Below are 115,078 nucleotides of genomic sequence, written 5' to 3'. Positions count from 1 at the left end.
GCTTGCCCTCGCCATCGGTGTATTTCTCGATGCAGGCAGTGCTGAGGCCAAGCTGGGCAGCCTTGATGGCCGCTACATAGCCGCCAGGGCCCGCACCAATCACTACCACGTCGAATTTCTGAGTCATGAGTCATTCCTTTTCGAATCAAACCGGACGGACGCTTGTGGCGACCGTCGTGGGACGAAACCGGTTGTTTCAGCAAGGGGCCGGTCGACAGACCGGCCCTCGCGGCGAGATCAGATGTCCAGCAGCAGACGAGCCGGATCTTCAAGCAGGTTCTTGATGGTCACCAGGAAAGTCACGGCTTCTTTACCATCGATCAGACGGTGATCGTACGACAGCGCCAGGTACATCATCGGACGAATCACGACTTGACCGTTGATTGCCATCGGACGCTGGATGATGTTGTGCATCCCCAGGATCGCCGCTTGCGGTGGGTTGACGATCGGGGTCGACATCATCGAACCGAATGTACCACCGTTGGTGATGGTGAACGTACCGCCGGTCATCTCGTCGATGGACAGCTTGCCGTCGCGGGCCTTCTTGCCGAAGGTGGCGATGCCGCCTTCGATTTCGGCCAGGCTCATCAGCTCGGCGTTGCGCAGTACCGGCACCACCAGGCCACGGTCGCTGGACACCGCGACACCGATGTCGGCGTAGCCGTGGTAGACGATGTCGGAACCGTCGATCGACGCGTTGACCGCCGGGAAGCGTTTCAGCGCTTCGGTGGCCGCCTTGACGAAGAACGACATGAAGCCCAGGCGCACGCCATTGTGGGACTTCTCGAACAGGTCCTTGTACTTCGAACGCAGGGCCATGACTTCGGTCATGTCGACTTCGTTGAAGGTGGTCAGCATGGCCATGTTCGACTGGGCTTCGACCAGGCGCTTGGCCACGGTGGCGCGCACGCGGGTCATCGGAACACGCTTCTCGGTGCGGTCGCCGGCGGCGAACACAGGCGCAGCGGCGGCCGGCGCGGCAGCCTTGGCCGGTGCGGCAGCGGCTGGCGCGGCTTTCTTCGCCGCAACGGCAGCCACCACGTCTTCCTTGGTCACGCGACCGCCCTTGCCGGTGCCGGCCACGGAAGCGATGTTGATGCCGTTCTCTTCGGCGATCTTGCGGGCTGCTGGCGCAGCGACCGGATCGTCTTCGCCGTCGGCAGCCGGAGCGGCGGCCTGGGCAGCGGCAGGTGCGGCAGCGGCGGCCGGAGCAGCGGCGGCAGCACCGCCCTCCTGGATGGAGCCCAGCACTTCGGCCGACAGGACGGTATCGCCCTCGTTCTTGATGATGGTGCCCAGGACGCCGTCAGCCTCGGCCAGTACTTCCAGTACGACCTTGTCGGTTTCGATGTCGACGATCAGTTCGTCGCGCTTGACCGCATCGCCCGGTTTTTTGTGCCAGGTGGCAATGGTGCCATCGGCAACCGATTCCGGGAAAGTGGGGGCTTTGATCTCGATAGCCATTATCTGTGGTTCCTTAAATTCGGTTTCAGGTGCGCGAAGGCATTAAACGGTGAAGGCATCTTGCAGCAGTTTTTCCTGCTGCTCGGCGTGCATCGACGCATAACCACACGCAGGTGCAGCGGAAGCATCACGGCCGGCATACTCAAGGCCCAGGGCCTTGTTGTGGTTGCCGATGCTGCGACGCAGGTGATGCTGGCTGCTGTACCACGCGCCCTGGTTCATCGGTTCTTCCTGGCACCACACCACGTGGGTGAGGTTGGTGTAAGGCGCGATGGCCTCCATCAGGTCTTCTTCCGGGAACGGGTAGAGCTGCTCGATACGCACGATGGCGATGTCTTCGCGGCCTTCGGCACGACGTTTTTCCAGAAGGTCATAGTAGACCTTGCCGCTGCACAGGATCAGGCGAGTCACCTTGGCCGCGTCCAGCGTATCGATTTCTGAAATAACGGTCTGGAACGAGCCTTCGGCCAGGTCTTCGAGCGTGGAGATCGCCAGTTTGTGGCGCAACAGCGACTTCGGCGTCAGCACGATCAGCGGCTTGCGCAGCGGACGGATGACCTGGCGACGCAGCAGGTGGTAGATCTGCGCCGGGGTCGTCGGTACGCACACTTGCACGTTGTGCTCGGCGCACAGTTGCAGGTAACGCTCCAGGCGTGCCGAGGAGTGCTCCGGCCCCTGCCCTTCATAACCGTGTGGCAACAGCATGGTCAGGCCGCAGAGACGACCCCACTTGTGCTCGCCGCTGGTGATGAACTGGTCGACCACCACCTGGGCACCGTTGGCGAAGTCGCCGAACTGGGCTTCCCAGATCACCAGCGCATTCGGCTCGGTGGTGGAATAGCCATATTCGAACGCCAGGACGGCTTCCTCGGACAGCAGCGAATCGTACAGGTCGAAACGTGGCTGGCCCTTGTACAGGTGTTGCAGCGGGATGTAGGTGCTGGCGTCTTTCTGGTTGTGCAGCGCCGCGTGGCGGTGCGAGAAAGTGCCGCGGCCCACGTCCTGGCCGGTGATGCGGATCGGGTGACCTTCGAACGCCAGGGTCGCGTACGCCATGGTTTCGGCGTAGCCCCAGTTGATCGGCAGGCCGCCGGCTTGCATCTTCTGGCGGTCTTCGTAGATCTTCGCGACCTGGCGCTGGACCACGAAGCCTTCCGGGATTTCCAGCAGCTTGGCGGACAGTTCCTGCAAGGTCTTGAGGTCGAAGCGTGTGTCGTGGCGAGCGGTCCAGGCGTGGCCCAGGTAAGGACGCCAGTCGACGAACAACTCCTTGTTCGGCTCCTTGACCAGGCTTTTCACCACGTGCAGGCCGTTGTCCAGGGCGTTGCGATATTCATCGACTTTTTCCTGGACGCGCTCGGCATCCAGCACGCCAGCCTGGGTCAGGCGCTCGGCATACAGCTCACGGGTGGTGCGCTGCTTGGCGATCTGCTGGTACATCAGCGGCTGGGTGCCACTTGGCTCGTCGGCCTCGTTGTGGCCGCGACGGCGGTAGCAGACCAGGTCGATCACCACGTCGCGCTTGTACTGCATGCGGTAGTCGATGGCCAGTTGGGTCACGAACAGCACGGCTTCCGGATCATCGCCATTCACATGGAGGATCGGCGCCTGGATCATCTTCGCGACGTCGGTGGCGTACTCGGTGGAACGCGAGTCCAGCGGGTTGCTGATAGTGAAGCCGACCTGGTTGTTGATCACGATGTGCACGGTGCCGCCGGTCTTGAAACCGCGGGTCTGCGACATCTGGAAGGTTTCCATGACCACGCCCTGACCGGCGAATGCCGCGTCACCGTGGATGGAAATCGGCAGTACCTTCTCGCCGGTCGGATCGTTGCGGCGGTCCTGGCGGGCGCGAACCGAACCCTCGACCACCGGGGAAACGATTTCCAGGTGGGACGGGTTGAACGCCATCGCCAGGTGGACTTCGCCACCGGTGGTCATCACGTTGGACGAGAAGCCCTGGTGGTACTTCACGTCGCCGGAGCCCAGCTCGACCTTCTTCTTGCCTTCGAACTCGTCGAACAGCTCGCGCGGGTTCTTGCCGAAGGTGTTGACCAGTACGTTCAGGCGGCCACGGTGGGCCATGCCGATGACGACTTCCTTGGTGCCGTAGGAACCGGAACGCTGGATCAGCTCGTCGAGCATCGGAATCAGGCTTTCGCCACCTTCCAGGCCGAAACGCTTGGTACCCGGGTACTTGGTGCCCAGGTATTTCTCCAGGCCTTCACCGGCCGTGACGCGCTCGAGCAAGTGGCTCTTGATGTCCGCGGAGTACGTCGGACGGCCACGCACGCTTTCCAGACGCTGCTGGAACCACTGGCGCTGCTCGGAATCGGTGATGTGCGTGAATTCAGCGCCGATGGTGCGGCAATATGTCTGCTGCAACGCTTCGTGAATTTCGCGTAGGCTCGCTTCCTCTTTGCCGATGAACAGGTCGCCGGCACGGAAGGTCGTATCAAGATCGGCATTGGTCAAGCCGTAATGAGTGATCGACAGGTCTGCAGGTGCAGGACGCTGCCACAGCCCCAGCGGGTCCAGCTGGGCTGCCTGGTGGCCACGCATCCGGTAGGCCTGGATCAGTCGCAGCACTTCGACTTGCTTCTTCTCGTGCTCACTGCTCACGCTGCCGGCAGACACCGGCTGGGCGCGGCGCTGGTTCTTCGCCAGCAGCACGAAATGATCGCGAATCGTCGAGTGCGAAACATCAGTGGCAGAGTTACCGTCAGCGGGCAACTTCTGAAAGTAGGTGCGCCATTCTTCTGGCACAGCGTTAGGGTCGTGCAGGTAGAGCTCGTAGAGCTCTTCCACATAGGCAGCGTTACCACCGGAGAGGTGGGCACTGTTCCACATGCGCTGCATCACGCTTTCTTGCATGCTTGGTCACCCTCGATTAGGGGAACACCACCGGCGAAAACACCGAGCAAACTTGCAGAAGTCCGAGTGCAGCGACTAAAACAAGCCACTTAGGATCACGCTGATAGTCCGGGTACCAGCCCGGATGCCCCTGCTTGTCTCATTTCTTCAAAATAAGAACCGCCGCTTTGTGAGCGGCTGTTCTGGTTATGCCATGACGCGGGTTGAAGCCCGCGCCCTAGCCTCTACGGGTACAGCGGTTCTACGGGTACAGCAACTGAATCACACGCCGTTTTGCAGCAGCATGTTACGTACGTGACCGATGGCCTTAGTCGGGTTCAGGCCTTTCGGGCAGACGTTGACGCAGTTCATGATCCCGCGGCAGCGGAATACGCTGAACGGGTCATCCAGTGCGGCCAGACGCTCGGACGTCTTGGTGTCACGGCTGTCTGCCAGGAAGCGATACGCTTGCAGCAGGGCGGCCGGGCCCAGGAACTTGTCCGGGTTCCACCAGAAGGATGGGCACGAGGTCGAGCAGCAGGCGCACAGGATGCACTCGTACAGACCGTCGAGCTTTTCACGCTCTTCCGGGGACTGCAGACGCTCGATGGCCGGGGCCGGCGTGTCGTTCTGCAGGAATGGCTTCACCTTCTCGTATTGCTTGTAGAAGATGCTCATATCGACGACCAGGTCACGGATAACCGGCAAGCCTGGCAGAGGACGAACGATCAGCTTGTTGCCTTTTACAACGGCCGACAGCGGCGTGATGCAGGCCAGGCCGTTCTTGCCGTTGATGTTCATGCCGTCGGAACCGCAAACGCCCTCGCGGCAGGAGCGACGGTAGGAGAACCCTTCGTCCTGTTCCTTGATCAGGGCCAGCACGTCCAGCACCATCAGGTCCTTACCACCGGTATCGACCTGGAAATCCTGCATGAACGGCGCAGCGTCCTGATCAGGGTTGTAGCGATAAACACTGACTTGCAACATAGCGGTCACCCTTAATAAGTCCGGACTTTTGGTTCGAAAGTCGGAACAGTCTTCGGCGAGAAGTTCACGGCACGCTTGGCGACGCGTTTTTCACCCGGGAAGTACAAGGTGTGGCACAGCCAGTTTTCGTCGTCACGGTCTTCGTAGTCTTCGCGGGCGTGGGCGCCACGGGACTCTTTACGCACTTCTGCGGCGATGGCGGTGGCTTCGGCCACTTCCAGCAGGTTCTGCAATTCCAACGCTTCGATACGGGCGGTGTTGAACGCCTGCGATTTATCGTTGATCTTCACGTTGGCGATTCGTTCACGCAATTGCGCCAGCTGGGCGATACCCTTCTGCATGTATTCGCCGGTACGGAATACACCGAAGTAGTTCTGCATGCAGCTTTGCAGCTCGCGACGCAGGGTTGCCACGTCTTCGCCATCGGTGCGCTCGTTCAGGGCGGACAGACGGGCCAGGGCCGCGTTGATGTCGGCGTCGGTGGCGTCGTCGTATTCGATGCCGTCGCTCAGCGCCTTTTCCAGGTGCAGGCCAGCGGCACGGCCGAAGACCACCAGGTCGAGCAGCGAGTTGCCGCCCAGGCGGTTGGCGCCGTGGACCGATACGCACGCCACTTCACCCACTGCGAACAGGCCAGGGATGATCTGGTCGACGCCTTCGGCGTCCTGGGTGATGGCCTGGCCATGGATGTTGGTGGCAACGCCGCCCATCATGTAGTGGCAGGTTGGAACGACCGGGACCGGCGCGACGACCGGGTCGACGTGGGCGAAGGTCTTGGACAGCTCGCAGATGCCTGGCAGGCGGCTGTGCAGCACTTCCTCGCCGAGGTGGTCGAGCTTGAGCATCACGTGGTCGCCATTCGGGCCACAACCGTTGCCGGCGATGATCTCTTTAACCATCGAACGAGCCACCACGTCGCGACCGGCAAGGTCCTTGGCGTTCGGAGCATAACGCTCCATGAAACGCTCGCCGTGCTTGTTGATCAGGTAGCCGCCTTCACCACGGCAGCCTTCGGTGACCAGTACACCGGCGCCGGCGATGCCGGTCGGGTGGAACTGCCACATTTCGATGTCCTGTACCGGCACGCCAGCACGCAGGGCCATGCCGACGCCGTCACCGGTGTTGATCAGGGCATTGGTGGTGGACGCGTAGATACGGCCTGCACCGCCGGTCGCCAGCACGGTGGCCTTGGCGCGGATGTAGGTGGTCTCGCCGGTTTCGATGCAGATCGCGATCACGCCGACGAAGGCGCCGTCCTGGTTCTTCACCAGGTCGACGGCGTAGTACTCGTTCAGGAACGTGGTACCGGCCTTCAGGTTGCCCTGGTAGAGGGTGTGCAGCAGTGCGTGACCGGTACGGTCGGACGCCGCGCAGGTACGAGCCGCCTGGCCGCCCTTGCCGTAGTCCTTGGACTGGCCGCCGAACGGACGCTGGTAGATACGGCCGGTCTCGGTACGGGAGAACGGCAGGCCCATGTGGTCCAGCTCGAACACCGCGGCCGGGCCTTCCTGACACATGTATTCGATAGCGTCCTGGTCACCGATGTAGTCGGAACCCTTGACGGTATCGTACATGTGCCAGCGCCAGTCATCGTTCGGGTCGGCCGAGGCGATGGCGCAGGTGATGCCGCCCTGGGCGGATACAGTGTGCGAACGGGTCGGGAAAACCTTGGTGATCACGGCAGTCTTGTGACCGCCCTGCGCCAGTTGCAGCGCTGCGCGCATGCCGGCGCCGCCGCCACCAATGATGATGGCGTCGAAAGAAATCGTAGGAATGTTAGCCATGAATCAGATACCCCAAAGAATCTGCACACCCCAGACGAAGTACGCGAACATCGCGACGCCGCATACCGCCTGGAAAAGGAAACGTATGGCAGTCGCCGACTTGCCGAACGCCATCTGCGTCAGGTAGTCGGTGGCGATGGTCCACATGCCGACCCAGGCGTGGGCGCCCAGTGCGACAAGGGCCAGCAGACTGAAGATACGCATCCAGTTGCTTGCGAACAGTTCATGCCATTGGGCGTAGCCAAGGCCAGGGTTTGCCACGACATATCCGATCAGGAAAATGAAGTAAGCCGCGAGAACGACCGCAGACACACGCTGCGCCATCCAGTCGTAAAGGCCCGAACGCGAGAGGTTCGTAACGTTGGTTACCATATCCAGACTCCTGCCAGAACAATCACCACCACGGAAACGGCGATAACGATTTTCGAGCCCAGCTTGCCGCCTTCCAGCGTTTCACCGATGCCCATGTCCATGATCAAGTGGCGCACACCGGCGACCAGGTGATACAGCAAGGCGGACAGGATGCCCCAAATCACTAGCTTGGCTAGCGGACTGGTCAGACACGCTTTCACCTGACCGAAGCCTTCTTCCGAGTCGAGCGACTTGTCCAATGCGTAAAGCATGATGGCCAGGCTGACGAAGAGGATGACACCGGAGATACGGTGAAGAATGGACGTGTAAGCAGTGACTGGGAGTTTGATGGTCCTTAGGTCTAGGTTTACAGGTCGTTGGCTTTTCACGGCTTTTTTTTCACACTGAAGAGCCCCTAACAATCAGGGCAAAGTTGTTGCGGCGCGCACTGGTCAGGTACTCACCACCCAGGGAGTGACGACCCCCAAGAAAGCAGGCCCAAAAGCCCCTGGCGGTCGGTGGCCGAGTATAGACAGTTAGGCTACTAATGACAACGCGTTCACCTTCCCCTAATAGCGCATTGCACATACCAGACAAAAGGCGTAAACGGCAGGTAATTTCGCGGAAAAAGTCCGGTTAAAGCCTTCTGGAGCAAGACTTTAGGCAAATTGACTTTCGGATTTATCTCACTATAGTGGTGCGGGCCCTGCGTGGGGGGTCTGTCTGATGATTCCAAGCATTAATAGGAGGCCACATGGCTGACAAAAAAGCGCAGTTGATCATCGAGGGCGCAGCCCCCGTCGAGCTGCCCATTTTAACCGGCACCGTTGGTCCCGATGTAATCGACGTACGGGGCCTGACGGCCACGGGCCGTTTCACCTTTGACCCAGGTTTCATGTCGACCGCCTCGTGCGAGTCGAAGATCACCTACATCGACGGCGACAACGGCATCCTGCTGCACCGCGGCTACCCGATCGAGCAACTGGCTGAAAAATCGGACTACCTGGAAACCTGCTACCTGCTGCTCAACGGCGAGCTGCCAACCGCAGAGCAAAAGGCCCAGTTCGTCAGCACCGTGAAGAACCACACCATGGTTCACGAGCAGTTGAAGAGCTTCTTCAACGGCTTCCGTCGCGATGCCCACCCGATGGCCGTCATGTGCGGCGTCGTCGGCGCCCTCTCGGCCTTCTACCACGACTCCCTGGACATCAATAACCCCCAGCATCGCGAAATCTCCGCGATCCGCCTGGTGGCGAAGATGCCGACCCTGGCGGCCATGGTCTACAAGTACTCCATGGGCCAACCCATGATGTACCCGCGCAACGACCTGAACTATGCAGAAAACTTCCTGCACATGATGTTCAACACCCCGTGCGAGATCAAACCGATCAGCCCGGTGCTCGCCAAGGCCATGGACCGGATCTTCATCCTCCATGCCGACCACGAGCAGAACGCATCCACCTCCACCGTGCGCCTGGCCGGTTCCTCGGGTGCCAACCCGTTCGCCTGCATCGCCGCCGGTATCGCGGCACTCTGGGGCCCGGCCCACGGCGGTGCCAACGAAGCGGTACTGACCATGCTCGATGAAATCGGCGATGTCTCGAACATCGACAAGTTCATCGCCAAGGCCAAGGACAAGAACGATCCGTTCAAGCTCATGGGCTTCGGCCACCGGGTCTACAAGAACCGCGACCCGCGCGCCACCGTCATGAAGCAGACCTGCGACGAAGTGCTCAAGGAACTGGGGATCAAGAACGATCCGCAACTCGAACTGGCCATGCGCCTGGAAGAGATCGCCCTGACCGACCCGTACTTCATCGAACGCTCGCTGTACCCGAACGTCGACTTCTACTCGGGGATCATCCTCAAGGCGATCGGCATTCCAACCAGCATGTTCACCGTGATCTTCGCCCTGGCGCGGACCGTCGGCTGGATTTCCCACTGGAAGGAAATGCTCTCCAGCCCGTACAAGATCGGCCGCCCGCGCCAGCTGTACACCGGCTACGAGTCGCGTGACATCACCCAGCTGGAAGATCGCAAGTAATACCCTGCGATAACGCCCCAAGCTGCACCGGAACGGCCCCTGCCTCTTATATAAGAGCGGGGGCCGTTCTGTTTCATGCCTCCAGAGACTCAAGACAGGTCTGGCGCCATCGCGAGCAAGCTCGCTCCCACAAGGGCAGGCTTGCGCAGGCTCAATGTGGGAGCGAGCTTGCTCGCGATGAGGCCCGGCCTGCCCCACCCAAAACCCAGGCACAAAAAAATACCCCGGCCTCTCGACCGGGGTATTTCTTCAAACGTACCGCTTTAACTTGAAGCTCAAGGCTAGAAGCTTGCCGCTGCCTCAGTGATTAACCGCCCCACTCGCCCCCAGGCCGGTCTGCGAACGCACGAACTGCGGGAAGAACAGCGCCCGCTCGTTCTCGGCTTCAGCCGACTTGTCGGTGATGGAGAAGAACCAGATGCCGACGAAGGCAATGGCCATCGAGAACAGCGCCGGGTACTCGTACGGGTAGATCGGCTTCTCGTGCCCCATGATCTGCACCCAGATGGTCGGGCCGAGGATCATCAGGCCCACGGCACTGACCAGGCCCAGCCAGCCGCCGATCATGGCGCCGCGGGTGGTCAGCTTCTTCCAGTACATCGAAAGCAGCAGGACCGGGAAGTTGCAGCTCGCCGCGATGGAGAACGCCAGGCCCACCATGAACGCGATGTTCTGCTTCTCGAACAGGATGCCCAGGGCGATCGCCAGCACCGCGAGGGCGATGGTGGTGATCTTCGAGACGCGGATCTCGTCCTTCTCGTTGGCCTTGCCTTTCTTGATCACGCTGGCGTACAGGTCATGGGACACCGCCGAAGCGCCCGCCAGGGTCAAGCCGGCCACGACCGCCAGGATGGTGGCGAAGGCGACCGCCGAGATGAAGCCGAGGAAAATGCTGCCACCCACCGCGTCGGCCAGGTGCACCGCCGCCATGTTGTTACCCCCGAGCAAGGCACCCGCCGCATCCTTGAAGGCCGGGTTGGTGCTGACCAGCAGGATCGCGCCGAAGCCGATGATGAAGGTCAGGATGTAGAAGTAGCCGATGAAGCCGGTGGCATACAGCACGCTCTTGCGGGCTTCCTTGGCGTCGCTCACGGTGAAGAAGCGCATCAGGATGTGAGGCAGGCCAGCGGTGCCGAACATCAGCGCCAAGCCCAGGGAGAAGGCCGAGACCGGATCCTTCACCAGGCCGCCAGGGCTCATGATCGCCTCGCCTTTAGGGTGAACCTTGACCGCTTCGGAGAACAGCATGTTGAAGTCGAAGTTCACGTGCTTCATGACCATCAGGGCCATGAACGAAGCACCCGAGAGCAACAGGACCGCCTTGATGATCTGTACCCAGGTGGTGGCCAGCATGCCGCCGAACAGCACGTAGAGGCACATCAGGATACCCACCAGGATCACCGCGACATGGTAGTCCAGGCCGAACAGCAGCTGGATCAGCTTGCCGGCGCCGACCATCTGCGCGATCAGGTAGAACGCCACCACCACCAGCGAGCCGCTCGCCGACAGGGTGCGGATCTGCTTCTGCCCCAGGCGATAGGACGCCACGTCGGCGAAGGTGTACTTGCCCAGGTTACGCAGGCGCTCGGCGATCAGGAACAGAATGATCGGCCACCCCACTAGGAAGCCGATCGAGTAGATCAGGCCGTCGTAGCCGGAAGCGAACACCAGGGCGGAAATCCCCAGGAAGGAAGCCGCCGACATGTAGTCGCCGGCAATCGCCAGGCCGTTCTGGAAACCGGTGATCCGGCCGCCAGCGGCGTAGTAGTCGCTGGCCGACTTGCTGCGCTTGGACGCCCAGTAGGTGATGCACAGGGTCAGGCCGACGAAGGCCACGAACATGATGATGGCCGAGACGTTGAGCGGTTGCTTCTGCACGGCCCCGGTCAGGGCCTCTGCCGCCCAGGCACCCGGGGCGAACGCTGCGATGCTCGATAGAGCCAGTAGACGCCGGATCATTGCTGGGCCTCCTTGAGAATCGCATTGTTCAGGTCGTCGAACTCGCCATTGGCACGGCGCACGTAGATACCGGTCAGGATGAAAGCCGAGACAATCAGGCCGACACCAATGGGAATGCCCCAGGTGATCGTCGACTCGGGCGAGATCTTGGCCCCGAGTACGTGTGGCCCGTAGGCGATCAGAAGAATGAATCCGGAGTACAGCCCTAGCATGATCGCCGAAAGAATCCAGGCGAACCTTTCCCTTTTTCTCACCAGCTCCTTGAAGCGCGGGCTGTTTTGAATCGAGAGGTAAATGCTGTCGTTCATTGTTTTTATCCTCGCAGCACGATTTTAGTTGGAACGACTCTACTCTATGCGGCCCAAGGCCAGGTTCCAGACGACCTTAGTATTAGAACGACATGACGGTTTTGCCAGTTTCCCGCACATTTATGCGTCATCTTCCTGTGGAAAGCCTCCTGTGGGAGCGAGCTTGCTCGCGATGACGGCAGCAGGACCACCGCTATCGCGAGCAAGCTCGCTCCCACAGGGGCTTGGCACGAGACTAGAAAATTGCGGGCATAAAAAAACCGCATGACACGACGTCATGCGGCTTTCGGGATCGCTAAACCAGGCTGATTACTGGCCCGTCCACTCCTTCACGCGATCCGGGTGCTTGGCCACCCAATCCTTGGCGGCGGCTTCGGGCTTGGCACCTTCCTGGATCGCCAGCATGACTTCGCCGATCTCGTCTTTCGAAGCCCACTGGAATTTCTTCAGGAACGCGGCCACTTCCGGCGCCTTGGTGTCCAGTTCCTTGCTGCCGATGCTGTTCACGGTTTCAGCCGCGCCGTAGACGCCTTTCGGGTCTTCCAGGAAGCGCAGTTTCCACTTCGCGAACATCCAGTGCGGCACCCACCCGGTGACCGCGATGGATTCGTTCTTCTTCTCGGCACGGGTCAGCTCGGCAATCATGCCGGCGCCGGAACTGGCCTTGAGCTGGTAGCCGGTCAGGTCGTAATCCTTGATCGCCTGTTCGGTCTTGAGCATCACGCCCGAACCGGCGTCGATGCCGACGATGCGTTTCTTGAAGGAGTCGTCGGTCTTGAGGTCCTCGAGGGACTTGGCCTTGACGTATTCCGGCACGATCAGGCCGATCTTGGCGTCCTTGAAGTTGGGGCCGTAATCGACTACCTGGTCCTTGTTCTTGGTCCAGTAGTCGCCATGGGTCACCGGCAGCCAGGCCGAGAGCATCGCATCGAGCTTGCCGGTGGCCACGCCTTGCCACATGATCCCGGTCGCTACCGCTTGCAGCTTCACGTCGTAGCCCAGCTTCTGCTTGATGACTTCGGCCGCGACGTGCGTGGTGGCGACGCTGTCGGACCAGCCGTCAACGTAGCCGATGCTCAGGGTTTTGGTTTCGGCACTGGCCAGTGTGGAGCTGATCGCCAGTACCAGTGCGGCACCTGCGCCCAAGAGTCGTCGCATCTTCATCGTTACTTCCCCGAAAGTGCTGCGCCCGACGGATGCCGAGCGGCGTCAACGTGTTGTTATGGTCACAGCGCCCCCATCACGCTCGCTCACCCGAACCGGTCCGAACGCCAGTGGAGTACTGACGCGTCGATCATCAACCCCCGTCGATCCGTATCCTGCTCTGTCAGCGACCTCGGTAAACCGAGAAACGACATCAGAAAGCCAGCTGCGACACGCAGGGTGCAACTAGCCATCACCGGGGCCAAACGTGTATCGTCCCGCTACCATCGCACCCACTGCGCGTCTGTTTCGTGCCCATCGTGGCACTTGGCTTCGCTTCGGTGGTCATAGCCTGCGAACCTCACTCGGCACCTTCCTCTTAGGGATCTCGTCATGCTCCGTTCCTTGCGCTTCGCTGCCCTCTTCGGCGGCCTTATCCTGAGTGCGTCCGCGCTGGCAGCCGATATTGACGCCGCCAGCTATGGCTACCCCTTGACCAACCCGTTCGAGGCGACCATTGCCACTACCCCGCCGGACCTGCGCCCGGAGCTGCCGCTGAACGAGGACATCGACCAGTCCGACCACAGCCTGACCCTGCGCCCGGAACGCGAGTTCATCCTGCCGGACAACTTCTGGCCGGTGAAAAGCCTCACCTACCGCCTGGCCACCCAGGACAAGCCGGCGCCGTTGATCTTCCTGATCGCCGGCACCGGCGCGCGCTACGACAGCAGCCTCAACGAATACCTCAAGCGCCTCTACTACAAGGCCGGCTACCACGTGGTGCAGTTGTCCTCGCCCACCAGCTTCGACTTCATGAGCGCGGCGTCGCGCTTTGCCACCCCGGGCATTTCCAAGGAGGACGCCGAGGACTTGTACCGGGTGATGCAGGCCGTGCGGGCGCAGAACCCCAAGCTGCCGGTCACCGAGTATTACCTCACCGGCTATAGCCTCGGCGCCCTGGACGCAGCCTTCGTCGCGCACCTGGACGAAACCCGGCGCAGCTTCAACTTCAAGAAAGTGCTGCTGCTCAACCCGCCGGTGAACCTCTATACCTCGATCACCAACCTGGACAAGCTGGTGCAGACCCAGGTCAAGGGCATCAACAGCACCACCACGTTCTATGAGCTGGTGCTGAACAAGCTGACCCGCTACTTCCAGCAAAAAGGCTACATCGACCTCAACGACGCCCTGCTCTACGACTTCCAGCAGTCCAAGCAGCACCTGAGCAACGAGCAGATGGCGATGCTGATCGGCACCTCGTTCCGCTTCTCGGCAGCCGACATCGCCTTCACGTCCGACCTGATCAACCGTCGCGGCCTGATCATCCCGCCCAAGTTCCCGATCACCGAAAGCACCAGCCTGACGCCGTTCCTCAAGCGCGCGCTGCAATGCGACTTCGACTGCTACCTGACCGAGCAGGTGATCCCGATGTGGCGCGCGCGCACCGACGGCGGCAGCCTGTTGCAACTGGTGGACCAGGTCAGCCTGTACGCGCTGAAGGATTACCTGCAGGCCAGCCCGAAGATCGCCGTCATGCACAACGCCGACGACGTGATCCTCGGCCCGGGCGACCTGGGCTTCCTGCGCAAGACCTTTGGCGATCGCCTGACGGTTTACCCGCTGGGCGGCCACTGCGGCAACCTTAACTACCGCGTCAACAGCGACGCCATGCTGGAGTTCTTCCGTGGCTAAATATCTCCTGCTTATTGCGGCGCTCCTGGGTGCGGGCATGGTCCACGCCGAAGACGGCAAGACCGCCGCGCCGGCGGTGGTGGATCCGGACGGCTTCAAGGAACCACTGACCAAGCTCAAGTTCAACCCGGGGCTGGACCAGCGCGAATTCGAGCGCTCGACCCTCAACGCCTTGAACGTGTATGACCCGCTGGAATCCTGGAACCGCCGGGTCTACCACTTCAACTACCGCTTCGACCAATGGGTGTTCCTGCCCGTGGTCGATGGCTATCGCTACATCACCCCGAGCTTCGTGCGCACCGGGGTCAGCAACTTCTTCAACAACCTGGGCGACGTGCCGAACCTGATGAACAGCCTGTTGCAGTTCAAGGGCAAGCGCTCGATGGAAACCACGGCGCGGCTGCTGCTCAACACCACCGTCGGCATCGCCGGCCTGTGGGACCCGGCCACCGCCATGGGCCTGCCGCGCCAGAGCGAAGACTTCGGCCAGACCCTGGGCTTCTACGGCGTGCCGGCCGGCGCGTATTTCGTGCTGCCGATCTTCGGCCCATCGAACCTGCGCGACACCTCGGGCCTGCTGGTGGACTACACCGCCGAATCGGCGATCAACTTCCTGAACGTCGCCGAAGTCAGCGCCAACCACCCGGAACTGCTGCTCCTGCGGGGCGTGGACAAGCGCTACCAGACCAGCTTCCGCTACGGTCAACTGAACTCGCCGTTCGAATATGAAAAGGTGCGGTACGTGTACACCGAGTCGCGCAAGTTGCAGATTGCCGAATAGGCCAACACCAAATAAATGTGGGAGCAAGCCCGCTCCCACAGTTTTAATGCGTTGTCAGGTTCAGCCTTTCAGCGCCTTCCAGATTTTGCCGACCGCCAGCACTCCCACCAAAACGGCTGCCCCCGCCACAATCCCCGCCACCGCATTCAACAACATCGGCACGATGAACCCGGCGCCACCGGCACTCGCCGCCACGCCTTCGATCCAGTGGTGCACCCGCGGCACGCCGTGGGTGAGGATGCCGCCGCCCACCAGGAACATGGCCGCGGTGCCGATCACCGACAGGCCCTTCATCATGTACGGCGCGGCGCGCAGGATGGCGCCGCCGATGCGCTGGGCGGCCTGCCCCGGCTTTTGCGCCAGCCACAGTCCCAGGTCGTCGAGCTTGACGATCCCGGCCACCAGGCCGTAGACCCCGGCGGTCATGACAATGGCGATACCCGAGAGCACGATCACCTGCTGGGTCAGCGGCGCATCGGCGACGGTGCCCAGGGTGATGGCGATGATTTCCGCCGACAGGATGAAGTCGGTGCGCACCGCGCCCTTGATCTTGTCCTTTTCAAAGGCCACCAGGTCGACCGCTGGATCAGCCACCGCCTCCACCAATTGCGTGTGTCCGGCCTGGTCTTCGGCCGGGCTGTGCAGGAACTTGTGGGCAAGCTTTTCGAAACCCTCGAAACACAGGTAGGCGCCGCCCACCATCAGCAGCGGCGTCACCAGCCAAGGCACGAAGGCGCTGATGGCCAGCGCCGAGGGCACCAGGATCAGCTTGTTGAGGAACGACCCCTTGGCCACTGCCCAGACCACCGGCAGCTCTCGCTCGGCACGCACGCCAGACACCTGCTGGGCATTGAGCGCCAGGTCGTCGCCGAGGACACCGGCGGTTTTCTTGGCCGCCATCTTGGTCATCAACGCTACGTCGTCGAGCACGGTGGCGATGTCGTCGATCAGTACCAGCAAACTGCTTCCAGCCATGGAGGGGCTCCTTGAACAATAATGCCGCGCAGCATACCGCGAGCCGTGGCGCCATGGTGCATTCTTGAGCGCCGCGCGAGGCCGGTGCTACCATGCGCCACCGCCATGACCGGCAAGGAACCCCTGGGTTTATGAGCACTATCCGCGAGCGCAACAAAGAACTGATCCTGCGTGCCGCCAGCGAGGAATTTGCCGACAAGGGCTTCGCCGCGACCAAGACCAGCGACATCGCGGCCAAGGCCGGCCTGCCCAAGCCCAACGTCTACTACTACTTCAAGTCCAAGGAAAACCTCTACCGCGAGGTCCTGGCGAGCATCATCGAACCCATCCTCCAGGCTTCCACGCCCTTCAATGCCGACGGCGTGCCGGGCGAAGTGCTGAGCCATTACATTCGCTCCAAGATCCGCATCTCCCGCGACCTGCCGTTCGCCTCCAAGGTCTTCGCCAGCGAGATCATGCACGGCGCCCCCCACCTGAGCCCCGACCTGGTGGAACAGCTCAACGCCCAGGCCCGACACAACATCGATTGCATCCAGACCTGGATCGACCGCGGCCAGATCGCCCCCATCGACCCCAACCACCTGATGTTCAGCATCTGGGCGGCCACCCAGACCTACGCCGATTTCGACTGGCAGATCTCCGCCGTGACCGGCAAGGCCAAGCTGGACGAGGCCGATTATGAAGCGGCGGCGCAGACGATCATTCGGTTGGTGTTGAAGGGGTGTGAGCCGGATCGCTAGGCTCGGTGTCAGGTCAAACCCAAACCGCATCCCACAGCGGGTAATCACCAAGCCGCTCTACCAGGCCTGCTCGCAACGGGTTGGCGACGACATAGCGAGCCATTATTACCAACTCTTCCTCCCGCCGCAGGGCTCGGTCATGGTAGCCCGGCTGCCAAAGGCTGCCTTTGCGCCCTGTGGATAGATTCACCGCCCGAGCACTCAGGGACTTGGTTTTTTGCATCAATTCATTCAGCGAACCTTGCTGCAATTCAACTAACCAATGGAAATGATCAGGCATGACTACCCAAGCCAATGACTTCGCCCATCTCTCATCCTGAGCATACCGAAACTGTTGAACGACCAATCTGCCTAAAGCGAAGTCTCGGAAAACCGGCTTTCGTTCAGCTGTGTTCGTGGTTAATAAATAGATTCGATTCAACTCACCATGACGGCCAGTGCGCAAGCGATGTGAAGCAGGTAGATCGGGCATTCCTTCGCGTCCCTAATGATCAGGTCACCAAAGGCTAGGCCAATAGATTTTTGAATGTCGGCAGACTCTTGGCTGGATGTGTCCGATAGATCGTCATCGCGAGCAAGCTCGCTCCCACACGGGGCTTGCGGTGTTCAGACATCATGTGTCCAACACCAGACCCTGTGGGAGCGAGCTTGCTCGCGATGACGCCAGTCCATTCACCGCAAAATCAGACAGTAACCCCCACATCTGCCCTCAACTGCACCGCCTCCACTGCCCTCACCGCCACCTGCTCATCGATGTCCGATGCGTCGCCGCTGATCCCCATCGCCCCCAGCACCTGCCCGTCCTGGTCCCTGATCAATACCCCACCCGGGGCCGGTACGACGCTGGTTGGGCCCAGCCCGTTCAAGGCGGCGAAAAACGCCGGGCGTTGTTGGGCGTCCTGGGCCAGCAGGCGCGAGCCCTTGCCCAGGGCGACGGCGCCCCAGGCCTTGCCGATGGCGATGTGCGGGCGTAGCAGGCTGGCGCCGTCCTCGCGCTGCAGGGCCATCAGGTGGCCGCCCGCGTCGAGGATGGCGACGGTCAGGGGGGCCGCGCTGATTTCACGGCCGGCGGCAAGGGCTTGACCGATCAGGTCGACGGCGACTTTCAAGGTTAGAGCGCTCATGGGTGCTGTCCTTCTTTTGTTATGTGAGAGCCTTCGGGGCTTCACCTTTCAGTGAAACCGGACACAACAAATAGAACACAACAAAGTATATTTTTGTATACAATAATTGTCGTAAAATCACTACAGCGACGAAAAGACGTAGATTCACCGGGCTTTCCGCGAATGAAACAGGCGCTTGAGAAAATGGATTGACCTAGGTCGCCCAGCGTGAATACACTCGACGCAAAGCCACTTGTATACAATTACAAAACGTAAGAGGCACAAAACCATGAGCAAAATGAGAGCAATCGAAGCCGCCGTCCTGGTGATGCGCCGTGAAGGCGTGGACACCGCCTTCGGCATCCCGGGGGCCGCGATCAACCCGCTGTACTCGGCCCTGCAGAAAGTGGGCGGCATCGATCATGTCCTCGCGCGCCACGTTGAAGGCGCCTCGCACATGGCCGAGGGCTACACCCGCACCCACGCCGGCAATATCGGCGTGTGCATCGGCACCTCGGGCCCGGCCGGCACCGACATGGTCACCGGCCTCTACAGCGCCTCGGCCGACTCCATCCCGATCCTCTGCATCACCGGCCAGGCCCCTCGCGCTCGCCTGCACAAGGAAGACTTCCAGGCCGTGGACATCACCAGCATCGTCAAGCCGGTGACCAAGTGGGCGACCACCGTGCTGGAGCCCGGCCAGGTGCCCTACGCGTTCCAGAAAGCCTTTTATGAAATGCGCTCCGGCCGGCCCGGCCCGGTGCTGATCGACCTGCCGTTCGATGTGCAGATGGCCGAGATCGAATTCGACATCGACGCCTACCAGCCGCTGCCCCTGGCCAAGCCCGCCGCCAGCCGCGTGCAGGTCGAGAAAGCCCTGGCGATGCTCGACCAGGCCGAGCGCCCGCTGCTGGTGGCCGGCGGCGGCATCATCAACGCCGATGCCAGCGAGCTGCTGGTGGAGTTCGCCGAGCTCACCGGCATCCCGGTCATTCCCACCTTGATGGGCTGGGGCACGATTCCCGACGATCACCCGCTGATGGTCGGCATGGTCGGCCTGCAGACGTCCCACCGCTACGGCAACGCGACGCTACTCAAGTCCGACGTGGTGCTGGGCATCGGCAACCGCTGGGCCAACCGTCACACCGGCTCGGTGGACGTCTACACCGAAGGCCGCTCGTTCATTCACGTGGACATCGAGCCGACCCAGATCGGCCGGGTGTTCACCCCGGACCTGGGCATCGTCTCCGACGCCGCCTTGGCCCTGACCGCGTTCATCGAAGTCGCCCGCGAATGGCACGCCGCCGGCAAGTTGAAGAACCGCAGCGCCTGGGTCCAGGACTGCCAGCAGCGCAAGGCCAGCCTGCAACGCAAGACCCACTTCGATAACGTGCCGGTCAAGCCCCAGCGCGTGTACGAAGAGATGAACCAGGTGTTCGGCAAGGACACCTGCTACGTCAGCACCATCGGCCTGTCGCAGATCGCCGGCGCGCAGTTCCTCCACGTCTACAAGCCGCGGCACTGGATCAACTGCGGCCAGGCCGGCCCCCTGGGCTGGACCATTCCAGCCGCGCTGGGGGTGGTCAAGGCCGATCCGAGCCGCAAGGTGGTGGCGCTGTCGGGCGACTATGATTTCCAGTTCATGATCGAGGAACTGGCGGTGGGCGCGCAGTTCAAGCTGCCGTACATCCATGTCGTGGTGAACAACTCCTACCTGGGCCTGATTCGCCAGGCCCAGCGCGGGTTCGACATGGACTATTGCGTGCAGCTGTCCTTCGATAACCTCAACGCGCCGGAGCTCAACGGCTATGGCGTGGACCACATCGCCGTGGCCGAGGGCCTGGGTTGCAAGGCGCTACGGGTGTTCGAGCCAGGCCAGATCGCCCCGGCACTGCGCCGCGCCGAGCAAATGATCGAGGAATTCAAGGTGCCGGTGATCGTCGAGATCATCCTGGAGCGGGTGACGAACATTTCCATGGGCACCGAGATCAACGCGGTCAACGAATTCGAAGACCTGGCGCTGGTGGGCAACGATGCGCCGACGGCTATTTCGTTGCTCGATTGATTGACTGTGCCCTTGTGGGAGCGGGCTTGCTCGCGAAGGCGGTGTATCAGCTACAGATGTGCCAACTGACACCCTGCCTTCGCGAGCAAGCCCGCTCCCACCAAGGGGCTTAAAGAACTCATAGGAGACCACCCATGCCGCGTTTCGCCGCCAACCTGTCCATGCTGTTCACCGAGCAGGATTTCCTCGCCCGTTTCGAAGCGGCCGCCAAGGCCGGTTTCAGCGGGGTCGAATACCTGTTCCCGTACGACTACAGCTCCGCCGAACTCAAGGCGCAGCTGGATGCCCACGGCCTGACCCAGGTGCTGTTCAACCTGCCGGCCGGCGACTGGGCCAAGGGCGAGCGTGGCATCGCCTGCCTGCCCGACCGGGTCGAGGAGTTTCGCGCCGGTGTCGACCTGGCCATCGCCTACGCCCAGGTGCTGGGCAACACCCAGGTCAACTGCCTGGCCGGGATTTGTCCGCAGAACTGCGACGAAGCGCTGGTGCGCAAGACCTTCGTCGCCAACCTCAAGTACGCGGCCGAAAAGCTGCAAGCCAAGGGCATCAGGCTGGTGATGGAAGCCATCAACACCCGCGACATCCCCGGCTTCTACCTGAACAACACCGCCCAGGCCCTGGCGATCCGCGAACAGGTGGGCAGCGCCAACCTGTTCCTGCAATACGACATCTACCACATGCAGATCATGGAAGGGGACCTGGCCCGCACCCTGTCAGCGCACCTGGGCGCGATCAACCACGTGCAACTGGCGGACAACCCGGGACGCCATGAGCCGGGGACCGGCGAGATCAACTACCGATTCCTGTTCGAACACCTGGACAACATCGGTTATGCGGGTTGGGTCGGTTGTGAATACAAGCCGCTGACCAGCACCGAAGAGGGGCTGGGCTGGCTAAAAAGCCATAACGCGATATGACCTAGGTCCACTTCCCTGTGGGAGCGGGCTTGCTCGCGAATGCGATAGGTCAGTCAACATCTCTATCGGATGTGCCGACGCCTTCGCGAGCAAGCCCGCTCCCACCCGAAGCAGTTCTCCATTTGCTGAAACAGCGATAAAAACAAGAGGATTTCCCCATGGCTAAAATCGGATTCATCGGCACCGGCATCATGGGCCACCCCATGGCCCTGAACCTGCAAAAGGCCGGTCACCGCCTGTTCCTGTCGCAACACCACGACGCGGCCCCGGCCGACCTGCTGGCCGGCGGCGCGGTGGCGTTGGCTAACCCGAAGGAAGTCGCCCAGGAAGCCGAGTTCATCATCATCATGGTCCCGGACACCCCCCAGGTCGACGACGTACTGTTCCGTGCCGATGGCGTGGCGGCAGGCGTGGGCGCGGGCAAGGTGGTGATCGACATGAGCTCGATCTCCCCCACCGCCACCAAGGCGTTCGCGGCGAAGATCAATGAAAAAGGCGCGCAGTACCTCGACGCGCCGGTGTCCGGTGGCGAAGTCGGCGCCAAGGCCGCGACCCTGAGCATCATGGTCGGTGGCGACAGCGCGGTGTTCGAACGCGCGCTGCCACTGTTCCAGGCCATGGGCAAGAACATCACCCTGGTGGGCGGCAACGGCGACGGTCAGACCGCCAAGGTCGCCAACCAGATCATCGTGGCGCTGAACATCCAGGCGGTCGCCGAAGCCCTGCTGTTCGCCGCGAAGAACGGCGCCGACCCGGCCAAGGTCCGCGAGGCGCTGATGGGCGGCTTCGCCTCGTCGAAGATCCTCGAAGTGCATGGCGAACGCATGATCAAGGGCACCTTCGACCCGGGCTTCCGCATCAGCCTGCACCAGAAGGACCTGAACCTGGCCCTGCAAGGCGCCAGGGAACTGAACATCAACCTGCCCAACACCGCCAACGCCCAGCAAGTGTTCAGCACCTGCGCGGCCATCGGTGGCAGCCACTGGGATCACTCGGCGTTGATCAAGGGGCTGGAGCACATGGCCAGTTTCTCGATTCGCGATAACTGACACACCGCACGAACCTGTGGGAGCGGGCCTGCTCGCGAAGACGGTCTATCTGCCAATGATGTGTTGACTGACACACCGCCTTCGCGGGCAAGCCCGCTCCCCCAGGTGCCCTCATAGCCCTTCAAATAACAAGAATTCCGGGAGCCCGCCATGTCGGTCGATCCGCAACAACTGCTGCGCGAGCTGTTTGCCACAGCCATCGACGCGGCGCATCCGCAGCACGTCCTTGAACAATACCTGCCCCGCGATCGCAGCGGCCGGGTGATCGTCATCGGTGCCGGCAAGGCTGCCGCCGCCATGGCCCAGGTGGTCGAGCGCTGTTGGCAGGGTGACGTCTCGGGCCTGGTGGTGACCCGCTACGGCCATGGCGCGCCGTGCCAGAAAATCGAGGTGGTGGAAGCCGCCCACCCCGTGCCCGACGCTGCCGGCCTGGCGGTGGCCCAGCGCGTCCTGGAGCTGGTCAGCGACCTGACGGAAGACGACCGGGTGATTTTCCTGTTGTCCGGCGGCGGCTCGGCGTTGCTGGCGCTGCCGGCGGCCGGTATCACCCTGGCCGACAAGCAATCGATCAACAAGGCCCTGCTCAAGTCCGGCGCCACCATCGGCGAGATGAATTGCGTGCGCAAGCACCTCTCGGCGATCAAGGGCGGCCGCCTGGGCAAGGCCTGCTGGCCGGCCACGGTCTACACCTACGCGATTTCCGACGTCCCCGGAGACCTGGCCACGGTCATCGCCTCCGGCCCCACGGTGGCCGACCCGAGCACCTCGGCCGAGGCGCTGGCGATCCTCAAGCGCTACCACATCGAGGTCCCGGCCGCCGTGCGCGCCTGGCTGCAAAGTCCGGAATCGGAAACCGTCAAGCCGGGTGACCCGAGCCTGGCCCGCAGCCACTTCCAACTGATCGCCCGCCCCCAGCAATCCCTCGAAGCCGCTGCCGTGAAGGCCCGCCAGGCCGGCTTCAGCCCACTGATCCTCGGCGACCTGGAAGGTGAATCCCGGGAAGTGGCGAAGGTCCACGCCGGCATCGCCCGGCAAATCGCCCTGCATGGCCAACCCTTGCCGGCACCCTGCGTGATCCTGTCCGGCGGCGAAACCACGGTCACCGTACGCGGCCATGGCCGCGGCGGACGCAATGCCGAATTCCTCCTGAGCCTGGTCGACAGCCTCAAGGGCCATCCCGGCATCTACGCGCTGGCCGGCGACACGGACGGCATCGACGGCTCCGAAGACAACGCCGGCACCCTCATGACCCCGGACAGCTATCGCCGCGCCGCCGAACTGGGCCTGAACGCCAGCGATGAACTGGACGACAACAACGGCTATGGCTATTTCGCCGCGCTGGATGGGCTGATCGTCACCGAGCCGACCCGCACCAACGTCAACGACTTTCGCGCCATCCTGATCCTCGAGAACCCCAAACATGACGCCTGATAAAAAGGTCAAGATCCTCGCCACGCTCGGCCCGGCGACCCGTGGCATCGAAGACATCCGCGACCTGGTGCGGGCCGGCGTGAACATCTTCCGCCTGAACTTCAGCCACGGCGACCACGCCGACCACGCCCAGCGCTACCACTGGATCCGTGAGGTCGAGCAGCAGTTGAACTACCCGCTGGGCATCCTGATGGACCTGCAAGGCCCGAAACTGCGGGTCGGCCAGTTCGCCGACGGCAAGGTGCTGCTGCAACGCGGCCAGGCCCTGCGCCTGGACCTGGACCCGACACCCGGCGACCAATGCCGGGTCAACCTGCCCCACCCGGAAATCATCGCCGCCCTGGAACCCGGCATGGACCTGTTGCTGGACGACGGCAAGCTGCGCCTGCGGGTGACGGCCCGGCACGCCGACGCCATCGACACCGAAGTGCTCAACGGTGGCGAGCTGTCCGACCGCAAGGGGGTGAACGTGCCCCAGGCCGTGCTCGACCTGAGCCCGCTGACCCAGAAGGATCGGCGCGACTTGAGCTTCGGCCTGGAGCTGGGCGTGGACTGGGTGGCGCTGTCGTTCGTCCAGCGCCCCGACGACATTCGCGAGGCCCGGGCACTGATCGGGGACAAGGCGTTCCTGATGGCGAAGATCGAGAAGCCGTCGGCCGTGAGCCAGCTGCGGGAGATCGCCGAACTGTGTGACGCGATCATGGTTGCCCGGGGCGACCTGGGCGTCGAAGTGCCGGCCGAAAGCGTGCCGCAGATCCAGAAAACCATCATCGGCACCTGCCGCGCCCTCGGCAAACCCGTGGTGGTCGCCACGCAGATGCTCGAATCCATGCGTTTCTCCCCGGCGCCGACCCGCGCCGAAGTCACCGACGTGGCGAATGCCGTGGCCGAAGGCGCCGACGCGGTGATGCTCTCGGCGGAAACCGCGTCGGGCGACTACCCCCTCGAAGCCGTGCAGATGATGAGCAAGATCATCCGCCAGGTGGAAAACGGCCCGGACTATCCCACGCAACTGGACGTCAGCCGGCCGAAGGCCGAGGCCACGGTGTCGGACGCCATCAGCTGTGCCATTCGCCGCATCAGCAGCATCCTGCCGGTGGCGGTGCTGGTGAACTACAGCGAGTCGGGCAGCTCCAGCCTGCGGGCGGCGCGGGAGCGGCCCACGGTACCGATCCTCAACCTTACGCCGAACCTGGCCGCCGCGCGCCGCCTGACCGTGGCCTGGGGTGTGCACTCGGTGGTCAATGATCGATTGCGGCAAGTGGACGAGGTCTGCTCCACCGCCCTGGAAATCGCCCAGGCCCAAGGCATGGCCCAGCGTGGCGACACCCTGCTGATCACGGCCGGCGTGCCGTTCGGGCAGCCGGGCTCGACCAACTCGTTGCGGATCGAGACGTTGATCTAGCGACTGCACTGGCCCCTTCGCGAGCAGGCCCGCTCCCACAGGAGGTCGATGTGTTCCTGTGGGAGCGGGCTTGCTCGCGAAAAGAACAACCCGGTCCATCAGACATACCATGACAAACCCCCACTGCCCCGACTGGGCCACCGCCCTGCTCAACGGCTTCAGCCAGATTTTCCTCCAGCGCCACCCGCTGTGCGGCCTGCTGTGCCTGTTGGCGATTCTCTTTACCGCGCCCGCGTTGTTTGGCGGCGCATTGCTGGGCGGCGTGGCCGGCTTGCTCACGGCGCAGCGGCGAGGCTACGCCAAGGCGGATCGACAGGCCGGGCTGTTCAGCTACAACGGCATCCTGCTGGGGTTGCTGTTGAGCCTGGCGCTGCCCTGGTCGGCCTTGCTGGCACCGTTGATCATTGCCGGTGGCGGGCTCAGTGCGATGCTGGTCCAGCAATGGCTCAAGCGCAGCCACGGCCCTCGCGGCCTGCCCGCCTACACCGCGCCGTTCGTTGGCCTGGGCTGGTGGGTGCTGGCGCTCAGCCCGGAACCATCGTCGCCGCCGCCGCTGGCTCTGACGCTCGACACGCTGTTGACCGCTCCATTGAGAGGCCTGGGCCAGGTAGTTTTCCTCGATCAACCACTGGCCGGTGCGCTGATTGCCATCGGCCTGCTGCTGGCCAGTCCCCGCGCCGCCGGCTGGGCCCTGCTTGGCTCGGTCGCCGGGCTGGCCTTCGCCCTATTGAATCAGGCAGACACCACCGCCCTTGCCGGCCTGGGCGGCTATAACCCGGCCCTGGTGGCGCTGGCCCTCAGCCAACGACGCCGGCGACCGTGGCGGCCACTGGCGGGCATCCTCCTGGCGGTGATGCTCACGCCTGGCTTCGGCGCCCTGGGCCTGGCGCCACTGACAGCCCCGTTCATCCTCGCCGGCTGGCTGGTCACGGCCACCGGCCGGGCCTGGCACCAGGCCCGCCGCGATTGCGCGCCTTGCGCTTTGCCGGGCAATCACCCTAGGCTTCGCTGATTACCGGTTCAGGCGAAGGTTATGGACAGCGACAACAATTGGCGTGAACGCCTCTACGTAATGATTTTCCAGACCGACACCGTGGCCGGCCGGCGTTTCGACAGCACGCTGCTGTTGATCATCCTCGCCAGCCTGGTGATCGTGATGCTCGACAGCATCGACAGCGTGCACAAGAACTATGCGCCCGTGCTGGCCGGTATCGAGTGGGGCTTCACCTTCATCTTCATCGTCGAGTACGGCCTGCGCCTGTATTGCTCGCCCAAGCCGCTGCGCTACGCCTTCAGTTTCTATGGGCTGGTGGACCTGCTGGCGATCGTGCCGGGCATCCTCGCGCTGTATTACAGCGATGCCCAATACCTGCTGATCGTGCGGATCATCCGCATGCTGCGGATCTTCCGCGTGCTCAAGCTCAGCCCCTACCTCAAGCAGGCCAACTACCTGCTGGCGGCCTTGCGGGGCAGCAAGCAGAAGATCATCGTGTTCCTGGTCAGCGTATCGACCCTGGTGACGGTGTTCGGCACCTTGATGTACGTCATCGAAGGCCCCGAACACGGGTTCACCAGCATTCCCAAGGGCATCTATTGGGCTATCGTGACGCTGACCACCGTGGGCTTCGGCGATATCGTGCCCAAGACGCCGCTGGGCCAGGTGGTGTCATCCCTGGTGATGATCACCGGTTACTCGATCATCGCCGTGCCGACCGGCATCTTCACCGCCGAATTGGCCACTGCCATGCGCGGCGACTCGCTCAAGCACGATTGCCCGGTGTGCAACAAGAACACCCATGAACCGGCAGCGGCTTTCTGCGCCCGTTGCGGCAATGCATTGTTTAAGAAACTGGAATAAGCAAAGTACTTTTAAATGCTTGAAGAGCTATGGGCTTGCAGCTAGTTTGCCCGGCATCTCCCTTCCCAATAAAAAAGGAATTCGAAGTGAAGAACTTCTTTGCCGCCTCCCTTCTCGCCGCTGGCCTGGCCTTCGGCAACCTGGCCCACGCCGCGCCGACCCTGCTCAACGTTTCCTACGACGTGATGCGCGATTTCTACAAGGATTACAACGCGGCCTTCCAGAAGCATTGGCAAGCCGAGCACAACGAAAACATCACCGTGCAGATGTCGTTCGGCGGCTCCAGCAAGCAGGCGCGCTCGGTGATCGATGGCTTGCCGGCGGATGTCATCACCATGAACATGGCGACCGACATCAATGCCCTGGCCGACAACGGCAAGCTGGTCCCGGATAACTGGGTCACCCGCCTGCCGAACCACAGCGCCCCGTTCACCTCGGCCACGGTGTTCATCGTGCGCAAGGGCAACCCCAAGGCACTGAAGGACTGGCCCGACCTGCTCAAGGACGGCGTGCAGGTGATCGTGCCCAACCCGAAGACCTCCGGCAACGGGCGCTATACCTACCTGTCGGCGTGGGGTTATGTCCTCAAGAACGGCGGTGACGAGAACAAGGCCAAGGACTTCGTCGGCAAGCTGTTCAAGCAAGCGCCGGTGCTGGATACCGGTGGCCGTGCCGCGACTACCACGTTCATGACCAACCAGATCGGCGACGTGCTGGTGACCTTTGAAAACGAAGCGGAAATGATCGCCCGTGAGTTCGGCCGCGACCAGTTCGAAGTGGTCTACCCAAGCGTATCCGCCGAAGCCGAGCCACCGGTGAGCGTGGTGGACAAGGTGGTCGAGAAAAAAGGCTCCCGCGCGGCGGCCGAGGCCTACCTCAACTACCTCTGGTCGCCGGAAGGCCAGGAGATCGCCGCCGCCAACTACCTGCGTCCACGGGACCCGGCGGTGCTGGCCAAGTACACCGATCGCTTCCCGAAAGTGGATTTCCTGTCGGTGGAAAAAACCTTCGGCGACTGGCGCACGGTGCAGAAGACCCACTTCAATGACGGTGGGATTTTCGATCAGATCTACAGCGGCCAGTAAGAAAGGCATGAGCGCTGCGCAGCCCTGTGGCGAGGGGATTTATCCCGTTGGGTTGCGCAGCAGACCTAAAACCTGAAGTCCCGGTGTGTCAGGCTGATTATATTCAAATGGCTATTTTTGGAGCTTCTGCGCAGCCCAGCGGGGATAAATCCCCTCGCCGCAGAGGTCTCCTGCACATAGAGATCCATCATCAACCACAGGCATGTCTGTTATCAGTCACAAGGCCTGTTCCTGAGCCCCGCAACGCTTTAGCCTCTCGCCATCCCACCTGTTCACTGACGAGATTGCCATGAGTGCCCATCCTCCAACCCTGCACGCCGGCGCCGGCCTGACGCGCGGCATGGTCCTGCTGTTCGCCTTCTGCTGTGGCGCCATCGTCGCCAATATCTACTACGCCCAACCCATCATCGAACTGATCGCCCCGGACGTGGGCCTGAGCAGCACCATGGCCAGCCTGATCGTCTCGTTGACCCAGATCGGTTACGCCCTCGGGTTGTTTTTCCTGGTGCCACTGGGCGACTTGGTGGAGAACCGCCGGTTGATGATCATCACCAGCTTCGTGGCGATTGCCAGCCTGCTGGGGGCGGCGTTCACCGACCAGCCGAACGTGTTCCTGCTGGTCTCGCTGCTGGTGGGCTTCAGTTCGGTGTCGGTGCAAGTGCTGATCCCCCTGGCCGCGCACCTGGCGCCGGAGCAATCCCGGGGGCGCGTCGTGGGCGGCATCATGGGGGGCTTGCTGCTGGGGATCCTGCTGGCGCGGCCGGTGTCGAGCGTGGTGGCCGACCACTTCGGCTGGCGTGCGATGTTCATGATCGCGGCCGCGTTGATGGCAGCGATCAGCATCATCCTGGCGCTGACCGTGCCCAAGCGCCAGCCCGACCATCGCGCCTCTTATGGCCAACTGCTGCGCTCGCTCGGCACCTTGTTGCGCCAACAGCCGTTGTTGCGCCAGCGGGCGCTTTACCAGGCCGGCCTGTTCGCCACCTTCAGCCTGTTCTGGACCGCCGTGCCGCTGGAGCTGTCACGCAACCATGGGTTGTCCCAATCTGAAATCGCCTTGTTCGCCCTGGTCGGTGCCCTGGGCGCCGTCGCCGCGCCCATCGCCGGTCGCCTGGCGGATGCCGGCCATACCCGCGTGGCTTCGCTGCTGGCGATGCTGTTCGCCAGCCTGAGTTTCCTGCCGGCATTCATCCATCCGCTCTACAGCGTCATCGGCCTGGCCATCACCGGCGTGGTCCTGGATTTCTGCGTGCAGATGAACATGGTCCTGGGCCAGCGCACCATCTACGCCCTCGACGCGAAAAGCCGCAGCCGCTTGAACGCGCTGTACATGACCAGCATCTTCGTCGGCGGGGCGTTTGGCTCATCGATTGCCAGCGCGGTGTACGAACACGGCGGCTGGCTGTGGGTGGTGATCGTCGGCAGTACATTCCCACTGCTGGTGCTGCTGCGTTTCCTGAGTGCTTCGCAGAAGGCGTCCCTGGCGACGGCTTGAAATCAGGGACAAAAAAAATGCCCGGTCGCCCATGACGACCGGGCATTTTCATCGGGACTCAGACCCGCACATTGCCACGCGGCCCGGCGATCGCCCAGATGATCAGGCCCAGCACCGGCAACAACAGGATCAGCAGCACCCAGAGGACTTTCATCCCGACTTCCGCACCGCTCTTGAGCACATTGATGATCGCCCAGATATCGAGCGCCAGGATAATCAGGCCAATCAGGCCATTGAAGGTGGAACCCATGGTGTCGCTCCCTAATAGTGATAGCCACACTTAGGATAGCCGGGCCGCGCCAAGGGTTCCGTTTATCGCCTCAGATGTGGACGGCGACCTTGAGGGCTTCCAGGGCCGGCGCGGCGGCGATGCCCACCTGCGCGCACAGTTCCAGCACCCGCGGCACGTCATTGCCGAACACCAGCACCATCTGCAATTCATCGTCCAGCAGTTGGCTGAAGTTCATCAGCACGTAGCCGCCGCTTTCCTTGCTCAGGCTGCTCATCTGGATCTGGATGCGGTTGAGCGCCGTCAGCGCCTCGGTTTTCGCCAGTTGCTTGGGCTTGAGGTTGAACGCCACCCCAGGGCCGAACGAGGCGACGATCTGTTCGAACAGGTCGACGTAGGTGTCGGCCTGGAACAGCACGGTATCCGGCAGGCTGCCCACGACCACCCACTCACCCAGCGGGATCGGGAAGCTGTCGTCGTAATTGATGTCCGGATTGGCCGCCAGGAAAGCCACCGGATCGGCGTAGGCCTGGGCCGCTTCGTCGGCGATTCGTGCAATGTCAGCTTCGCCGAGGCAGCCGGAGCTGATTTTGCTGATGAGTTCGACGAGGGCGGCTTTCATGGGGGGATCCTGTGGAGGTGGGTTTGCAGGGCGCGCAGGATACCCCATCCGAGCATTGAAACGGACCTGGCTGCCCCTTGCTCTTTTGTTTTGTGGCGAAGGGATCTGACCCCTCGCCACCAGGGCAGGCGATCAACCCAACAACTTTTCCAACTGCGCCGTCGTGTCCACCGCGCCCATGGTCTTCGCGGCATCCAGGGCCGAGGCGCCGTTGGCGTCCCTGGCTTTCGGGTCGGCTCCCTTGCTGATCAGGTAATCGACGATCTCCACGCGGTTGAACATCGCCGCCATCATCAGCGCGGTGCGGCCGTCGAAGGATGAGCCTTCCACCTGCGCGCCGCCGTCCACCAGCGCCGAGACCACGGCCAGGTCGCCCTTGAACGCCGCGCCGGCAATCGGGCTCTGGCCGTTGTCGTTGCGCACTTCCGGGTCAGCCTTGTGTTCGAGCAACACCTTCACCGTTTCCACATGCCCGTGGTAGGCGGCCAGCATCAGCAAGGTGTCGCCCTTGTGGTTGCGCAGGTTGGGCGGCAGGCCCTTGCTCAGCAAGGCGGCCATCATGGCGGCGTCCCCCTGGCGGGCGACATTGAACACCTGCTCGGCAAACTCCGCAGCCTCTTCCGGGGTCATCTGGCGGCTTGTATCGGACATGGGAAACTCCATTTGGGCATTCGCAAAGCGGCTAGTTTCCCGACCGTCCCGGACCCTGTCATCCCTTTTTTCTCTGTAGCGCTCATAGCCAGGCTCAATAGCGCCATCGCCCGGCCTGGATCTGCTCGGCCAGCGAGCGGTCCACCCGCACATAAGTCGTGGCACCGGGCAGCCAGGCGTAGACCGGTTCGTCACCCGCGGCGCAAGGGTCGAACGCGTCGGCCTTGAGGCGGCCCTTCTGGTACTTGAAGGTGCTGGTGGTGTCCATCTTCACCTTGATGCGCAAGAACAACGGCACCGCATACGTCGGCAACTTGCCGTGCAGGAACTGCAGCAGTTCGCTGAAATCCAGGGTCGCCAGGGACTCGGACGGGGTAATCGCCGCCATGCCGGCACGGCCGTTGGTGCCTTGGATCTCCACGCCGTAGGCCACCGCCTCGGCCACTTGCGGATGTTGCAGCAGCACGTTTTCCACCTCCGTGGTGGAGACGTTCTCGCCTTTCCAGCGGTAGGTGTCGCCCAGGCGATCGACGAACTGTCCATGGCCAAAGCCGATGTTGCGCAACAGGTCGCCCGTGTTGAAATAGCGATCGCCGGGGACGAAGACATCGCGGTAGATGATCTTCTCGGTCTTGGCCGGGTCGGTGTAGCCATCCAGCGGCGCCTTGTCGTCGATCCGCGCCAGCAACAGGCCCGGTTGGCCCTTGGGGACTTTCTGCATGCGCCCTTGCAGGTTGCGCAATGGCAGGCCACTGTCATGGTCGTACTGCACCAGGTCCCAGCCCATCAGCGAGAACCCGACGGTGTTGTCGAAATTCAGGACGTTGGTGAAGCCGATGTTGCCGTCGCTGGCCGCGTACAGCTCGCAGATGTGCTCGACGCCGAAACGCGACTTGAAGGTAGACCAGGCCCCCGGCCGCAAGCCGTTGCCGACCATCTTCTTCACCCCATGCTGGCGGTCCTCGCCGCTGGCAGGCTGGTCGATCAGGTAGCGACACAGCTCGCCGACGTAGCCGAGGGTGGTCGCCCGGTAGCGACGCACATCGTTCCAGAACTGACTGGCGCTGAACTTGCGCCGGATCGCCAGGGCCGAGGCGCCGCAGATCGCCGCGCCCCAGCACACGCACAGCCCCGTGGCGTGGTACAGCGGCAAGGTGCAATACAAGACATCGCCGGGCTGCATGTCCAGGGCGACCAAGCCGAAGCTGGTGGACGTGCGCATCCAGCGTCCATGGCGAAACACCCCGGCCTTCGGCAAGCCCGTGGTGCCCGAGGTGTAGAGGTAGAAACAAGGATCGTTGAAGAACACCTGGCGACTGCTCGCCGGGTTTTCAGCGCAGGCGTCACGGCTGTGGGCCATCAGGTCGACGAAACCGGGCGCCACGTCGGCGCCGTCCTCGTCCGCCACCCACCAGGTTCGCGACGCCGGCAGCCCGACCCGGCCGCGCACATCATCGAATGCCCCGACCCGTTCCTCGCCGACCACGATGGCGACGGGCGCGACCAGGGCCAGGCTGTGCACCAGGGCATCCCCCACCTGGGCGGTGTTGACCATGGCACTGACCGCGCCGATCTTCGCCACGGCCAATACGGTGATCAGCAGCTGGGGTCGGTTCTCGATGAAAATCGCCACGCAGTCGCCCTTCCCGATGCCCTGTGCCAACAGGTAATGGGCGATGCGATTGGCCTGTCCATTGGCCTTTGCATAACTCAGCACGGTATCGCCGCACAGCAGCGCCGGGCCCTGGGGGTTACGTTGCGCGGCCTGTTCGAAACACCAGCCCAGGCCGCAGGGCTGGGTCGGGTCCTGGACGTTGGCCAGCTGCATGCCCTTGACGATCCGCGGCACGGCCCTGGCAATGGCGGGCAACTTGCGCAGCATCATGCCCCAGGTAATGGCGTCGCCGGTTGTCCGACTCATGGTGATCTTCCGTGTCCGACCCTGTGGGCCTGTTTTTGTGTGGGCGGGCTGCAGCTCGGTTGCGCTCGAAAGTACGCCAGGGGTTCCGGCGCTGTACATGCGGTTTTTGCAATGTTTTGTATCCGCCAGGCAGGCGCAGGCGAAGCGTGAGCGCCGCGAGGACGATTGGTTCCAAATAAAACCGACTGACCCCGCAAAATGCAGGATGCACGATGACCATTCATGCAAGATGCACGAAAGCGAAAATCGAATATTTTATTAAATTATTGTTTTTTAAGGATTTTTTAAATAACCCAACGCTGGCACAGACGCTGCAACTCCCCCTCCACGGTTTGCTAACAAGACCATGGAGCAGTCAAATATGAACATGATTCAAGAGAAGTTCGCGTCCCTGTTTTCCAACTATGAAGTGACCACCCAAGCCCGCCCGGATGGCGGCATCCTGCTGACTCTGCGCAACAGCGAAGGCAAACTGTTCAAGCGCACGATTTCCTACGCCCAGTTGCATGCCGGCGACCAACTGTCCTGGGCGATCAGCGCGATCCGCCGTGACCTGGCCGAACAAGCCAGCGAGCTGCCACAGATTGCCATGCTGCAAAGCCAGCATCGTTTCGCCCTGCCGACTTATCACAGCGCCTGATCCAGGACGCTGTAGCACTACCTCTGTGGGAGCGGGCTTGCCCGCGAAGACGGAACATCAGGTGGCCCTCACCGACTGATGCACCGTTTCGCGAGCAGGCTCGCTCCCACATGGGTTTGTGTGGCGCGCGGAGGCTCCAAGCGCTACACCTGTCCCTTCAATCCTCCAGGCGCGGGAATCGGCTGGCGATATCGTCGCCGCTGAACCGCATCTCCCCTCCTTGGGCGCTGGACAGGCGAAGCGCGATGAAATGCGGCTGCTCGCCCATGTCGAACCACCGCGCCATGCCAGCCGGCAACATGATCAGGTCGTTCTTTTCGCAGAGCACGGCGTAGACGTAATCGCCGATGTGCAGGGCGAACAACCCACGACCCGTGACGAAAAAGCGGGCTTCCTCTACATCCTGGCTGTGTTCCGCAAGGAGCCGGGCATGCCGCTCGGCCTCTTCCGGGTTATCGCCGGTGACACGGATCAGTTCCAGCGAGGTGTAGCCGCGCTCGGTCATTAGAGAGTCGATCCCGTGGCTGTACGCCGCGACGATGTCTTCCTGGCATGCGCCAGCGGCAATGCTTGCCGCCGGTTGCCAGCGGTCGAAGCGCACGCCTTGTTCGGCCAGCGTCGCGGCGATGTCGTCGAAGTGGGTCAGCACCTTGTATGGCAGGTCAGGGGTCGAGACGTGATAGACGGACAGGCTGCTCATGACAATGACTCCAGGAAAATAACGGTGCGAAGGCTCATGGCCGGTCCTCTTGCATGCGTGTCGCGATGATAACCGCGGCGGCGACGGCGGCGAGGCTGGCCAGGCTGAAGGTCCAACTGGCGCCCAATGCGCTCCAGCTGTAGCCGGAATACAAGGCGCCCAATGCCCCGCCCGTGCCGGCCAGGGCCGCGTACAGCGCCTGGCCCTGGCCTTGCTGGCGGGGGCCAAAGCTGCGTTGTACGAAATGGATGGCTGCGGCGTGGAAGCTGCCGAAGGTCGCCGCGTGCAACACCTGGGCGAACAACAGCACCCAGACAAACTCCGCCAGCGAGCCCAATAACAGCCAGCGTAACGCCGCCAGCAGGAAACTCGCCAGCAGCACGCGGCGCACGGAAAAACGCGCCAGGATGCGGCTCATCAGCAGGAACACCAGCACTTCGGCCACCACCCCAACGGCCCAGAGCAGGCCGATCAGCCCACGGCTGTAGCCCAACTGTTCCAGGTGCAAGGTCAGGAAGGTGTAGTACGGCCCATGGCTGACCTGCATCAGGCCCACGCACAGGTAGAACGCCAGGACGCCGGGGTTGCGCAGTTGCCGCACGAACCCCTCCCCCGTCACGCGGGGCCCCTGCAATGGCTGGGCATTGGGGACCCAGAAGCTGGCGAGCACGATACCGGCCATGATCAGCACCAGCGCCACCGGGTAGATGTCCAGGCTCAGCCATTCGAACAGGCGTCCCAGCAGCACCACCGTGATGATGAAGCCAATCGAGCCCCACAGGCGGATCTGGCTGTAGCGCGAGGCCTGCCCGCCCAAATGGGCCAGCGTGATGACCTCGAACTGCGGCAGCACCGCGTGCCAGAAGAACGCATGGAGCGCCATCACCATCGCCAGCCAGGCGTAGCGCTTGTCGAGGAAGATCAACGAAAAAGCCAGCAACGTGCAGACCGCGCCAAAGCGCACGATCGCCAGGCGCCGGCCGGTGTAATCCCCCAGCCAGCCCCAGATGTTCGGCGCGACGCAGCGCATCAGCATGGGAATCGCCACCAGCTCGCCGATGCGCGCCGCGTTGAACCCCAGGTGATCGAAATACAGCGCCAGGAACGGCGCCGTGGAACCGAGCAGGGCGAAATAGAACAGGTAGAAACTGGAGAGCCGCCAGTACGGCACTGCCGCCATGGTCGTCAGGCCACGGCGGCCGGCAGGCCAGCCATCAGAGCTGGCCCAGCACCGGGGTGCCCACCCGTACGTCGGCGTTCTGGCCGCGATGGCGCAGCAGGTGGTCCATCAACACGATCGCCATCATCGCCTCGGCGATCGGCGTGGCACGAATGCCGACGCAGGGGTCGTGGCGGCCCTTGGTGATGACGTCCACCGGATTGCCCTGGGTGTCGATGGAACGCCCCGGCGTGGTGATGCTGGACGTGGGCTTCAAGGCCAGGTGCGCGACGATCGGCTGGCCCGAGGAAATACCACCGAGGATGCCGCCGGCGTTGTTGCTGAGGAAGCCTTGCGGGGTCAACTCGTCGCGGTGCTCGGTGCCACGCTGGGCGACGCAGGCGAAACCGGCGCCGATCTCCACGCCTTTCACCGCGTTGATGCTCATCAGCGCGTGGGCCAGTTCGGCGTCGAGGCGGTCGAAGATCGGCTCGCCGAGGCCGGGCATGACCCCTTCGGCGACCACGGTGATCTTCGCGCCCACCGAATCCTGGTCACGGCGCAGTTGGTCCATGTAGGCCTCGAGCTCCGGGACCTTGTCCGGGTCGGGACAGAAGAATGCGTTCTGCTCCACCGAATCCCAGGTCTTGAACGGGATCTCGATCGGGCCCAGCTGGCTCATGTAGCCACGGATCACGATGCCCTGGCTGGCCAGGTATTTCTTGGCAATCGCCCCGGCCGCCACGCGCATGGCGGTTTCCCGGGCCGAACTGCGACCGCCGCCCCGGTAGTCGCGCTCACCGTACTTGTGGTGGTAGGTGTAGTCGGCGTGGGCCGGGCGGAACAGGTCCTTGATGGCCGAATAGTCCTTGGACTTCTGGTCGGTGTTGCGGATCAGCAGGCCAATGGCGCAGCCGGTGGTGCGCCCTTCGAAGACACCGGACAGGATTTCGACTTCATCGGCTTCCTGGCGCTGGGTGGTGTGGCGGCTGGTGCCGGGCTTGCGGCGGTCGAGGTCGCGTTGCAGGTCGTCCAGGGCAATTTCCAGGCCCGGCGGGCAGCCGTCGACAATGGCGACCAACGCCGGGCCATGGCTTTCGCCCGCGGTGGTGACGGTGAACAGCTTGCCGTAGGTATTGCCGGACATGCAGGGTGCTCCGTGAAATCGCTGAGAAACTCAACCTTGGATTCGTAGTTGGGCGCCAGTATACGCAGGCTCCCCGCGTAGTTCATCCTCGAACCTTATCGGTCGGCGCCAGTCCAACCGGCACCTTCGCAACTAATGGCGTGATGATGTTAAAGCTGCTTGCCTTGAGCGTTACCCTGTTTATCGGCCTGTTTTCCGGCCTGGCCCAGGCCACGGTGCTGCAACGTCCTATAAGCCTCGATACAGGCCACGGCGAGTTGTTCGGCTCGCTGCTGTTGCCCAAGTCTGACAAGCCGGTGCCGGTGGTCCTGATCATTTCCGGGTCCGGTCCTACCGATCGCGACGGCAACAACCCCGAAGGCGGGCGCAACGACAGCCTCAAGCGCCTGGCCTGGCTCCTGGCCCGGCACGACATCGCCAGCGTGCGCTACGACAAGCGTGGCGTGGCCGCCAGCCTGGCCGCGACGCCGGACGAGCGCAACCTGAGCGTCGAGGCCTACGTCGCCGATGCCGTGGCCTGGAGCCGCAAGCTCGCCGCCGACCCGCGAATGGGCCCGGTGATCCTGCTCGGCCACAGCGAAGGCGCGTTGATCGCCAGCCTCGCCGCGCCCCAGGCCAACGCCGCGGCGGTGATTTCAGTGTCCGGCAGCGCCCGACCCATCGACCAGCTCCTGCGCCAGCAACTGGCCAGTCGCTTGCCCGTGCCCTTGATGCTGCGCAGCAACGAGTTGCTCGACAGCCTCAAGGCCGGCAAGCCCGACGCCAACGTGCCGCCCGCGTTGCAGGTGATATTCCGCCCCAGCGTGCAGCCGTACCTGATCTCGCTGTTCCGCCAGGACCCGGCCCAGGCTTTCGCCGCGCTGAAGATGCCGGCCCTGATCATCCAGGGCAGCCATGACATCCAGGTCAGCGTCGACGACGCCAAGCAGTTGAAAGCCGCCAAGCCCGACGCCGAACTGGCGCTGGTGGAGGGCATGAACCATGTGCTGCGCATCGTGCCCATGGACGTGAAACAGCAACTGCAATCCTACAAGGACCCCAACCGCCCCCTGGCCGCCGAACTCGGCACGCGCATCCCGGCGTTCATTCGCTCGATCGCCACCCGTTAAACGCTTTTTCCCCTCCAGTCCTGGCGCAAACGGCCGATATACCGGTGTCGGACAGCGCAATCGCTGCCGACCCGCCGGCCAGGACAGGATTTTGCCGTTATGACTGAAGCATCCACTTCACCCGATACCGACGTCGCCACCGAAGCGACCGCCACGCCTGCGGCGGAACTGCCTTGGGCGGACGTGCAAGCCGAACATCACAAGATGCTCCGGCTGGCCCCGCTCAAGACCGACCGCGCCACGGGTGCGCGCCCCTTGCGTTTCGTCGAGTTCAGCTATGCCGAGCGTCACAGCAAGGAACGCAGCCTGTTGCGCTTGAGCATCAAGCTGCCCGGGCAACGCGTGCGCAAGGAACAGAATCACCTGGATATCTGGGCCGATCACGTCGAAAAGCGCCTGTCTTTTTCCCCGGACAACCTGCAGATCGAACCGATGAACCGCGGCATCGGCCGCTTCCTTGCCGCCCAGGGCATCGCTTGGGCGAAGAAACGCTGGTCGGCCTACCGGGTCGAGGGCAGCGACCTGAACAACAAGGATGCGCTGAACGAAGACACCCGCCTGCGCCGCGACCGTTTCCTCAAGGCCCAGGGTTTCGAAGTGGTCTACGCCGACGCCCAGCACCTCAAGGGCAGCGTCAAGGCGACCCATGTCGGCGACCTGGTGGGAGACTGGAACACCGAGAAGCTGCAGTTCGTGGAGATCCTCGAAGCCGCGCAGATGCTGCAACAGGCCGAGCAGAACCTGGCGGAACAGGAGGTCAAGCTCAAGCAGCAGGAAGAGAAGGTCAACAAGTTCAAGCGCGAAGACACCGGCCTGCGCTTCACCATCACCTGCCTGGTGGCGTTCGCCATGTTCCAGGCGGGGCTGTTGATCTGGATTGCGACGCGGCACTGATCCCGGCGGTTTGACACATGACCTGTGGCGAGGGGATTTATCCCCGTTGGGCTGCGCAGCAGCCCCTTGCAATGTCTGGACATGCCGCGTGAGTGGGGCAAGGGGGGGTGCTTCGCACCCCAGCGGGGATGAATCCCCTCGCCACAGATAAATCCCCTCGCCGCAAGATAAGTCCGCTCGCCACAAAAGCGCTGCCCCTGACAGCGATCAAACCCGCGAAGCAAACAACCCCTGGTGCTGGCGGCACTGCTCGGCGCTGAGCATGAACACGCCATGGCCGCCGCGCTCGAAGTCCAGCCAGGCGAAATCGACTTCCGGGTACAGCGCCTCGACGTGCACCTGGCTGTTGCCCACTTCGACAATCAACAAGCCCTTCTCGGTCAGATGATCGGCCGCCTCGGCCAGCATCCGCCGGACCAGGTTCAGGCCATCGTCGCCACACGCCAGGCCCAGTTCCGGCTCGTGCTGGTATTCCGGCGGCATGTCGGCGAAATCTTCCGCATCGACGTAGGGCGGGTTCGATACGATCAGGTCGAAACGTTGCCCCGGCAACCCGTCGAAGCCATCGCCCTGGACCGTGAATACCCGCTCGTCGACGCCATGGCGTTCGATGTTCTGGTTGGCCACTTCCAGCGCTTCGAACGACAGGTCGGCCAGCACCACTTCGGCCTCGGGGAACTCATAGGCACAGGCGATCCCGATGCAGCCGGAACCGGTGCACAGGTCGAGGATCCGCGCCGGCGCCTGGCCCAGCCAAGGCTCGAAGCGCTTTTCGATGAGCTCGCCGATCGGCGAACGTGGGATGAGCACGCGCTCGTCGACGATGAACGACATCCCGCAGAACCAGGCCTCACCCAGCAGGTAGGCCGTCGGAATACGCTCATCGATGCGCCGGCGCAGCAAACGCTGCACGTGGACCAATTCCTCGTCTTCGAGGCGGCAGTCCAGGTAGCTATCGGCAATTTCCCACGGCAGGTGGAGCGCGCCCAACACCAGTTGGCGGGCTTCATCCCAGGCGTTGTCGGTGCCATGGCCGAAAAACAGATCCTCCCCATGGAAACGGCTGACGGCCCAACGGATATGGTCGCGCAGGGTACGAAGGCGGGAAGTGATCACGGCGGCAACTCCAGAAAAATCGACGGGCGAGTCTACCAGCCAAGCGTCCCCAGTCCAAACACGCCTCCAAGACGAAAGAAAACACCGAGGCACTCGTAGGATCTATCCGTTTTTTGCGCGACCTATTGAACAAGACGAGCATCTTGACAAGGCTGTAGGCCAGCAACGGCGCCGCTTGCAATGGAAGCGATTCACAGAACCGCTCGGCGAGAGGACAATGTCGCAAAAGCCCCACCCGAAGGAGCCCCAGAATGTCCGTTCCAAAAACGATGTTTCAACTCAGCGGTCGCGGTTACGCAGCGGCCAATCTGAGTCAAGCGACCCTGATCATCATCGACGCCCAGAAGGAATACCTCGCCGGCCCGCTGGCCCTGAGCGGCATGGATGAAGCAGTCGCGAACATCAAGCAATTGCTCGGCGCGGCCCGTGCAGCCGGTCGGCCGATCGTGCATGTGCGCCACCTGGGCACCCACGGCGGGCTGTTCGATCCACAAGGCGAACGCGGCGAGTTCATTCCGGGGCTCGAACCCCAGGGCGACGAGGCCATCATCGGCAAGCTGCTGCCCAGCGCCTTCCACGGCACCGAACTGAAGAAGCGCCTGGAAGAGTTCGGCCCCCTGGACCTGATCGTCTGCGGGTTCATGAGCCACTCCAGCGTCAGCACCACCGTGCGCGCCGCCAAGAACCTGGGCTTTCGCTGCACCCTGGTGGAAGACGCCTGCGCCACCCGCGACCTGCCCCACAAAGGCGGCGTGCTCAGCGCCGAGCACGTGCACCAGACCGAAATGGCGATCATGGCGGACAACTTCGCCACCCTGGCCCTGACCCGGGATTTCGTCTGATCGACCCTTCGATGAGCGGCCGCTGCCGCCGCTCATCCGCAAAAGCCTCTCATTTGCCGCAATTGCCCTAGCCTCAGGAACAACCCGAACATCTTCCGGTCGAAGGGCCGATACCCATTGAGGAAGGTCGGAATGAAGTTATCCGATGGTTTTGACGCACGTCGCTTGCGGCCCAAAGGCCCGAGCAACTGGCGATTTCGTTTCGGCGCGGCGATCGCCGCGCTCCTGGCGACGCTCGGTGTCCTGCTGGCCATGGCCGGTGCCGCCAGCCTGTTGGGCCGCCCGCCCGCGATGGGCGACTTGAACGCCACCCCGCTCGGTTCGGCCATTATCCTGGCGGTCGGCCTGCTCGTCCTGTGGCTGGGCGTCTGGCTCTGGCGCCGCTGCCGCCGCCGCGCCCGCCAATCCCTGGAGCTGGCCATGGCTCCGCACCTGATGAAAAAACACGACTGAGCCGCCATCCGACGTTTTGTCGCGCCTGATCCCGCCAGAGTTGGGTAAACTGCCCGGCTTCGCGGAGGCTGACATGCAAGACGACGACTTTTCCCTGTTCAAAAGTGCGACCCAGGGCGTAAAACCCATCAAGCACGACCGTGCCGAGACCGGCAAGCCCAAGGCCGATCGCGCGCAGATCGCCAAGCTGCGCCAAGCCGCCACCGTGCGCACCGATGCCACGACCGTGGACGGCTTGTCCGATCAATTCGTGATCGATGTCGGTCCTGAAGATGAGTTGATGTGGGCGCGCGACGGCGTCCAGGAAAGCCAGATGCGCAAGTTGAAGGTCGGCCAGATTCCCTTCGAAGGCAGCCTGGACCTGCACGGCATGAGCGTCGAAAAGGCCCGGGAAACCCTCTGGGCGTTCCTGGCCGAAGCCACCCGGTTCGAAATCCGCTGCGTGCGCGTCACCCATGGCAAGGCCGTGCGCCTGGACGGCAAGCGGCCGATGATCAAGAGCCACGTCAACACCTGGCTGCGCCAGCACCCGCAAGTGCTGGGCTTCACCTCCTGCCAGGCGAAACACGGCGGTGCCGGGGCAGTCTATGTGATGCTCAAGCGCACCATGATGGAAGGCCGCGACGAGTAGCCCTCGCTTGCCGAGCTTGCAGCGCCGTGTCCGCCACCGTACCCTTGCTCTTTGCGTAAAATCCCACAGGTAGTTTCATGTCTCTGGAACAGAATTACACCGCGATTCTCGGCCAATTGGGCGAGGACGTCTCCCGCGAGGGCCTGCTCGACACGCCCAAGCGCGCTGCCAAGGCCATGCAGTACCTCTGCCGCGGCTACGAGCAGACCCTGGAAGAGGTCACCAACGGTGCCCTGTTCAGCTCTGACAACAGCGAAATGGTGCTGGTCAAGGACATCGAGTTGTACTCGCTGTGCGAACACCACCTGCTGCCTTTCATCGGCAAGGCCCATGTCGCCTACATCCCGAGCGGCAAGGTGCTGGGGTTGTCGAAGGTCGCGCGCATCGTCGACATGTACGCACGTCGCCTGCAGATCCAGGAAAACCTCAGCCGCCAGATCGCCGACGCGATCCAGCAGGTGACCGGCGCCCTGGGCGTGGCGGTGGTGATCGAGGCCAAGCACATGTGCATGATGATGCGCGGTGTGGAAAAGCAGAATTCCTCGATGATCACCTCGGTGATGCTCGGCGAGTTCCGTGAAAATGCGGCGACCCGCATGGAATTCCTCAGCCTCATCAAGTAAACCGTCCCATGAAGAAAACCGGCATCGATCGCCGGTTTTTTTTCGCCCGGGAAAAATCAGGTAAGCTGCGCGCCCTCTTCCCGTATCGCGAGACCTATACCGTGATCGTCAAAGCGCTTCGAGTTGGCCTGGGCCAACTGATCATCCTCATCGACTTCCTCACCCGTCCCGGCAAGAAACAACGCCCGGCCGCCGCCCAGGCGCAAGTCGACCAGGCGGCCCGCGGCTTGACGCTGTATCAGTTCCACGCCTGCCCGTTCTGCGTGAAGACCCGCCGCACCCTGCGCCGCCTCAACGTGCCGGTGGCGCTGCGCGATGCGAAGAACAACGCGCAGGATCGCCAGGCGCTGCTGGAGCAAGGTGGCAAGATCAAGGTGCCGTGCCTGCGTATCGAAGAGAATGGCGAGACCACCTGGATGTATGAGTCCAAGGTGATCATCGAGTATCTGGATAAGCGCTTCTCGGCAGCCTGATAGTTTTCTGGTGTGACGACTGGCCCCATCGCGAGCAAGCTCGGCTCCCACAGGGGACCGTGGTGGATACAAATCCAGCGTTCACCAAGGCCCACCGTGGGAGCCGAGCTTGTTCGCCATGGGGCCCGGACAGCCACCGCAAAGCCCCCTGCCATCAAGCTGCCTTTGCCGCCAACGCCGCCCGCACCACCCCCGCCAATCGCTTGAGCCCTTCGTCCAGTCGCGCCGGGGCGATGTGGCTGAAATTCAACCGCAGGTGCCCAGGATGCTGGTCGGGCTCGGGGAAGAACGGCTCCCCCGGCATAAACGCCACATCGGCCGCCAGCGCGGTGGCGAGCAAGGTGCGGGTGTCCAGCGGTTGCTTGAGGGTCAGCCAGAAAAACAGCCCGCCCTGGGGCACGTTCCATTCGGCGATGTCGGAAAAATGCGTGCGCAGCGCCGCCTCGAACCGATCGCGACGCTCCCGGTAGAAGTCCCTCAGCTCGCTCAAATGATGGCGGTACTGCTCGGTGCCAATCCATTGCATGGCCTGCCATTGGCCGATGCGATTGGTGTGCAGGTCGGCCGATTGCTTGAGCCGCAGCAAGTGCGGGAACAGGTCCGGGCTGGCAATCAGGTAGCCCACCCGTAGCCCCGGCAACAGGGTTTTCGACACGGTGCCGGTGTAGATCCAACTGGCCTTCTTCAAGCGACTGGCGATCGGCGTGGCGCTGGCGCCGTCGAAGGTCAGCTCACGGTACGGCTCGTCCTCGACCAGGGTCACGCCAAACTCGTCCAGCAGCGCCGCCACCGCATCGCGCTTGGCCTCGCTGTAGCGCACCGCCGACGGGTTCTGGAACGTCGGGATCAAGTAGATGAACGCGGGCCGATGCCGTTCCAGGCGAGTTCGCAGCGCGTGCAGGTCCGGGCCATCGGCCTCCAGGGGCACGGTGAGGCAGTTGGCGCCGAACAACTGGAAAATCTGCAACGCCGCCAGGTACGTCGGCGCTTCCAGCAGTATCTCGGTACCGACGTCGATGTGTAATTTGGCCGTGAGGTCGAGGGTTTGCTGGGAGCCGCTGACTACCAGCACCTGGCTTGCCTCGCAGGCCAGGCCCAACGAGCGCGCCTGCGCCGCCAAGGCTTCGCGCAGCGCCGGTTCGCCTTCGCTCATGCCGTATTGGCCCATGGTCAACGGCATGTCCGTCCAATCCACCTTGGGCAGCATGGTTTCGGCCGGCAGGCCACCGGCGAACGACATCACCTCGGGGCGCTGCGCCGCAGCGAGGATTTCTCGAATCAAGGAGCTTTTGAGGCGCGAGACACGTTCGGAAAAAGCCATGGAAGGTCACCTGTAGCCGGTCGCTGGAGAAATGAGTCAAACTGGTTGACCGAAATTACTCCGACCTTTCTGGATACGTCAATATGCTTGACCTTAAAAACCCGACTTCCCAGCAAATGGCCATGGAAGCGTTCTTCTTCGGTTACCAGGCGTTCACCGCCAAGGCCGATGAAATGCTCGAGCGTCGCGGCCTGAGCCGGGTGCACCAGCGCATCGTCTTTTTTATCGCCCGTTATCCGTCGTTGAGCGTGAAGGAGTTGCTGGCGCTGCTCGGGGTGAGCAAGCAGGCACTGAACATGCCGTTGCGACAGTTGATGGAAATGCATTTGGTGAACAGCGTCGCGTCCGAGACCGACAAGCGTAAGCGCCTGTTGGAACTGACCGAGGAAGGGGCGCGGTTCGAGCAGGCGTTGCGCCGCGAGCAGGTGAAACTGCTGGAGCGGGTGTTTGCCGAGGCCGGGGAGGCGGCGGTGGATGGGTGGTTGGCGGTGAACCTGGGGTTGGGCAAGGGTCAAGTGACTGTTGACTGAGCTTCGGCAAGGTTTGCGGCGCCAGGACTATCGCTATCGCGGGCAAGCCTTGCTCCCACAATCATACTCATTGAGCACCGCGCCCCTCTGTGGGAGCAAAGCTTGCTCGTGATAACGCCCTCAAGCTCGATATAGCCCTATCGCCGGACATTTCGTCGACAACACAGAAAACATTATTTGCTTTATTTGTATACAAAAGCATAATTCGCTTCGTGCGAGTTCCTGACCAATAGGTCAACAAACGTCGCCAGCCTTACCTGCCTCAAAGCCTCGCAATCAGCCTCAGGGCGTGCGGCGCTGGAAATAACAATAAAACTCTTGAGGAGTACTCGCTGTGGAAAGCCGCAAACCCGAAGCCCAGACGCTGGACCTTTCGCCGCCCTCACGCAGTGGCTGGCTGGAGCGCATCTTCAAACTCAGCGTGCATGGCACCACGGTGAAGACCGAATTGATCGCCGGCCTGACGACCTTCATCACCATGGCCTACATCATCTTCGTCAACCCCAACATCATGGCCGACGCCGGCATCGACCACGGCGCCGCCTTCGTCGCCACCTGCATCGCCGCCGCCCTGGGTTGCCTGTTGATGGGCCTGTACGCCAACTGGCCGGTGGGCCTGGCGCCGGGCATGGGCTTGAACGCGTTCTTCACCTACACCGTGGTCGGCACCATGGGCTACAACTGGGAGACCGCGTTGGGCGCGGTGTTCATCTCCGGCGTGCTGTTCATGTTCCTGACCCTGTCGCGGGTGCGCGAGTGGCTGCTCAACAGCATTCCGGTGAGCCTGCGGTTTGCCATGGGCGCCGGGGTCGGGCTGTTCCTCGGGCTGATCGGCCTGAAAACCGCCGGGATCGTCGTCGACAGCCCGGCGACACTGATCAGGCTCGGTTCGCTGCGTGAACCCGGGCCGTTGTTGGCCGCCGTGTGCTTCCTGATGATCGCCGTGCTCAGCTACCACCGGGTGTTCGGCGCGATCCTGATCAGCATCATCGCCGTGACCCTGGCCGGCTGGGGCCTGGGACTGGTGCATTACAACGGGGTGATGTCGACACCGCCAAGCCTGGCGCCGACCTGGATGGCGATGGACGTGGCCGGCGTGTTCAACATCAGCATGATCAGCGTAGTGCTGGCCTTCCTCTTCGTGCACATGTTCGACACCGCCGGGACCCTGATGGGCGTGGCCCAGCGCGCCGGCCTGGTGAAGGCCGACGGCAAGATCGAGAACCTGTCCCGCGCCCTCAAGGCCGACAGCGCCTCCAGCGTCTTCGGCGCCATGGTCGGCGTGCCGCCAGTGACCAGCTACGTGGAAAGCGCCGCCGGTGTCGCGGCGGGCGGGCGCACGGGGCTTACCGCCGTGACCGTCGGTGTGCTATTCATTGCCGCCATGTTCTTCGCACCGCTGGCCGGCATGATCCCGGCCTATGCCACGGCCGGTGCCTTGATCTACGTGGCCATGCTGATGATGGGTGGCATGGCCCATATCGAGTGGGACGAGTTGACCGAAAGCATCCCGGCCATCGTCACGGCGATCATGATGCCGCTGACCTTTTCGGTCGCCGACGGTATCGCCCTGGGGTTCATCACCTACGTGGTGCTCAAGGCCGGCACCGGTAAACACAAGGAAGTCTCCGTCAGCCTGTGGGTGCTCTGCGCGATCTTCATCGCCAAGTTCATCTTCTTGTAGGCGACACCGTATCCACCCGCCTCACCCCTTGGGTGAGGCTTTTGTCCATCAGGAGCAAAGCAATGAATCTGGAAACCTGGCTGTTGTTCAGCGGCGCCGCCTTGGTGGTGATCCTCATCCCCGGCCCCCTGTCGCTGTTGATGATCGGCAACAGCCTGAACTACGGCCTGCGTCGGTCGTACCCGGCGTTCCTCGGCGGAGTGATCGCCTCGATCTGCCTGCTGAGCGCCTCGGCGCTGGGGCTCGGTGCATTGTTGCTGGCCTCGGAACAGGTGTTCAGCGCCCTGAAGATCGTCGGCGCGCTGTACCTGTTCTACCTGGCCTGGCAGAGCTGGCAGCAGTCGCGGCAACCGTCCCGGGGCGCCGAGGTGCCCCAGGCGGCCGCCGTCCCACGCTTTCGTGCGCTGTTCGGCCGGGCGTTCGTATTGGGCGCCAGCAACCCGAAAGACATCCTGTTCTTCGCCGCATTCCTGCCGCAGTTCCTGAGCGCCGAACAAGCGTTTCTGCCGCAACTGGCGATCATGATCGCCACCTGGACCGTGCTCGACCTGCTGTGCAAGCTGGCCTACGGCCTGGGTGCCCACGGCGCGGCGCGCTACCTGCGCACCGGCAAGGGCCAAAGCTGGTTCAACCGCATCAGCGCCGGGCTGTTCGGCGGCGCGGGTGCGGCCTCGTTGCTGTCCACCCATTGAGTCGGGCCTGGCGCAAAACGCGGCAACAACGGATCGATATACAGCCACCCGGAAAACACCTTACATAGGGGCCTCTCTAACATCGTTGAACAAGGACGTTCATCATGGCCCAGGTTTTCCATCGCGCTTTTCCAACCCTCCCACCGTCCGTGATCGTCACGGAACTCGACGCCCCCACCACCGCCCACACGGCCGACACCCTCGCCTTCGAGACCGCCGACCCTGCGCGGCAGAGCCCGGAACACCGGCACAGGCGGGCCCGGCTCGACGTCGTGGACAAGCTGCATGGCCCACTGCCGATCGGCGCCAGCACGGTGACCCGCGTCGCCCTGGATGGCTTGGGCGCCACGATCGACGGCCATCCGCTCACCGGGGAAAACACCTTTTTCCACCGCCCCAATCGTTTCTTCCTGGATGCCCTGCAGCTCGACGCCGCTGACATCGAGACCCGGCTAAGCCTCACGACCGACGCCGACGACTATCGGCTAACCACCTTGCTGTTCGAACTGGCGACGCAACGCTCGCCCACGGCGCCGCCGTTGTTGAAGGTCGCGTCCGGGGCGTCCGTCGAATCGAAGGGGTATCGAGGCTCGCTGGAAAAACTCCTCGGCGCCGCGCAGAAAATCCAGCTCGAGGCGCTGGCGCCGATCAGCCTGGGTTGGGTCAGTCGAGCGAAGAGCAGCCTCCTCATTCCGACGGGCCTGGGCCTGCAAGCCTTTGGCATCTACAGCGGCCTGCGGGGCCTGCAGGACGCGATCCGCAACAAGGACGCCTACCAGACGCTGTTCAACGGGGCCAGCGTGGCCGGCGAAGTGGCCTCGATCGGCGTCGAGGCGGCGTTGACCCGACAAGCCAGCCAAATGATCAAGGCGGGCGAGCGTGCACTCGGCGGGTTTTCCCGGACGTCTTTCGCCGTGGGGCTCGGGCGGGCCAGCGGCTTGATCGCCAGCGTACTGACCCTGCCTTTCGACATCATCGCCGCCATCGATTCGTTCAAGGCTGCCGCCTCCGCCACCGGCCGCCAGGCGACCGATCACTACGTCAGCGCCGCCTTGAGCATCACCAGCGCCACCCTGACCCTGGCGATCGGCACGGCGGCGCTGGCCGGTTTCTCCGCCGCCGGGCCCGTGGGCCTGGCCGCCGGGCTGATCCTGGCGGTCGGCGCGCAGGTCTGGGGGGCAATCCGCGAAGTCGACGAGATCGACGACTACATCACGCTGACCGCCCATGAGCGCCTGCGCACCGGTTGGCTCGCGTTCTGGACCCTCAGCCCCGACCCCGACATCCAGGACCGCTACCTGCGCGCCAAGGCCAGCGTGGAACATGAGCGGCGGCGCCAGGCCGATGCCTTGAACCTGCTCAAAGGCACCTTGAAAGACAGCACCGAGGCCATCGTGAACGGGAGATTCACCGTCGAGCTCGAGCAGGTGACCTACAACACCCGGAGCTGGTGGACCGGCGAACCCTACCAGGCCACCACCGTGCGGCCCCGCATCAAGGACAGCGACGATTCGATCGACGCCCGGGCCGGCGTCACGGTGCATACGCCCGGCGCGGTGATCGGCAGCTCGGCCGGACACAAGGCCATCCACTGGCACTTGGGCGACGGTCACGACACGGTCGTCGGCCCGGTGGACAAGCCCAACGTCTTCCACTACGGCGCCGGGACCAAGCGACTGACCGGCGGCGCCAGGGACGACGTCTTCATCTTCGAAGGTTCCACGCAGGCCAGCGCGGATGAACGCGGACCCAGCCGGCTCGACGGTGGCGAGGGCCGCGACACGCTGGTCCTGGCCGGACGCGCCCGGCACGCTCAGGAACGACGGATCGGCTACCACGTCGACCTGGAGGCCGGGCAACTTTCGTTCATCACCGGCGACCCCGAAACGCCCTCCACGCAGCCCTGCCATGCCGTCCTGGACAGCATCGAACAGGTGGAGATCCTCGAAGGTGGCACCAACGTCATCAAGGGCTCCGCCGGCTCGAACCTCATCAAGTCCCGCGGCAACGATTCGATCGAGGCCGGCGCAGGCGATGACCAGGTGTTCCTGCTGGGGGCGAACAACCGCAACGCCGACGGCGGGCCCGGCGACGACACCTATGCCATCGCGCACAAGCCCGGGCGCGTAACGATCACCGAGGACGGCATGGGCCACAGCGTGATTGCCCTGGACTGGCGAGCCGACCTGATCGACCGTTGGCACATCGCCGACGGCAGCCTGGTCGTGACATCCGGTTTTGATTCCGACGATTGGCCCGTGCGCGAAGTCGTCATCAACGGCGTCTACCGGGGCACGGCTTACCCGAGGACATTGCAGAACGACAAGCTGACCTTCGTGACCCGGGATGGCTACCATTTGCTGCCCGATCTGCCAGGCATGCTGGAGAACGAGCGCCCCCTCGACATCGAATGCGTCATGGTGCAACAGGGCACGCCGCGAAACCCGCTCCTCCTGGACAGCCGAAAAGAGCACGTCATCGCCCCTGACCGGGACACCAGCTACTGCGTCTCGCGCCTGGCGGAGTCCACCACGCTGGCGGTCAAACGGAAAACCCCCTTCTCCACCACCCTTCACTTGGACTACGCCCGCTCCGAACTGACGCGAATCGAGGCCCACTACAACGCCCACGTCACCCAGCACGAGCCAGAGCAGCAGATAAAATACGGCGAATGTGGCCTGACGTTGTATTTCGGCACTCGCCGGTTGGTGCTCAAGAACCTGGCCAGCTCGGATGAACGCTACAGCGCCCGGGCTGCCGGCTCCCAGCGCCGGGTCTTTTCCGTCATTGATTCGCACCAGGTGGTCCTGCTGACGATGAATGACGGCACGTCCTATCGCCTCAGCCTGCCCTCGCCTGACTACGGCCGCCTGCTCGACGAGACACTCACCCAGGCAGCCCCGGTGCAATGGACGGCCCCGGTGCCACAGTCGCTGACCCCGACCCGACGGCAATATCCCTTCCTGCCGCCCCGCCACAACGTCCCCCATGACTTGGGTCCCCGCCCCAGCTGTGCCCTGCTCACCACCCCGTCCGAGCAGTCCGGCATCGAGGTCCTGCGGGGTGAAGGAGCCACTTACCTGGTGCACCTGAGCCCGGGCATGACCCTGCGCCTGACGACCCCGGGCGCCTTGGCCGGTGCGCGGGCGCCGTTGTCGAACGCCTCGATCTGGGAGCTGGACGCGACACGCCTGGGCCCGGTTGAAATCAAGCTCTCCGCCAACCGGCTGCAGCTCGCAGGCACGATCATCCACCTTCCCGACTACGGGCCTGACGATCTGGTCGACCCGATCCGGGTCATCACCCAAGGGGGCGTGGTATACGCCGTCGATGCGCTGTTCGAGACGGTGTACGTCAAGGCACTCGACGGCCGCTACTTCTGGCCGCCTGTCGATCCCGACGCCGACTTGCCCAGCGAATTGGCCGGGCTGAATGCCAAGGTGCTCAAGGTGCGCAACCTGGCGCTCAAGGATGGCTCGCCAGGCGCCCTGAGCTACCACCTGGACACGCGCCAGTGGACGCTGGAAACCGAGCCGTCCCGGGTCATCGACACGGCGGACCTGAAGATCACCCACCTGTGCGACCACCACTTGGCCATCTACCAGGACCTCGCGCGCGAAGGCCTGAACCAGACCCCGCCATTAAACGACAGCGCCCTTCGGCTGCTGCGGGAAAAGTGCGTGGAACTGAGCGAAAGTTTCCCCCTGAAAAGATCGATGGCGCTCGCCCAGGCAGTCGTCCTGAGTGCGGCGTTGGGGCTGGTGCCGCCGCTGTCGAGCGGGTGGCTGTCAGTGAACGAGTTCCTCGCCAACTAATCCTCCCTGGAGATTCCCGTGCCATACCTATGTACCGCACGGGTGCATCCCGTTTCGGCGAGGATCCATTTTCCAATGGCTGCTTTCAGATCAAGGAAAAGGAATTTCAATGAGCCCAAGGAAGAACACCCGGCTGGGAACGTCATCGTCGTCCTCCGACACATCCCCGCTCAGTCGCGACACGACCCCGGAAACGCCGCCCGGCCTGCCCTTCAGGAACACGGCCCCGCTACCTGGCGATGCCACGTCGTCGGCGAACCCGACGATGCCAGCCGAACGTCCGCCGGTGATTGTCCAGGTGCGTGAAATCGCCTCGCAGGCGTCGCCCGGCGGGCCCGCCGCGCAACGCTCGCTGGACAATTACCACCTGCTCCCGGAACTGCTGTTCAAGCTCTCGGAGCCGGACGCGACCAGCGGGATCCGGACCTTCAAGGGGCGCCGCTACGTCGACCTCCAGGAAGGCGGGACGGTGCTCCTGGGTCAAGACGCCGAACTCCACTTCAGGGCCCGGTCGAGCACCGAGCTCAATGCCTCCGGGCCGCGCCTCGAACAAGTGGAAGGCAGCCTTCTGTGGCGGCGCGTTCCGGACGATGCCATGGCGCCAGGCGATGCTTCCCAACCCAGCACTTCGCGCCGACGGCCATTGGACGACGAGCCTTCGCAGGCGGTTGCCCCCAAGCGCGCGAACACCGCCATCGAGCCGTTCAAGCCACACTGGGAACTGCTGCCTGGCCCACTGGCAGGGTCCGCCTTCATCACCGTGGAGGGCATCCCTTACAAGGTGCTGACGCGCAGCGACGCACGGGACTACCCGATCACCTATATCCAGGCCCCTGACCATCCACGCTACGAATTCGAGACGCTGGAGATCGTCCTCAAGAGTACCCCCGACGAGCAACCCCGCGCCGCCATGCGCGTGCCGCCCGACAATCGCTGGGAAATCGATCCGAGGCTTCCCTTCGACAAGCCATTGACGGATTACGTCAAGGAGGCCTTTCCTGAATTATTTGCCAGGACGGCGGAGAACGTCGCCAGGAAACAATTCGAGCTCGCGAACGGTGCATCCGTTGCCGATGCCGCGGGGTTGACTGCGCTCCGGCAGATCTACCACGGTTGGCAAACCGGCGCGCCTTCGGTGCATCCACAATGGTCCGATCCGTTGCTGATGCTAACGGTTACCCCGACCTTACCGCCCACCACGGGCAACGCCCGCTCGATCCACCTGCCCAGCACGGTGTCGATGAGGTCCCTGGATCGCCTGGACTTCGACCCCCAGCGGTTCCAGCAGCAATGGGACTACGTGGCCTCGACTTACTCGCCCACGGACATCAAGCGCTTCATGGCCGATGTCTTGACGCGTAATGGCTATACCGTCTTCGAACCCAGCACGCTCACCAGTTTTGCCGCCTTGGTATTCAGCCGAAGAGGGCATGACTACCTGTTTTTCATGAGCCTGCATCGCACCCGGGGCCAGAAGATACATCTGCCACCGCACACCGATCCGAACACGACCAGCGTCAGCCTGGATCTGCAGGTCGGAGAAACCGCCGCGAGCGCCGTCAGGAGGGCCCACGACAGGGGCGAGATCATCTGGCTCAAGGGCGGTTGCCAAATCCAGGCCGGCTACCCGGACACGGTCTTCATCATCCGGGACGACAATGCCAGGCTGTGAACCGCGCAAAAAAAAGCCCGCAGTGTGAGCGGGCGAAAACCAGAGAAGCTACATGCGCAATCGCTTCCAGGACCAGGCGGCTGCTTGGGGGATCAACTGCCTCGATAGGTTGAATAGGCGTAGGGTGAAATCAGCAGGGGCACGTGATAGTGCTCCTGCTCGGCTGAAATGCCGAAGCGCAGCACCACCACGTCCAGGAAGGCCGGCTCGGCCAGTTGGACGCCCCGGGCGCGGTAGTAATCGCCGGCGTGAAATTGAATCTGGTAGACACCCGAGCGGTAGTCGTCCCCTTGCAGCAACGGCGCATCGCAACGGCCATCGCTGTTGGTCGACGCGCTGGCGACGAGCTGCAGCTGGGCCCCTTCCACGCGGTACAGCTCGACCTTGATCGAGCTGCCCGGGCAACCGTGTGCAGCATCCAAAACATGAGTAGTCAAACGTCCCATTGCTTGTGCGTGCCTCGCTGCAGGGCAGTCCGGCCCGACGCCTCCTGAATCAGTTGAAAGACAAGCCGCACCGTTTCGAAGCACGAAGGACGCGGCGATGAACGAATTAAGACACTTTAAAAGAAAATTGTACACAATAAAAAATAGATATTTATTCCCGATCCCCTCCCTTGCGCGCCGGATGCGGATTCGCCGCTGAACCAGCGGATACGCTAAGCTTCTTCCTGTTAATTGACCAACCGGGCAGATTTCTTGCAGTGCAGGCCCGGGCCTGGCCGTTGTGAAAAATGCGAAAATTCGGGCTTACAAATCGCACATAAAGTTGTATACAATCAGCCCATCGTCGTGACGCCAGCCCAAGATCCATCCCCCGGGGCGCCACCTACATGGTTCGAACAAGAAGGAAGACTGCAGTGAGCGCTGACTACCCACGCGACCTGATCGGTTACGGCAGTAACCCTCCCCATCCCAAGTGGCCGGGCAACGCCCGTATCGCCCTGTCCTTCGTCCTCAACTACGAGGAAGGCGGCGAGCGCAACATCCTGCATGGCGACAAGGAATCCGAAGCGTTCCTGTCGGAGATGGTCGCGGCGCAACCGCTGCAGGGCGAGCGCAACATGAGCATGGAATCGCTCTACGAGTATGGCAGCCGTGCCGGCGTCTGGCGGATCCTCAAGCTGTTCAAGCAATTCGACATCCCACTGACCATCTTCGCCGTGGCGATGGCCGCCCAGCGCCACCCGGACGTGATCCGCGCCATGGTCGCCGCCGGCCATGAAATCTGCAGCCATGGCTACCGCTGGATCGACTACCAGTACATGGACGAAGCCCAGGAACGCGAGCACATGCTCGAAGCGATCCGCATCCTCACCGAAATCACCGGCGAGCGCCCGCTGGGCTGGTACACCGGCCGTACCGGGCCCAACACCCGCCGGCTGGTGATGGAAGAAGGCGGCTTCCTCTATGACAGCGACACCTACGACGACGACCTGCCCTACTGGGAACCGAACACGCCCCATGGCAAGCCGCACCTGGTGATCCCGTACACCCTCGACACCAACGACATGCGCTTCACCCAGGTGCAGGGGTTCAACAACGGCGACGACTTTTTCCAATACCTCAAGGATGCCTTCGACGTGCTGTACGCCGAAGGTGCCGAAGCGCCGAAGATGCTCTCCATCGGCCTGCATTGCCGCCTCATCGGCCGCCCTGCGCGCCTGGCATCGCTCAAGCGTTTCCTCGAATACGCCAAGGGCCACGAACAGGTCTGGTTCAGCCGCCGCGTCGACATCGCCCGTCACTGGCAGCAAGTCCATCCCTGCCCTGACGCGGCGAAACCGGGGGCGTCGAAATGACCGCGTTCCAGACCCTCAAGCCCTCGACCTTGAGCCGCGAGGCATTCGTCGAAGCGTTCGCCGACATCTATGAACATTCGCCATGGGTGGCCGAAAAGGCGTTTGACCTGGGCCAGGACCCGTCGATCGATGAGATCGAAACCCTGCACCAGCGCATGAGCGACATCCTGTTGAGCGCCGATCACGCCAGCCAACTGGCGCTGATCAACGCTCACCCGGACCTGGCCGGCAAAGCCGCCGTCCAGGGCCAACTGACCGAAGCCAGCACGAACGAACAGGCCGGCGCCGGTATCCACCAATGCACGACCGAAGAGTTCCAGCGCTTCACCGAGCTGAACGACGCCTACAAGGCCAAGTTCAGGTTTCCCTTCATCATGGCGGTAAAAGGCAGCAACCGGCACCAGATCCTCGCGGCATTCGAAACGCGCATCCACAACCCGGTAGACACCGAGTTCAACTGCGCGCTGGCGGAGATCAACAAGATCGCGTTGTTCCGACTACTGACCCTTTAGCGAGCAGCCGGATCCAGCGCCTGCAAGCATCCCCCGCCCACTTACCCAAAGGCAGACAAGAAGAATGAAAGCTTACGCCGTACCGTTCGAGAAGTTCGTCAACCTGGCCGACGCCCGCCTGGGCACCAAGATCATCTCGGTCACCGATGATTGGTTCGCCGACGCCAACCGCCTGTTCCAGCCGACCCCGGCCGTGTGGAAGGAGGGCGTGTTCGATGACAATGGCAAGTGGATGGACGGCTGGGAGTCGCGTCGCAAGCGCTTCGAAGGCTACGACAGCGCCGTGATCCGCCTGGGCGTGGCGGGCTCCATCAAGGGCGTGGACATCGACACTTCATTCTTCACTGGCAACTATCCACCGTCGGCGTCCCTGGAAGCCTGCTTCCTGGCCGAAGGCGAGCCGGACGACAACACCCAGTGGACCGAAGTGCTCTCGGCCGTGGAGTTGCAAGGCAACAGCCACCACTACCACGAGATCAGCAACGAGCAGGCCTTCAGCCACTTGCGTTTCAACATCTACCCCGACGGCGGCGTGGCCCGCTTGCGCGTCTACGGCATTCCACACCGCGACTGGTCGGCGGTGGGCGACAACGAGCAGATCGACCTGGCCGCCGCCCTCAATGGTGGCCGTGCCCTGGCCTGTTCCGACGAACACTTCGGTCGCATGAGCAACATCCTCAACCCGGGCCGTGGCGTGAACATGGGCGACGGCTGGGAAACCGCCCGTCGCCGCACACCCGGCAATGACTGGGTGATCGTCGCCCTGGGCCATGCGGGCATCGTCGAGAAAGTCATCGTCGACACCCTCCACTTCAAGGGTAACTACCCGGACAGCTGCTCGATCCAGGGCGCATTCGTCAAGGGCGGCACCGACAGCCAGATCGAAACCCAATCGCTGTTCTGGCGCGAACTGCTGCCGAGCCAGAAACTGCAAATGCACGCCGAACACACCTTCGCCGAGCAGATCAAGGCCCTGGGGCCGATCACCCACATCCGCCTGAACGTGTTCCCGGACGGTGGCGTGAGTCGCCTGCGGGTGCTGGGCAAGGTCGCTAAGTAACTTCCTGTGGGAGCACGGCTTGCCGGCGATGACATTAGTACTGGCGCCATCGCCAGCAAGCTGTGCTCCCACAGAACGAACAACACAGAATTTTGGATAAGAAGCCAACATGCGCACACTCAAGATCGAACCCTTGACCAAAGAAGCCTTCGCCCCGTTCGGTGACGTGATCGAAACCGACGGCAGCGATCACTTCATGATCAACAACGGTTCGACCATGCGCTTCCATCGCCTGGCGACGGTTGAAACCGCCCAGCCGGACGACAAGGCGATCATCAGCATCTTCCGCGCCGACGCGCTGGACATGCCGCTGACCGTGCGCATGCTGGAGCGTCATCCGCTGGGCAGCCAGGCGTTCATTCCGCTGCTCGGCAACCCCTTTCTGATCGTGGTCGCGCCACTTGGCGATGCACCTGTATCAGGCTTGGCCCGCGCCTTCGTCACCAACGGCAGGCAGGGCATCAATTACCATCGCGGCGTCTGGCACCACCCGGTGCTGACGATCGAAAAGCGGGATGACTTCCTGGTGGTTGATCGCAGTGGCACAGGCAATAACTGCGATGAGCATTTCTTCAAAGAGGATGAGTGTTTGATCCTCGCCCCCCACCAATAAGAGAAGCGTCCGATCACGCGAAAACAAGCGTGACGGGCGAGAGGTAAAGACTGTGGAAGCACATATGCTGGAATGGCTGAACCTGAGCATCCGCTGGGTTCATATGATCACTGGCGTGGCCTGGATCGGCGCGTCGTTCTACTTCGTCTGGCTGGAAAACAACCTCAATCGCGTCAACCCCAGGAACGGCCTCGCCGGGGACCTGTGGGCCATCCACGGTGGCGGCATCTACCACCTGGAGAAATACAAGCTCGCCCCGCCGTCCATGCCGGACAACCTGCACTGGTTCAAGTGGGAAGCCTACTTCACCTGGATGTCGGGTATCGCCCTGCTGTGCGTGGTGTTCTACTGGAACCCGACCGTCTACCTGCTGGCACCCGGCAGCGGCCTGAGTGGCCCGCAAGGCGTCGCCCTGGGCATCGGCTCGTTGTTCGCCGGCTGGTTCATCTACTCGTTTCTCTGCGACTCGGCCCTGGGCAAGCGCCCCGCCCTGCTCGGCCTGATCCTGTTCGTGCTGCTGATCGCGGCAGCCTACGGCTTCAGCAAGGTGTTCAGCGGCCGCGGTGCCTACCTGCACGTGGGCGCGGTCATCGGCACGATCATGGTCGGCAACGTGTTCCGCATCATCATGCCGGCGCAGCGCGCGCTGGTGGCCGCCATCGCCGAGAACCGCACGCCCGATCCGGCGCTGCCGGCCAAGGGCTTGCTGCGTTCGCGACACAACAACTACTTCACCCTGCCGGTGCTGTTCATCATGATCAGCAACCACTTCCCGAGCACCTACGGCAGCCCGTACAACTGGTTGATCCTGGCCGGCATCGCCGTGGCCGCGGTGCTGGTGCGCCACTACTTCAACACCCGGCATGACAGCAACCGGTTCGCCTGGACCCTGCCGGTCGGCGCCCTGGCGATGATTTGCCTGGCGTATGTCACCGGGCCCAAGCCACTGTCCACGGCCCCTGACGTGGCCAAGGCGCCTGCCGCCATTGAATACCAACCGCTGCCGGAAACGGCCGTGGGGGGTGGTGCGAAACCTGCGACGGCACCGGCCGCCCCTGCCCCTGCGCCGGCACAGGCCGCCAGTGCCCAGGCCCCGTCGTTCGAGAAAGTCCACAGCGTGATCCAGGAACGTTGCTCGGTCTGTCACTCGGCCAAGCCCACCAGTCCGCTGTTCAGCGCGGCCCCGGCCGGGGTGATGTTCGACACGCCGCAGCAGATCCAGCAACAGGCCGCGCGCATCCAGGCCCAGGCCGTGACCAATCAGATCATGCCCTTGGGCAACATCACCCAGATGACCCAACAGGAACGTGACCTGATCGGTACGTGGATCAACCAGGGCGCACGCACCCAGTAGCCCTGCGTCGAACCGCTCCCTCGTCCTGCGTGACGCAGGTCGACCGGCACCTGGCCGGCCGACCTGCCCTCGCCTGGACACCTGACCAGCCCCCAACGGACACACTTCGCCCACAGGCTCTGGCCCAGCGCTTGCGGTCAGCCTTTGTCACCCACAAAAAGCTGACCATACGGTTGTTTCTTTCGTAAAGAAAAAGGCGTCGCACCCTGACGCCAATAACAAAAACACAGCCCCTTACCTTTGAGAGCACACCGAATGAAACGTAAGTACACCCCGTTGTTGATCGCCGGATCCCTGCTGGCCGGCGGCCAGGCCATGGCCGACGACCTGTTCCAGTGGCAGAACAACAGCCTGACCTACCTGTACGGCAAGGACTTCCAGGTCAACCCGCGCATCCAGCAGACCGTGACGTTCGAGCACGCCGACGCCTGGAAATACGGGGACAACTTCTTCTTCCTCGATCGGATCTTCTACAACGGCATGGAAGACAGCAATGCCGGCCCGAACACCTATTACGGCGAGTTCAGCCCACGGCTGTCGTTCGGCAAGCTGTTCGACCAGAAGCTGGCCGTGGGGCCGATCAAGGACGTGCTGCTGGCGATGACCTATGAGTTCGGCGAAGGCGACAACGAGTCGTACCTGATCGGCCCGGGCTTCGACCTGGCGATTCCCGGCTTCGACTACTTCCAGCTGAACATCTACAACCGCCAGACCGAAGGTTCGCGCCCCGGCGACAACGTCTGGCAGATCACTCCGACATGGGCCTACACCATCCCCATGGGTTCATCCGACCTCCTGATCGACGGTTTCATCGACTGGGTGGTGGACAACGACACCAACGCCCGGGGCACCTACCACGCCAACCTGCACATCAACCCGCAGATCAAATATGACCTGGGCAAGGCGCTGAACCTGGGCGCCAAGCAATTGTATGTCGGTGTGGAATACGACTACTGGAAGAACAAATACGCGATCGAAGACAGCGATGGGTTCAAGACCAACCAGAGCAATACCAGCTTTTTGCTGAAGTACCATTTCTGATCGTTCATCGGGATCAAAAAGCCCCCCATGGCTTTTGTGGGAGCGGGCTTGCCCGCGAAAGCGGACGGTCAGCCAAACATGGATGTCGGCTGTGCCGCCGTCTTCACGGGCAAGCCCGCTCCCACACGGGTCGAGGTTCGTCCTCGGCATAGATCCTCTGTGGGAGCGAGCCTGCTCGCGATGGCGGTAGACCCGCTACCGCATCACTGGGCCAACCCCAGGAACCGAGTCAACGCCTCGCGCTGCGCCAGCGCGTCCTGGCGGCCCAGCTCGATCAGCTCGCTGCAGTACCCCGCTTCGAACAACAGGTAGCTCAGCACCCCCGCGCCGCTGGTCTTGGTCGCGCCCGGGCCGCGCAGGAATACCCGCAACGCACGGGGCAGCTCGTGGCGATGGCGCGCGGCGATCTCGTCGATGGGCTGGCTCGGGGAAATCACCAGCACTTCCACGGGCGCCGCACCCAGGGCATGGGCCGGGACGTCATCGGGCAACAGGTGGCTGAAGCCGTTCAGGCGCTGCAGCAACTCGATGTCGCTTTCCAGGCTGTCGATGAACGTACTGTTGAGCATGTGCCCACCGATCTGCGCCAGGGTCGGTTGCAGGCCGGTGTAGCTGCTCGACATGGGATCCTTGCCTCCCGCCCCCCGGGGGTTGCCGCTGACGCCGATCACCAGCACGCGGTTGGCGCCCAGATGCAGGGCCGGGCTGATCGGCGCCGACTGGCGCACCGCGCCGTCGCCGAAGTATTGCGGGCCGATCTTGACCGGGGCGAACAACAGCGGGATCGCCGAGCTGGCGAGCAGGTGCTCCACCGACAGCGGCGTCGGTACACCGATGCGTCGATGCCGCAGCCAGGCATCGATGGTGCCGCGTCCCTGGTAGAACGTCACGGCCTGGCCGGATTCGTAGCCGAACGCCGTCACCGCCACCGCCCGCAGTTGCTGCTCGGCAATGGCCTGCTCGATGCCCGAGGCATGGAACTGTGCCTCCAGCAGCGCCCGCAACGGCGAACTGTCGACCAGCGCCACCGGCAACTTGGCCCCCAGCCCAAGCAGGCTGTGGGTGATGAAGCGCGTTGCCTGGCCCAGCACGCCGCGCCAGTCGCTGCGCATCACCTGGTGGCTGCGCACCGTTCGCCAGAACGCCGTCAGCCGTTCGATGGCGATCTTGAAATCCATCGCCCCGCTCGCCAGGCTGACGGCGTTGATCGCCCCCGCCGAGGTGCCGACGATCACCGGGAACGGGTTCTGCCCGCCCTCGGGCAACAACTCGGCAATCGCCGCCAATACCCCCACTTGATACGCTGCCCGAGCCCCGCCACCGGAAAGAATCAAACCTGTAACGGGTTCAGCTGGGGTCATCGCAATGCTCCGTGCTCGGGGTGACGTAAAAAATGGCGAAATGCCGTTTCAACCACGCTTGTCGTACAGCTTCGGCTCACCCGGCGGGCGGCTCTTGAAGCGCCGGTGGGCCCAGAGGTATTGCTCGGGGCAGGTGCGCACCGATTGCTCGACCCACTGGTTGATCCGCAGGCAATCGGCCGCCTCGGACTCGCCCGGAAAATCGTCCAGCGGCGCCTGGATCACCAGGCGATAGCCACGGCCATCGGCCAGGCGCTCCTGGATGAACGGCACGACGAGCGCCTTGCCCAGGCGGGCGAACTTGGTGGTCGCGGTGACCGTCGCCGCCTGGATGCCGAAGAGTGGCACAAACACGCTCTGCTTGGCGCCGTAGTCCTGGTCCGGCGCGTACCAGATCGCCCGGCCGGCGCGCAGCAGCTTGAGCATGCCGCGCACGTCGTCACGCTCCACCGCCAGGGAGTCGAGGTTGTGCCGCTCGCGACCCCGGCGCTGGATGAAGTCGAACAGCGGGTTCTTGTGTTCGCGGTACATGCCGTCGATGGTGTGCTGCTGGCCGAGCAAGGCCGCGCCGATTTCCAGGGTGGTGAAATGCAGCGCCATCAGGATCACGCCCTTGCCCTCGCGCTGGGCCTGCTTGAGATGTTCCAGCCCTTCGACGTGGGCCAGCTTCGCCAGGCGCGAACGCGACCACCACCAGCTCATGGCCATTTCGAAGAAGGCGATGCCGGTGGAGGCGAAGTTTTCCTTGAGCAGCCGCTTGCGCTCGGCCGCGGACTTTTGCGGGAAACACAGCTCCAGGTTGCGCCGGGCGATGCGCCGCCTGTCGCCGGCGAACCGGTACATCAGCGCACCCAGGGCACGACCGACCCACAGCAGCCACGGATAAGGCAGCTGGACCACCAGCCACAGCAGCCCCAGGCCGCACCACAGCGGCCAGAAACGCGGATGAAAAAAAGCAGCTCGAAAACGCGGGCGATCCATTACAGCTTCCACAAAGACATGGGCCGCGCATTCTACATCGTTCGACCCGGCTTGCGGCTCGCGGACGATCTCGTTATAAGTCTCGGCACTTTTAGTGACAAGTCGTTGTACGCCGACCATGAGCCAAACCGAACCGCTAGACCAAGATCCCGTGTTCCAGTTGAAGGGCAGCATGCTCGCCATTACGGTGCTGGAGCTGGCCCGCAACGACCTGGAGGCCCTTGACCGGCAGTTGGCGGCGAAAGTCGCCCAGGCACCGAATTTCTTCAGCAATGCCCCGCTGGTGCTGGCCCTGGACAAACTCCCCGCCGGCGAAGGCTCGGTCGACCTGCCGGGCCTGATGCGCGTGTGCCGCCACCACGGCCTGCGCACCCTGGCCATCCGCGCCAGCCGCATCGAGGATATCGCCGCCGCCATCGCCGTGGACATCCCGGTGCTGCCGCCGTCCGGTGCCCGCGAGCGGGTGCTGGAACCGGGCCCGGTCGAAGCGAAGAAAGCCCCGGAAAAACCGCCCGAGCCCACCGTCAAGCCGACGCGGGTCATCACCGCGCCGGTGCGCGGTGGCCAGCAGGTCTATGCCCAGGGTGGCGACCTGGTCATCGTCTCGTCGGTCAGCCCGGGTGCGGAACTTCTGGCCGATGGCAACATCCATGTATACGGCCCGATGCGCGGTCGCGCGCTGGCTGGCGTCAAGGGTGATACGAAAGCCAGGATCTTCTGTCAGCAATTGAGCGCTGAACTGGTTTCCATCGCCGGGCAGTACAAGGTCTCCGAGGATTTGCGCCGCGACCCGCTGTGGGGGGCCGGCGTGCAGATCAGCCTGTCGGGCGACGTGTTGAACATCATTCGGCTTTAACGGATACTGCCGCATTTTCCAAGCATCTCTAAAACGCAGCGAAAACGGCTTTAACGACGCCGGAACAGGACCAGGCAGTGTTTACCGGAGGTAAACCCCGCCCCAAGTCCGACTCCAGCCAGGCCTGTCCACTTGCCGCAGTTTTCCAGAGATGTTCTTCAGGGGCTGACAAAGTCCTTTTTCCTTAGGGGTGAAACACCTTGGCCAAGATTCTCGTGGTTACATCCGGCAAGGGTGGTGTGGGTAAGACCACCACCAGCGCCGCTATCGGTACCGGCCTCGCTCTGCGTGGGCACAAGACAGTCATCGTCGACTTCGACGTCGGCCTGCGTAACCTCGACCTGATCATGGGTTGCGAGCGTCGCGTGGTCTATGACTTCGTCAACGTGGTCAACGGCGAAGCGAACCTGCAACAGGCCCTGATCAAGGACAAGCGCCTTGAGAACCTCTACGTCCTGGCCGCCAGCCAGACCCGCGACAAGGACGCGCTGACCCAGGAAGGCGTGGAAAAAGTCCTGATGCAACTCAAGGAAGACTTCGAGTTCGTGGTCTGCGACTCCCCGGCCGGTATCGAGAAAGGTGCCCACCTGGCCATGTACTTCGCCGACGAGGCGATCGTGGTGACCAACCCGGAAGTGTCGTCTGTCCGCGACTCCGACCGCATGCTGGGCCTGCTGGCGAGCAAGTCCCGCCGCGCCGAGAACGGCGAGGAGCCGATCAAGGAACACCTGCTGCTGACCCGCTACAACCCGCAACGGGTCAGCGACGGCGAGATGCTCGGCGTCGAGGACGTCAAGGAAATCCTCGCCGTGACCCTGCTGGGCGTGATTCCCGAATCCCAAGCGGTACTCAAGGCCTCCAACTCCGGCGTGCCGGTGATCCTCGACGACCAGAGCGACGCCGGCCAGGCGTACAGCGATGCCGTCGATCGCCTGTTGGGCAAGACCGTGGAGCATCGATTCCTCGATGTAACGAAGAAAGGTTTCTTCGAGCGCCTGTTTGGAGGTAGGTAATGAATCTTTTTGACTTCTTTCGTGCCAACAAAAAGCCCAGTACCGCCTCGGTCGCGAAAGAGCGTCTACAGATCATCGTGGCGCACGAACGCGGCCAACGCAGTACCCCTGACTACCTGCCGGCCTTGCAGAAGGAACTGGTGGAAGTGATCCGCAAGTACGTGAACATCGGCAGCGATGACGTGCACGTGGCACTCGAAAGCCAGGGCAGCTGCTCGATCCTGGAACTCAATATCACCCTGCCGGATCGCTGATCGATCCAGCAAAAGCCACGGCGGCTCGGGTCCCTGAGTCCTTCTCCCTGTGGGAGCAAAGCTTGCTCGCGATAGCGTCAACCGGTCCTGACCGACAGACCGTGTCGTTTATATCGCGAGCAAGCTTTGCTCCCACAGGTTTAGGAAAAAGGGCCCGAGCCGCCGTTGGCGTTTGTAAAGAGACTGTCCGCAATGCCCTTGTCCAACATTCGCATCATCCACCAGGACGCCGCCGTGCTGGTGGTCGACAAGCCGACCCTGCTGTTGTCCGTGCCCGGACGGGCCGACGACAACAAGGACTGCCTGATCACCCGCCTGCTGGAAAACGGCTATCCGGAAGCGCGAATCGTGCACCGACTGGACTGGGAAACCTCCGGCATCATCCTGCTGGCCCGCGACCCGGACAGCCATCGCGAACTGTCCCGGCAGTTTCACGACCGCGAAACCGAAAAGGCCTACACGGCGCTGTGCTGGGGCCAACCGGCGCTGGACAGCGGCAGCATCGACCTGCCGCTGCGCTACGACCCGCCGACCAAGCCCCGCCACGTGGTGGACCACGAACATGGCAAGCACGCCCTGACGTTCTGGCGCGTGCTGGAGCGTTGCGGCGACTGGTGCCGGGTCGAGCTGACGCCCATCACCGGACGCTCGCACCAGTTGCGCGTGCACATGCTGTCCATCGGTCATCCGTTGCTGGGCGACGGGCTCTACGCCCACCCGCAAGCCCTGGCCGCCTGGCCACGCCTGTGCCTGCACGCCAGCATGCTGAGCTTCACCCATCCACTGAGCGGCGAGCGCCTGCGCTTCGAATGCCCGGCGCCGTTCTGACCGCCGCGACCTGCAACAAGCCTCCCCTTCTCGATTCAAGATCTGGCAATCCGGTTATGGCTCTACACGAAACACCCGTCGACAAAGTCCCCCACCAGCTGCTCTACCTGGTCTACGGCAACCAGGACGTCTACCGCCATGAGGCCAAGTTCAGCATCCTGACGGCGCTGGCCCACGGCAATCCAGCGACCCTGCCGCGCATCCGCGTCCTGACCGACCGCCCCGAGGACTTCCAGGGCTGGCCGGTGGAGACCGTGGCCCTGGGCGCCGAGCTTTTGGACCAATGGCAGGGCGTCCACGGCTACATTCACCGCCGCAAGGCCTGCGCCATCGCGGCGGGCCTGGAATTGGCGCAAAAGACCCTGTTCGTCGACACCGATACGCTGTTCCTCGATGACCCCGACCTGTTGTTCCGGCAGATCCAGCCGGGGCAGTACCTGATGGACAGCTTCGAATACGACTGGGACACCGTGTGCGACCGCGACGATTACCGCCGGCTGGGTACTCGCCTGGCCGCCCACGGCGTGCGCCAGGGCAACGGCTTCAAGCTCTACAACAGCGGCTTGTGCGGCGTGACGGACAACGATACCGGGTTGCTGGCCCAGGCCATCGAACAGATCGATGAATGGACCGAAGGCGGCTTCGACATCCACACCGTCGAGCAGATCGCCCTTTCGTTCGGCCTGCGGCACGCGACCGTGCGCGAAACCAAGCGGCATGTGTATCACTACTTCGCCGAGAAACGTTTCTTCCACACCATGCAGGCGCACTTCTTCGCCCAGCATGGGGAAGCCTTCGGGCCGGAGTTGGTGCAGCGCTGCCACGACGTACCGCGCAGCAAGCCGTTCCCGACCGCCTGGCGACGCCTGGGGATCAAGTGGAAATTGCGCAACCAGCGCGGCGCGGCGCGCAAGATCGGCCGCGACCTGCTGTATGGCAGCGCGGCGCCGAGCCATCCGTACTACGACCTCTGCCGGCATCACTGGTGGGATTCGGCCGCGCGGGAAATCCTGCGCCTGGACCCGCAGCGCCAAGAGCGGCTGTTCGGCCAACTGGAACGCTGGCCGCAGCACCTGCCGGAGCCGTCCAGGCCTCAGGACAAGGCCCTGATCCTGGCCCACCTGCGCAAGCGAATCGCCGCCTCGGCTTGATGGAGGCGCAAAACCGACGAGGCGTTCACGTCGGGATTGTGCCTGCAATGCACGCGGTCGATGGGGTAAACTCCCGCCCATTGCTGTCTGGAGTTACTTATGCGCGCAGAGTTGAACCAGGGCCTGATCGACTTCCTCAAGGCCTCCCCCACCCCTTTCCATGCCACCGCCAGCCTGGCCCAACGCCTGGAGGCGGCGGGCTACCAGCGCCTGGATGAACGCGACACCTGGGCCACCGAGGCCAACGGTCGCTATTACGTCACGCGCAACGACTCCTCGATCATCGCCTTCAAGCTGGGTCGCCACGCCCCATTGCACGATGGCATTCGCCTGGTCGGCGCCCATACCGACAGCCCGTGCCTGCGGGTCAAGCCCCAGCCGGAACTGCAACGCCACGGGTTCTGGCAACTGGGCGTGGAAGTCTACGGCGGCGCGTTGCTGGCGCCGTGGTTCGACCGCGACCTGTCCCTGGCCGGGCGCGTCACCTTCCGCCGCGACGGCAAGGTCGAGAGCCAGTTGATCGACTTCAAGGCGCCGATCGCGACGATCCCGAACCTGGCCATCCACCTCAACCGCGAAGCCAACCAGGGCTGGGCCATCAACCCGCAGAACGAGCTGCCGCCGATCCTCGCCCAGTTCGCCGGTGACGAGCGCGTCGACTTCCGCGCCGTGCTCACCGATCAACTGGCCCGCGAACACGGCTTGAACGCCGACGTTGTGCTCGATTACGAGCTGAGCTTCTACGACACCCAGAGCGCCGCGGTCATCGGTCTGCACGGTGATTTCATCGCCGGCGCCCGCCTGGACAACCTGCTGTCGTGCTACGCCGGGCTGCAAGCCCTGCTCAATGCCGACACCGAGGAAACCTGCGTGCTGGTGTGCAACGACCACGAGGAAGTCGGCTCCTGCTCGGCGTGCGGCGCCGATGGGCCGATGCTCGAACAGACCCTGCGGCGCCTGCTGCCGGAAGGTGAAGCGTTCGTCCGCACCATCCAGAAATCCCTGCTGGTTTCGGCCGACAATGCCCATGGCGTGCACCCCAACTATGCCGACAAGCACGACGCCAACCATGGCCCCAAGCTCAACGCCGGGCCGGTGATCAAGGTCAACAGCAACCAGCGCTACGCCACCAACAGCGAAACCGCCGGCTTCTTCCGCCACCTGTGCATGGCCGAGGAAGTGCCGGTGCAAAGCTTCGTGGTGCGCAGCGACATGGGTTGCGGCTCGACCATCGGCCCGATCACCGCCAGCCAGTTGGGCGTGCGCACCGTGGACATCGGCCTGCCAACCTTCGCCATGCACTCGATCCGCGAGCTGTGCGGCAGCCATGACCTGGCGCACCTGGTGAAAGTGTTGAGTGCGTTCTATGCGAGTCGCGAGTTGCCGTAACTGCACCAAAGACCTGATGAACCCTGTGGGAGCAAGGCTTGCCCGCGATGAAGGTGATGCGATTTTCCAGAAATCGAGTCGCCTGTGTCGCGAGCAAGCTTTGCTCCCACACAGCGCTCGCCTCGGATTGAGGGCTGTGCTGACACACATCAGCCCACCCCAGCCAAACCCCAACTAGACTGACCTTATCGCCCCCCCCGACAAGGCTGTCGTCATGATCTCGCTGTCCACTTTCAACGCCATGCTGGTGCCGATCCTTGCCGGAATGCTCCTGCTGGCCATCGGTTTCAACTTCCGTGACAAGAACGTCGGGGTCTTCGCCATGTGGATCGGCATGCTGCTGATCCTCGCCACCGTGGTATTCAAGATCCTGACCAAGCTCAACGAGTCGCTCTGAGCCCTCGTTCAGGCCTGCGCCGGTTGTTCCGGCACGTCCACGCCGACATGGATCGCATCGTGGCGCCAGAACTCCAGGTCGCAGTCGATCAGCCGCTGGTGCTGGTCATAGTTGACCCGGGCGATGCGCAACCCGGGGCTGCCCACCGACACCTTCAAGGCGGCCGCCGCTTCCGGTTGCAGGGACGTGGGCACGATTTCGAACTTCACCCGGCCGTAATGCAGGTCGTAATGACGGGCGTACAGCTCGGTCATGGACTGGTTGAGGTCAAACGCCAGGATGTCCGGGAAGTACAGCGGGTTCAGGTAGTGTTCGACGTACAGCACCAGGCGCTCGTCGATCCGCCGCGCGCGGCAGATCTGGATCACGCTGGACAGCGCCGGCAATTGCAACCAGGCGCACACCGCCGCCGACGCCGGTTGCAGGCGCGCCGAGATGACCTGGGTGGAAGGCACCCGCCCCTGGGCCGTGACCATCGCGTGGAAATGGCTGCGCTGCATCAGGTTGTAGGCCAGTCGCGGCGGCGAAACGAACCAGCCCCGGCGCTCCTCCCGGTAGATCTGCCCCTGGGCCTCGAGCTGTAGCAAGGCTTCACGCACGGTGATGCGCGTGGTTCCGAACAACTCACTGAGCTTGCGCTCGGCCGGCAGCTTGCTACCGGGCGCCAGCAACCCGTGGTCGAGCTGCTCTTGCAGGACCTGTCCGATGGCTGTCACCGCCTTGGTTGCATCGATGCGCATCAACGTTACCTATCTGGACTAGACCAGCACTGTTTCGGGGCGGGATCGCACACTTGGCGAGCCCGCTGCTTGTTCCAGCAAGCCTAGGCACTGCACATGACTGGCAGATGACAAAGCCGCCGAACGGTAGGTCTGGCACCGTGCAAATAAACGGCCAAGTCCTTTCAGATCAGCTGTTTAACCATGGTCTACGCTTAATCGGTGGCCAACCCGCACGCACCTGCCATTTGCCGAGCCCTTCGGCGCCGACATCAAAATGTCACAGGGCGCGCCTACATTGGCTCAGGTATTGCTGACCTAGACCAACACAACCGCAATCGCAGCGTTGAAAACGCCCATAGGAGCTTCGGATGAAACAGCTTTTCCTGGCATCACTGTTAGGCTCGACCATTGCCATGTGCACCGCCGCCATGGCCGCTGATACCGATCTGAAAACATTGGAAGCCGCTGCGAAAGCGGAAGGCGCCGTCAACAGCGTCGGCATGCCCGATGACTGGGCGAACTGGAAAGGCACCTGGGAAGACCTGGCGAAGAACTACGGCCTCAAGCACGTCGACACCGACATGAGTTCGGCCCAGGAAATTGCCAAGTTCGCCGCCGAGAAGGACAACGCCAGCGCCGACATCGGCGACGTGGGCGCCGCGTTCGGCCCGATCGCGGTCAAGCAGGGCGTGGTCCAGCCCTACAAGCCGAGCACCTGGGAACAGGTCCCGGACTGGGCCAAGGACAAGGATGGCAACTGGGCACTGGCCTACACCGGCACCATCGCGTTCATCGTCAACAAGAAACTGCTGCACGGCTCCGATGTGCCGACCAAGTGGGCTGACCTCAAGGGCGGCAAATACAAAGTCTCCATCGGTGACGTGAGCACCGCGGCCCAGGCCGCCAACGGCGTGCTGGCGGCGGCCCTGGCCAACGGCGGCGACGAAAAGAACCTGCAACCGGCGTTGTTGATGTTTGCCGAGATCGCCAAGCAAGGTCGCCTGTCCATGGCCAACCCGACCATCGCCACGATGGAAAAGGGTGAAGTCGAAGTCGGCGTGGTCTGGGACTTCAACGGCCTGAGCTACAAGGCCAAGATGGCCGACCCGGATGACTACGTCGTGCTGATCCCGTCCGACGGCTCGGTCATCTCCGGCTACACCACCATCATCAACAAATACGCCAAGCACCCGAACGCCGCCAAGCTGACCCGCGAATACATCTTCAGCGACGCCGGCCAGATCAACCTGGCCAAGGGCAACGCCCGGCCGATCCGCGCCGAGCACCTGACACTGCCGGAAGAGGTCAAGGCCAAGCTGCTGCCCAACGAGCAGTACAAGCACGTGACGCCGATCAAGGACGCCGATGCGTGGGAGAAGACGTCCAAGGCCCTGCCGCAGAAATGGCAGGAAGAAGTGATCATCAATATGCAGTGAGGCGGTAGCGCTCGCTCGGGTCCAATGAAGAACCCTTTGTGGGAGCGAGCTTGCTCGCGATTGCGGCGTATCAGTCAACATTGTTATCGACTGGCACGCCCTCATCGCGAGCAAGCTCGCTCCCACACGGGGGCTGCGCTGGATCCGGGTTTACTGGTTTCTATCCGGAGTCCTGGCACCCATGAAGCACAACGTCATCCTGGTGCTGCTCGACGGCCTCAATTATGAAGTCGCCCGGCATGCGATGGGGCATTTGCAGGCTTATGTCGGCGCAGGACGCGCGGCGCTGTACAAACTGGAATGTGAACTGCCGGCCCTGTCCCGCCCACTCTACGAATGCATCCTCACCGGCGTCGCGCCCATCGACAGCGGGATCGTGCACAACAACGTCTCGCGCCTGTCGAACCAGCGCAGCATTTTCCACTACGCCACCGAGGCGGGCCTGAGCACGGCGGCCGCGGCCTACCATTGGGTCAGCGAGCTCTACAATGCCTCGCCGTTCGCGGCCGGTCGGGATCGGCATACCGAAAACCCCGGGCTGCCGATCCAGTACGGGCATTTCTACTGGAACGACCACTACCCCGACTCGCACCTGTTCGCCGACGCCGAACACCTGCGCCAGCGCCACCAGCCGAATTTCCTGCTGGTGCACCCGATGAACATCGACGACGCCGGCCACCAGCACGGCCTCGACACTGCGCAATACCGCAACAGCGCCCGCTCGGCCGACATCAACCTGGCGGTTTACCTGCAAGCCTGGCTCGACGCCGGCTACCAGGTGCTGGTGACCGCCGACCACGGCATGAACAACGACCGCTCCCACAATGGCCTGCTCGCCGAGGAACGGGAAGTGCCGCTGTTCGTCCTCGGTGACGGCTTCAGCCTCGACCCCGCCGCCGCGCCCCGGCAGATCGAACTGTGCGGCATCGTCTGCCAGTTGCTCGGCGTCGACCACGACAAACCCTATTGCCAGGAATTACTCAAGTGAACGCCATGACGCGCGGCAAATGGCTGGCAGCGTTGTGCCTGGTGCCCTTCGCGATTTTCTTCATCGTGTTCCAGATCGCCCCGCTGCTCTGGGTGCTGGTCAACAGCCTGGAATCGGAAGAGTTCGGCTGGGGCCTGGCCAACTTCAGCAAGATCTTCAGTTCCAAGTTCTACCTGCAGGCGATCCAGCACAGCCTGGAGATCAGTTTCTGGTCCAGCGTGTTCGGCATCGTCATCGCCGTGCTCGGCAGCTACTCCCTGCGCCGGGTCGATTCGCGGCTGCGCAACTTCGTCAACGCCTTCGCCAACATGACCAGCAACTTCGCCGGCGTGCCCCTGGCCTTCGCCTTCATCATCCTGCTCGGCTTCAACGGCAGCATCACCCTCATGCTCAAGCAGTCGGGGATCATCGAGGATTTCAACCTGTACTCGAAAACCGGGCTGATCATCCTCTACACCTACTTCCAGATCCCCCTGGGGGTGCTGCTGCTCTATCCGGCCTTCGATGCATTGCGCGAAGACTGGCGCGAATCCGCCGAACTGCTGGGTGCCAGCGGCTGGCAATTCTGGCGGCACATCGGCTTGCCGGTGCTGACCCCGGCGTTGCTGGGCACGTTCGTGATCCTGCTGGCCAACGCCCTGGGGGCCTACGCCACGGTCTATGCGCTGACCACCGGCAACTTCAACGTCCTGCCGATCCGCATCGCCGCCATGGTCTCCGGCGACATCTCCCTCGACCCGAACCTGGCCAGCGCCCTGGCCGTGGTGCTGGTGGCGCTGATGACCCTGGTGACCATCGTCCATCAGTTGCTGCTCAAGAGGAGCTACCATGTCTCGCGCTGAATCGAGCCCGGTCGGGCTTTATCATCGGGCGGTGGTGTACCTGCTGTTCGCCGTCCTGCTGCTGCCCCTGGCCGGCACGCTGGTGTACTCCATCGCCAGCAGCTGGTCGGCCACGGTGCTGCCCAGCGGTTTCACCTTCAAATGGTACGTGCAGCTGTGGAGCGACCCGCGCTTTCTCCATGCCTTCGGCCAATCGCTGCTGGTCTGCGTGGGGGCGCTGGTGCTCTCGGTGGTGTTGATCCTGCCGCTGCTGTTCGTGGTGCATTACCACTTCCCGAAACTCGACGCACTGATGAACATCCTCATCCTGCTGCCCTTCGCGGTGCCGCCGGTGGTGTCCTCGGTGGGGCTGTTGCAGCTCTACGGCTCGGGGCCGCTGGCGATGGTGGGCACGCCGTGGATTCTGATCGGTTGCTACTTCACCGTCGCCCTGCCGTTCATGTACCGGGCGATCACCAACAACCTGCAAGCGATCAACCTGCGCGACCTGATGGACGCCGCCCAACTGCTCGGCGCCAGCACGTTCCAGGCCGCCCTGCTGGTGGTGCTGCCGAACCTGCGCAAGGGCTTGATGGTGGCGTTGTTGCTGTCGTTCTCGTTCCTGTTCGGTGAGTTCGTGTTCGCCAACATCCTCGTCGGCACCCGCTACGAAACCTTGCAGGTGTACCTCAACAACATGCGCAACAGCAGCGGTCACTTCACCAGCGCGCTGGTGATTTCCTACTTCTTCTTCGTACTGGTCCTGACCTGGGCGGCCAACATCTTGAACAAGGACAAAAGCCAATGAGCGACGTCAGCGTCCAACACCTGCAGAAAAGCTACGCCGGCACGCCGGTGTTCAGCGACATCAATTGCCAGATCGGCAAGGGTGAATTCGTCACCCTGCTCGGCCCCTCCGGCTGCGGCAAGTCCACGCTGCTGCGCTGCATCGCCGGCCTGACGCCGGTGGACAGCGGCCAGATCCTGCTGGACGGCCAGGACATCGTCCCGCTCAGCCCGCAAAAGCGCGGGATCGGCATGGTGTTCCAGAGCTACGCGCTGTTCCCCAACATGACCGTCGAGCAGAACGTCGCCTTCGGCCTGCGCATGCAAAAGGTCGGGGCCGAGGACAGCCGCCAGCGAGTGCTGGAGATCCTGCGCCTGGTGGAACTGCATGATTTCGCCGCACGCTATCCCCATCAACTGTCCGGTGGCCAATGCCAGCGCGTGGCCCTGGCCCGTTCCCTGGTGACCCGCCCGCGCCTGTTGCTGCTGGACGAACCGCTGTCGGCCCTGGATGCGCGGATTCGCAAGCACTTGCGCGAACAGATCCGTCAGATCCAGCGCGAACTCGGCCTGACCACGATCTTCGTCACACACGACCAGGAAGAAGCCCTGACCATGTCTGACCGGATCTTCCTGATGAACCAGGGAAAGATCGTACAAAGCGGCGATGCCGAAACCCTTTACACTGCGCCAGTCGATGTCTTTGCCGCCGGTTTCATCGGCAACTACAACCTGCTGGATGCCGACAGCGCCAGCAAACTGCTCCAGCGTCCTGTGAACGGCCGCATCGCCATTCGCCCGGAAGCCATCGAGCTGAGCCGCAGCGGCGAACCGAATGCGCTGATCCGCAGCCACAGCCTGCTGGGCAATGTGATTCGCTACCGGGTCGAAGCCCGTGGTGTGGAGCTGGTGGTGGACGTGCTCAATCGCTCCGCCGCCGACCTGCATCCCGACGGCGCGCGCCTGGCTCTTTCCATCGATCCGTCGGCCCTGTGTGAGGTAGCCTGATGGCCTTGTTGATTCTGAAAAGGGAAACCCGCTGATGGCCCTGGCAATTTTTGATCTGGACGAAACCCTGATCCACGGCGACTGCGCCACCCTCTGGAGCGAACAGATGGGCCGCCTGGGCTGGGTCGATCCCGAGTCCTTCATGCGGCGCAACGACGAGCTGATGGACGCCTACAGCCACGGCAAGCTGCGCATGGAAACGTACATGGACTTCAGCCTGGAACCGATGATCGGTCGCACGCCGGAGGAAATCGAACACCTGGTGGCGCCGTGGGTGGAAGACTTCATCGAACCGATCATCTTCAGCGACGCCACCCGCACCATCGCCGAGCACCGCAAGGCCGGCGACCGGATCCTGGTGATCTCGGCCTCGGGCACGCACCTGGTCAAGCCGATTGCCGAACGCCTGGGCATCGACGAGATCCTGGCGATCGAGCTGGAAGTGGCCCATGGGGTCTACACCGGCAAGACCGCCGGTACCCTGACCTACCGCGAAGGCAAGATCACCCGGCTGCTGGACTGGCTGGATGCCGAGGAGGAAAATCTCGAAGGCGCCAGTTTCTACTCCGACTCACGCAACGACCTGCCGCTGTTGCTCAAGGTCGACTATCCCCATGTGGTCAATCCGGACCCGGTGTTGAGGGCACACGCCGAATCAGCTGGTTGGCCAATCCATACCTGGAAATGAGCACCGGTCATTTCCAGGAAGAACATCCTGGCTCCTGTGAATAAATGACTGTGGGAGCGAGCTTGCTCGCGATAGCGGTGTGACAGTCAATGAAGTTGTTGAATGTGCATCCGCTATCGCGAGCAAGCTCGCTCCCATAACCACGATCAGCTCAGGCTCTCGTCGATCAACAACACCACCTTCCCCGACACCTGGTTGCTCGCCAGTTCCGCGAATGCCGCCTCGGCATCCTTGATCGCGAAGGTCTTGGCCAACTGAGGGCTCAGGCGTTTGTCAGCGAACAGCGGCCAGACCTGCTGGCCCAATTCGCTGATCAGGTCGGCCTTGAATTGATCGTTGCGGCTGCGCAACGTCGAGCCCAGCAACTGGATGCGCTTGCCCAGCACCTGGGACAGGTCGAACTCGGCCGTGCGACCGCCCATGAGGCCGATCATGACCCAGCGGCCGTCAACTGACAAAAGTTTCACGTTGAGCGAGGCATAGCTCGCCCCCACCGGATCGAGGATCACGTCGAAGGGACCGAGGTCGTTCAAACTGTCCAGGCCATCGGTGCGTACCACGCCGCCCTGGGCCCCCAGCGCTTCGCAATAGGCCAGGCGCTCGGCCGAACCGACGCTGACCCAGCACGGGTTGCCGAACGCCTTGCACAGCTGGATCGCGGCCGAGCCGACACCGCTGGCGCCCGCGTGCAGCAGCACCTTTTCACCCGGCTTGAGCGCCGCCAGTTGAAACAGGTTCAGCCACGCCGTGCTGTAGACCTCAGGCAGCGCGGCGGCTTCAGCCAATGACAAGCCTTCCGGCACCGGCAACACATGGCGACCATCGACCACCACTTCCTCGGCCATGCCGCCGCCGGCCAGCAGCGCGCACACCCGGTCGCCCACCTGCCAGGACGACCCCGGGCCGACCTCGCTGATCACCCCGGAACACTCCAGCCCCAACACCTGGCTGGCACCGGGCGGCGGCGGATAATGCCCGGCCTTTTGCAACAAATCGGCTCGATTCAAGCCAGCCGCCGCCACACGAATGCGGACTTGTCCTACATCGCACACGGGACTTGGCTCATCTGCCCATACCACTTGGCCTTCAACGCCTTGCAATGCTTTCACGGTGCCTCCATAGTGAGTCTCGACTGGGCCCGCCGCTGTAACGCCGGGCTTTCTTGCATTATGCGCCCGGGCCACATGGAACCGGCGACTTCAAAGACGGCCTAATATGCGTTATCAATTGTCCCTGCGTCGAATCAGCATGAAGCACCTGTTCCCCAGCACCGCCCTCGCGCTCGTCATTGGCCTCGGCCTGTTACCGTTGTCGAACGATACGTTCGCGGCCAACAGCTGGGACAAGCTCCAGCCCGACCGGGACGAAGTGATCGCCAGTCTCAACGTCGTCGAATTGCTCAAGCGTCATCACTACAGCAAGCCGCCGCTCGATGACGCGCGCTCGGTCATCATCTATGACAGCTACCTGAAGCTGCTCGATCCCTCGCGCAGTTATTTCCTGGCCAGCGACATCGCCGAATTCGACAAGTGGAAGACCCAGTTCGACGACTTCCTCAAGAGCGGCGACCTGAACGCCGGGTTCATCATCTACAAGCGCTACCTGGACCGCGTGAAGTCGCGCCTGGACTACGCCCTGGCCGAACTGAACAAAGGCGTCGACAAGATCGACTTCAACGCCAAGGAAACCTTGCTGGTCGATCGCAAGGACGCCCCTTGGCTCAAGAGCACCGCCGAACTCGATGACCTGTGGCGCAAACGCGTCAAGGACGAGGTGCTGCGCATGAAGATCGCCGGCAAGGAGCCCAAGCAGATCCAGGAAACCCTGACCAAGCGCTACAAGAACCAATTGGCGCGCCTGGACCAGACCCGTGCCGAGGACATCTTCCAGGCCTACATCAACACCTTCGCCATGTCCTACGACCCGCACACCAATTACCTGTCGCCGGATAACGCGGAAAACTTCGACATCAACATGAGCCTGTCCCTGGAAGGCATCGGTGCCGTGCTGCAAAGCGACAACGACCAGGTCAAGATCGTGCGCCTGGTCCCGGCCGGCCCCGCGGACAAGACCAAGCAGGTCTCCCCGGCGGACAAGATCATCGGCGTGGCCCAGGGCAACAAGGAAATGGTCGACGTGGTCGGCTGGCGCCTGGACGAAGTGGTCAAGCTGATCCGTGGCCCGAAAGGCTCGGTGGTGCGCCTGGAAGTCATCCCGGCGAGCAATGCGCCGAACGACCAGACCAGCAAGGTCGTGTCCATCACCCGTGAAGCGGTGAAGCTGGAGGAACAGGCGGCGAAGAAATCGATCCTCAACCTCAAGCAGGACGGCAAGGACTACAAGCTCGGCGTCATCGAGATCCCGGCCTTCTACCTCGACTTCAAGGCGTTCCGCGCTGGCGATCCGAACTACAAGAGCACCACCCGCGACGTCAAGAAGCTGCTGACCGAGTTGCAAAAGGACAAGGTCGACGGCGTGGTCATCGACCTGCGCAACAACGGCGGCGGCTCTTTGCAGGAAGCCACCGAGTTGACCAGCCTGTTCATCGACAAGGGCCCGACCGTGCTGGTGCGTAACGCCGACGGCCGGGTGGATGTGCTGGAAGACGAGAACCCGGGCGCGTTCTACAAGGGCCCGATGGCACTGCTGGTCAATCGCCTGTCCGCCTCGGCCTCGGAGATCTTCGCCGGCGCCATGCAGGACTACCACCGCGCATTGATCATCGGCGGCCAGACCTTCGGCAAGGGCACCGTGCAGACCATCCAGCCGCTCAACCATGGCGAGCTGAAGCTGACCCTGGCGAAGTTCTACCGGGTTTCCGGCCAGAGCACCCAGCACCAGGGCGTACTGCCTGACATCGATTACCCGTCGATCATCGACACCAAGGAAATCGGTGAAAGCGCCCTGCCCGAAGCGATGCCGTGGGACACCATCAAGCCGGCGATCAAACCGGAAGTCGACCCCTTCAAGCCGTTCCTCGCCCAACTCAAGGCCGAGCATGACAGCCGCACGGCCCAGGACGCGGAATTCGTGTTCATCCGTGACAAGCTGGCCCTGGCGCAGAAATTGATGCTGGAGAAGACCGTTTCCCTCAACGAAGCCGACCGTCGCGCCCAACACGCCGACATCGAAGCCAAGCAACTGGCCATGGAAAACCTGCGTCGCAAGGCCAAGGGCGAAGAGCCGCTCAAGGAGCTGAAGAAGGAAGACGAGGACCTGATCACCGAGCCGGAAAAAACCAAGCCGGAAGACGATGCCTACCTGAGCGAGACCGGGCGGATCCTGCTGGACTACCTGAAACTCAACACGGCGGTCGCCAAGCACTGAAGATGATGGCCATTTAATGGTGATGCTCGTCGAGCTGTCATCAAACTGACATCAGTCTGTCGTGAAATACAGGACTGGGCGCCCCGGCAGGGGTTGCCCGGTCCTTTTTTTATCGCCAGAGATCGCCATGACCACGACAGAACAGCTGAGTGCCTTGAGTTCAATCCTGGCTCAAAGCGGTTTGCACAGCCTGTTCCAACCCATCATCTGCCTCTCTGAACGACGCATCGTCGGCTATGAAGCCTTGACGCGCGGCCCGTCCAACAGCCCGCTGCACTCCCCCATCGCCCTGCTCTCCGTCGCCCGCCAGGCCGGACGCCTCAGCGAGCTGGAACTGGCCTGCCGTCGCAGCGCCTGCCAGCGCTTCAACGAGCAAAAGCTGCCGGGCAAACTGTTTCTCAACGTCTCCCCCGAATCCCTGCTGGAATCGGCCCACGAGACCGGCCGCACGTTGCAATTGCTGCAAAACTTCGGCATCCCGCCCAGCCAGGTGGTGATCGAGCTGACCGAACAAACCCCCATCGACGATTTCCAGTTGCTGCAGACCGCCCTGCATCACTACCGGGCCATGGGGTTTTCCATCGCCCTGGACGACCTTGGCGCCGGTTATTCAAGCCTGCGCCTCTGGTCCGAGTTGCGCCCCGACTACGTGAAGATCGACCGCCATTTCATCGACGGCATCCACCAGGATGCCCTCAAGCGCGAATTCGTCGGCTCGATCCTGAAGATCGCCCGCACTTCACGAGCCCAAGTGATTGCCGAGGGAATCGAACTGCCGGAGGAACTGGCGGTACTGATCGAAATGGGCGTCGACCTGGTCCAGGGCTACCTGCTCGCCCGCCCCCATGAGCAACCGTCCCGCGATGCCCGGGCGTTGATGCCCCGGCAGGACGGCGGCGCAGTGGCCCTGACCGAAGAAGTCAACGACCTCGGCGCGCTGCTCAACGAGCAGCCGGGGATGGCCCACAACACCCCGACGGCCACCGTGCTCGATGCGTTCCGCCGCCAGGCCAACCTCAATTCCCTGGCCGTGCTCGACGACCAGGGCCAGCCGTGCGGCATCGTCCATCGCCACTCGCTCTCGGACGCCCTGCTCAAGCCGTTCGCCACCGACCTATTCGCCCGCAAGCCCATCAGCCGCCTGATGAGCGATGACTTCCTCGCGGTGGAACTGAACCAGTCGCTGCAACAAGTCAGCCGGCTCATCACCAGCCGAGCGCGGCAACGCATCGAAGAAGACTTCATCATCACCCTCAACGGCGCCTACATGGGCCTGGGCCGGGTGATCGACGTGCTCAAGCTGATCACCGAACTGAAGATCCAACAGGCCCGCTACGCCAACCCGCTGACCCTGCTGCCGGGCAACGTCCCCATCCAGCAATGCCTCACTCGCCTGCTCCAGCAGCGCCAGGAATCGGTGATCTGCTACGTGGACATCGACAGCTTCAAGCCCTTCAACGACATCTACGGCTACGGCCGCGGCGACGAAGTCCTGTTGTGCCTGGCCCAATGCCTGAACGAACGCATCGACCCCAGCCGCGACTTTGTCGGCCACATCGGCGGCGACGACTTCCTCCTCGTCCTCGGCCCGGACGACTGGCGCAAACGCCTGGACCAACTGCTCAGCGACTTCCAGACCCACTGCCGTCGCTTCTACCGACCCGAGCATTTGGAAGCGGGGTGTTTTACAGCACTGAATCGACAAGGTGTACGCCAGGAATTTGCGTTGTTGTCGTTGTCGATTGGGGTGGTGCATCTGCGCTCCGAGGACTGCGAAGCAATGGATGCCAGTCAGTTGGCTGAATTGGCTTCACAGGCCAAGCACCATGCCAAGGATATTTCGGGGGGGAGTGTGTATTTGGTGGAGGGTTTGGCTGAGCGGACGCCCATGGTGGCGTTGGGTTTGATGGTGTGAAGCGACTGGGCGTGGCCTCCTGATGATGGGAGCTTGCCCCCACACCACAAAAGCTGTTCGGCAGTGCGTTTCGCTTCAAAAACTAGCGCTCGTTAAAATCAACATCATTCATTGCTAAGAATTTCAAGAATGTGATTCAGCCAAGCCTCAGCGGAATCCCAGTCCAGCCAATAGCAATAATTGCAGGGCATTTCATCCATAAGAATCTGACGAAGTTCTTCTTCAGCAAGCCCCGCCATCAACAATTTAAGAATTTCTTTTCTTACCGCCTCAATATCTCGCGACTCTGACTCTGATACAAAGGACATTATTATCTGATCGGGCTCTGATGACTCACACATCCAGTCTTGATGAAAATAACACCCAAAAAACTGAAAAAGCCCTGAATATTCATTTTTCATATTTTTCAACGTACCCCGTAAGCAGATTGTATCCAACAGGTGATTCCTTGGACTTTTTTAGCACCAACGTCACCACCGGTAGAGGCTCTAATTTCCCACTTTTTCGAATCACCCCAATTCCCACTGGTGAAGGAAAGGTTTGTTGTAAAAGAAGTCTCTTTTCATTTTTTTTATGAAGAAACTCATCAACTTCTTTTGCCTTTTCTCTTAGTACGCTGGAGACCGCTGACTCTGCCGCTGCTCTATCAGGAAATGTCGACGCGGTAGGTACGTGAGGCTCTAAATCAAGGCGTTTTCTCAATTGAGCTTCAGAGCGACCTATATGTTTTTCCATCAAGTGTCCGCCCCGAGCCTCATGCGCAGCTAAGCCTCCCCCAGGCACAATCTCGCTAAAAGGCCCATCAGCCTCGATATCACCAGGACAATGACATGCCAACCCCAACGGATCCACCCACCCTATCGGGTTCAGGGTGTACCGATACCCATTGAGCCCACCCGCCAACTTGCTCGGATCAGGCGTCAGGTAGCGGCCGGTTTCCGGATTGTAGTAGCGGTGCCGGTTGTAGTGCAGGCCGCTTTCCGGGTCGAAGTACTGGCCCTGGAAGCGCAGGGGTTGTTCGAGTTGTTCGCCGCCGCCGAGCTGGAGGGCGATGAGTTGGCCGTAGCCGGTGTAGCGCGCCGACCAGACCACTTCGCCCGCGGGGTTGGTCAGTTCCTGGGGCGTGCCCAGGTGGTCGAGGTGGTAGTGCAACGGACGGGCCTTCAGGCCTTTGCCGTCGAGCATCGCCAGGGGGCGGAAAGTGCCGGGTTCGTAGAGGTAGCTGCGGTGGTGGCGCGGGCTGCTTTCGGCGACGACCTGGTCGCCTTGCCAGAAAAACTCGGTGGTCAGGCCATCCACAGTCTTGCTGATACGTCGGCCAAAGGCGTCGTAGCGGTAGGACGTTTCGCGGCCGTCGGCCGTGATGACGCCGATCAGTCGATGCTGGCTATCGTAGCGATACTCGGCGACGAGGCTGGGCACGCGGCCGCGACGTTCGCGGACCAGGTTGCCGTAGGCGTCGTAGTCGTAGTGGCGGTCACCCTCCCTCAGCAGCCGGTTGCCCTTGAGGGTGGTCGGGCCCGGGCGGTCGTGCAGCAACACATTGCCAGCCGGGTCGTGGGCAAAGCGTTCCGGCGGGTCGGTGTGGGAATACTGGACAGTGACCAGGCGATCCAAGGGGTCGTACTGGTAGTGGCGGCGATTGCGCTGGTTGGAGAGGGCTTCAAGGTTGCCCCTGGCGTTGTAGGCATAGTCGCGCCAGAACAATTGTTGCTGGTCTTGCCACACGGTCTGGGCCTTGAGGCGGCCCTGCTCGTCGTAACGGTATTCGCTGAGCAACAGGCCCTGTTGGCGTTGCACTTCCCGTCCGCCCTGGAAGCGATGCTGGGTGAGCGGCGCACCATTGAGGTCGATGGCGGTCAGCGCGCCGCCCTTGGCGTGGTGGAAGTCGAGCTGGTTGTGGTCCGGCAGGCGCAGGTGGTCGAGGCGCCCGCAGACGTCGTAGCGATAGCGCAGGGTGCCCCAGCCCTGGTGTTCGGCCACCAGCCGGTCCTGGTTGTCGTATTCGAAGGCCAGCGGATGATCGGTGCCGTCATCGACGTCCACCAGCCGGCCACGACCGTCATAGCGATAGCGGATCACCTGGCCGTCGGCCAGGGTCTTGACCAGCAATCGCCCGGCCGCATCACGCTGATAGGCGGTGACCCGCTGCGTGCCGTCCGCACCGTGTTCGGTTTTTTCCAGCAGGTGGCCGTTGAGGTCGTAGACGTAGGCCGTGCGCAGGCCGTCGAAACCGATTTGCTGTCGGATCAAGCCGTTGGGGGTGTAGTCCAGCTGATATTTTTCGCCGGATTCGTTTTCGATCTCTGTCAGCAACAGCCGTGACGAGTCGTAGCGATACTTCAGCTCGCTACCGTCGGGATTGCGCCGGCGACTGACCAAGTGCAGGTCGTCGGCGTATTCGTAACGGGTGACGCGCCCCAGCTCGTCGCGTTCGGACGTGACCTTGCCGTAGGCGTTATAGGTCCAGGCCCGGTTGGCGCCGTTGGGCAAGGTCATCTGGAGCAGACGGCCGACGGGGTCCCATTGGTAATGCGTGAGGGCGCCGTGTTCGTCCTGGCGAGTCAGCAAACGCCCCAACACATCGTAGGAAAAAGACCGACGACCGCCGTCGGGCAGGGTTTCTTCCGTCAGCTGGCCGAGGGGGTTCCAGGCAAAGTCATGGAAACTGCCGTCAGGGTGGCTGATCTCCACCAGGCAGCCTCGGGCATCGTACTTGTAGAACGTACTGTTACCCTCGGGATCGGTGGACCTGACCACGTCTCCCTGGGCGTTGCGCCGATAGGTCCAGACGGCTTTGTCGCGGCCACTGCCTTGGGTGCGGGAGTGCAGGAAACCGTTGCGGTATTCGTAGGACGTGGGCTCATCGACGGGTGGAATCAGGGCCACCAGCTGACCGACTTCGTCATAGCGGTATTCGGTGACGGCCCCCAGCGGATCCTGCTCGGCCAGCAATCGACCTTTTTCGTCATAGGCCTTGAGGTGCTCGCCACCATCGGGCTCGACCTTTCGCACCAGCCGCGCGCGGTCGTCGTGGACATACACCTCCTCGCTCCCATCGAGGTGCCGGACCGTGACGCTGCCGTCATCGCCCCAGGTGTAGCGGCTGTCCATCTGCGCAAACGAAGCCCAGTGCCGTACGCAGCGGGCCGCTCGGCCGGCGCCCTGCCACTCCCAGTAGAAACTCGCGCCGCCGGCCAGTTGTCGCTGGAGGATGACGTGCTGGTCGTCGTAGTCGTAGCGCTCGCTTTCGCCCGCCGCATTGGTCGCTTCGATCAGTCGGAAACGTCCGTCATAGCGGTAGGACGCCAGCGTCTGTTCAGTGCGCCACGGATCGTCCAGCGAGGTGGTGGACTGAAAGGACTGGTAGTCGACGGCAATCAGGTGTCGCTGCTGGTAGCGCAGGCGCAGCGCCCGCCCGGCGCCGTTGTCCAGGCGGCTGATGTCGCCATAGATGTTGCGCTGGATCGTCAGGCGGTTGTCGTAGCGGTCGCTGAGGGCGACCAGATGGCCGTCGCGAAAATGCAGGAAAGGCGGCCCGTCGCCGGGTTGGGCAATGATCAGCTCGTCGGGCTCGACACCCAAATAGATGGCCGCGCGCGCCAGGCTGTTGTGGATCGCCGGGCGCTGGACAGTGGGCAGGGGAAATGTGGTGCGGCGGTTTTCCTGGTCGATCCAGGTGACCTGCTCGCCCTCCCGCTGCAAGCGGTGCGCCAGGCCATGGCTCCAACCGCGCCCCAGGCCCATGTCCAATTCCACGGCACTGGTGCGGTACAACCGGGTAAAGACGAACGGCAAGCGCCCATCGAGCAGGCCGTCTTCCAGGGTCAGCAGTTCCTCGCCGGTGACCATCGACACCGGGCAGCCGCTGGTCTGGGTCTGGGCCGCGCTGTCGGCGCTGTCGCCGTTGGGGTTCCTCGACGGGGCGGGAACATCATCGTGGGGTTCGGTTTTTTTCAACGTGGTGTTGCGCTGGGCGTCCCATCGCAGTTGCATCCGGCCGTTCTTCACCCCGCCGGCAATGCCTCGGGCGGCAACGCTTTTGTAGCGGTCCACATAGGTGATGAAGCCGTTGACCACGCTGAAGATCGCCCCGATGAAGCGCTGGGCGGCGGCCAGCAGGCGCTCTCCCACGCGAACCAGGCGTAGCGACAGGTAAGCGATTCCGGCGCCCACCCCGGCGAAGGTCAGGACGACACCGATCAACAGGTCAATCACCAGTTGCACCGCCCCCATCGCCACGACCTCGGCGGTTTTGCCGGCGACTTCGCTGGGCGGCAACATGTCCAGCCAGAGGCTGGCGGTACGCACCAGCAGGTACAGCGCCGCTTCGTCACTGGCGAGTAATTGCAGCCTGGCCATGACCTGGGGCGCGGTCTGCGCCAGGGCTTGCAACTGCGCGGCACTGGCGCCCAATCGCCCGGTGAACTGGCCGGGGTCCTTGAGAATGTCGGAGAGCAGGCTGATGCTGTCCCACACCCCTTCAATCGCCGCCCAACTGCCGGCCAGCAGGCCATTGCCCGCCGCCGTCGCCGAAGTGGCCGCCGATTGCTGGGCCCACTGCGGCTTGAAGCCCTGCCACTCGCCGCGCAACCAGTCCGACAGTTCGGTGCCCAGGCCATCGTAGGAAGAAAACAGCGCCTGGAGCTGCTCCGGCGTCACTTCGCCCTGGACGTGCACCCGATAGTGCCTGCCTGCTTCCCCCTTGAAGGTGCCCAGGCCCTGGGCATCCAGGGCCACCGGCGTGACTTCGCCGGTGTCTGTCGCCACCACCTCCACCACGATGTCGCCCAGTGGAATGTCGTACACCGATTCCAGTTTGCTCTCGATGCTCATCACCCCGCCCAGCGGGCACTGGACGACCGTGGAGAGGAAATCATCGTCACCGGTGCTCACCGCCGTGGTGCTGTCGGCGAAGCGGATCACCCGCTCCATGCCCATCAGCGAAGGCAGGTCGGCCGCGTGGCTGGCCCGGTCCGCAGCCTGGCTGTACCAGCGCTCGAGCTGCCCACGGTAGTCGGTCAGGGCGTCCTTGAAGCTGTCGAGCGCTTGCTCGACGCGGCTCACCGGGTCCATCAGGCCACCGCTTGGTCAAGGATCGGCAGGCAAAAACAGTCGAACATGGGCAGACGTCTCGCAGCGCTCAGGGAGCGCGAGACTTTGCCGGGGATAAAAGGGGAAATAAGTCAGGAAAAGCAGCGGGGAATGTAGGCCGATTCTCTAAATATGCTTGAGCAGAACAACTCGCGCCGGGCTGCTGTGAAGCCGGCGAGTGTCCGACGACCTGTTGCCACTAGTGGCCTGTACGGTTAATTCGGGTACTCAAATTCGAGTGCCAGGGTTTGCCGCGCAAGGCCCTAATGTTTTGTTTCGAGCGCCTTGAGCTTGATCTCGGCCAATGGATGCCCGGCCTTGGCCGCCAGGGTCCACCAGCGCGCGGCTTCGACCGGGTCCGGCGCCTTGCTGGCGCTGCCGGCCAGGCTGATCACACCGACCTGGTAAGCCGCCTTGCCATCACCCGCCAGGGCCGCCAGCCGCAGCAGGCGCAAGCCTTCCTCGCGGGCGCCGAGCCCCTGGCCGCGAAACGTCAGGATATGCCCGTAGAAACTTTGCGCGCCGACGTCGCCCAGGTTCGCCATGCGGGCGAACTGGCCTTCGAGCCAGGACCAGCCGCGAGGCTGGCGAACGAACCAGGACCAATGGAACAACCGCCGCGCCAGCCAGTAGCCGGCTCGTGCCTTGAGTCGCCAGAGCACTCAGGCCTCCGCCGATTCGGGGTATTCGTATTCGAACACGCGGACCACCTCCGATGCGTGCCAGGAGGCGGCGGCCACCCCATCGGAGGGCCCGGAAAAGCGGCCCAGGCGTTCGACGCATTCGAAGAAACCGGTGCGCGGCAAGCGACTGGCGCCCTGGCTGATCACCAGCGAGCTGCGCAACGGCTGTTCCGCCCGGGCGTCCAGGGCCGCCAGGTGCTCCAGGGCGGCGGTCAAGGTCTGCATGGCCGGGCTGGGCAACTGCAAGCGCTCCAGCAAGGCGCGGTACGTCAACAAATGGCGCTGGCGACGCGCCTGGTCCAACTCCCCCAACAATCCATCCCAATGTTGCCGACTGATGCGTACACTCACGACTCATCCCTCCAACCCGGCACCGTCAATTCCCAGGCCAGACTGCGCCGAATCGCGGCATCGGGCTGACGCTCGCCGCTTTCGATCAAGGCCAGATAAGACGGGCTGATACCTACCGTGCGGGCCAGCGCCTCGATGGCGATGCCCTTCCCTTCGCGCAGACTGCGTAATTGATCCAGGCCAGGAAGTACCTGGCCGGGTGCCGCCGCGTGACGGACTGTAGATTCACGCGACGGTGCTTGATCAAGGCCGGCGGCCTTCAACAGCGACTGATACTGATCCCACGGCAAAACCGCGTATTCGGGCTCTCCGTCGCGGGTGATGATTTGAATATCCATGTCTACCCCGTAGGACAACAACACTTAGCGAGTCAGCCTTTTTCCTTGGAAGTGTAATCCTAAATGGCGGCTGAGGTCGCGGGTGTTAATGGGCCCGGGGCAGGTAGTGCAGGATCAGGTTTTTTCGTGGCGCTGGAGCTGGAGTTGTTCCGGTGTGTCGGGCAGCCGTTCGACCTGGGCCAGTTTCTCGGGAGATTGCCGGTAACGCCAGGCCCGGAAGGCCTCGAGTTCGGTGTCGAGGGTTTTCATGACCCACGCCAATACGGCGATGTCGTCGAACATGCCGAACATCGGCAGGATGTCCGGGATCGCATCCAGTGGACTGAGGAAATACATGAGGCCGGCCACCACCGACAACATCGACTTGGCACTGACGGCCCGGTATTCGCCCCGCCAATAGGCCAGGCACAACGCCTGCAACAGGCGCAGATCCTCCTTGAGCTTGCCGAGCCGGCCGCCCTCCCGCGCGCCTTTGCTGGCGACGGCGAACAACAGGGTTGGCAATCGACCACGGGCCAGCAAACGCCCGGCCAGCGGTAGAAATCGCGCAAAATTCCACGGCGCCTTCATTTTTTCTCCCACTGAAATGTTATCCACACAAATTGTGGATAACCTTGTGAACAGAGCTGCATTTCACCGCTGAAGCCCCCGTTTCATAAGGGCCCGGCTCAGATCGGGCGTTTTTTACTCACATAAAAAAACCCAATATTTCATTGACTTGACCGGCTGTCTACGGCTAGCGCAGCGCCTGTATTGCCTATGACTGTAGCCTGCGTAGCGGGTTCGGTTTTTTTACATTTCCGAGGCCCGGATGCGACAACGCCCCGCATTGAGCGAGGCGTTGTCGTAGCACAGCCGCGATTACTTGGCGGCGTCTTCCTTGGCCGGATCCTTGATCGCCAGCAGCTCCAGGTCGAACACCAGGACCGAGTTGGCCGGGATCGCCGGGCTCGGGCTCTGGGCGCCGTAGGCCAGGTCACTTGGGATGTACAGCTTGTACTTCTCGCCAACGTGCATCAGTTGCAGGCCTTCGACCCAACCCGGGATCACGCCGCTGACCGGCAGGTCGATCGGGCTGCCACGCTCCACGGAGCTGTCGAACACGGTGCCGTTGGTCAGCTTGCCGGTGTAGTGCACCGTCACGACGTCAGTCGGCTTGGGCTGCGGGCCATCGGCTTTCTTGACCACTTCGTACTGCAGGCCGGAAGCGGTGGTGGTCACGCCGGCCTTCTTGCCGTTTTCCTCGAGGAATTTCTTGCCGGCAGCGGCCGACTCTTCGCTCATCTTGGCCATGCGCTCTTCGGCACGTTTTTGCAGTGCGGCAAAAGCCTCGACCAGTTCTTCGTCTTTCAGCTTCTGTTCTTTCTTGCCGACGGCATCTTCGATGCCCTGGGCGACCGCTTTGGAGTCCAGGTCATCCATACCTTCCTGGGCCAGGCTCTTGCCCATGTTCAGGCCGATCCCGTAGGAAGCTTTCTGCGCCGGGGTTTTCAGCTCCACGCTGGTTTGCGAGTCGCAACCCGCGAGTACCAGGCCAACCAGGGCCACCGCCGCCGCCAACCGATGCTGTTTCATGCTATTTCCTTGTTCATGCGCCTAAAGGGCAATCGAGTAAAGCCGCGAGCTTATCAGGCGGCCACGACCAATGGCTACCGGCATGTGAGCCACAAAGCGAGGATAAGTTCAGGTCGGCAAACGCTTTTTAATCCTCGGCGGATGAAGGCTCTGTCATCTGTAACCTACAGCGACAAAACAGCGCAGCGTCAGGATGCAAAGGATAATGGCCACTTGCCCGCCACGCGACGCTGAGGCATAAGGGCATATCAAAAAAACAAGGACGTTCCCGTGCGCCTTCTCTCTCGTCTTCTCCTGCTGCTTCTCGCGCTGCTGGTCATTGCCGTGGCCGTGGTGCTGTACTACGTCGCCAATCCGCGCCTGCCGTTCTACACCCCCGCCGAACAAGTGCATTACCTGGACCAGTGGAGCGCCGCCGAGCGCCAGACCTATTACTTCACCCCCCAGGGGACCCAGGTCAAAGGCCTGCGCTACAACTGGTTCACCGCCCTCGAACTGCCATTTTCGCAACAACGCTTCGCGTCGCCCGAGTATCTGGCGCGCTTCGGCTTCCTAGTGGACCCCGCGCAGAAAGCCTCGGCCCAGAACCCGGGCAACTTGCCGGTGGGTTTTGCCCGGCACCAGAACCCGGGCGGCACCGAGGAATTCCTGGACATCACTTGCGCGGCCTGTCACACCGGGGAACTGCGCTTCAAGGGCCAGGCGATCCGGATCGACGGCGGTTCGGCGCAGCACGTCCTGCCGTCCAGCGTGCCAACCCTGCGCGGTGGCAGTTTCGGCCAGGCCCTGGTGGCCAGTCTTGTTTCCACTTATTACAACCCGTGGAAATTCGAACGGTTCGCCCGCCAAGTCCTGGGCAACGACTACGACGCCGGCCATGAAGGCTTGCGCAAGGCGTTCAAGGCCTCGCTCGACACCTTCTTGCGGGTGGCCTGGAACGACACCCATCGCGGCCTCTACCCGACCGAAGAAGGCCCCGGTCGTACCGACGCCTTCGGTCGCATCGCCAACGCCAGCTTCGGCGACGCCATCTCACCGGCCAACTACCGGGTGGCCAACGCACCGGTGGATTACCCGCAGTTGTGGGAAATGTGGACCTTCGACTGGGTGCAATGGAACGGATCGGCCCAGCAACCGATGGCCCGCAACGTCGGCGAGGCGCTGGGGGTCGGCGCCACGCTGAGTTTCTTCGACGCCCAGGGCAAGCCGTTGCAGGGTGACGCGCGATACCCGTCGAGCGTGCGCGTGCGCGACCTGAACAAGATCGAAGAGACCTTGCAACTGCTCAAGCCTCCGGCGTGGCCGGAGTCGCTGCTGGGGGCGATCGACAAGCCCCTGGCCGCCCAGGGCCGGGCCCTGTTCAACGAGAACTGCGCCGGCTGCCATGTACCCCAGGTGGTCCAGGGGCCGGACCGGCCGGTCCAGCAACTGCACATGTTGCCCGTGCAGGTCATCGGCACCGACCCGGGCACTGCCAATAACATTGCCGACCACCGTTTCGACCTGACCAGCCTGCAGTGGGATCCGGCCGAGCTGGCGAAATTGGAAGTGCAGTTGCACCCGACCCCGAAAGAGCCGCTGGACCTGAGCCAGCTCTCGGTCGCCAAAGGCCTGGCCTACGTCACCGCGTTCGTCGAAAACCGCGCCTACCGCGACGCCGGCGTCACCCCGGCCGAGCGTCCGGCCCTGGACGGTTTCGGCCTGCCCATCGGCGTGCGCGAATTGCGCGCCTACAAGGCCCGGCCACTGGCGGGCGTCTGGGCCACGCCGCCGTTCCTGCACAATGGCTCGGTGCCCACGATCTACCAACTGCTTTCACCCCAGGACGAGCGGGCCACCACCTTCTATAAAGGCAATTTCGAATACGACCCGAGGCACCTCGGCTATCGCACCGAAGCCTTCACCAACGGCTTTCTCTTCGACACCCGGATCACCGGCAATCACAACAGCGGTCATGAGTTCCGCGCCGGTGAGCGCGGTAACGGCGTCATCGGCCGGCTGTTGCAGCCGCAGGAACGCTGGGCCTTGCTGGAGTACCTGAAGGTGCTGGGCGGACCACTGGAGTCGCAACTGTAATGACGAACCCCACCCGCAAAAGGATTTCTCCATGTTGACCACGCTCTGGCTGCGCCTCGGCGCCTTGTTCGGCAAGACGCTCCTGTGGCTGTTGGGCATCGGGCTACTGGGCTGGGCGCTGGCGACGGCCTGGTATGCCTGGCACCACAGCGGCCCGGTGTCGGACCAGGAGCAGGTACCGCCCGGCGAAGCCGCCATGACCCAGGACATCATCCAGACGGCGATTCGCATCGTCGATCAACACCGCGAGGGCACGCGCTACCTGCGCGACGCCCATGCCAAGGCCCACGGTTGCGTCATGGCCGAGGTGCAGGTGCCGAGCGACCTGCCCGCCGCGTTGCGCCAAGGGGTATTCGCCGAGCCAGGCAAGGTCTGGCAGGCGACGCTGCGCCTGTCCAATGGCAATGCCTACCCTCAGTTCGACAGCCTGCGGGATGCGCGCGGGATGGCAATCAAGCTGCTGGACGTGCCAGGCAAGCAACTGTTGGATGACCGGCAGGCGCACGGCGAACAGGATTTCGTGATGTTCAACCATCCGAACTTCTTCGTCAGCGATGTCGCCGAGTACCGTCAGAATGTGGCCGCCCAGGCCGATGGAAAAAAGGTCATGGCGTTCTTTCCAAGCCTGGACCCGCGCAGTTGGCAGGTTCGCCATCTGTTCATCGCCCTGGCGACCCTCTCCCCGCCACCGGCCAGCCCGACCCAGACCACCTACTTTTCCGTATCGCCCTACAAGTTCGGTGCGGCCAATGCGAAGTTTCGCGTCGCACCGGACCCGGACAGTTGCCCAAGCTACACCTTGCCGCCCCAGAATCAGGACCTGCCGAACTTTTTGCGCAGCGCATTGAGTCAGCAGTTATCCACAGACCGCGTGCCGGCGTGTTTTGTCTTGCAGATCCAGCGTCAGGATCCGAGCAAGTACATGCCGATCGAAGACACCAGTATCGAATGGCAGGAAAGTGACGCACCGTTCGAGACCGTGGCCCACATCAAGGTACCGGCCCAGGACTTCGACACCCCCAGGCTGAACCTGGCGTGCGATAACCAGTCCTTCAACCCGTGGTTCGGCCTCGAGGCGCATCGGCCTATTGGTGGGATCAACCGTTTGCGCAAAGCGGTGTATGAAGCCGTCAGCGATTACCGGCACAGCCGCAACGCCGAGCAGTAGTGCCAAACGCCAGGCAACAAAAAGCCCGCTCGATGAGCGGGCTTTTTGTTGGTGATCTGGCGTTCAGTGCTCCAGGTGACCGAAGATGGCGCAGCGGACGGGACTCGAACCCGCGACCCCCGGCGTGACAGGCCGGTATTCTAACCGACTGAACTACCGCTGCGCGTAACATTGAAAGTTGGTGGGTGATGACGGGATCGAACCGCCGACATTCTGCTTGTAAGGCAGACGCTCTCCCGGCTGAGCTAATCACCCTGCACTTTCGATGCGGGGCGCATTCTCTCACAGTTTTTTGTAACGTGCTGATTTAATTGCAGAATTCAGCAAAAAAAAATGAAGAACGCGCCTCGCGTATACAACAGACAGCAAAAAGCCCGCGTTAGCGGGCTTTTTGTGGTGACCTGGCGTTCAGTGTTCCAGGTAACCGAATATGGCGCAGCGGACGGGACTCGAACCCGCGACCCCCGGCGTGACAGGCCGGTATTCTAACCGACTGAACTACCGCTGCGCGTAACACTTGAAACGAATGGTGGGTGATGACGGGATCGAACCGCCGACATTCTGCTTGTAAGGCAGACGCTCTCCCGGCTGAGCTAATCACCCTTCGCTTTCGGTGTGGCGCGCATTCTACGGAGCACTCCCCAAGCTGGCAAGCACTTTTTAAATTAATTTTTTCAGGCCTTCCAAAGGCTTAGCGAAGGGTTGGCCTATGGCGCCGCGCAGAGAATAATGCCCCCCTTTGTATAAAGGAGAGACTCACCCCATGTGGTTCAAGAACCTGCTTATCTATCGCCTGACCCAAGATCTGCCTGTTGATGCCGAGGCGTTGGAAACTGCACTGGCCAGCAAACTGGCGCGTCCATGTGCAAGCCAGGAGTTGACCACGTACGGTTTCGTCGCGCCGTTTGGCAAAGGCGAAGACGCACCGCTGGTGCATGTCAGCCAGGATTTCCTGCTGATTGCCGCTCGCAAGGAAGAACGCATCCTGCCGGGCAGCGTCGTTCGCGATGCCCTGAAGGAAAAGGTCGAGGAAATCGAGGCCGAGCAGATGCGCAAGGTCTACAAGAAGGAGCGTGACCAGCTCAAGGACGAAATCATCCAGGCGTTCCTGCCGCGTGCATTCATTCGTCGCTCGTCCACCTTCGCCGCCATCGCGCCCAAGCAAGGGCTGATCCTGGTGAACTCCGCCAGCCCGAAGCGCGCCGAAGACCTGCTGTCGACCCTGCGTGAAGTCATCGGCACCCTGCCCGTGCGCCCACTGACGGTAAAAGTGGCGCCGACCGCCATCATGACCGACTGGGTCAAGACCCAGAAAGCCGCCGACGACTTCTTCGTGCTGGATGAATGCGAACTGCGCGATACCCACGAAGACGGCGGGATCGTGCGCTGCAAGCGCCAGGACCTGACCAGCGACGAAATCCAGTTGCACCTGAACACCGGCAAGGTGGTCACGCAGCTGTCGCTGGCCTGGCAGGACAAGCTGTCCTTCGTGCTCGACGACAAGATGGTGGTCAAGCGCCTGAAGTTCGAAGACCTGTTGCAAGACCAGGCCGAGCAGGACGGCGGCGACGAAGCCCTGGGCCAACTGGACGCCAGCTTCACGCTGATGATGTTGACGTTCGGCGAGTTCCTGCCGGCGTTGGTCGAGGCGTTGGGCGGGGAAGAGATTCCGCAGGGGATCTAAGGTAACGGGTTACCCTTGTGGGAGCGAGCCTGCTCGCGATAGCGGTGTGACAGCCACAGAAATGTTGACTGATCCTCCGCCATCGCGAGCAGGCTCGCTCCCACATCAGTATTCGGTGTTCTTAACAATAAAGGATCAGGTCATGCGCGCACTCGCTGCATTGAGCCGCTTTGTCGGCAATACCTTCGCTTACTGGGTACTGGTTTTCGCCGTGGTGGCATTCTTGCTGCCGGCCTGGTTCATCGGCCTGAAAGGCGCCATCGTGCCGCTGCTGGGGTTGGTGATGTTCGGCATGGGCCTGACCCTCAAGCTCGAAGACTTCGCCGAAGTCGCCCGCCACCCCTGGCGCGTGGCCCTGGGGGTGGTGGCGCATTTCGTGATCATGCCCGGCGTGGCCTGGTTGCTCTGCCAGGTGTTCCACCTGCCGCCGGAAATCGCCGTCGGCGTGATCCTGGTGGGGTGCTGCCCGAGTGGCACTTCTTCCAACGTGATGACCTGGCTCGCCCGCGGCGACCTGGCCCTGTCGGTCGCCATCGCCGCCGTCACCACCCTGCTCGCGCCGCTGCTGACCCCCGCCTTGATCTGGCTGCTGGCTTCGGCCTGGCTGCCGGTGTCGTTCATGGAGCTGTTCTGGTCGATCCTGCAGGTGGTGCTGCTGCCGATCGTCCTGGGCGTGGTGGCGCAACGGTTGCTGGGCAACAAGGTGCGTCACGCGGTGGAGGTGTTGCCGCTGGTGTCCGTGGTGAGCATCGTCATCATCGTCACCGCGGTGGTCGCCGCCAGCCAGGCGAAAATCGCCGAGTCGGGCCTGCTGATCATGGCGGTGGTGATGTTGCACAACAGCTTCGGCTTCCTGCTGGGCTACTTCACCGGCCACCTGTTCAAGCTGCCATTGGCCCAGCGTAAATCCCTGGCGCTGGAAGTGGGCATGCAGAACTCCGGGCTGGGCGCGGCCCTGGCGAGTGCGCATTTCTCACCGCTGGCGGCGGTGCCCAGTGCGCTGTTCAGTGTCTGGCACAACATCTCCGGGGCGTTGCTCTCCACCTATTTCCGGCGCATGAGCGAGAAGCAGGACCGTGAATCGCTGGCCCGCCAGGCCGCCGACTGAACGACAGGCTTGATCGAGTGCCCGATGCTGGGCACTCTATCGCCAAGCGCGGGGACGACCCCGCCACTCGTTCGAGTTTTCAATCCGGGGACGGCCCCATCATCGATGGAGGTTTGCGATGTCCTGGATCATTCTGTTTTGTGCTGGCCTGTTCGAAGTCGGCTGGGCCGTTGGCCTGAAGTACACCGACGGCTTCAGCCGCCCGCTTCCCACTGCGTTGACGATTGCCGCCATGGCGATCAGCCTCGGCCTGCTCGGCCTGGCCATGAAGGAATTGCCACTGGGTACCGCCTATGCGATCTGGACTGGGGTCGGTGCCGTGGGCACGGTGATCGCCGGGATCATCCTGTTTGGTGAATCGATGGCGCTGGTGCGGTTGGTCAGCGTGGCGTTGATCGTTGCAGGATTGATCGGGCTCAAGGTCAGCGCCTGATCCTTCCTGCAGGAGCAAGACCTCAGGAGCAGTGGGACTTGTAGGAGCAAAACCTGTGGGAGCAAGGCTTGCTCCCACAGGTCTTTGCTCTCACAGTTTTTTCTTTCTAGCGGAAAGTCCCGCGCAATTGTCCCACCAACGCCTGCAGTTTCGCCGGTTCCGCCTCTTCAACGACTACTGCCGAACCCGCCACCAACGTCACCCGCGACCACAGCCGGCGAAACAGGCCCTTGGCCGGGTCGCGACTGAAGAAGCTGCCCCACAGCCCCTGCAATGCCAGGGGAATCACCGGCACCGGAGTTTCCTGGAGGATGCGGGTCAGGCCGCTCTTGAACTCGTTGATCTCACCATTGGCGGTCAGTTTTCCTTCAGGGAAGATGCACACCAATTCACCGTCCGCGAGGTATTGGGCGATGCGCTTGAAGGCCTTTTCGTAGATGTGAATATCTTCCTGGCGTCCGGCGATGGGAATCGTCCCGGCCGTGCGGAAGATGAAGTTCAGTACCGGCAGGTTGTAGATCTTGTAGTACATGACAAAGCGAATCGGCCGACGTACCGCACCGCCAATCAGCAAGGCGTCGACGAACGACACGTGGTTGCAGACCAGCAGCGCCGCGCCCTCATCGGGAATCGCGTCGAGGTTGCGGTGCTCCACGCGGTACATGGAATGGCTCAATAGCCAGATCATGAAGCGCATGCTGAATTCGGGGACGATCTTGAAGATGTAGGCGTTGACGCCAATGTTCAGCAGCGACACCACCAGGAACAGCTGCGGGATCGACAGCTTGGCGAGGCTCAGCAATACGATGGAAACGATGGCCGACACCACCATGAACAAGGCGTTGAGGATGTTGTTGGCGGCGATCACCCGCGCCCGCTCGTTTTCGGCGGTGCGGGACTGAATCAATGCGTACAGCGGCACGATGTAGAAGCCGCCGAAGATGCCGAGGCCGAGGATGTCAACCAGCACCAGCCAGGCATGGCCGAAGCCGAGCACTTCGAGCCAGCCATGGCCCTCGACGCTGTCGGGAATCCCTCCGGAATGCCACCACAGCAACAGCCCGAACACCGTCAGCCCGAACGACCCGAACGGCACCAGGCCGATCTCGACCTTGCGCCCGGAGAGCCGCTCGCAGAGCATCGAGCCTAGCGCGATGCCCACCGAAAACACCGTCAGGATCAGGGTCACCACGGTTTCATCGCCGTGCATCCACTCCTTGGCGTAGGCCGGGATCTGGGTCAGGTAAATCGCCCCGACGAACCAGAACCACGAATTGCCGACAATCGAACGGGACACCGCCGGGGTTTGTCCCAGGCCCAGTTTCAGGGTGGCCCAGGATTGGCTGAAGATGTTCCAGTTCAGGCGCATTTGCGGCGAGGCCGCCGCCGCGCGGGGGATGCTGCGGCTGGCCAGGTAACCGAGCACGGCAATGCCGATGATCGCGGTCGACACCACGGGGGCGTAATGCGCCGAGGACATCATGATCCCGGCGCCGATGGTGCCGGCGAGGATCGCCAGGAACGTGCCCATCTCCACCAGGCCATTGCCGCCGACCAATTCGTCCTCGCGCAAGGCCTGGGGCAGGATCGAATACTTCACCGGGCCGAACAGCGCCGAATGCGTGCCCATGGCGAACAGCGCCAGCAGCATCAGCGACAGGTGATCGAACAGGAACCCCACCGCACCCACCGCCATGATGACGATTTCGCCGAGCTTGATCAGGCGGATCAACGCATCCTTGGCGAATTTCTCCCCGAACTGCCCGGCCAGGGCCGAGAACAGGAAGAACGGCAGGATGAACAGCAGCGCACACAGGTTGACCCAGATCGAACGGTCGCCCTCGATGGTCAGCCGATAGAGGATCGCGAGGATCAGCGACTGCTTGAACACGTTGTCATTGAACGCACCCAGCGACTGGGTGATGAAGAACGGCAGGAAACGCCGTGTGCGTAGCAAGGTGAACTGCGAGGGGTGACTCATCTTCCGTGTTCCTGAGTGGCCTGGACGCTTATTGGAATGACGTTTTTCGATCCAGGCCACACATTACCCCAGGCCATGGGCGGCTTGGAGAGGCGCGGCGATTATTTTGCCAATCCGGCAATGCACGGTGACACAAACAGCTCGCCGTGCCAGGCGCCCATCAGCGTGCGCCGGGCGACGATCAGCCACATCAGCACCAGCAACGCCACCAGCGCGCCGCCGAAGCCACTGAAGAACGCCAGCCCCAGCAGGTCCGCCAGCTTCAGGGTCGCCAGGGCATACACCCCCAAGGGGAAGGTGAAGCCCCACCAGCCGAGATTGAACGGGATGCCCTCGCGCAGGTAACGCGCGGTGATCAGCAAGGCCATCAGCATCCACCAGAACCCCAGGCCCCACAGCGTGATGCCGGCCACCAGGCCCAGCCCGGCGGCGATCTCGCCCACGCCGGGCAGGCCATTGGCGGCAAAAATCAGTGGGGCATCATTGCCCAGCAGCAACATGCCCAGGGCACCCGTGCCGATCGGGCCGAGGGCCAGCCAGCTCGACGCCGCCATATTGCCGTGAGGCAGCTTGTGCAAGGCCATGCGCAACAACAGGATGGTGAGGATGCTGAACGCAACCGGCAGTGAGAAGGCCCAGAGCACGTAGCTGGTGACCAGCATGATCAATTGCCCGTGGGCGTCGGCCAGGTGCGGCGCCAGCAATCCGCCGCTGGCGGCGGCGACTTCGGCCGCCACCACCGGCAGCAACCAGACTGCGGTCATCTGGTCGATCCGGTGCTCCTGGCGGGTGAACATCAGGAACGGAATCAGCACGCCGCAGGCCACGGACATGGCCACGTCGACCCACCACAATGCCTGCGCCAACGGCACCACGGCATCGCCCCAGCGCGGCAGCCCGAACACCAGCAAGCCATTGATGACAGTCGCCAGCCCCATGGGAATGGTGCCGAAAAACATCGACACCGTCGAATGGCCGAAAATCCGCCGCGCCTCGTCGAAGAACAACAGCCAACGGGCGGCGTACAGCCCGGTGAAGAGGATGAACAACAGCCCGTTGAACACCCACAAACCTTCACCCACGACACGCAGCGCCGGCACGTGGCCGGGCCACTGCGCCAGGGCCAGCGCCAGCACGCCGGTGCCCATGGTGACGGCGAACCAGTTGGGGGTGAACTGGCGGATGGCTTCCAGCGGCCTGGGCAAATGGCTCAGTGGCCGAAAGCGAGTCTTGGCGGCGCAGCATGTCATGGCGGAACTCCTCTCCTCGGTTGAGGTGAAGCCATGCTATAGCCAGGCCGAATATCTATATAACGGGTAATTTCTCTATCTGTTATCGATTTTGCAAATGACTAGCCACCGGCTCTAATGGCCACGCTGTGGGGTTGCCGCAGCAAACCCCACAGTGCGGTAATTGCCAGCACAATCAGTACGGCGCCATAGCCGTCGGTGGTCGGGATCAGGCCGAACACCCGCACCAGGTTCCCGGCCAGCAGCGACGGCAGGCTGAACGCCAGGTAACTGAGCACATAGAACGCCGACATCAAGCCGGCGCGCTCGTGGGGCAAGGCCAGCGGCATGATGCTGCGCAGCGCGCCGAGGAAGCCTGCGCCAAACCCGCTGCCGGTCACCAGCGTGCCGAGGAAGAACAACGGCAGGCTGGCGCTGTGTGCGGCGATCAATACCAGGGCCAGGCCGATTATCAGCAAACCGGCGGCCAGGCGCAGGATCTTCTCGGCCGCCTGGTTGCGCAACGTGAAGATGGACAACGCGCCGCTGAGTGTCAGCACGGCCACCAGTGCACCGCCAATCAGGTTGGAGGTCGATCCGGTCGCGTCCCGTACCAGGGACGGCGCCAGGGACAGGTAGAAACCGCCCACCGCCCAGGCCGACAGGTTCAAGGGCAACGTCAGCCACAGGGCCCGACGCGCTTGGATTGGCACATGCAAGGTCGGGCGCAGGGAACGCCAGGCGCCCGGTTGCGGGCTGACGCTTTCCGCCAGGCGCCAGAGATAGACCGCCTGGGCCAGGAACACCCCCAGCAAAAGCCAATACGTCAGTTGCAGGGGCCGTGGTGCGAACTCCGCGAGCAGGCCACAGCCCAGCGCTCCGCACGCCATGCCCAGCAAGGGCGCGACGCTGGTGATCAGCGGCCCTTGGCGACGGTCGAAGTCCAGCAATGCGGCGCCCAGCACGCTGGTGGCCATGCCGGTGGCGAAACCCTGGATCAGCCGGGCCGCGATCAGCCAGCCAGTGCTCTCGGCATTGATGAACAGCAGCATCGCCAGTGCATTGAGCAGCACAGACGCAAGGATCACCGGCTTGCGCCCCAGGTAATCCGACAGCGATCCCACGGTCAGCAGTGCCGCCAGCAGGCTGAACGCGTAGACCCCGAAGATCAGCGTCAGCACTGCGGGGGAAAACTGCAGCTGTTCCTGGTAGAGGTGATACAACGGCGTCGGCGCGCTGGACGCGGCGAGGAAACCGAGCAAAGTGAGCGCCAGGAAGATCAGGCTGGCGCGGGTCGAAGCTGGACTGGACATGGGCACGCTCCATCAGGATTCATAAAAGCTAATTTTTTGCTTTTGCGAAGTCTGCACCCGCCCCCTGCTTAAAGCAAATTCTTTGTGTTAAGGTCCGCCCCATGGCTATTAAAGAAGGTTTACGCCCCGGCGGAAGAAGCGCCCGGGTCCAGGAGTCGATTCATACGGCGGTGCGCGACCTGCTGCAAACGCAGGACCGCGCCACCCTGACCGTGCCGCAGATTGCCGCGCGCGCGGGGGTAACGCCGTCCACCATCTACCGGCGCTGGGGCGATTTGCCGACGTTGCTGGCCGACGTCGCCCTCGCCCGCATGCGCCCCGACAGCGAACCGGCCAACACCGGCAGCTTGCGCACGGACCTGCGCGCCTGGGCCGAGCAATACCTGGACGAAATGAGCTCCGAACCCGGTCGCGACATGATGCGCGACGTCCAGGCTTGCGCCACGCCGGGACATTGCGTGGGCATCATCGGCGCGCAACTGCAGACGATCTTCGACCGCTACCCCGACGAGCCCAACCCGGGGGTCGAACGGTGGATCAACCTGGTGGTGGCGCCGACGGTGTTCCGCATTCTTTTCGCCAGCGCACCGCTGGCGGTGGATGAGTTGTATCGGTTGGTGGACCTGGCGCTGGATCAGTAAGGCCGCATTCGCGAGCAAGCCCGCTCCCACATTGGATCTGAGGTGAACATAAATTTTGTGTCCACTGGAGAACCAATGTGGGAGCGGGCTTGCTCGCGAAGAGGCCCGAAAGAACACCGAATAATCTGAGCATTTTCCCCATCTGCGACACCCCGCCACGCCTCGACCTTGGTCGACACTGACGAACCCGAGCGGGCATGCGAGACTGTCCTGCCGGGCCGCAGTCCCGGTGTCTTTCGTCGGGAGTTTCCATGTCGTTGTCCAGCGGGCTGATCGCCGTTGTCGCCCTGGCCTATATGGCCATCATGTTCGCCATCGCCTTCTATGGCGACCGGCGCAGCACGCCGCTGCCGCCGCGGGTGCGTGCCTGGGTCTACAGCCTGTCGCTGGCGGTGTACTGCACCAGCTGGACGTTCTTCGGCGCCGTGGGCCAGGCCGCCGAACAGCTCTGGTCGTTCCTGCCGATCTACCTCGGGCCGATCCTCTTGCTGGTGCTGGCGCCGTGGGTCCTGCAGAAAATGGTGATGATCAGCAAGCAGGAGAACATCACCTCCATCGCCGACTTCATCGCCGCCCGCTATGGCAAGTCCCAATCCCTGGCGGTGGTGGTGGCGCTGATCTGCCTGGTGGGCGTGCTGCCGTACATCGCCTTGCAACTCAAGGGCATCGTCCTCGGCGTGAACCTGCTGATCGGCGCCGGTGCCGACGCCATGGGCACCCGCGCCCAGGACACCGCGCTGATCGTCTCGCTGATCCTGGCGCTGTTTACCATCGTGTTCGGGACGCGCAACCTCGATGCCACCGAGCACCACCGCGGCATGGTGCTCGCGATTGCCTTCGAATCTTTGGTCAAGCTGTTCGCTTTCCTCGCGGTCGGCGCGTTTGTGACGTACGGCCTCTACGACGGCTTCGACGACCTGTTCGACCAGGCGATGCTCGCGCCGCGACTGGAGCAGTACTGGAAGGAAACCATCAACTGGCCATCCATGGTGGTGCAGACCGGGGTGGCGATGATGGCGATCATCTGCCTGCCAAGGCAATTCCACGTGACCGTGGTGGAAAACATCGAGCCCCAGGACCTGCGCCTGGCCAAGTGGGTCTTCCCCGCCTACCTGGCCCTCGCCGCACTGTTCGTGGTGCCCATCGCCCTGGCCGGGCAAATGATGCTGCCGCGCTCGGTGCTGCCGGACTCGTTCGTCATCAGCCTGCCCTTGGCGCAGGCCCACCCGGCGCTGGCGTTGCTGGCGTTCATCGGCGGCGCCTCGGCGGCCACCGGCATGGTGATTGTCGCCAGCGTGGCGCTCTCCACCATGGTTTCCAACGACATGCTGCTGCCCTGGCTATTGCGCCGCAACAACGCCGAGCGGCCTTTCGAGGTGTTCCGCCAGTGGATGCTGTCGGTGCGGCGGGTGAGCATCGTGGTGATCCTGTTGCTGGCCTATGTCAGCTACCGGTTGCTGGGCTCGACCGCGAGCCTGGCGACCATCGGCCAGATTGCCTTCGCCGCCGTCACCCAACTGGCCCCCGCCATGCTAGGCGCGCTGTACTGGAAACAGGCCAACCGGCGCGGGGTGTTCGCCGGCCTCGCCAGCGGGATCTTCCTGTGGTTCTACACCTTGGTGTTGCCGATTGCCGCCCACAGCCTTGGCTGGTCCCTGGACAGCTTCCCGGGCCTGGCGTGGCTGCACGGCAATCCGTTGAACCTGCCGATCAGCCCGCTGACCCAAGGCGTCGTGTTGTCCCTGGCCGGCAACTTCACCTTGTTCGCCTGGGTCTCCGTGCTGTCGCGCACCCGCGTGTCGGAGCACTGGCAGGCCGGGCGCTTCATCGGCCAGGAAATCAGCGCCCGCCCCAATGCCCGGTCGATGCTGGCGGTACGCATCGAAGACCTGCTGCAACTGGCCGCACGCTTCGTTGGCGAGGAACGGGCGCGGCAGAGTTTCATCCGCTTCGCCTACCGCCAGGGCAAGGGCTTCAACCCGAACCAGAACGCCGACAATGAATGGATCGCCCATACCGAACGCTTGCTGGCCGGTGTCCTCGGCGCCTCGTCGACGCGGGCGGTGGTTAAGGCCGCGATCGAAGGCCGGGAGATGCAACTCGAAGACGTCGTGCGCATTGCCGACGAAGCTTCGGAAGTGCTGCAGTTCAACCGTGCGCTGCTGCAAGGCGCCATCGAGAACATCACCCAGGGCATCAGCGTGGTCGACCAGTCGCTGCGGTTGGTGGCGTGGAACCGTCGCTACCTGGAGCTGTTCAACTACCCGGACGGCTTGATCAGCGTCGGCCGGCCGATTGCCGACATCATCCGCTACAACGCCGAACGTGGCCTCTGCGGACCGGGTGAAGCGGAGGTGCACGTCGCCCGGCGCCTGCACTGGATGCGCCAGGGCCGCGCCCACACGTCCGAACGGATGTTCCCCAACGGCCGGGTCATCGAGCTGATCGGCAATCCGATGCCCGGCGGCGGTTTCGTCATGAGTTTCACCGACATCACCGCGTTCCGCGAAGCCGAACAGGCGTTGACCGAGGCCAACGAAGGCCTGGAGCAGCGAGTCGCCGAACGCACCCGGGAATTGTCGCAACTGAACCTGGCGCTGACCGCCGCGAAAAGCACCGCTGAGACGGCCAATCAATCGAAGACCCGCTTCCTGGCGGCGGTCAGCCATGACCTGATGCAGCCGCTCAATGCCGCACGCCTGTTCTCCGCCGCGCTGTCCCACCAGCACGACGCCCTGCCGAGCGAGGCCCGGCAGCTGGTGCAACACCTGGACAGTTCGCTGCGTTCGGCCGAAGACCTGATCAGCGACCTGCTGGACATTTCCCGCCTGGAAAACGGCAAGATCAATCCCGAACGCAAGCCGTTCGCCCTCGACGACCTCTTCGACACCCTCGGCGCGGAGTTCACCGTCCTGGCCCAGGAGCAAGGCCTGAAGTTCCGGGTCCGCGGCTCGCGCCTGCGGGTCGACAGCGACATCAAGCTGCTGCGGCGCATCCTGCAGAACTTCCTCACCAATGCCTTTCGCTACGCCAAGGGCCCGGTGCTGCTGGGCGCCCGGCGGCGCAATGGCCAGTTGTGCCTGGAAGTCTGGGACCGTGGGCCGGGGATCGCCGAGGACAAACAGCAGGTCATCTTCGAAGAATTCAAACGCCTGGACAGCCACCAGACCCGCGCCGAAAAAGGCCTGGGGCTGGGCCTGGCGATCGCCGACGGGCTGTGCCGCGTGCTCGGTCATACCCTGCGCGTGCGCTCCTGGCCGGGGCAAGGCAGCGTGTTCAGCGTCAGCGTGCCCTTGGCCCACACCCAGGCCGTCGCCCCTGGCGCGGTAGCCGAACCCAACGGTCATTTGCCAAGCGGCGCGATGGTGCTGTGCGTCGACAACGAAGACAGCATCCTGATCGGCATGCAGAGCCTGCTGACGCGCTGGGGTTGCCAGGTCTGGACCGCCCGCAATCGCGCCGAATGCGAGCGTTGGCTGGCCCAAGGTGGGCGGCCGCAGTTGGCCCTGGTGGATTTCCATCTGGACGACGGCGAGACCGGCACCGCGCTGATGGCCTGGTTGCGCACCCGCCTGGGCGAGCCGGTGGCCGGGGTGGTGATCAGTGCCGATGGCCGGCCGGAAACCGTGGCGCAAGTACACGCGGCAGGCCTGGATTACCTGGCCAAACCGGTGAAGCCGGCGGCGTTGAGGGCGCTGTTGAGCCGGCATTTGCCGCTGTAGCGAAGATCAGCTGTCGGACATCGAACCTGTGGCGAGGGGATTAATCCCCGCTGGGTTGCGCAGCAACCCCATGACCAGGCGCCGAGGTTTAGCAGACGAACCGTACCAACCGATAGGCGACTGCTGCGCAGCCGAGCGGGATAAATCCCCTCGCCACAGTTTTTTTATACCCGCCCCGGGTTCTGCCTTGAGCCTTGGGCCTGCTTCAACCTTGGGAGGGTTCGGTTTCCTCCGGCAACTGCGGCAACCCATCGGCATCCGCCATCGCTCGCTCCAGCAATTCGCCGGGCAGGCTCTTGCTGGCGCGGGCACCGAGCAGCTTGAGCTGCTCGCTGCGGCTGACGAGGTTGCCGCGTCCTTCGGTCAACTTGTTGCGCGCCGCACCGTAGGCCTTGTCCAACTGCTGCAGGCGAGCGCCGATCTCATCCAGGTCCTGGATGAACAGCACGAACTTGTCGTACAGCCACCCGGCCCGCTCGGCGATTTCCCGGGCGTTCTGGCTCTGGCGCTCCTGTTTCCACAGGCTGTCGATGACCCGCAGTGTCGCCAGCAAGGTGGTCGGGCTGACGATCACGATGTTGCGGTCGAAGGCTTCCTGGAACAGGTTCGGCTCGGCTTGCAGGGCGGCGGAAAACGCCGCCTCGATCGGCACGAACAACAACACGAAATCCAGGCTGTGCAAACCGTCCAGGCGCTTGTAGTCCTTGCCGGCCAGGCCTTTGACGTGGGCCCGCAGCGACCCCACATGCTGCTTGAGGGCGAGCTGGCCGATGGCGCCATCTTCGGCGGCCACATACTGTTGATAAGCCGTGAGGCTGACCTTGGAATCGACCACCACTTGCTTGTCGCCGGGCAGGTAGATCAGCACGTCAGGCTGGAAGCGTTCGCCGTCCGGGCCCTTGAGGCTGACCTGGGTCTGGTACTCGCGGCCCTTCTCCAGGCCGGCGTGTTCGAGCACGCGCTCCAGAATCAGCTCGCCCCAGTTGCCTTGGGTTTTCTGCCCTTTCAGCGCGCGGGTGAGGTTGGTGGCCTCGTCGCTCAGGCGCAGGTTCAACTGTTGCAACCGCTCCAGTTCCTTGCCCAGCGAGAAACGCTCCCGCGCCTCGGCCTGATAGCTCTCCTCGACGCGTTTCTCGAAGGATTGGATGCGCTCCTTCAAGGGATCGAGCAATTGGCCCAGGCGTTGTTGGCTGGTCTCGGCGAAGCGCTGCTCACGCTCGTCGAAGATTTTCCCGGCGAGCTCGGCGAACTGCGCCCGCAGCGCGTCTCGCGAACCCTGCAGGTCATCCAGGCGGTGCTGGTGGCTTTCCTGTTGCTCACGCAGCTCGGCCTGCAGCGACGCGGCCTGGGCATCGAGGCGGCGCAACTCCGCTTCCTTGTTGGCGCGTTCCAGGTTCCAGGCGTGGGCCGCGTCCCGGGCGTTGTCCCGTTCGATCTGCAACAACTCCACTTCGCGGGACACCGCCGCCAGCTCGGCCTGCTTGGCGGAGTTGGCCTGGCTGAGGTCGCTGATCTCGTCGCGGCACGCATCGAGCTGGGCGTTGAGGCCATCGTGGGCCATGTGCGCGGTGGCCAGGCGTTCTTCCAGCAAGGCCTGTTCGGCCTGCGCGGCGCTCGCCTGTCGTTGCAGGTGCCAGGCGAGGCCCAGCAACGGCACCGCAGCGCCTGCCAGGCCTAACAACAGGCTGGTCAAATCCATCGCCATGACAATTCCCGCTGCAAAGATAAAGCCCGAAGGTTAACCAAGCTGCCGGGGCGTTGCCCAGCCCGGTCTTCGAATTCAGTCGCCTATTTCACCGAGGGCCTGGCGAGCCCGGTGATCGCCGGCCCGGGCGGCCTGGCGCAGCAGGTCGTGGCCAATGCGCCGATCCCGGGCGTTCCCGCATTCGCGGCACATCAACTGCCCGAGACGGCTTTGCGCCGCGACCACGCCTTCGCGGGCCGGTTGCTTGAGCAAGCGGCCCGCCAGGTGCTTGACGCTGGGCTTTTCCCCCAGGCGCGGGTTGTCGAGCAGCCATTCGGCGACCCGCATCGACATGCGCTTGGTAGGGGTAACACTGGAGGGCGTGGCGGTAACAGGATTTGATACGGAGCGAAACTTCATAAAGCACTGCGGGACAGATCGGAAGGCGCGCCACTCTACTCCTTTTTTCCCACGGGTAAAGTCGAAAAAATCCAGCACGCCCGTGCTAGAGCAAGCGCTAGGGACAATCCACAGAAGCTGTGGATAACTCAGTGGACAACCCCCCTTGAACTCGCCGAAAGCCCTGTGGAACGGGGCCTGCGCTCAAACTGACGATTTTTTCACCAGTAAAAAAAAGCGATGTTTTTCATTGACTTAAATTTTCGATACAGGCAACGACCGGGGTTTGTTTCGACATGACAGTCCGGTGACAACTGGTACGGCGAGTGTGCACAAGTAACACCGGAAGCGGTTATAACCGCCTGCTTTTTTGTTTCATCCAGCGGTAAACCCTGGGGATAACCCGGGCGATCGTGCCCTGGGACGTGGCCCGGAGCCATCAGCGAACGCCCGAATCTTGTGCTATGCGAGCCTTCTGTTCCGTCATCCCGATGGCCTGGTTGAATATTTTTTAACCAGCGCCCTTCCCTTCAGTCATTCGATCCGTTACTATCCGCGGCGTTAGTACCAAGCTGAAAGTCAATTCCGGGTCGAACACTTCTCTGCGGTCAGCCATCCTCAACAGGACGCCTTACCGAAAAAAAGAGACCGGCCCCCTCGATGGTTTCCAGGTAACGCTTGCGCCCATACAGCCTTTGATCGAATGCAAAGGGTATTGCCAGGCTTCTCTACTCTGACCGAACCAACCTGCAAATTGATCAGGATCTTCACCCCGGGCCCAGAACCTTTGCCCCTGATGTGTTGCCTGCCCTCCTAAGTACCTACCTGCCAGCCCAAGCGCGCCTTTCATATAGCGCTCGAACTGGCTGCTTTGTTCCAGTCGGGTTCTTCGTTCGACCAATGGTGGTCGACGTTACTGGAACGTTTTAACGTTGCACGGTTCTTAACCGTGTCATTTGTAGGAACACCCATAATATGTCTACTCAAATCCAGACCCAGGATGCCATCCGCACCCTAACCAACGCTTTTGCCCCAATGAACTGCCTGATCATGGCCGCTCGCAAAGGCTGCTTCAGCTTCACCGTGGTCAACGAACACGGCATCGCCCGACACAGCGAACGCCTGTATCCCGATCAGTACTCCAGCGCAGAGCCGCTGCAGGCCGTGATCGAGCGTACCCGCCAGGCACTGGTTGCCTGACTCGCCGCAAAGGCTGAAACCCCAAAGGCCCCGCCCAGAAAGCGGGGCTTTTTATTGCCTGGCATTTACCGACAAAGCGAAACGGCGTAAGCACCAAGGGATATAACGGTTATAACCGTTCGTTGAAGATGTTTTAAAAACAGTCCTTTACAGCGCAAATATGACACTACACTTCAAGTCAAGCGGCATGAACCGCTTCCGGCGGAGCCTGAACCGATCCACCGCTGCCAAGCCCACACCCTTCAGGCTCCGCCCTTTTCACGCTTCGAGGGTCTTATGGGTATCGCTGCCAGCGAACTGTGTCGATATGTGATCCGCCCGACGCTCCTTTACCTGGAACGTCACAGCGCAACGGCGGAATCCCTGCTGCTGGGCATTGCCGCCAGCCAGTCGGGGCTCGGCTCCGCACTGCACGACCGCCGCGGGCACGGCCTGTATCGCATCACCGAACCGCGCCACCAAGCCCTGTGGGACCACTACCTGGCCCTGGACCCGGAGCGCGCCAGCCTGGTCCGTGGCCTGGCCAGCCAGCACGCCTTCCTCAGCGGGCCGCACCTGGAATTGACCGTCAACCTGCGCTACGCCACCGCCATCGCCTGGCTGCTGGTGGAAGAACAGAACACCACCTTGCCTGACGCCAACGATCTACTGGGCATGGCCCGCATCTGGCGCCAGACCTTCCATCCCCAAGGGCGCCTGCGAGACTTTACCTGCGCCTGGCAAAGCTGCATTTCACCCTTGAATCAGGTCGCTTGCTGATGGGGAAATTGGAATCTTCCTACAACGGACGTGAATCTGGTCGGATTGTCCTACAAAACCGCTCTAAATCAGGCCATACAGGCTATAGCGCTTGGGTGAAAATGTTGGTAATTTTCGCCCCGGTGACCACCAGGAGTTCTAACAATGAAAAAAATGATGCTCAAAACCACCCTTGGCCTTGCCGTTACCTTGGCATCCACTCAACTTTTCGCCAGTGGCTTTGCCTTGAACGAACAAAGCATCAGTGGCATGGGCACTGGTTTCGCAGGTCGTTCTTCCGCTGCCGATGATGCAAGCACCGTATTCGGCAACCCTGCCGGCATGTCGCGCCTCAAGCGCCAACAGGTCACGGGTGGCTTCGCGGCCATCGATGCCTCCACCGATATCGACGATGCCAGCGGCACCCACGCAGGCACCAACAAAGGCGACATGGTCCCGCTCACTGGCGTCCCGATGGGTTTCTACGTCAAGCCTATCGATGACCAATGGGCCTTCGGCCTCGGTGTGTACGCACCGTTCGGCCTGATCACCGATTACGAAAACGGTTTCCAGGGCGGCAACTTCGGCAGCAAGAGCGAAGTGAAGGTCGTCACCTTCCAGCCAACCGTCAGCTATGCCTTCAATGACAAGGTCTCGATCGGTTTCGGCCCGACCGTCAACCGTATTTCCGGTTCGCTGGAGTCGACACTGACCACGCCGCTGTCGCCGAACGACGGCGATGTGAAGATCAAGGGCGACGATATTGGCTACGGCTACAACATCGGCGTGCTGGTCCAGGCGACCGACACCACCCGCGTCGGCCTGACCTACCACTCCAAGGTCAAGTACAAGCTCGAAGGCCACACCGAAGTGAACCCGGGCGCCGGCACACCCGCCTTCCTGCTCAACAATGGTCGCTACGACGCCTCGCTGGATATCACCACGCCTGAGTCGGTGGATTTCTCGGTTACCCAGGAAATCAACGATGCCTGGAAAGTCTATGCCGGCAGCACCTGGACCCGCTGGAGCCGCCTGAAAGAAATCACCGTGAACAACGACGGCGTGACGGCCGCCGGCGGTGCATTGGCCCCCGCGTTCCTGGGCAGCATCACCGAAGAGCAGAACTGGCATGACACCTGGGCCTACGCCATCGGTACGTCCTACCAGTTGAACAAACAGTGGGTACTGCGTACCGGCCTGTCCTTCGACCAGTCGCCTACCAACAACGAAGACCGCTCGCCACGCATCCCAACCGGCGACCGGACCATCTTCAGCCTGGGTGCCGGTTGGAGCCCGACTGACGACCTGACCATCGACGTGGCGTATTCCTACCTCAAGGAAGAAAAGGTCAGCATCAATCAAACCAACGCCCTGGGCCAATCCTACAGCGCTGAATACAAGAACAGCGCCAACGGCTTTGGCGTCGGTGCTACCTACCGCTTCTGACGTTTCACGGCGAAGCTGAACCCTTCGTCATTCGAAGCGAAAAAAAGCCCCGCCCTCTGCAAAGGAGGCGGGGCTTTTTCATGGCGGGCGATCAGGGCTTGGAAGCGATGGCCGTCTCCACAGCCTTGATGAAATCGGGATCGTCAGGCTTGATCCGACTGGAGAAACTGCCGACCACCTTGCCCTGGCGATCCACGACGTACTTGTAGAAATTCCACTTCGGCGCACCGGACTGCTCGGCCAGGTGCTTGAACAACGGGATGGCATCGGCGCCACGCACCGGTTGCGGCTCGGTCATGGTGAAGGTCACCCCGTAATTGACGTAGCAGACCTTGGCCGTTTCGGCGCCGTCCTTCGACTCCTGCTTGAAGTCATTGGAGGGCACGCCCAGCACGTGCAACCCTTGGTCCTTGTAGCGTTGATTAAGCGCTTCGAGGCCTTTGAACTGGGGCGCGAAACCGCAGAAGCTGGCGGTGTTGACCACCACCAGCGGCTTGCCTGCAAAGCGTTGGCACAGGTCGATGGTTTCCTTGGCCCGCAATTTGGGCAACGAGCCCTCCAGCAACGGTGGGCAATCAGCGGCCCAGACGGGACCGGCCACAGCCAATAGAAGAGTCGGGACAGCAAGCCAGCGCATCAACATGTCGGCATTTCCTTATGGGCATTCAGCCTACGACGTTACTCGCCGAGTCCGACGCCGTCCATCCTTCAACAGCTGCCCATGCCCAATTGCATCAGCGCCAGGCCGCCGCGGTGCCAGCCCCACCAGGCGAAGGCCAGCAGCACACAGGCGCCGAGCGCCACCAGCCACGGGAGGACGCGACTCATGCCGCACCGGCCTGGGCTTGCAGGCGCGCCACCGGACGCTCACGCACCGGCCAGTTCAACGCCGCCGCCAGCAGGCTGAGGAGAATCGACACCTGCCAGATCAAGTCGTAGCTGCCGGTGCGGTCGTACACCACCCCGCCCAGCCAGCCGCCCAGGAACGAACCCAATTGGTGGAACAGGAACACGATCCCACCCAGCATCGAGAGATTTCGGACGCCGAACAGGGTGGCGACGGTGCCGTTGGTCAAGGGCACCGTGGACAGCCACAGCAACCCCATGGCCATGCCGAACAGATAGGCCGTGGTGGTGGTCACCGGCAGCCACAGGAACAAGCCGATGACCACGGCCCGTATCAGGTACAAACCGGTCAGCAAGCGCGGCTTGGACATGCGCCCGCCCAGCCAACCGGCGGTGTAGGTGCCGAAGATGTTGAACAGCCCGACCAGGGCCAGCACCGTCGTGCCGACGCTGGCGGCCAAGTGCTGGTCCACCAGGTAGGCCGGCAAATGCACGCCGATGAACACCACCTGGAAACCACACACGAAGAACCCGAGGGCCAGCAACCAGAACCCCGAATGGCTGCATGCCTCGCGCAGCGCCTCGGACAAGGTCTGCTCATGGCCGGACACCGGCAGCGGCGTGTCCTTGAGCATGCTTACCAACGGCACGATCAGCGCTACCAGCAGGCCCAGCACCAACAGGGCCGCCGACCAGCCCAGCCAACCGATCAGCCCCAGCGTGCCCGGCAACATGGCGAACTGGCCGAAGGAACCGGCGGCACTGGCGATGCCCATGCCCAGGCTGCGCTTCTCGGGCGGCACGGCCCGGCCCACCACGCCCAGGATCACCGAGAACGACGTGCCGGACAGACCGATGCCAATCAGCAGCCCGGCGCTCAACGACAGCGACCAGGCCGAATCCGACAGCCCCATGAACACCAGGCCGAGGGCATACAGTACCCCACCGGCCAGCACCACTTTCGCCGCGCCAAAACGGTCGGCCAATGCCCCGGTGAACGGCTGCGCCATGCCCCAGATCAGGTTCTGCAAGGCGATGGCAAAGGCGAACACCCCGCGGCCCCAGCCGAACTCGGCACTCATGGGCGCCAGGAACAGGCCGAAGCCATGCCGCACGCCCAGGGACAACGCCAGGATCAGCGCGCTGCCCACCAGGACCCAACCACAGGTACGCCACATCGATGTCATTCTTGTTCTCCGCTCGCGGGTATATACCCGCTTGTATTCGAACGAGGCAGCTTCACGCCAACTCGTCCAGCAAGGCCAGCAAGGCCGTGCGCTTTTCGGCGCCCAGCTTATCGATCAACCGTTGTTGCGCCGCCTCCCAGGCCGGCAAAGCCGCCGCCAACCGGGCATGCCCGGCGTCGGTCAGCACGACAATGCGATTGCGCAAATCCTCCCCCTCGGCCAACGCCACCAACCCCTCGCCCTCCAGCACCCGCAAGTTGCGCCCCAGGGTGCTGCGGTCCAGGCCCATGGCCTCGGCCAGGGAAGAAATGCTCGGTTGATCCAGGCGCGCCAGGTTGCTCAGCAAAGAATACTGGGCAACGTTGATCCCGAAGCCATCGAGGGCGCCGTCGTAATACCTGCTGACGCCACGGGCGGCGCGACGCAGGTTGATGCAGAGACATTGGGAAGGCAGCATGGTGCGTGTATATACCCGGGATTGAGGGAAAGCAAATTTAAATGGCGACTTTTACTTGTGTCGCGTGCCTCCAACCTCGCTTCAGTGTGGATTTCTGGTCAATCATGACAAACGGAAACGTCGACCCACCGGGAAAAATTCCCACAAAATCAGGCGCATTGGTTGGCGGCATTTTCAACCAATCCTCCCTAGAGTCCACCACCTGTAATGTCTGACAGGTTTCAGGGATTTTGAATCAAGCTATAAACGAAACCGTGCCTTCAGCCCCCACAGGTCTGAAGACGGGTCGCGCGAACCATGCCATCAAGACGTAGGAAGATTCTGCCCGCCCCCCACGCCATCAATACTGATGATGAATGGGAGTTTCAGTTATGTACCACAGCACCGCGATTTCCGGACGTTCGGCGCCATACCAGGACCATTACCACTCCACGGAAAACCCTACCTCTCAAGCGATCCGACTCACCAAGCGGGAGAAGGAGTTCCTGCAGTGGAGCGAGGCCGGCAAATCTTCCTGGGAGATTGCCGTCATCGTCGACTGCAGCGAGGCTAACGTCAATTATCACTTCAACAACATTCGCCGGAAGTTCGGTGTCAGCTCGCGTCATCTCGCGGGGAAGATTGCGCGTGAACGGGGGTTGATCTGAGCGCACCGATGGCTTCTGTGCAGCGGTCGTGATGTGCTTGGACCCTGCAGCGCAGCAATGAAACCGACCACACGCTCCAACACCGCGACATTTTCGGCCTCAGCACCTGTGACGATAGGCGAGTGTCGCACAGGCCTTCCTCGGAATCTCCATGCGCCTCCTACTGGCCGATGATTTTCCCGTTGTGCTGATGGGTATCGAGATCTGCCTTGGCGGCATTGATACGTGGCTAGTCTCCTGCGCACCGCGAATGAACAGGAGCAGGTGCATTTCCAAACAGTCAGGTCCTGACTTCAACCACCAGGGAGGCTGGCTCGGACACGTTACCGGAAATATCCAAAGCACAAACATCAAATACATACGCACCTGGAATCAAGTCGACAACGGTGTAATGGGTCAGTGGGGTGGCATCGAAATACTCGCAGTTATTATAGATGACATAGCCGTGCATACCGATATCGTCCGTTGACTCCTCCCAAGCCAGTGTCACCGAATCGGATGTCGAAGCAATTTCTCTCAAATTCCTTGGCACACTGGGTGGCTCAGTATCCTTGGGGATGTAGATCAAATCGAGCGATTCGGACAATTGCCCATAATAGTTGAACGTTTGCAGCCTTATGGCGTACTCCATATCAGGAATCAAATCTTTTAATGTATAGGTGGTGACCAAGGCTATATCTTTGTACTCACCATTGATGTTAATTCTCACGCCCGACACCATCTCTCCCTCTCCCAGGGTCCATCGGAGTTCAGCAGTTGTAGAGGACTGGGGCGTAATACTTACATCCGTTGGCGCCTGGGGTGGAGGCACAGGCGCCTCCCCCGTCGTTTTGAACACCGTCACCGGGCCAGCAGGCGAGAGGTTTCCATCGGCGTCCCGCGCGCGGACGTAAACCCAATAATAGGCTCCGCTGGTTAACCCGACGATCTTCTGATGAGCACCCTGGCTAAGGTAAAGATAAGGAATACCGTTGACGAACACCCTGTAACCCGTCACACCCACGTTGTCGCTTGACGGTGGCCAGGCCAGATCCACCGAATGGTCGGTGATGTCAGTCGCGACAGGCTGCCCAGGCCGGGAAGGGGGTTCAACATCAAACAGTACCGTTTCAAACCTCGTGGTTTCCGATACTTGCTCATCAAGTTTGGCGTAGACCGCAAATTCGAATGAGTGCGGAGCCTCTCCTGGGGACAGCTCGGCCAAGTTGAAATTAAAACCCAGAGAGTCCGCCGTAAAGCACCTGCCATTTACTGCAACCTCATGAGTCGGCCATACACCAAACATGGGATCCCACGAAAGCCGGCACCTACCCGCATGGTGTTTCAATTTCAAATTGGATGGTGCTCTTAATAATGTCTTGAACGCCACACAGGCTGGTTCGGACGAACCGACTGAATTAAAAGCAACAATCTTCACACGATAGTTAACGCCGCTTCGCAAGTGCTCAAGATTGAAAGCGGGCTGGTCGACCTGGCCTACCAGAAAATCATTGAGATAAATTCTATAGAGAGGGTTTCCGACATTGCTTATCGATGGTTCCCACTTCAGCCTCGCCGACCAAAATGATAGATCACTTACGTCCAATGCTCCTGGCGAGCTGGGAACAGCGGGCCTTATACGCAAGAAGTGAACACTGGGTTGCGAAACAATGTTCCCTGCTGCGATTGCCTTGATTTGGACAGTGTAAGGAACGTCCGTTGCCAGACCCGTTATTTCGCAAGGCGGCCGTGTCACGGTTGTCGCAGGAAAACCCTCGACGACCACTTCATAACCAATGGTATTGGGACATAAAGGGCACGCGGCATAGGGCTCATCCCAACTCAGCATGACCTTGGACAAGGTTTGCGTGTCCCTCACACCGCCTGGGGCACAAAGGCGTACAGCCCCGGCAGCGTCCACAGGATCGCTGAGAGTAAAGGAACGGCTCATGAAGAAAGCACCTCACCCGGCAGAGCTAACCTGGATCAAACGTCCCAAGGCGTCGTAGTCCAACAGACGTCCCTCTTCGTCCTGAATCATATGGCCGTCGGCATCGTACTCAAGCACTATTTCGGCTGGGTATCCAGGGACGCCTCCCGTATTGGTCACTTTGCGCAATTGCGTCCGGTCCATTGCGTTGTCATACGTATAAACGGCAACGTTCGTACCCTCGGGGGACGTGGTATTCACTCGGATCAGGTTGTCCAACGCATCGAATCGGAACAGCTGACTCAGAATGGTTTTACCGTAAGGGTCGACCGGCGGTTCACTGCCTTCACAGGTATAAAGTACCAGGCGCCCACGTGGATCATATTCGTAAGTTTCCTTACGTAGTATCGTCCCTCCCTCGGACAAGGTTCGCTCGATCAAGGCATCGACACTGTTATACACCTGAACCAATTGCTGCTCGACACCACCAAGGCTAAAGTTTCGCTGTACTTCACGCCCCAACCCGTCGTAATGCAGGTTGACTATCACGCTTTGTCCGCTGGTGCTGTCTTGGGTGCTGATCGAACTGAGCTGCCCCAGGCTATCGAACGTAAAATCCGATGAAAGCGTGTTGCCCAGGCGGGTCTGCTCCAGACGATTAGCATTGTCGTAGGTATACGACTGGATCTGATCCAGTACATTTCTATAGTTCAATAAAAGCCCTAATCGACTGTGCTTGTAGTGCATCGCATAAGTATCCTCCCCCTCCACGCGTGTCTCGCTTTTCAGTTCGCCGGTCGTAAAATAATCACGTGAGAGTTCCAGCCCGCCTTCCTTGCAACTGACAAGTCGAGCATTCTTACGGTCACGCACATATTCCGCTGTGACATCCCCCGGCAAGCGCCGCTGGCTGGGTTCTTCGCCCAGCTGGGGTTGATACACATAATTGATCAATTGGTTGCTGGCGGTGGTCAGGGTTGCCGGTTGGGTTTGCCCTGGCTCATAGGTAAACGTTTGCTTGCGTCCGCCAGTGATCGACTCGACCTTGCGTCCCAATCCATCGAAAACTTGTTGGCCCAGTTCTATACCATCGACACTTATTTGCGTCGGCAGATCTTCCGAACTGTGCAACGCATAACTGCGTCGAACCGTAGCGCCACCAGGAAGAACGGTGGTGACCATACGGTCGAAGACATCGTAGGTGTATTGGGTAATGGCATCGCGCGCATCGGTTTCCTCGACCGTTCGCCCGAGCCCGTCATAACCATAGCGGTGCCGGCTAATCAGCGTGCCGTCGGTCTCGAAGCGCTCAATATGATCGGGCTTTTCCAGCAGATTCAAGTAGGTCACCGTTTTACCGCTGACCTTCGCTTCAGCGTCGGTCCCTGCCCGCCATGCGGTCTGGATGGGGCCTTGCCAAAGCTCAGAGCCTATCGGATTCGTTTCCTCGTAGACCTTGACCCCGTCGGGCCCGGTGACACTGCGCTGCGCTGACCACCCGTCATATTCGTAGGTAGAGGTCAACGCCACTTGCTGCGCATCCCGCCAGTCGTATTCAGTTTCCTCGGTCAGGTTTCCAAACACGTCGTAACTCGCCGAGTATGTCTGCCGGTATTCTTCAGCGCGGACAGGGCTGTCGGCGTCCTGGCGTTCTTCATAGACCGGACGGTTAAGCCCATCGACCCGTGTCCGGGTCTTGACGCCCTTGACGTCAATGACCAATTGCTCGGCCTGCTGCCCATCCAGGGCAGTCAGAAGGTACGAGTATTGGCGCGTCGCCTCGAACTCCGGTTCGTCCGGCGCAACGGTTTCAGTCACGACGCGAGTCAGGGCGTCATACGTATAACGAATTTTCACTTGATTGTCGTCGCGAGTCAGCAGCGGCTTACCGTGAAGCAATGAGTCTTCACTGACGATCGTTTTTCGAACCTCTGACCCGGGTGCATCATCGTAGCCTACAAAGGTTTCGGTGGTTTCCAGCACGGTTTCACCGGCCAGCACGCTGGTCAGCCGCTTGTACTCGTACGAGGTCGTACTGGTCGTGCCGTTGAGCAGGGTCTGCTGGCTGGCCAGGCGGCCATGCAGCAAGGCGTTCCCCACCAGTTCGTGGTAACTGTTCAAGGTTTGCTGCAAGGTGGTTTCGTTGTCGCCCTCCACCTGCAACAGGGTTTCGCTGTCCACCGCCAGCCAGTCGTCCACCCCGCTGCCGTTCAGCGGCTTGTGCGCGCTATAGCGCAGGCGGGTGCGCAGTATCGGTGCCCCCGGCTCGCCCTGGGGCGAGGGGAATACCGTGGTGTCTTTCAGGTTGCGTTCGAAACGGTCCGCCGGACAGCCATCTTCACCGTCCTTGGAGTAGTAGCTGTAGACGGTCCTGATGCCGTTGGGTTCGACCTGTTCGGTCTGGTTGCCCTGGTCGTTGTAAGCGCTGCGGGCGACTTCGGCGCGGTATTGGGT

Annotated in this window: 102 protein-coding genes and 4 tRNA genes (1 of these 106 cut by a window edge); 58 read left to right on the top strand and 48 right to left on the bottom strand. The window is 62.5% G+C overall.

Annotation, left to right across the window (positions count from 1 at the left end):
• From lpdA to sdhC, 7 genes are all read right to left on the bottom strand, one after another.
• A protein-coding gene (lpdA, locus tag Q6A48_RS12260) for a dihydrolipoyl dehydrogenase (RefSeq protein WP_304554369.1) crosses the window boundary here: on the bottom strand, positions 1–127 show its beginning. It extends 1,310 nt beyond the left edge of the window; 127 of the gene's 1,437 nt are visible here — the first part of the coding sequence; its start codon is at positions 125–127; the stop codon falls past the left edge of the window.
• 110 nt (positions 128–237) lie between these two features.
• Positions 238–1,464: a 2-oxoglutarate dehydrogenase complex dihydrolipoyllysine-residue succinyltransferase gene (gene odhB, locus Q6A48_RS12255; RefSeq protein WP_304554368.1), complete on the bottom strand. Its 1,227-nt coding sequence runs from the start codon at positions 1,462–1,464 to the stop codon at positions 238–240.
• Between the two features lie 42 nt (positions 1,465–1,506).
• Positions 1,507–4,338, bottom strand: coding sequence for a 2-oxoglutarate dehydrogenase E1 component (locus Q6A48_RS12250; RefSeq protein WP_304554367.1), 2,832 nt, complete (start codon positions 4,336–4,338; stop codon positions 1,507–1,509).
• A 261-nt stretch (positions 4,339–4,599) separates the two neighbouring features.
• Positions 4,600–5,304: a succinate dehydrogenase iron-sulfur subunit gene (locus tag Q6A48_RS12245; RefSeq protein ID WP_039594133.1), complete on the bottom strand. Its 705-nt coding sequence runs from the start codon at positions 5,302–5,304 to the stop codon at positions 4,600–4,602.
• Positions 5,305–5,315: 11 nt separating this feature from the next.
• A complete protein-coding gene (gene sdhA, locus Q6A48_RS12240; RefSeq protein WP_304554366.1) occupies positions 5,316–7,088 on the bottom strand; it encodes a succinate dehydrogenase flavoprotein subunit in 1,773 nt (590 codons plus the stop codon).
• Between the two features lie 3 nt (positions 7,089–7,091).
• Positions 7,092–7,460, bottom strand: coding sequence for a succinate dehydrogenase, hydrophobic membrane anchor protein (gene sdhD, locus Q6A48_RS12235; RefSeq protein WP_304554365.1), 369 nt, complete (start codon positions 7,458–7,460; stop codon positions 7,092–7,094).
• Positions 7,454–7,828, bottom strand: coding sequence for a succinate dehydrogenase, cytochrome b556 subunit (gene sdhC, locus Q6A48_RS12230; RefSeq protein ID WP_024780620.1), 375 nt, complete (start codon positions 7,826–7,828; stop codon positions 7,454–7,456). The genes sdhD and sdhC overlap by 7 nt, the downstream gene beginning before the upstream one ends.
• Before the next feature lie 365 nt (positions 7,829–8,193).
• Here sdhC and gltA point away from each other — a divergent pair, with 365 nt between their 5' ends.
• Complete coding sequence (gene gltA / locus Q6A48_RS12225; RefSeq protein WP_304554364.1) at positions 8,194–9,483, top strand: citrate synthase; 1,290 nt, start codon at positions 8,194–8,196, stop codon at positions 9,481–9,483.
• Positions 9,484–9,783: 300 nt separating this feature from the next.
• On the opposite strand, the gene Q6A48_RS12220 is transcribed toward gltA, so the two are convergent.
• The 3 genes from Q6A48_RS12220 to Q6A48_RS12210 form a co-directional block, all read right to left on the bottom strand.
• A complete protein-coding gene (locus Q6A48_RS12220; RefSeq protein ID WP_304554363.1) occupies positions 9,784–11,442 on the bottom strand; it encodes a cation acetate symporter in 1,659 nt (552 codons plus the stop codon).
• Positions 11,439–11,750, bottom strand: coding sequence for a DUF485 domain-containing protein (locus Q6A48_RS12215; RefSeq protein ID WP_304554362.1), 312 nt, complete (start codon positions 11,748–11,750; stop codon positions 11,439–11,441). Before Q6A48_RS12215 ends, Q6A48_RS12220 begins: the two co-directional genes overlap by 4 nt.
• A 309-nt stretch (positions 11,751–12,059) precedes the next feature.
• Positions 12,060–12,914: a glycine betaine ABC transporter substrate-binding protein gene (locus Q6A48_RS12210; RefSeq protein ID WP_304554361.1), complete on the bottom strand. Its 855-nt coding sequence runs from the start codon at positions 12,912–12,914 to the stop codon at positions 12,060–12,062.
• Positions 12,915–13,286: 372 nt separating this feature from the next.
• Between Q6A48_RS12210 and Q6A48_RS12205 the strand changes: the two genes are divergently transcribed.
• Both Q6A48_RS12205 and Q6A48_RS12200 read left to right on the top strand, forming a co-directional pair.
• Entirely contained in the window at positions 13,287–14,585 is a 1,299-nt protein-coding gene (locus Q6A48_RS12205) for an alpha/beta fold hydrolase (RefSeq protein ID WP_304554360.1), read from the top strand.
• Positions 14,578–15,366, top strand: coding sequence for an MlaA family lipoprotein (locus Q6A48_RS12200; RefSeq protein WP_304554359.1), 789 nt, complete (start codon positions 14,578–14,580; stop codon positions 15,364–15,366). Before Q6A48_RS12205 ends, Q6A48_RS12200 begins: the two co-directional genes overlap by 8 nt.
• Before the next feature lie 60 nt (positions 15,367–15,426).
• On the opposite strand, the gene Q6A48_RS12195 is transcribed toward Q6A48_RS12200, so the two are convergent.
• Positions 15,427–16,341 carry a DUF808 domain-containing protein gene (locus Q6A48_RS12195; RefSeq protein ID WP_304554358.1) on the bottom strand — a complete coding sequence of 305 codons (915 nt, stop codon included), beginning with the start codon at positions 16,339–16,341 and terminating at the stop codon, positions 15,427–15,429.
• Positions 16,342–16,472: 131 nt separating this feature from the next.
• Here Q6A48_RS12195 and Q6A48_RS12190 point away from each other — a divergent pair, with 131 nt between their 5' ends.
• On the top strand, positions 16,473–17,081 hold the full coding sequence (locus Q6A48_RS12190) for a TetR/AcrR family transcriptional regulator (RefSeq protein WP_304554357.1): 609 nt from the start codon (positions 16,473–16,475) through the stop codon (positions 17,079–17,081).
• A gap of 13 nt (positions 17,082–17,094) precedes the next feature.
• Here the strand turns inward: Q6A48_RS12190 and Q6A48_RS12185 are convergent, their stop codons facing one another.
• Both Q6A48_RS12185 and Q6A48_RS12180 read right to left on the bottom strand, forming a co-directional pair.
• On the bottom strand, positions 17,095–17,553 hold the full coding sequence (locus Q6A48_RS12185; protein WP_304554356.1) for an REP-associated tyrosine transposase: 459 nt from the start codon (positions 17,551–17,553) through the stop codon (positions 17,095–17,097).
• 211 nt (positions 17,554–17,764) lie between these two features.
• The gene (locus tag Q6A48_RS12180) at positions 17,765–18,205 is read right to left on the bottom strand and encodes a GlcG/HbpS family heme-binding protein (RefSeq protein ID WP_304554355.1); all 441 of its coding nucleotides are present in this window, start codon (positions 18,203–18,205) and stop codon (positions 17,765–17,767) included.
• Positions 18,206–18,473: 268 nt separating this feature from the next.
• Here Q6A48_RS12180 and gcl point away from each other — a divergent pair, with 268 nt between their 5' ends.
• The 9 genes from gcl to Q6A48_RS12135 all read left to right on the top strand — a co-directional run bounded on the left by gcl (position 18,474) and on the right by Q6A48_RS12135 (position 29,489).
• Positions 18,474–20,249: a glyoxylate carboligase gene (gene gcl, locus Q6A48_RS12175; protein ID WP_304554354.1), complete on the top strand. Its 1,776-nt coding sequence runs from the start codon at positions 18,474–18,476 to the stop codon at positions 20,247–20,249.
• A gap of 134 nt (positions 20,250–20,383) precedes the next feature.
• On the top strand, positions 20,384–21,166 hold the full coding sequence (gene hyi / locus Q6A48_RS12170; RefSeq protein WP_304554353.1) for a hydroxypyruvate isomerase: 783 nt from the start codon (positions 20,384–20,386) through the stop codon (positions 21,164–21,166).
• Positions 21,167–21,324: 158 nt separating this feature from the next.
• Positions 21,325–22,215 carry a 2-hydroxy-3-oxopropionate reductase gene (locus tag Q6A48_RS12165; RefSeq protein ID WP_304554352.1) on the top strand — a complete coding sequence of 297 codons (891 nt, stop codon included), beginning with the start codon at positions 21,325–21,327 and terminating at the stop codon, positions 22,213–22,215.
• 150 nt (positions 22,216–22,365) lie between these two features.
• The gene (locus Q6A48_RS12160) at positions 22,366–23,646 is read left to right on the top strand and encodes a glycerate kinase type-2 family protein (protein ID WP_304554351.1); all 1,281 of its coding nucleotides are present in this window, start codon (positions 22,366–22,368) and stop codon (positions 23,644–23,646) included.
• Positions 23,636–25,051 (top strand): pyruvate kinase, encoded by a 1,416-nt coding sequence (gene pyk, locus Q6A48_RS12155; RefSeq protein ID WP_304554350.1) that lies wholly within the window; start codon positions 23,636–23,638, stop codon positions 25,049–25,051. The genes Q6A48_RS12160 and pyk overlap by 11 nt, the downstream gene beginning before the upstream one ends.
• A 109-nt stretch (positions 25,052–25,160) precedes the next feature.
• Entirely contained in the window at positions 25,161–26,063 is a 903-nt protein-coding gene (locus tag Q6A48_RS12150; protein ID WP_304554349.1) for an urea transporter, read from the top strand.
• A gap of 21 nt (positions 26,064–26,084) precedes the next feature.
• Positions 26,085–26,909 carry an ion transporter gene (locus Q6A48_RS12145; protein ID WP_304554348.1) on the top strand — a complete coding sequence of 275 codons (825 nt, stop codon included), beginning with the start codon at positions 26,085–26,087 and terminating at the stop codon, positions 26,907–26,909.
• A gap of 86 nt (positions 26,910–26,995) precedes the next feature.
• Positions 26,996–27,994: a sulfate ABC transporter substrate-binding protein gene (locus tag Q6A48_RS12140; RefSeq protein ID WP_304554347.1), complete on the top strand. Its 999-nt coding sequence runs from the start codon at positions 26,996–26,998 to the stop codon at positions 27,992–27,994.
• 289 nt (positions 27,995–28,283) lie between these two features.
• Complete coding sequence (locus Q6A48_RS12135; RefSeq protein ID WP_304554346.1) at positions 28,284–29,489, top strand: MFS transporter; 1,206 nt, start codon at positions 28,284–28,286, stop codon at positions 29,487–29,489.
• Positions 29,490–29,547: 58 nt separating this feature from the next.
• Here Q6A48_RS12135 and Q6A48_RS12130 read toward each other — a convergent pair whose 3' ends face one another.
• From Q6A48_RS12130 to Q6A48_RS12115, 4 genes are all read right to left on the bottom strand, one after another.
• The gene (locus Q6A48_RS12130) at positions 29,548–29,739 is read right to left on the bottom strand and encodes a PLDc N-terminal domain-containing protein (RefSeq protein ID WP_042731740.1); all 192 of its coding nucleotides are present in this window, start codon (positions 29,737–29,739) and stop codon (positions 29,548–29,550) included.
• A 70-nt stretch (positions 29,740–29,809) separates the two neighbouring features.
• The gene (locus tag Q6A48_RS12125; RefSeq protein ID WP_304554345.1) at positions 29,810–30,340 is read right to left on the bottom strand and encodes a hypothetical protein; all 531 of its coding nucleotides are present in this window, start codon (positions 30,338–30,340) and stop codon (positions 29,810–29,812) included.
• A gap of 132 nt (positions 30,341–30,472) precedes the next feature.
• The gene (locus Q6A48_RS12120) at positions 30,473–30,991 is read right to left on the bottom strand and encodes an ankyrin repeat domain-containing protein (RefSeq protein WP_304554344.1); all 519 of its coding nucleotides are present in this window, start codon (positions 30,989–30,991) and stop codon (positions 30,473–30,475) included.
• A 94-nt stretch (positions 30,992–31,085) separates the two neighbouring features.
• Positions 31,086–32,912 (bottom strand): long-chain-acyl-CoA synthetase, encoded by a 1,827-nt coding sequence (locus Q6A48_RS12115; protein ID WP_304554343.1) that lies wholly within the window; start codon positions 32,910–32,912, stop codon positions 31,086–31,088.
• 361 nt (positions 32,913–33,273) lie between these two features.
• Here Q6A48_RS12115 and Q6A48_RS12110 point away from each other — a divergent pair, with 361 nt between their 5' ends.
• Entirely contained in the window at positions 33,274–33,552 is a 279-nt protein-coding gene (locus Q6A48_RS12110) for a DUF3509 domain-containing protein (protein ID WP_042732342.1), read from the top strand.
• A gap of 157 nt (positions 33,553–33,709) precedes the next feature.
• On the opposite strand, the gene Q6A48_RS12105 is transcribed toward Q6A48_RS12110, so the two are convergent.
• Genes Q6A48_RS12105 through aroC form a run of 3 tightly spaced genes read right to left on the bottom strand, consistent with a single transcriptional unit; the run spans position 33,710 to position 36,558 of the window.
• A complete protein-coding gene (locus Q6A48_RS12105) occupies positions 33,710–34,252 on the bottom strand; it encodes an acireductone dioxygenase (RefSeq protein WP_304554342.1) in 543 nt (180 codons plus the stop codon).
• Positions 34,253–34,286: 34 nt separating this feature from the next.
• A complete protein-coding gene (locus Q6A48_RS12100) occupies positions 34,287–35,432 on the bottom strand; it encodes an MFS transporter (RefSeq protein WP_304554341.1) in 1,146 nt (381 codons plus the stop codon).
• A gap of 34 nt (positions 35,433–35,466) precedes the next feature.
• Positions 35,467–36,558 (bottom strand): chorismate synthase, encoded by a 1,092-nt coding sequence (gene aroC, locus Q6A48_RS12095; RefSeq protein WP_304554340.1) that lies wholly within the window; start codon positions 36,556–36,558, stop codon positions 35,467–35,469.
• A gap of 143 nt (positions 36,559–36,701) precedes the next feature.
• Here aroC and Q6A48_RS12090 point away from each other — a divergent pair, with 143 nt between their 5' ends.
• A complete protein-coding gene (locus Q6A48_RS12090) occupies positions 36,702–37,667 on the top strand; it encodes an alpha/beta hydrolase (protein WP_304554375.1) in 966 nt (321 codons plus the stop codon).
• 99 nt (positions 37,668–37,766) lie between these two features.
• Positions 37,767–38,561 (top strand): hypothetical protein, encoded by a 795-nt coding sequence (locus Q6A48_RS12085; protein WP_304554339.1) that lies wholly within the window; start codon positions 37,767–37,769, stop codon positions 38,559–38,561.
• 207 nt (positions 38,562–38,768) lie between these two features.
• On the opposite strand, the gene prmB is transcribed toward Q6A48_RS12085, so the two are convergent.
• Positions 38,769–39,677, bottom strand: a complete 909-nt coding sequence (gene prmB, locus Q6A48_RS12080; RefSeq protein ID WP_304554338.1) for a 50S ribosomal protein L3 N(5)-glutamine methyltransferase — start codon at positions 39,675–39,677, stop codon at positions 38,769–38,771.
• 251 nt (positions 39,678–39,928) lie between these two features.
• Between prmB and Q6A48_RS12075 the strand changes: the two genes are divergently transcribed.
• The 5 genes from Q6A48_RS12075 to Q6A48_RS12055 all read left to right on the top strand — a co-directional run bounded on the left by Q6A48_RS12075 (position 39,929) and on the right by Q6A48_RS12055 (position 42,699).
• Positions 39,929–40,519 carry a cysteine hydrolase family protein gene (locus Q6A48_RS12075; RefSeq protein ID WP_304554337.1) on the top strand — a complete coding sequence of 197 codons (591 nt, stop codon included), beginning with the start codon at positions 39,929–39,931 and terminating at the stop codon, positions 40,517–40,519.
• 132 nt (positions 40,520–40,651) lie between these two features.
• On the top strand, positions 40,652–40,972 hold the full coding sequence (locus tag Q6A48_RS12070) for a hypothetical protein (RefSeq protein ID WP_041021550.1): 321 nt from the start codon (positions 40,652–40,654) through the stop codon (positions 40,970–40,972).
• A 73-nt stretch (positions 40,973–41,045) separates the two neighbouring features.
• Positions 41,046–41,603 carry a Smr/MutS family protein gene (locus Q6A48_RS12065; protein ID WP_304554336.1) on the top strand — a complete coding sequence of 186 codons (558 nt, stop codon included), beginning with the start codon at positions 41,046–41,048 and terminating at the stop codon, positions 41,601–41,603.
• A gap of 77 nt (positions 41,604–41,680) precedes the next feature.
• Positions 41,681–42,226, top strand: coding sequence for a GTP cyclohydrolase I FolE (gene folE, locus Q6A48_RS12060; RefSeq protein ID WP_042732311.1), 546 nt, complete (start codon positions 41,681–41,683; stop codon positions 42,224–42,226).
• A 101-nt stretch (positions 42,227–42,327) separates the two neighbouring features.
• Positions 42,328–42,699 (top strand): glutathione S-transferase N-terminal domain-containing protein, encoded by a 372-nt coding sequence (locus tag Q6A48_RS12055; RefSeq protein ID WP_304554374.1) that lies wholly within the window; start codon positions 42,328–42,330, stop codon positions 42,697–42,699.
• A gap of 154 nt (positions 42,700–42,853) precedes the next feature.
• Here the strand turns inward: Q6A48_RS12055 and Q6A48_RS12050 are convergent, their stop codons facing one another.
• On the bottom strand, positions 42,854–44,020 hold the full coding sequence (locus Q6A48_RS12050; RefSeq protein ID WP_304554335.1) for an aminotransferase-like domain-containing protein: 1,167 nt from the start codon (positions 44,018–44,020) through the stop codon (positions 42,854–42,856).
• Between the two features lie 83 nt (positions 44,021–44,103).
• Between Q6A48_RS12050 and Q6A48_RS12045 the strand changes: the two genes are divergently transcribed.
• From Q6A48_RS12045 to Q6A48_RS12025, 5 genes are all read left to right on the top strand, one after another.
• Positions 44,104–44,550 carry a MarR family winged helix-turn-helix transcriptional regulator gene (locus Q6A48_RS12045; protein WP_304554334.1) on the top strand — a complete coding sequence of 149 codons (447 nt, stop codon included), beginning with the start codon at positions 44,104–44,106 and terminating at the stop codon, positions 44,548–44,550.
• Between the two features lie 334 nt (positions 44,551–44,884).
• Positions 44,885–46,234: an NCS2 family permease gene (locus Q6A48_RS12040; RefSeq protein WP_304554333.1), complete on the top strand. Its 1,350-nt coding sequence runs from the start codon at positions 44,885–44,887 to the stop codon at positions 46,232–46,234.
• 62 nt (positions 46,235–46,296) lie between these two features.
• Complete coding sequence (locus tag Q6A48_RS12035; RefSeq protein WP_304554332.1) at positions 46,297–46,926, top strand: LysE family translocator; 630 nt, start codon at positions 46,297–46,299, stop codon at positions 46,924–46,926.
• 104 nt (positions 46,927–47,030) lie between these two features.
• Positions 47,031–50,741, top strand: coding sequence for a calcium-binding protein (locus tag Q6A48_RS12030; RefSeq protein WP_304554331.1), 3,711 nt, complete (start codon positions 47,031–47,033; stop codon positions 50,739–50,741).
• A gap of 109 nt (positions 50,742–50,850) precedes the next feature.
• Complete coding sequence (locus Q6A48_RS12025) at positions 50,851–52,413, top strand: hypothetical protein (RefSeq protein WP_304554330.1); 1,563 nt, start codon at positions 50,851–50,853, stop codon at positions 52,411–52,413.
• Positions 52,414–52,505: 92 nt separating this feature from the next.
• Here the strand turns inward: Q6A48_RS12025 and uraH are convergent, their stop codons facing one another.
• Positions 52,506–52,859, bottom strand: a complete 354-nt coding sequence (gene uraH, locus Q6A48_RS12020; RefSeq protein WP_304554329.1) for a hydroxyisourate hydrolase — start codon at positions 52,857–52,859, stop codon at positions 52,506–52,508.
• Between the two features lie 413 nt (positions 52,860–53,272).
• On the opposite strand from uraH, the gene puuE reads away from it, so the two are divergent.
• From puuE to Q6A48_RS11990, 6 genes are all read left to right on the top strand, one after another.
• The gene (gene puuE, locus Q6A48_RS12015) at positions 53,273–54,214 is read left to right on the top strand and encodes an allantoinase PuuE (protein WP_304554328.1); all 942 of its coding nucleotides are present in this window, start codon (positions 53,273–53,275) and stop codon (positions 54,212–54,214) included.
• Complete coding sequence (gene uraD, locus Q6A48_RS12010) at positions 54,211–54,726, top strand: 2-oxo-4-hydroxy-4-carboxy-5-ureidoimidazoline decarboxylase (RefSeq protein ID WP_304554327.1); 516 nt, start codon at positions 54,211–54,213, stop codon at positions 54,724–54,726. Before puuE ends, uraD begins: the two co-directional genes overlap by 4 nt.
• A gap of 64 nt (positions 54,727–54,790) precedes the next feature.
• The gene (gene alc / locus Q6A48_RS12005; RefSeq protein ID WP_304554326.1) at positions 54,791–55,786 is read left to right on the top strand and encodes an allantoicase; all 996 of its coding nucleotides are present in this window, start codon (positions 54,791–54,793) and stop codon (positions 55,784–55,786) included.
• A 109-nt stretch (positions 55,787–55,895) separates the two neighbouring features.
• Positions 55,896–56,399, top strand: a complete 504-nt coding sequence (locus Q6A48_RS12000; RefSeq protein WP_304554325.1) for an ureidoglycolate lyase — start codon at positions 55,896–55,898, stop codon at positions 56,397–56,399.
• A 52-nt stretch (positions 56,400–56,451) separates the two neighbouring features.
• The gene (locus Q6A48_RS11995) at positions 56,452–57,753 is read left to right on the top strand and encodes a urate hydroxylase PuuD (RefSeq protein ID WP_304554324.1); all 1,302 of its coding nucleotides are present in this window, start codon (positions 56,452–56,454) and stop codon (positions 57,751–57,753) included.
• Positions 57,754–58,008: 255 nt separating this feature from the next.
• Complete coding sequence (locus Q6A48_RS11990; protein ID WP_304554323.1) at positions 58,009–58,794, top strand: outer membrane protein OmpK; 786 nt, start codon at positions 58,009–58,011, stop codon at positions 58,792–58,794.
• A 203-nt stretch (positions 58,795–58,997) separates the two neighbouring features.
• On the opposite strand, the gene Q6A48_RS11985 is transcribed toward Q6A48_RS11990, so the two are convergent.
• Together Q6A48_RS11985 and Q6A48_RS11980 are read right to left on the bottom strand one after the other, a co-directional pair.
• Positions 58,998–60,155: a patatin-like phospholipase family protein gene (locus tag Q6A48_RS11985; protein WP_304554322.1), complete on the bottom strand. Its 1,158-nt coding sequence runs from the start codon at positions 60,153–60,155 to the stop codon at positions 58,998–59,000.
• Positions 60,156–60,203: 48 nt separating this feature from the next.
• Positions 60,204–61,136, bottom strand: a complete 933-nt coding sequence (locus tag Q6A48_RS11980) for a lipid A biosynthesis lauroyl acyltransferase (RefSeq protein ID WP_304554321.1) — start codon at positions 61,134–61,136, stop codon at positions 60,204–60,206.
• A gap of 118 nt (positions 61,137–61,254) precedes the next feature.
• Between Q6A48_RS11980 and minC the strand changes: the two genes are divergently transcribed.
• The 7 genes from minC (at position 61,255) to Q6A48_RS11945 (ending at position 67,024) form a co-directional block, all read left to right on the top strand.
• Positions 61,255–61,992, top strand: a complete 738-nt coding sequence (minC, locus tag Q6A48_RS11975; protein WP_304554320.1) for a septum site-determining protein MinC — start codon at positions 61,255–61,257, stop codon at positions 61,990–61,992.
• A 200-nt stretch (positions 61,993–62,192) separates the two neighbouring features.
• On the top strand, positions 62,193–63,005 hold the full coding sequence (gene minD / locus Q6A48_RS11970) for a septum site-determining protein MinD (protein ID WP_042728954.1): 813 nt from the start codon (positions 62,193–62,195) through the stop codon (positions 63,003–63,005).
• Positions 63,005–63,259 carry a cell division topological specificity factor MinE gene (minE, locus tag Q6A48_RS11965; protein ID WP_003179111.1) on the top strand — a complete coding sequence of 85 codons (255 nt, stop codon included), beginning with the start codon at positions 63,005–63,007 and terminating at the stop codon, positions 63,257–63,259. The genes minD and minE overlap by 1 nt, the downstream gene beginning before the upstream one ends.
• A 192-nt stretch (positions 63,260–63,451) precedes the next feature.
• On the top strand, positions 63,452–64,087 hold the full coding sequence (locus tag Q6A48_RS11960) for an RluA family pseudouridine synthase (RefSeq protein WP_304554319.1): 636 nt from the start codon (positions 63,452–63,454) through the stop codon (positions 64,085–64,087).
• A gap of 56 nt (positions 64,088–64,143) precedes the next feature.
• Entirely contained in the window at positions 64,144–65,238 is a 1,095-nt protein-coding gene (locus tag Q6A48_RS11955; protein WP_304554318.1) for a hypothetical protein, read from the top strand.
• Positions 65,239–65,337: 99 nt separating this feature from the next.
• Positions 65,338–66,627, top strand: a complete 1,290-nt coding sequence (locus Q6A48_RS11950; protein ID WP_304554317.1) for a M18 family aminopeptidase — start codon at positions 65,338–65,340, stop codon at positions 66,625–66,627.
• A 214-nt stretch (positions 66,628–66,841) separates the two neighbouring features.
• Complete coding sequence (locus Q6A48_RS11945; RefSeq protein WP_304554316.1) at positions 66,842–67,024, top strand: hypothetical protein; 183 nt, start codon at positions 66,842–66,844, stop codon at positions 67,022–67,024.
• Between the two features lie 8 nt (positions 67,025–67,032).
• On the opposite strand, the gene Q6A48_RS11940 is transcribed toward Q6A48_RS11945, so the two are convergent.
• Positions 67,033–67,764, bottom strand: a complete 732-nt coding sequence (locus Q6A48_RS11940) for a UTRA domain-containing protein (RefSeq protein WP_304554315.1) — start codon at positions 67,762–67,764, stop codon at positions 67,033–67,035.
• A 350-nt stretch (positions 67,765–68,114) separates the two neighbouring features.
• Here Q6A48_RS11940 and Q6A48_RS11935 point away from each other — a divergent pair, with 350 nt between their 5' ends.
• The 6 genes from Q6A48_RS11935 (at position 68,115) to Q6A48_RS11910 (ending at position 73,473) form a co-directional block, all read left to right on the top strand.
• Complete coding sequence (locus tag Q6A48_RS11935) at positions 68,115–69,182, top strand: ABC transporter substrate-binding protein (protein ID WP_304554314.1); 1,068 nt, start codon at positions 68,115–68,117, stop codon at positions 69,180–69,182.
• 181 nt (positions 69,183–69,363) lie between these two features.
• Entirely contained in the window at positions 69,364–70,170 is an 807-nt protein-coding gene (locus Q6A48_RS11930) for an alkaline phosphatase family protein (RefSeq protein ID WP_304554313.1), read from the top strand.
• A 5-nt stretch (positions 70,171–70,175) separates the two neighbouring features.
• Positions 70,176–71,012: an ABC transporter permease gene (locus Q6A48_RS11925; RefSeq protein WP_304554373.1), complete on the top strand. Its 837-nt coding sequence runs from the start codon at positions 70,176–70,178 to the stop codon at positions 71,010–71,012.
• Positions 70,999–71,799 (top strand): ABC transporter permease, encoded by an 801-nt coding sequence (locus tag Q6A48_RS11920; protein WP_304554312.1) that lies wholly within the window; start codon positions 70,999–71,001, stop codon positions 71,797–71,799. Before Q6A48_RS11925 ends, Q6A48_RS11920 begins: the two co-directional genes overlap by 14 nt.
• On the top strand, positions 71,796–72,785 hold the full coding sequence (locus Q6A48_RS11915) for an ABC transporter ATP-binding protein (RefSeq protein WP_304554311.1): 990 nt from the start codon (positions 71,796–71,798) through the stop codon (positions 72,783–72,785). The genes Q6A48_RS11920 and Q6A48_RS11915 overlap by 4 nt, the downstream gene beginning before the upstream one ends.
• Before the next feature lie 34 nt (positions 72,786–72,819).
• Complete coding sequence (locus tag Q6A48_RS11910; RefSeq protein ID WP_304554310.1) at positions 72,820–73,473, top strand: HAD family hydrolase; 654 nt, start codon at positions 72,820–72,822, stop codon at positions 73,471–73,473.
• A 146-nt stretch (positions 73,474–73,619) separates the two neighbouring features.
• Here Q6A48_RS11910 and Q6A48_RS11905 read toward each other — a convergent pair whose 3' ends face one another.
• Positions 73,620–74,582, bottom strand: a complete 963-nt coding sequence (locus tag Q6A48_RS11905; protein ID WP_304554309.1) for a zinc-binding dehydrogenase — start codon at positions 74,580–74,582, stop codon at positions 73,620–73,622.
• Between the two features lie 139 nt (positions 74,583–74,721).
• Between Q6A48_RS11905 and Q6A48_RS11900 the strand changes: the two genes are divergently transcribed.
• The gene (locus Q6A48_RS11900; RefSeq protein WP_304554372.1) at positions 74,722–76,800 is read left to right on the top strand and encodes a carboxy terminal-processing peptidase; all 2,079 of its coding nucleotides are present in this window, start codon (positions 74,722–74,724) and stop codon (positions 76,798–76,800) included.
• A 127-nt stretch (positions 76,801–76,927) separates the two neighbouring features.
• The gene (locus tag Q6A48_RS11895) at positions 76,928–78,715 is read left to right on the top strand and encodes a bifunctional diguanylate cyclase/phosphodiesterase (RefSeq protein WP_304554308.1); all 1,788 of its coding nucleotides are present in this window, start codon (positions 76,928–76,930) and stop codon (positions 78,713–78,715) included.
• A 104-nt stretch (positions 78,716–78,819) separates the two neighbouring features.
• Here Q6A48_RS11895 and Q6A48_RS11890 read toward each other — a convergent pair whose 3' ends face one another.
• The 7 genes from Q6A48_RS11890 to bamJ form a co-directional block, all read right to left on the bottom strand.
• A complete protein-coding gene (locus Q6A48_RS11890; RefSeq protein WP_304554307.1) occupies positions 78,820–79,116 on the bottom strand; it encodes a contact-dependent growth inhibition system immunity protein in 297 nt (98 codons plus the stop codon).
• Positions 79,106–83,791, bottom strand: coding sequence for an RHS repeat-associated core domain-containing protein (locus tag Q6A48_RS11885; RefSeq protein ID WP_304554306.1), 4,686 nt, complete (start codon positions 83,789–83,791; stop codon positions 79,106–79,108). The genes Q6A48_RS11890 and Q6A48_RS11885 overlap by 11 nt, the downstream gene beginning before the upstream one ends.
• 281 nt (positions 83,792–84,072) lie before the next feature.
• Complete coding sequence (locus Q6A48_RS11880; RefSeq protein WP_304554305.1) at positions 84,073–84,471, bottom strand: SEL1-like repeat protein; 399 nt, start codon at positions 84,469–84,471, stop codon at positions 84,073–84,075.
• Positions 84,472–84,843: a hypothetical protein gene (locus Q6A48_RS11875; RefSeq protein WP_003179080.1), complete on the bottom strand. Its 372-nt coding sequence runs from the start codon at positions 84,841–84,843 to the stop codon at positions 84,472–84,474.
• The gene (locus Q6A48_RS11870) at positions 84,840–85,181 is read right to left on the bottom strand and encodes a helix-turn-helix domain-containing protein (protein ID WP_304554300.1); all 342 of its coding nucleotides are present in this window, start codon (positions 85,179–85,181) and stop codon (positions 84,840–84,842) included. The genes Q6A48_RS11875 and Q6A48_RS11870 overlap by 4 nt, the downstream gene beginning before the upstream one ends.
• 114 nt (positions 85,182–85,295) lie before the next feature.
• Positions 85,296–85,751: a YkvA family protein gene (locus Q6A48_RS11865; protein ID WP_304554299.1), complete on the bottom strand. Its 456-nt coding sequence runs from the start codon at positions 85,749–85,751 to the stop codon at positions 85,296–85,298.
• 291 nt (positions 85,752–86,042) lie between these two features.
• Positions 86,043–86,756: a BamJ family beta-barrel-assembly machinery protein gene (gene bamJ / locus Q6A48_RS11860; protein WP_003204577.1), complete on the bottom strand. Its 714-nt coding sequence runs from the start codon at positions 86,754–86,756 to the stop codon at positions 86,043–86,045.
• Positions 86,757–87,026: 270 nt separating this feature from the next.
• Between bamJ and Q6A48_RS11855 the strand changes: the two genes are divergently transcribed.
• Both Q6A48_RS11855 and Q6A48_RS11850 read left to right on the top strand, forming a co-directional pair.
• Positions 87,027–88,832 (top strand): di-heme-cytochrome C peroxidase, encoded by a 1,806-nt coding sequence (locus Q6A48_RS11855; protein ID WP_304554298.1) that lies wholly within the window; start codon positions 87,027–87,029, stop codon positions 88,830–88,832.
• Positions 88,833–88,863: 31 nt separating this feature from the next.
• Positions 88,864–90,000 (top strand): catalase family protein, encoded by a 1,137-nt coding sequence (locus Q6A48_RS11850; protein WP_304554297.1) that lies wholly within the window; start codon positions 88,864–88,866, stop codon positions 89,998–90,000.
• An 86-nt stretch (positions 90,001–90,086) separates the two neighbouring features.
• On the opposite strand, the gene Q6A48_RS11845 is transcribed toward Q6A48_RS11850, so the two are convergent.
• From Q6A48_RS11845 to Q6A48_RS11830, 4 genes are all read right to left on the bottom strand, one after another.
• Positions 90,087–90,163: transfer RNA gene (locus Q6A48_RS11845), tRNA-Asp, on the bottom strand.
• Between the two features lie 16 nt (positions 90,164–90,179).
• Positions 90,180–90,255: transfer RNA gene (locus Q6A48_RS11840), tRNA-Val, on the bottom strand.
• Between the two features lie 176 nt (positions 90,256–90,431).
• Positions 90,432–90,508 (bottom strand) — tRNA-Asp (locus Q6A48_RS11835).
• 19 nt (positions 90,509–90,527) lie between these two features.
• Positions 90,528–90,603 (bottom strand) — tRNA-Val (locus Q6A48_RS11830).
• A gap of 160 nt (positions 90,604–90,763) precedes the next feature.
• On the opposite strand from Q6A48_RS11830, the gene rdgC reads away from it, so the two are divergent.
• From rdgC to sugE, 3 genes are all read left to right on the top strand, one after another.
• On the top strand, positions 90,764–91,684 hold the full coding sequence (rdgC, locus tag Q6A48_RS11825) for a recombination-associated protein RdgC (protein ID WP_304554296.1): 921 nt from the start codon (positions 90,764–90,766) through the stop codon (positions 91,682–91,684).
• A gap of 142 nt (positions 91,685–91,826) precedes the next feature.
• Positions 91,827–92,792 (top strand): bile acid:sodium symporter family protein, encoded by a 966-nt coding sequence (locus Q6A48_RS11820; protein WP_304554295.1) that lies wholly within the window; start codon positions 91,827–91,829, stop codon positions 92,790–92,792.
• Between the two features lie 118 nt (positions 92,793–92,910).
• Positions 92,911–93,225, top strand: a complete 315-nt coding sequence (sugE, locus tag Q6A48_RS11815) for a quaternary ammonium compound efflux SMR transporter SugE (protein ID WP_304554294.1) — start codon at positions 92,911–92,913, stop codon at positions 93,223–93,225.
• A 106-nt stretch (positions 93,226–93,331) separates the two neighbouring features.
• Here sugE and Q6A48_RS11810 read toward each other — a convergent pair whose 3' ends face one another.
• The 3 genes from Q6A48_RS11810 to Q6A48_RS11800 form a co-directional block, all read right to left on the bottom strand.
• Entirely contained in the window at positions 93,332–95,206 is a 1,875-nt protein-coding gene (locus Q6A48_RS11810; RefSeq protein WP_304554293.1) for an MFS transporter, read from the bottom strand.
• Positions 95,207–95,307: 101 nt separating this feature from the next.
• The gene (locus Q6A48_RS11805) at positions 95,308–96,456 is read right to left on the bottom strand and encodes a TDT family transporter (RefSeq protein WP_304554292.1); all 1,149 of its coding nucleotides are present in this window, start codon (positions 96,454–96,456) and stop codon (positions 95,308–95,310) included.
• Between the two features lie 101 nt (positions 96,457–96,557).
• Positions 96,558–97,748 carry an MFS transporter gene (locus Q6A48_RS11800; protein ID WP_304554291.1) on the bottom strand — a complete coding sequence of 397 codons (1,191 nt, stop codon included), beginning with the start codon at positions 97,746–97,748 and terminating at the stop codon, positions 96,558–96,560.
• 101 nt (positions 97,749–97,849) lie between these two features.
• Here Q6A48_RS11800 and Q6A48_RS11795 point away from each other — a divergent pair, with 101 nt between their 5' ends.
• Both Q6A48_RS11795 and Q6A48_RS11790 read left to right on the top strand, forming a co-directional pair.
• On the top strand, positions 97,850–98,389 hold the full coding sequence (locus Q6A48_RS11795) for a TetR/AcrR family transcriptional regulator (protein WP_304554290.1): 540 nt from the start codon (positions 97,850–97,852) through the stop codon (positions 98,387–98,389).
• Between the two features lie 251 nt (positions 98,390–98,640).
• Complete coding sequence (locus Q6A48_RS11790) at positions 98,641–102,111, top strand: hybrid sensor histidine kinase/response regulator (protein ID WP_304554289.1); 3,471 nt, start codon at positions 98,641–98,643, stop codon at positions 102,109–102,111.
• 205 nt (positions 102,112–102,316) lie between these two features.
• On the opposite strand, the gene Q6A48_RS11785 is transcribed toward Q6A48_RS11790, so the two are convergent.
• Together Q6A48_RS11785 and Q6A48_RS11780 are read right to left on the bottom strand one after the other, a co-directional pair.
• Entirely contained in the window at positions 102,317–103,702 is a 1,386-nt protein-coding gene (locus Q6A48_RS11785) for a DNA recombination protein RmuC (protein WP_304554371.1), read from the bottom strand.
• Positions 103,703–103,891: 189 nt separating this feature from the next.
• Positions 103,892–104,215: an SEL1-like repeat protein gene (locus tag Q6A48_RS11780; RefSeq protein ID WP_304554288.1), complete on the bottom strand. Its 324-nt coding sequence runs from the start codon at positions 104,213–104,215 to the stop codon at positions 103,892–103,894.
• A 954-nt stretch (positions 104,216–105,169) separates the two neighbouring features.
• On the opposite strand from Q6A48_RS11780, the gene Q6A48_RS11775 reads away from it, so the two are divergent.
• The 3 genes from Q6A48_RS11775 (at position 105,170) to Q6A48_RS11765 (ending at position 107,578) form a co-directional block, all read left to right on the top strand.
• Positions 105,170–105,394 (top strand): hypothetical protein, encoded by a 225-nt coding sequence (locus Q6A48_RS11775; protein ID WP_016773719.1) that lies wholly within the window; start codon positions 105,170–105,172, stop codon positions 105,392–105,394.
• Positions 105,395–105,670: 276 nt separating this feature from the next.
• Positions 105,671–106,153 carry a hypothetical protein gene (locus Q6A48_RS11770; RefSeq protein WP_304554287.1) on the top strand — a complete coding sequence of 161 codons (483 nt, stop codon included), beginning with the start codon at positions 105,671–105,673 and terminating at the stop codon, positions 106,151–106,153.
• A 144-nt stretch (positions 106,154–106,297) separates the two neighbouring features.
• The gene (locus Q6A48_RS11765; RefSeq protein ID WP_304554286.1) at positions 106,298–107,578 is read left to right on the top strand and encodes an OmpP1/FadL family transporter; all 1,281 of its coding nucleotides are present in this window, start codon (positions 106,298–106,300) and stop codon (positions 107,576–107,578) included.
• Positions 107,579–107,669: 91 nt separating this feature from the next.
• On the opposite strand, the gene Q6A48_RS11760 is transcribed toward Q6A48_RS11765, so the two are convergent.
• The 3 genes from Q6A48_RS11760 to Q6A48_RS11750 form a co-directional block, all read right to left on the bottom strand.
• Entirely contained in the window at positions 107,670–108,221 is a 552-nt protein-coding gene (locus Q6A48_RS11760) for a glutathione peroxidase (protein WP_304554285.1), read from the bottom strand.
• A gap of 181 nt (positions 108,222–108,402) precedes the next feature.
• Positions 108,403–109,611, bottom strand: coding sequence for an MFS transporter (locus tag Q6A48_RS11755; protein WP_304554284.1), 1,209 nt, complete (start codon positions 109,609–109,611; stop codon positions 108,403–108,405).
• 52 nt (positions 109,612–109,663) lie between these two features.
• Complete coding sequence (locus Q6A48_RS11750) at positions 109,664–110,068, bottom strand: MarR family winged helix-turn-helix transcriptional regulator (RefSeq protein WP_047736511.1); 405 nt, start codon at positions 110,066–110,068, stop codon at positions 109,664–109,666.
• A 371-nt stretch (positions 110,069–110,439) separates the two neighbouring features.
• Between Q6A48_RS11750 and Q6A48_RS11745 the strand changes: the two genes are divergently transcribed.
• Positions 110,440–110,715 (top strand): LuxR family transcriptional regulator, encoded by a 276-nt coding sequence (locus tag Q6A48_RS11745; RefSeq protein WP_304554283.1) that lies wholly within the window; start codon positions 110,440–110,442, stop codon positions 110,713–110,715.
• A 280-nt stretch (positions 110,716–110,995) separates the two neighbouring features.
• Here the strand turns inward: Q6A48_RS11745 and Q6A48_RS11740 are convergent, their stop codons facing one another.
• Positions 110,996–112,645: a fibronectin type III domain-containing protein gene (locus Q6A48_RS11740; protein WP_304554282.1), complete on the bottom strand. Its 1,650-nt coding sequence runs from the start codon at positions 112,643–112,645 to the stop codon at positions 110,996–110,998.
• Positions 112,646–112,657: 12 nt separating this feature from the next.
• The coding region (locus Q6A48_RS11735; RefSeq protein ID WP_369811690.1) for an RHS repeat domain-containing protein at positions 112,658–115,078 on the bottom strand (2,421 nt) is incomplete at its 5' end.

This window comes from Pseudomonas citrullilanati, assembly GCF_030580855.1.
Taxonomy (GTDB): domain Bacteria; phylum Pseudomonadota; class Gammaproteobacteria; order Pseudomonadales; family Pseudomonadaceae; genus Aquipseudomonas; species Aquipseudomonas citrulli.
Note: the sequence above shows the minus strand (reverse complement) of the source record. Positions and strands in the feature narration are given on the sequence as shown.

Bases quoted from the DNA above. Each gene is read 5' to 3' on its own strand.
- odhB (WP_304554368.1), bottom strand. From the start codon at position 1,464: ATGGCTATCGAGATCAAAGCCCCCACTTTCCCGGAATCGGTTGCCGAT.
- Q6A48_RS12250 (WP_304554367.1), bottom strand. From the start codon at position 4,338: ATGCAAGAAAGCGTGATGCAGCGCATGTGGAACAGTGCCCACCTCTCC.
- Q6A48_RS12245 (WP_039594133.1), bottom strand. From the start codon at position 5,304: ATGTTGCAAGTCAGTGTTTATCGCTACAACCCTGATCAGGACGCTGCG.
- sdhA (WP_304554366.1), bottom strand. From the start codon at position 7,088: ATGGCTAACATTCCTACGATTTCTTTCGACGCCATCATCATTGGTGGC.
- sdhD (WP_304554365.1), bottom strand. From the start codon at position 7,460: ATGGTAACCAACGTTACGAACCTCTCGCGTTCGGGCCTTTACGACTGG.
- gltA (WP_304554364.1), top strand. From the start codon at position 8,194: ATGGCTGACAAAAAAGCGCAGTTGATCATCGAGGGCGCAGCCCCCGTC.
- Q6A48_RS12220 (WP_304554363.1), bottom strand. From the start codon at position 11,442: ATGATCCGGCGTCTACTGGCTCTATCGAGCATCGCAGCGTTCGCCCCG.
- Q6A48_RS12215 (WP_304554362.1), bottom strand. From the start codon at position 11,750: ATGAACGACAGCATTTACCTCTCGATTCAAAACAGCCCGCGCTTCAAG.
- Q6A48_RS12210 (WP_304554361.1), bottom strand. From the start codon at position 12,914: ATGAAGATGCGACGACTCTTGGGCGCAGGTGCCGCACTGGTACTGGCG.
- Q6A48_RS12205 (WP_304554360.1), top strand. From the start codon at position 13,287: ATGCTCCGTTCCTTGCGCTTCGCTGCCCTCTTCGGCGGCCTTATCCTG.
- Q6A48_RS12195 (WP_304554358.1), bottom strand. From the start codon at position 16,341: ATGGCTGGAAGCAGTTTGCTGGTACTGATCGACGACATCGCCACCGTG.
- Q6A48_RS12190 (WP_304554357.1), top strand. From the start codon at position 16,473: ATGAGCACTATCCGCGAGCGCAACAAAGAACTGATCCTGCGTGCCGCC.
- Q6A48_RS12185 (WP_304554356.1), bottom strand. From the start codon at position 17,553: ATGCCCGATCTACCTGCTTCACATCGCTTGCGCACTGGCCGTCATGGT.
- Q6A48_RS12180 (WP_304554355.1), bottom strand. From the start codon at position 18,205: ATGAGCGCTCTAACCTTGAAAGTCGCCGTCGACCTGATCGGTCAAGCC.
- gcl (WP_304554354.1), top strand. From the start codon at position 18,474: ATGAGCAAAATGAGAGCAATCGAAGCCGCCGTCCTGGTGATGCGCCGT.
- hyi (WP_304554353.1), top strand. From the start codon at position 20,384: ATGCCGCGTTTCGCCGCCAACCTGTCCATGCTGTTCACCGAGCAGGAT.
- Q6A48_RS12165 (WP_304554352.1), top strand. From the start codon at position 21,325: ATGGCTAAAATCGGATTCATCGGCACCGGCATCATGGGCCACCCCATG.
- Q6A48_RS12160 (WP_304554351.1), top strand. From the start codon at position 22,366: ATGTCGGTCGATCCGCAACAACTGCTGCGCGAGCTGTTTGCCACAGCC.
- pyk (WP_304554350.1), top strand. From the start codon at position 23,636: ATGACGCCTGATAAAAAGGTCAAGATCCTCGCCACGCTCGGCCCGGCG.
- Q6A48_RS12150 (WP_304554349.1), top strand. From the start codon at position 25,161: ATGACAAACCCCCACTGCCCCGACTGGGCCACCGCCCTGCTCAACGGC.
- Q6A48_RS12145 (WP_304554348.1), top strand. From the start codon at position 26,085: ATGGACAGCGACAACAATTGGCGTGAACGCCTCTACGTAATGATTTTC.
- Q6A48_RS12135 (WP_304554346.1), top strand. From the start codon at position 28,284: ATGAGTGCCCATCCTCCAACCCTGCACGCCGGCGCCGGCCTGACGCGC.
- Q6A48_RS12130 (WP_042731740.1), bottom strand. From the start codon at position 29,739: ATGGGTTCCACCTTCAATGGCCTGATTGGCCTGATTATCCTGGCGCTC.
- Q6A48_RS12125 (WP_304554345.1), bottom strand. From the start codon at position 30,340: ATGAAAGCCGCCCTCGTCGAACTCATCAGCAAAATCAGCTCCGGCTGC.
- Q6A48_RS12120 (WP_304554344.1), bottom strand. From the start codon at position 30,991: ATGTCCGATACAAGCCGCCAGATGACCCCGGAAGAGGCTGCGGAGTTT.
- Q6A48_RS12115 (WP_304554343.1), bottom strand. From the start codon at position 32,912: ATGAGTCGGACAACCGGCGACGCCATTACCTGGGGCATGATGCTGCGC.
- Q6A48_RS12110 (WP_042732342.1), top strand. From the start codon at position 33,274: ATGAACATGATTCAAGAGAAGTTCGCGTCCCTGTTTTCCAACTATGAA.
- Q6A48_RS12105 (WP_304554342.1), bottom strand. From the start codon at position 34,252: ATGAGCAGCCTGTCCGTCTATCACGTCTCGACCCCTGACCTGCCATAC.
- Q6A48_RS12100 (WP_304554341.1), bottom strand. From the start codon at position 35,432: ATGGCGGCAGTGCCGTACTGGCGGCTCTCCAGTTTCTACCTGTTCTAT.
- aroC (WP_304554340.1), bottom strand. From the start codon at position 36,558: ATGTCCGGCAATACCTACGGCAAGCTGTTCACCGTCACCACCGCGGGC.
- Q6A48_RS12090 (WP_304554375.1), top strand. From the start codon at position 36,702: ATGATGTTAAAGCTGCTTGCCTTGAGCGTTACCCTGTTTATCGGCCTG.
- Q6A48_RS12085 (WP_304554339.1), top strand. From the start codon at position 37,767: ATGACTGAAGCATCCACTTCACCCGATACCGACGTCGCCACCGAAGCG.
- Q6A48_RS12075 (WP_304554337.1), top strand. From the start codon at position 39,929: ATGTCCGTTCCAAAAACGATGTTTCAACTCAGCGGTCGCGGTTACGCA.
- Q6A48_RS12070 (WP_041021550.1), top strand. From the start codon at position 40,652: ATGAAGTTATCCGATGGTTTTGACGCACGTCGCTTGCGGCCCAAAGGC.
- Q6A48_RS12065 (WP_304554336.1), top strand. From the start codon at position 41,046: ATGCAAGACGACGACTTTTCCCTGTTCAAAAGTGCGACCCAGGGCGTA.
- folE (WP_042732311.1), top strand. From the start codon at position 41,681: ATGTCTCTGGAACAGAATTACACCGCGATTCTCGGCCAATTGGGCGAG.
- Q6A48_RS12050 (WP_304554335.1), bottom strand. From the start codon at position 44,020: ATGGCTTTTTCCGAACGTGTCTCGCGCCTCAAAAGCTCCTTGATTCGA.
- Q6A48_RS12045 (WP_304554334.1), top strand. From the start codon at position 44,104: ATGCTTGACCTTAAAAACCCGACTTCCCAGCAAATGGCCATGGAAGCG.
- Q6A48_RS12035 (WP_304554332.1), top strand. From the start codon at position 46,297: ATGAATCTGGAAACCTGGCTGTTGTTCAGCGGCGCCGCCTTGGTGGTG.
- Q6A48_RS12030 (WP_304554331.1), top strand. From the start codon at position 47,031: ATGGCCCAGGTTTTCCATCGCGCTTTTCCAACCCTCCCACCGTCCGTG.
- Q6A48_RS12025 (WP_304554330.1), top strand. From the start codon at position 50,851: ATGAGCCCAAGGAAGAACACCCGGCTGGGAACGTCATCGTCGTCCTCC.
- uraH (WP_304554329.1), bottom strand. From the start codon at position 52,859: ATGGGACGTTTGACTACTCATGTTTTGGATGCTGCACACGGTTGCCCG.
- uraD (WP_304554327.1), top strand. From the start codon at position 54,211: ATGACCGCGTTCCAGACCCTCAAGCCCTCGACCTTGAGCCGCGAGGCA.
- alc (WP_304554326.1), top strand. From the start codon at position 54,791: ATGAAAGCTTACGCCGTACCGTTCGAGAAGTTCGTCAACCTGGCCGAC.
- Q6A48_RS12000 (WP_304554325.1), top strand. From the start codon at position 55,896: ATGCGCACACTCAAGATCGAACCCTTGACCAAAGAAGCCTTCGCCCCG.
- Q6A48_RS11990 (WP_304554323.1), top strand. From the start codon at position 58,009: ATGAAACGTAAGTACACCCCGTTGTTGATCGCCGGATCCCTGCTGGCC.
- Q6A48_RS11985 (WP_304554322.1), bottom strand. From the start codon at position 60,155: ATGACCCCAGCTGAACCCGTTACAGGTTTGATTCTTTCCGGTGGCGGG.
- Q6A48_RS11980 (WP_304554321.1), bottom strand. From the start codon at position 61,136: ATGGATCGCCCGCGTTTTCGAGCTGCTTTTTTTCATCCGCGTTTCTGG.
- minC (WP_304554320.1), top strand. From the start codon at position 61,255: ATGAGCCAAACCGAACCGCTAGACCAAGATCCCGTGTTCCAGTTGAAG.
- minE (WP_003179111.1), top strand. From the start codon at position 63,005: ATGAATCTTTTTGACTTCTTTCGTGCCAACAAAAAGCCCAGTACCGCC.
- Q6A48_RS11960 (WP_304554319.1), top strand. From the start codon at position 63,452: ATGCCCTTGTCCAACATTCGCATCATCCACCAGGACGCCGCCGTGCTG.
- Q6A48_RS11955 (WP_304554318.1), top strand. From the start codon at position 64,144: ATGGCTCTACACGAAACACCCGTCGACAAAGTCCCCCACCAGCTGCTC.
- Q6A48_RS11950 (WP_304554317.1), top strand. From the start codon at position 65,338: ATGCGCGCAGAGTTGAACCAGGGCCTGATCGACTTCCTCAAGGCCTCC.
- Q6A48_RS11945 (WP_304554316.1), top strand. From the start codon at position 66,842: ATGATCTCGCTGTCCACTTTCAACGCCATGCTGGTGCCGATCCTTGCC.
- Q6A48_RS11940 (WP_304554315.1), bottom strand. From the start codon at position 67,764: ATGCGCATCGATGCAACCAAGGCGGTGACAGCCATCGGACAGGTCCTG.
- Q6A48_RS11935 (WP_304554314.1), top strand. From the start codon at position 68,115: ATGAAACAGCTTTTCCTGGCATCACTGTTAGGCTCGACCATTGCCATG.
- Q6A48_RS11930 (WP_304554313.1), top strand. From the start codon at position 69,364: ATGAAGCACAACGTCATCCTGGTGCTGCTCGACGGCCTCAATTATGAA.
- Q6A48_RS11925 (WP_304554373.1), top strand. From the start codon at position 70,176: ATGACGCGCGGCAAATGGCTGGCAGCGTTGTGCCTGGTGCCCTTCGCG.
- Q6A48_RS11920 (WP_304554312.1), top strand. From the start codon at position 70,999: ATGTCTCGCGCTGAATCGAGCCCGGTCGGGCTTTATCATCGGGCGGTG.
- Q6A48_RS11915 (WP_304554311.1), top strand. From the start codon at position 71,796: ATGAGCGACGTCAGCGTCCAACACCTGCAGAAAAGCTACGCCGGCACG.
- Q6A48_RS11910 (WP_304554310.1), top strand. From the start codon at position 72,820: ATGGCCCTGGCAATTTTTGATCTGGACGAAACCCTGATCCACGGCGAC.
- Q6A48_RS11900 (WP_304554372.1), top strand. From the start codon at position 74,722: ATGAAGCACCTGTTCCCCAGCACCGCCCTCGCGCTCGTCATTGGCCTC.
- Q6A48_RS11895 (WP_304554308.1), top strand. From the start codon at position 76,928: ATGACCACGACAGAACAGCTGAGTGCCTTGAGTTCAATCCTGGCTCAA.
- Q6A48_RS11890 (WP_304554307.1), bottom strand. From the start codon at position 79,116: ATGAAAAATGAATATTCAGGGCTTTTTCAGTTTTTTGGGTGTTATTTT.
- Q6A48_RS11885 (WP_304554306.1), bottom strand. From the start codon at position 83,791: ATGGACCCGGTGAGCCGCGTCGAGCAAGCGCTCGACAGCTTCAAGGAC.
- Q6A48_RS11870 (WP_304554300.1), bottom strand. From the start codon at position 85,181: ATGGATATTCAAATCATCACCCGCGACGGAGAGCCCGAATACGCGGTT.
- Q6A48_RS11865 (WP_304554299.1), bottom strand. From the start codon at position 85,751: ATGAAGGCGCCGTGGAATTTTGCGCGATTTCTACCGCTGGCCGGGCGT.
- bamJ (WP_003204577.1), bottom strand. From the start codon at position 86,756: ATGAAACAGCATCGGTTGGCGGCGGCGGTGGCCCTGGTTGGCCTGGTA.
- Q6A48_RS11850 (WP_304554297.1), top strand. From the start codon at position 88,864: ATGTTGACCACGCTCTGGCTGCGCCTCGGCGCCTTGTTCGGCAAGACG.
- rdgC (WP_304554296.1), top strand. From the start codon at position 90,764: ATGTGGTTCAAGAACCTGCTTATCTATCGCCTGACCCAAGATCTGCCT.
- Q6A48_RS11820 (WP_304554295.1), top strand. From the start codon at position 91,827: ATGCGCGCACTCGCTGCATTGAGCCGCTTTGTCGGCAATACCTTCGCT.
- sugE (WP_304554294.1), top strand. From the start codon at position 92,911: ATGTCCTGGATCATTCTGTTTTGTGCTGGCCTGTTCGAAGTCGGCTGG.
- Q6A48_RS11810 (WP_304554293.1), bottom strand. From the start codon at position 95,206: ATGAGTCACCCCTCGCAGTTCACCTTGCTACGCACACGGCGTTTCCTG.
- Q6A48_RS11805 (WP_304554292.1), bottom strand. From the start codon at position 96,456: ATGACATGCTGCGCCGCCAAGACTCGCTTTCGGCCACTGAGCCATTTG.
- Q6A48_RS11800 (WP_304554291.1), bottom strand. From the start codon at position 97,748: ATGTCCAGTCCAGCTTCGACCCGCGCCAGCCTGATCTTCCTGGCGCTC.
- Q6A48_RS11795 (WP_304554290.1), top strand. From the start codon at position 97,850: ATGGCTATTAAAGAAGGTTTACGCCCCGGCGGAAGAAGCGCCCGGGTC.
- Q6A48_RS11790 (WP_304554289.1), top strand. From the start codon at position 98,641: ATGTCGTTGTCCAGCGGGCTGATCGCCGTTGTCGCCCTGGCCTATATG.
- Q6A48_RS11780 (WP_304554288.1), bottom strand. From the start codon at position 104,215: ATGAAGTTTCGCTCCGTATCAAATCCTGTTACCGCCACGCCCTCCAGT.
- Q6A48_RS11775 (WP_016773719.1), top strand. From the start codon at position 105,170: ATGTCTACTCAAATCCAGACCCAGGATGCCATCCGCACCCTAACCAAC.
- Q6A48_RS11770 (WP_304554287.1), top strand. From the start codon at position 105,671: ATGGGTATCGCTGCCAGCGAACTGTGTCGATATGTGATCCGCCCGACG.
- Q6A48_RS11765 (WP_304554286.1), top strand. From the start codon at position 106,298: ATGAAAAAAATGATGCTCAAAACCACCCTTGGCCTTGCCGTTACCTTG.
- Q6A48_RS11760 (WP_304554285.1), bottom strand. From the start codon at position 108,221: ATGTTGATGCGCTGGCTTGCTGTCCCGACTCTTCTATTGGCTGTGGCC.
- Q6A48_RS11755 (WP_304554284.1), bottom strand. From the start codon at position 109,611: ATGACATCGATGTGGCGTACCTGTGGTTGGGTCCTGGTGGGCAGCGCG.
- Q6A48_RS11750 (WP_047736511.1), bottom strand. From the start codon at position 110,068: ATGCTGCCTTCCCAATGTCTCTGCATCAACCTGCGTCGCGCCGCCCGT.
- Q6A48_RS11745 (WP_304554283.1), top strand. From the start codon at position 110,440: ATGTACCACAGCACCGCGATTTCCGGACGTTCGGCGCCATACCAGGAC.
- Q6A48_RS11740 (WP_304554282.1), bottom strand. From the start codon at position 112,645: ATGAGCCGTTCCTTTACTCTCAGCGATCCTGTGGACGCTGCCGGGGCT.